General features: G+C 70.9%; 98 protein-coding genes. 39 read left to right on the top strand and 59 right to left on the bottom strand.

Annotated features, from left to right (window positions below; translation table 11 throughout):
- The 3 genes from VF092_08025 to VF092_08015 all read right to left on the bottom strand — a co-directional run.
- A partial coding sequence (locus VF092_08025; protein HEX6747234.1) for an ATPase, T2SS/T4P/T4SS family occupies positions 1–878 on the bottom strand: 878 nt, incomplete at its 3' end.
- A gap of 105 nt (positions 879–983) precedes the next feature.
- A complete protein-coding gene (locus VF092_08020) occupies positions 984–1676 on the bottom strand; it encodes a ComEA family DNA-binding protein (protein HEX6747233.1) in 693 nt (230 codons plus the stop codon).
- Positions 1673–2617, bottom strand: coding sequence for a M28 family peptidase (locus VF092_08015; GenBank protein ID HEX6747232.1), 945 nt, complete (start codon positions 2615–2617; stop codon positions 1673–1675). Before VF092_08015 ends, VF092_08020 begins: the two co-directional genes overlap by 4 nt.
- Positions 2618–2733: 116 nt before the next feature.
- On the opposite strand from VF092_08015, the gene VF092_08010 reads away from it, so the two are divergent.
- From VF092_08010 to VF092_07990, 5 genes are all read left to right on the top strand, one after another.
- Positions 2734–4158 (top strand): LptF/LptG family permease, encoded by a 1425-nt coding sequence (locus tag VF092_08010; GenBank protein ID HEX6747231.1) that lies wholly within the window; start codon positions 2734–2736, stop codon positions 4156–4158.
- A complete protein-coding gene (locus tag VF092_08005; protein HEX6747230.1) occupies positions 4155–5228 on the top strand; it encodes an LptF/LptG family permease in 1074 nt (357 codons plus the stop codon). The genes VF092_08010 and VF092_08005 overlap by 4 nt, the downstream gene beginning before the upstream one ends.
- A 122-nt stretch (positions 5229–5350) precedes the next feature.
- Positions 5351–5899, top strand: a complete 549-nt coding sequence (locus VF092_08000; GenBank protein ID HEX6747229.1) for a restriction endonuclease — start codon at positions 5351–5353, stop codon at positions 5897–5899.
- The gene (locus VF092_07995; protein HEX6747228.1) at positions 5896–6489 is read left to right on the top strand and encodes a hypothetical protein; all 594 of its coding nucleotides are present in this window, start codon (positions 5896–5898) and stop codon (positions 6487–6489) included. Before VF092_08000 ends, VF092_07995 begins: the two co-directional genes overlap by 4 nt.
- Positions 6490–6619: 130 nt before the next feature.
- Positions 6620–7294 carry an isochorismatase family cysteine hydrolase gene (locus VF092_07990; protein HEX6747227.1) on the top strand — a complete coding sequence of 225 codons (675 nt, stop codon included), beginning with the start codon at positions 6620–6622 and terminating at the stop codon, positions 7292–7294.
- A 114-nt stretch (positions 7295–7408) separates the two neighbouring features.
- On the opposite strand, the gene VF092_07985 is transcribed toward VF092_07990, so the two are convergent.
- The 6 genes from VF092_07985 to VF092_07960 form a co-directional block, all read right to left on the bottom strand.
- Positions 7409–8095, bottom strand: coding sequence for an OmpA family protein (locus VF092_07985; protein HEX6747226.1), 687 nt, complete (start codon positions 8093–8095; stop codon positions 7409–7411).
- 260 nt (positions 8096–8355) lie between these two features.
- On the bottom strand, positions 8356–9309 hold the full coding sequence (locus tag VF092_07980; protein ID HEX6747225.1) for a glycosyltransferase: 954 nt from the start codon (positions 9307–9309) through the stop codon (positions 8356–8358).
- A 58-nt stretch (positions 9310–9367) separates the two neighbouring features.
- Positions 9368–10105, bottom strand: a complete 738-nt coding sequence (gene tmk / locus VF092_07975) for a dTMP kinase (protein ID HEX6747224.1) — start codon at positions 10103–10105, stop codon at positions 9368–9370.
- Positions 10106–10209: 104 nt separating this feature from the next.
- Positions 10210–11109: a glycosyltransferase family 2 protein gene (locus VF092_07970; GenBank protein ID HEX6747223.1), complete on the bottom strand. Its 900-nt coding sequence runs from the start codon at positions 11107–11109 to the stop codon at positions 10210–10212.
- A complete protein-coding gene (locus tag VF092_07965; GenBank protein ID HEX6747222.1) occupies positions 11102–11926 on the bottom strand; it encodes a glycosyltransferase family A protein in 825 nt (274 codons plus the stop codon). The genes VF092_07970 and VF092_07965 overlap by 8 nt, the downstream gene beginning before the upstream one ends.
- 24 nt (positions 11927–11950) lie before the next feature.
- The gene (locus VF092_07960) at positions 11951–12694 is read right to left on the bottom strand and encodes an FkbM family methyltransferase (protein HEX6747221.1); all 744 of its coding nucleotides are present in this window, start codon (positions 12692–12694) and stop codon (positions 11951–11953) included.
- A 149-nt stretch (positions 12695–12843) separates the two neighbouring features.
- Here VF092_07960 and VF092_07955 point away from each other — a divergent pair, with 149 nt between their 5' ends.
- The 5 genes from VF092_07955 to VF092_07935 all read left to right on the top strand — a co-directional run bounded on the left by VF092_07955 (position 12844) and on the right by VF092_07935 (position 18087).
- Positions 12844–13779, top strand: a complete 936-nt coding sequence (locus VF092_07955) for a DMT family transporter (protein ID HEX6747220.1) — start codon at positions 12844–12846, stop codon at positions 13777–13779.
- Positions 13780–14064: 285 nt separating this feature from the next.
- On the top strand, positions 14065–15753 hold the full coding sequence (locus tag VF092_07950) for an ATP-dependent DNA helicase RecQ (GenBank protein HEX6747219.1): 1689 nt from the start codon (positions 14065–14067) through the stop codon (positions 15751–15753).
- Positions 15754–15899: 146 nt separating this feature from the next.
- Positions 15900–16439: a hypothetical protein gene (locus VF092_07945; GenBank protein ID HEX6747218.1), complete on the top strand. Its 540-nt coding sequence runs from the start codon at positions 15900–15902 to the stop codon at positions 16437–16439.
- Between the two features lie 28 nt (positions 16440–16467).
- Positions 16468–17163 carry a hypothetical protein gene (locus tag VF092_07940; protein ID HEX6747217.1) on the top strand — a complete coding sequence of 232 codons (696 nt, stop codon included), beginning with the start codon at positions 16468–16470 and terminating at the stop codon, positions 17161–17163.
- Positions 17164–17685: 522 nt separating this feature from the next.
- Positions 17686–18087, top strand: a complete 402-nt coding sequence (locus VF092_07935) for a hypothetical protein (protein HEX6747216.1) — start codon at positions 17686–17688, stop codon at positions 18085–18087.
- Between the two features lie 429 nt (positions 18088–18516).
- On the opposite strand, the gene VF092_07930 is transcribed toward VF092_07935, so the two are convergent.
- From VF092_07930 to VF092_07905, 6 genes are all read right to left on the bottom strand, one after another.
- The gene (locus VF092_07930) at positions 18517–19809 is read right to left on the bottom strand and encodes a folylpolyglutamate synthase/dihydrofolate synthase family protein (GenBank protein HEX6747215.1); all 1293 of its coding nucleotides are present in this window, start codon (positions 19807–19809) and stop codon (positions 18517–18519) included.
- 237 nt (positions 19810–20046) lie between these two features.
- Positions 20047–20922: an acetyl-CoA carboxylase, carboxyltransferase subunit beta gene (accD, locus tag VF092_07925; GenBank protein HEX6747214.1), complete on the bottom strand. Its 876-nt coding sequence runs from the start codon at positions 20920–20922 to the stop codon at positions 20047–20049.
- Between the two features lie 152 nt (positions 20923–21074).
- Positions 21075–22316, bottom strand: coding sequence for a rod shape-determining protein RodA (gene rodA, locus VF092_07920; GenBank protein ID HEX6747213.1), 1242 nt, complete (start codon positions 22314–22316; stop codon positions 21075–21077).
- Between the two features lie 46 nt (positions 22317–22362).
- Positions 22363–22839 carry a rod shape-determining protein MreD gene (mreD, locus tag VF092_07915; protein HEX6747212.1) on the bottom strand — a complete coding sequence of 159 codons (477 nt, stop codon included), beginning with the start codon at positions 22837–22839 and terminating at the stop codon, positions 22363–22365.
- Positions 22840–22852: 13 nt separating this feature from the next.
- Entirely contained in the window at positions 22853–23953 is a 1101-nt protein-coding gene (mreC, locus tag VF092_07910) for a rod shape-determining protein MreC (GenBank protein HEX6747211.1), read from the bottom strand.
- A gap of 10 nt (positions 23954–23963) precedes the next feature.
- Complete coding sequence (locus VF092_07905) at positions 23964–25001, bottom strand: rod shape-determining protein (protein HEX6747210.1); 1038 nt, start codon at positions 24999–25001, stop codon at positions 23964–23966.
- A gap of 468 nt (positions 25002–25469) precedes the next feature.
- On the opposite strand from VF092_07905, the gene VF092_07900 reads away from it, so the two are divergent.
- The 8 genes from VF092_07900 (at position 25470) to VF092_07865 (ending at position 28029) form a co-directional block, all read left to right on the top strand.
- Positions 25470–25658, top strand: coding sequence for a hypothetical protein (locus tag VF092_07900; protein ID HEX6747209.1), 189 nt, complete (start codon positions 25470–25472; stop codon positions 25656–25658).
- 25 nt (positions 25659–25683) lie between these two features.
- Positions 25684–25854 (top strand): hypothetical protein, encoded by a 171-nt coding sequence (locus VF092_07895; GenBank protein HEX6747208.1) that lies wholly within the window; start codon positions 25684–25686, stop codon positions 25852–25854.
- Positions 25855–26052: 198 nt separating this feature from the next.
- Entirely contained in the window at positions 26053–26544 is a 492-nt protein-coding gene (locus VF092_07890; protein HEX6747207.1) for a hypothetical protein, read from the top strand.
- A 148-nt stretch (positions 26545–26692) separates the two neighbouring features.
- Positions 26693–26845, top strand: a complete 153-nt coding sequence (locus VF092_07885; GenBank protein ID HEX6747206.1) for a hypothetical protein — start codon at positions 26693–26695, stop codon at positions 26843–26845.
- A 106-nt stretch (positions 26846–26951) separates the two neighbouring features.
- Entirely contained in the window at positions 26952–27149 is a 198-nt protein-coding gene (locus VF092_07880) for a hypothetical protein (GenBank protein ID HEX6747205.1), read from the top strand.
- Between the two features lie 67 nt (positions 27150–27216).
- Entirely contained in the window at positions 27217–27423 is a 207-nt protein-coding gene (locus VF092_07875; GenBank protein HEX6747204.1) for a hypothetical protein, read from the top strand.
- 237 nt (positions 27424–27660) lie between these two features.
- Positions 27661–27849, top strand: coding sequence for a hypothetical protein (locus tag VF092_07870; GenBank protein HEX6747203.1), 189 nt, complete (start codon positions 27661–27663; stop codon positions 27847–27849).
- Between the two features lie 3 nt (positions 27850–27852).
- The gene (locus tag VF092_07865; GenBank protein ID HEX6747202.1) at positions 27853–28029 is read left to right on the top strand and encodes a hypothetical protein; all 177 of its coding nucleotides are present in this window, start codon (positions 27853–27855) and stop codon (positions 28027–28029) included.
- A gap of 239 nt (positions 28030–28268) precedes the next feature.
- On the opposite strand, the gene dut is transcribed toward VF092_07865, so the two are convergent.
- The 4 genes from dut to VF092_07845 form a co-directional block, all read right to left on the bottom strand.
- Entirely contained in the window at positions 28269–28706 is a 438-nt protein-coding gene (gene dut, locus VF092_07860) for a dUTP diphosphatase (GenBank protein ID HEX6747201.1), read from the bottom strand.
- A 58-nt stretch (positions 28707–28764) separates the two neighbouring features.
- Positions 28765–29115, bottom strand: a complete 351-nt coding sequence (locus VF092_07855; GenBank protein HEX6747200.1) for a GlpM family protein — start codon at positions 29113–29115, stop codon at positions 28765–28767.
- Between the two features lie 97 nt (positions 29116–29212).
- Entirely contained in the window at positions 29213–30331 is a 1119-nt protein-coding gene (ald, locus tag VF092_07850; protein HEX6747199.1) for an alanine dehydrogenase, read from the bottom strand.
- A gap of 113 nt (positions 30332–30444) precedes the next feature.
- Entirely contained in the window at positions 30445–31305 is an 861-nt protein-coding gene (locus VF092_07845) for a caspase family protein (GenBank protein HEX6747198.1), read from the bottom strand.
- Positions 31306–31459: 154 nt separating this feature from the next.
- Here VF092_07845 and VF092_07840 point away from each other — a divergent pair, with 154 nt between their 5' ends.
- Together VF092_07840 and VF092_07835 are read left to right on the top strand one after the other, a co-directional pair.
- The gene (locus tag VF092_07840) at positions 31460–32245 is read left to right on the top strand and encodes a sigma-70 family RNA polymerase sigma factor (GenBank protein ID HEX6747197.1); all 786 of its coding nucleotides are present in this window, start codon (positions 31460–31462) and stop codon (positions 32243–32245) included.
- Positions 32246–32317: 72 nt separating this feature from the next.
- Positions 32318–33235, top strand: coding sequence for a hypothetical protein (locus tag VF092_07835; GenBank protein HEX6747196.1), 918 nt, complete (start codon positions 32318–32320; stop codon positions 33233–33235).
- Positions 33236–33238: 3 nt separating this feature from the next.
- Here the strand turns inward: VF092_07835 and VF092_07830 are convergent, their stop codons facing one another.
- The 11 genes from VF092_07830 to VF092_07780 all read right to left on the bottom strand — a co-directional run bounded on the left by VF092_07830 (position 33239) and on the right by VF092_07780 (position 48051).
- Positions 33239–33985, bottom strand: coding sequence for a hypothetical protein (locus tag VF092_07830; protein HEX6747195.1), 747 nt, complete (start codon positions 33983–33985; stop codon positions 33239–33241).
- A gap of 230 nt (positions 33986–34215) precedes the next feature.
- Positions 34216–37287, bottom strand: a complete 3072-nt coding sequence (locus tag VF092_07825; GenBank protein ID HEX6747194.1) for a CHAT domain-containing protein — start codon at positions 37285–37287, stop codon at positions 34216–34218.
- 358 nt (positions 37288–37645) lie between these two features.
- Positions 37646–38407 carry an AcvB/VirJ family lysyl-phosphatidylglycerol hydrolase gene (locus tag VF092_07820; protein ID HEX6747193.1) on the bottom strand — a complete coding sequence of 254 codons (762 nt, stop codon included), beginning with the start codon at positions 38405–38407 and terminating at the stop codon, positions 37646–37648.
- A gap of 31 nt (positions 38408–38438) precedes the next feature.
- Positions 38439–38831: a hypothetical protein gene (locus VF092_07815; GenBank protein HEX6747192.1), complete on the bottom strand. Its 393-nt coding sequence runs from the start codon at positions 38829–38831 to the stop codon at positions 38439–38441.
- Positions 38832–39126: 295 nt separating this feature from the next.
- Positions 39127–40011, bottom strand: a complete 885-nt coding sequence (locus VF092_07810; protein ID HEX6747191.1) for a caspase family protein — start codon at positions 40009–40011, stop codon at positions 39127–39129.
- A 36-nt stretch (positions 40012–40047) separates the two neighbouring features.
- Complete coding sequence (locus tag VF092_07805) at positions 40048–40935, bottom strand: hypothetical protein (GenBank protein ID HEX6747190.1); 888 nt, start codon at positions 40933–40935, stop codon at positions 40048–40050.
- 196 nt (positions 40936–41131) lie between these two features.
- Positions 41132–44218, bottom strand: coding sequence for a CHAT domain-containing protein (locus tag VF092_07800; GenBank protein HEX6747189.1), 3087 nt, complete (start codon positions 44216–44218; stop codon positions 41132–41134).
- A 223-nt stretch (positions 44219–44441) separates the two neighbouring features.
- Positions 44442–46550 carry a polyribonucleotide nucleotidyltransferase gene (locus VF092_07795; protein HEX6747188.1) on the bottom strand — a complete coding sequence of 703 codons (2109 nt, stop codon included), beginning with the start codon at positions 46548–46550 and terminating at the stop codon, positions 44442–44444.
- A gap of 285 nt (positions 46551–46835) precedes the next feature.
- A complete protein-coding gene (gene rpsO / locus VF092_07790; GenBank protein ID HEX6747187.1) occupies positions 46836–47105 on the bottom strand; it encodes a 30S ribosomal protein S15 in 270 nt (89 codons plus the stop codon).
- Between the two features lie 287 nt (positions 47106–47392).
- Complete coding sequence (locus VF092_07785; protein ID HEX6747186.1) at positions 47393–47626, bottom strand: ribbon-helix-helix protein, CopG family; 234 nt, start codon at positions 47624–47626, stop codon at positions 47393–47395.
- Positions 47623–48051 carry a putative toxin-antitoxin system toxin component, PIN family gene (locus tag VF092_07780; GenBank protein ID HEX6747185.1) on the bottom strand — a complete coding sequence of 143 codons (429 nt, stop codon included), beginning with the start codon at positions 48049–48051 and terminating at the stop codon, positions 47623–47625. The genes VF092_07785 and VF092_07780 overlap by 4 nt, the downstream gene beginning before the upstream one ends.
- Before the next feature lie 157 nt (positions 48052–48208).
- Here VF092_07780 and VF092_07775 point away from each other — a divergent pair, with 157 nt between their 5' ends.
- From VF092_07775 to VF092_07755, 5 genes are all read left to right on the top strand, one after another.
- Positions 48209–48898, top strand: coding sequence for a DUF969 domain-containing protein (locus VF092_07775; protein ID HEX6747184.1), 690 nt, complete (start codon positions 48209–48211; stop codon positions 48896–48898).
- Positions 48898–49851, top strand: coding sequence for a DUF979 domain-containing protein (locus VF092_07770; protein ID HEX6747183.1), 954 nt, complete (start codon positions 48898–48900; stop codon positions 49849–49851). The genes VF092_07775 and VF092_07770 overlap by 1 nt, the downstream gene beginning before the upstream one ends.
- 145 nt (positions 49852–49996) lie before the next feature.
- Positions 49997–51013 (top strand): DUF2891 domain-containing protein, encoded by a 1017-nt coding sequence (locus tag VF092_07765; protein ID HEX6747182.1) that lies wholly within the window; start codon positions 49997–49999, stop codon positions 51011–51013.
- 51 nt (positions 51014–51064) lie between these two features.
- On the top strand, positions 51065–51625 hold the full coding sequence (locus tag VF092_07760) for an outer membrane beta-barrel protein (protein HEX6747181.1): 561 nt from the start codon (positions 51065–51067) through the stop codon (positions 51623–51625).
- 183 nt (positions 51626–51808) lie between these two features.
- Positions 51809–53500, top strand: a complete 1692-nt coding sequence (locus VF092_07755; protein ID HEX6747180.1) for an AMP-binding protein — start codon at positions 51809–51811, stop codon at positions 53498–53500.
- Positions 53501–53643: 143 nt separating this feature from the next.
- Here the strand turns inward: VF092_07755 and VF092_07750 are convergent, their stop codons facing one another.
- The 23 genes from VF092_07750 to murA all read right to left on the bottom strand — a co-directional run bounded on the left by VF092_07750 (position 53644) and on the right by murA (position 72968).
- A complete protein-coding gene (locus VF092_07750) occupies positions 53644–53811 on the bottom strand; it encodes a hypothetical protein (protein ID HEX6747179.1) in 168 nt (55 codons plus the stop codon).
- 209 nt (positions 53812–54020) lie between these two features.
- Positions 54021–54992: a bifunctional riboflavin kinase/FAD synthetase gene (locus VF092_07745; GenBank protein ID HEX6747178.1), complete on the bottom strand. Its 972-nt coding sequence runs from the start codon at positions 54990–54992 to the stop codon at positions 54021–54023.
- Complete coding sequence (gene truB, locus VF092_07740; GenBank protein HEX6747177.1) at positions 54992–55894, bottom strand: tRNA pseudouridine(55) synthase TruB; 903 nt, start codon at positions 55892–55894, stop codon at positions 54992–54994. The genes VF092_07745 and truB overlap by 1 nt, the downstream gene beginning before the upstream one ends.
- Before the next feature lie 3 nt (positions 55895–55897).
- Complete coding sequence (locus VF092_07735) at positions 55898–56755, bottom strand: hypothetical protein (GenBank protein HEX6747176.1); 858 nt, start codon at positions 56753–56755, stop codon at positions 55898–55900.
- Positions 56756–56826: 71 nt separating this feature from the next.
- Positions 56827–57225, bottom strand: a complete 399-nt coding sequence (rbfA, locus tag VF092_07730; protein HEX6747175.1) for a 30S ribosome-binding factor RbfA — start codon at positions 57223–57225, stop codon at positions 56827–56829.
- Between the two features lie 190 nt (positions 57226–57415).
- A complete protein-coding gene (locus VF092_07725; protein ID HEX6747174.1) occupies positions 57416–57697 on the bottom strand; it encodes a DUF503 domain-containing protein in 282 nt (93 codons plus the stop codon).
- Positions 57698–57790: 93 nt separating this feature from the next.
- Positions 57791–60724, bottom strand: a complete 2934-nt coding sequence (gene infB, locus VF092_07720) for a translation initiation factor IF-2 (protein ID HEX6747173.1) — start codon at positions 60722–60724, stop codon at positions 57791–57793.
- Positions 60725–60749: 25 nt separating this feature from the next.
- Positions 60750–61103 carry a ribosomal L7Ae/L30e/S12e/Gadd45 family protein gene (locus VF092_07715; protein ID HEX6747172.1) on the bottom strand — a complete coding sequence of 118 codons (354 nt, stop codon included), beginning with the start codon at positions 61101–61103 and terminating at the stop codon, positions 60750–60752.
- A gap of 29 nt (positions 61104–61132) precedes the next feature.
- Positions 61133–62575, bottom strand: coding sequence for a transcription termination factor NusA (gene nusA / locus VF092_07710; protein ID HEX6747171.1), 1443 nt, complete (start codon positions 62573–62575; stop codon positions 61133–61135).
- A 38-nt stretch (positions 62576–62613) separates the two neighbouring features.
- Entirely contained in the window at positions 62614–63114 is a 501-nt protein-coding gene (gene rimP / locus VF092_07705) for a ribosome maturation factor RimP (protein HEX6747170.1), read from the bottom strand.
- A 225-nt stretch (positions 63115–63339) separates the two neighbouring features.
- Positions 63340–63771: a hypothetical protein gene (locus VF092_07700; protein HEX6747169.1), complete on the bottom strand. Its 432-nt coding sequence runs from the start codon at positions 63769–63771 to the stop codon at positions 63340–63342.
- The gene (locus tag VF092_07695) at positions 63768–64076 is read right to left on the bottom strand and encodes a hypothetical protein (protein ID HEX6747168.1); all 309 of its coding nucleotides are present in this window, start codon (positions 64074–64076) and stop codon (positions 63768–63770) included. Before VF092_07695 ends, VF092_07700 begins: the two co-directional genes overlap by 4 nt.
- Before the next feature lie 4 nt (positions 64077–64080).
- On the bottom strand, positions 64081–64521 hold the full coding sequence (locus tag VF092_07690) for a hypothetical protein (protein HEX6747167.1): 441 nt from the start codon (positions 64519–64521) through the stop codon (positions 64081–64083).
- Complete coding sequence (locus VF092_07685) at positions 64505–64831, bottom strand: hypothetical protein (protein ID HEX6747166.1); 327 nt, start codon at positions 64829–64831, stop codon at positions 64505–64507. Before VF092_07685 ends, VF092_07690 begins: the two co-directional genes overlap by 17 nt.
- 122 nt (positions 64832–64953) lie before the next feature.
- On the bottom strand, positions 64954–65118 hold the full coding sequence (locus tag VF092_07680) for a hypothetical protein (GenBank protein HEX6747165.1): 165 nt from the start codon (positions 65116–65118) through the stop codon (positions 64954–64956).
- A 188-nt stretch (positions 65119–65306) separates the two neighbouring features.
- Positions 65307–65519 carry a hypothetical protein gene (locus VF092_07675; protein HEX6747164.1) on the bottom strand — a complete coding sequence of 71 codons (213 nt, stop codon included), beginning with the start codon at positions 65517–65519 and terminating at the stop codon, positions 65307–65309.
- A 1-nt stretch (position 65520) separates the two neighbouring features.
- Complete coding sequence (locus tag VF092_07670; protein ID HEX6747163.1) at positions 65521–65802, bottom strand: BrnT family toxin; 282 nt, start codon at positions 65800–65802, stop codon at positions 65521–65523.
- 49 nt (positions 65803–65851) lie between these two features.
- Entirely contained in the window at positions 65852–67153 is a 1302-nt protein-coding gene (locus VF092_07665) for a sialidase family protein (GenBank protein HEX6747162.1), read from the bottom strand.
- Positions 67154–67164: 11 nt separating this feature from the next.
- Positions 67165–69453 (bottom strand): TonB-dependent receptor, encoded by a 2289-nt coding sequence (locus VF092_07660; protein ID HEX6747161.1) that lies wholly within the window; start codon positions 69451–69453, stop codon positions 67165–67167.
- 136 nt (positions 69454–69589) lie between these two features.
- Positions 69590–70015: a hypothetical protein gene (locus VF092_07655; GenBank protein HEX6747160.1), complete on the bottom strand. Its 426-nt coding sequence runs from the start codon at positions 70013–70015 to the stop codon at positions 69590–69592.
- Positions 70016–70291: 276 nt separating this feature from the next.
- Positions 70292–71080, bottom strand: a complete 789-nt coding sequence (locus VF092_07650; GenBank protein ID HEX6747159.1) for a polyphenol oxidase family protein — start codon at positions 71078–71080, stop codon at positions 70292–70294.
- On the bottom strand, positions 71077–71430 hold the full coding sequence (locus tag VF092_07645; GenBank protein HEX6747158.1) for a hypothetical protein: 354 nt from the start codon (positions 71428–71430) through the stop codon (positions 71077–71079). Before VF092_07645 ends, VF092_07650 begins: the two co-directional genes overlap by 4 nt.
- A 248-nt stretch (positions 71431–71678) precedes the next feature.
- A complete protein-coding gene (gene murA, locus VF092_07640) occupies positions 71679–72968 on the bottom strand; it encodes a UDP-N-acetylglucosamine 1-carboxyvinyltransferase (GenBank protein HEX6747157.1) in 1290 nt (429 codons plus the stop codon).
- Between the two features lie 407 nt (positions 72969–73375).
- On the opposite strand from murA, the gene VF092_07635 reads away from it, so the two are divergent.
- From VF092_07635 to VF092_07595, 9 genes are all read left to right on the top strand, one after another.
- Complete coding sequence (locus tag VF092_07635) at positions 73376–74248, top strand: nitrilase-related carbon-nitrogen hydrolase (protein ID HEX6747156.1); 873 nt, start codon at positions 73376–73378, stop codon at positions 74246–74248.
- Positions 74245–74880: a hypothetical protein gene (locus VF092_07630; GenBank protein HEX6747155.1), complete on the top strand. Its 636-nt coding sequence runs from the start codon at positions 74245–74247 to the stop codon at positions 74878–74880. Before VF092_07635 ends, VF092_07630 begins: the two co-directional genes overlap by 4 nt.
- Positions 74881–74911: 31 nt before the next feature.
- A complete protein-coding gene (locus tag VF092_07625; protein HEX6747154.1) occupies positions 74912–75559 on the top strand; it encodes a hypothetical protein in 648 nt (215 codons plus the stop codon).
- A gap of 18 nt (positions 75560–75577) precedes the next feature.
- A complete protein-coding gene (locus VF092_07620) occupies positions 75578–75994 on the top strand; it encodes a hypothetical protein (GenBank protein HEX6747153.1) in 417 nt (138 codons plus the stop codon).
- A complete protein-coding gene (locus VF092_07615; protein ID HEX6747152.1) occupies positions 75991–76929 on the top strand; it encodes a zinc dependent phospholipase C family protein in 939 nt (312 codons plus the stop codon). Before VF092_07620 ends, VF092_07615 begins: the two co-directional genes overlap by 4 nt.
- A gap of 339 nt (positions 76930–77268) precedes the next feature.
- Positions 77269–77526, top strand: a complete 258-nt coding sequence (locus tag VF092_07610) for a hypothetical protein (protein ID HEX6747151.1) — start codon at positions 77269–77271, stop codon at positions 77524–77526.
- On the top strand, positions 77523–77873 hold the full coding sequence (locus VF092_07605) for a type II toxin-antitoxin system RelE/ParE family toxin (protein ID HEX6747150.1): 351 nt from the start codon (positions 77523–77525) through the stop codon (positions 77871–77873). The genes VF092_07610 and VF092_07605 overlap by 4 nt, the downstream gene beginning before the upstream one ends.
- Positions 77874–77883: 10 nt before the next feature.
- A complete protein-coding gene (locus VF092_07600; protein HEX6747149.1) occupies positions 77884–78240 on the top strand; it encodes a hypothetical protein in 357 nt (118 codons plus the stop codon).
- Between the two features lie 75 nt (positions 78241–78315).
- On the top strand, positions 78316–78609 hold the full coding sequence (locus tag VF092_07595; GenBank protein ID HEX6747148.1) for a hypothetical protein: 294 nt from the start codon (positions 78316–78318) through the stop codon (positions 78607–78609).
- A 534-nt stretch (positions 78610–79143) separates the two neighbouring features.
- Here VF092_07595 and VF092_07590 read toward each other — a convergent pair.
- From VF092_07590 to VF092_07565, 6 genes are all read right to left on the bottom strand, one after another.
- On the bottom strand, positions 79144–79761 hold the full coding sequence (locus VF092_07590; GenBank protein HEX6747147.1) for an alpha/beta fold hydrolase: 618 nt from the start codon (positions 79759–79761) through the stop codon (positions 79144–79146).
- Complete coding sequence (locus VF092_07585) at positions 79758–80324, bottom strand: DUF2314 domain-containing protein (GenBank protein ID HEX6747146.1); 567 nt, start codon at positions 80322–80324, stop codon at positions 79758–79760. Before VF092_07585 ends, VF092_07590 begins: the two co-directional genes overlap by 4 nt.
- 90 nt (positions 80325–80414) lie before the next feature.
- A complete protein-coding gene (locus VF092_07580) occupies positions 80415–82733 on the bottom strand; it encodes a UvrD-helicase domain-containing protein (protein ID HEX6747145.1) in 2319 nt (772 codons plus the stop codon).
- Between the two features lie 446 nt (positions 82734–83179).
- Positions 83180–84544, bottom strand: coding sequence for a HAMP domain-containing sensor histidine kinase (locus VF092_07575; GenBank protein ID HEX6747144.1), 1365 nt, complete (start codon positions 84542–84544; stop codon positions 83180–83182).
- Positions 84545–84617: 73 nt separating this feature from the next.
- The gene (gene serS / locus VF092_07570; GenBank protein ID HEX6747143.1) at positions 84618–85901 is read right to left on the bottom strand and encodes a serine--tRNA ligase; all 1284 of its coding nucleotides are present in this window, start codon (positions 85899–85901) and stop codon (positions 84618–84620) included.
- A complete protein-coding gene (locus VF092_07565; GenBank protein ID HEX6747142.1) occupies positions 85901–86452 on the bottom strand; it encodes a hypothetical protein in 552 nt (183 codons plus the stop codon). Before VF092_07565 ends, serS begins: the two co-directional genes overlap by 1 nt.
- A 187-nt stretch (positions 86453–86639) precedes the next feature.
- Between VF092_07565 and VF092_07560 the strand changes: the two genes are divergently transcribed.
- The 5 genes from VF092_07560 (at position 86640) to VF092_07540 (ending at position 90883) form a co-directional block, all read left to right on the top strand.
- Positions 86640–86993, top strand: a complete 354-nt coding sequence (locus VF092_07560; protein HEX6747141.1) for a roadblock/LC7 domain-containing protein — start codon at positions 86640–86642, stop codon at positions 86991–86993.
- A 19-nt stretch (positions 86994–87012) separates the two neighbouring features.
- On the top strand, positions 87013–87432 hold the full coding sequence (locus tag VF092_07555; protein ID HEX6747140.1) for a response regulator: 420 nt from the start codon (positions 87013–87015) through the stop codon (positions 87430–87432).
- Between the two features lie 24 nt (positions 87433–87456).
- Positions 87457–88554 carry a sugar phosphate nucleotidyltransferase gene (locus VF092_07550; protein HEX6747139.1) on the top strand — a complete coding sequence of 366 codons (1098 nt, stop codon included), beginning with the start codon at positions 87457–87459 and terminating at the stop codon, positions 88552–88554.
- A 117-nt stretch (positions 88555–88671) separates the two neighbouring features.
- Positions 88672–89910, top strand: coding sequence for a putative sugar nucleotidyl transferase (locus VF092_07545; GenBank protein HEX6747138.1), 1239 nt, complete (start codon positions 88672–88674; stop codon positions 89908–89910).
- A gap of 151 nt (positions 89911–90061) precedes the next feature.
- The gene (locus VF092_07540; protein HEX6747137.1) at positions 90062–90883 is read left to right on the top strand and encodes an MBL fold metallo-hydrolase; all 822 of its coding nucleotides are present in this window, start codon (positions 90062–90064) and stop codon (positions 90881–90883) included.
- The last annotated feature ends 285 nt before the right edge of the window (positions 90884–91168 follow it).

The raw sequence follows: 91168 nt of genomic DNA, 5'->3' as shown, positions 1-91168 counted from the left end.
AGGATGCGGAGCACGATCTTCTCGCCGAACAGCGTCGGCAGCGTGCTCACGCGGAAGTCGATCACCCGCTTGCCGAAGCGCAGCTTGAGGCGGCCGTCCTGCGGCACCCGGCGCTCGGCGATGTTCAGGTCCGACAGGATCTTGAAGCGCGAGATCAGCGCGGCGCGCATCTTCAGCGGCGGACGCATGATCTCCTGCAGCACGCCGTCGATGCGGTAGCGGACGCGGATGTCCTTCTCGTAGCACTCGAAGTGGATGTCCGACGCGCCCCGGTGCACGGCGTCGGTCAGGATGCCGTTGATCAGCTTGACCACCGGCGCCTCTTCCACCGCGGCCTGCAGCGAGGCCACGGACACGTCTTCCTGCTCCTCCTCGACCCGCTCGACCTCGCCCTCGTCGTCGAACTGCTTCAGCAGCTCGTTGATCTTCTCGTCGGCGTTCTCGTACTCGCGCTCGACGATCTTGCGCAGCGTGAAGTCGCCCGCGATCACCGGCTCGATGTCGAGCCGGGTGAGGAACTTCAGGTCGTCGATGACCCCCAGGTCGGTGGGGTTCGCCATCGCCACGGTCAGCGTGCGGCCGACTCGGCGGAGCGGCAGCACCTGGTGCTTGGCGGCGAACTCGCCGGGGATGAGCTTGAGGATCCGCGCGTCGAGCCGCACGCGCTCGAGGTCCACGGCGGGAACGCGGTGCTGCCGGGCCAGCGCGCGCACCAGGTCGCTCTCGCCCAGGAAGCCCAGCTTCACCAGGGAGAAGCCGATCCGGTTGCCGTTGGCGCGCGCGTCGTCCAGCGCCTTCTGGAGCTGGTCGCGCGAGATCAGCTGCTCGTGGACGAGCTGCTCGCCGATGCGGTCGGCGGCGGGTGCGGATACAGCCATGCGCCTGGGTTCGCGGGAGCGTGCGTTACGCGCCGGAGGAAAGGCGGATCAGCGGGACTTGTCGGGGGGAGACGAGCGTCAACATCGCGGCCGGCCGCCGCGAAGTCAAGGTCCGGCCGCCCCCGAGGCCCGGATCCGCGCCACGGTCGCCGGCCCGATCCCCGGCACCTGCGCCAGGTCGTCCAGCGTCCGGAACGCGCCGTGGCCCTCGCGCCAGGCCACGATGCGCCCGGCCAGCGAGGGCCCGATGCCGGGGAGACGAGTCAACTCCTGTGCCGACGCCGAGTTGACCGAAATCACTGGACCCCGCGCCCCCGCGGGTATGGCAGAATCCCCCGACCCGGGGCGATTTGCGGCACCGCGCGTCTCCGGCCGGGACGCCGCAACCGCCGGAGCGAGCGCCACATACGGCGCCACCGCCGCCAGCGCCGCGGGCCCCATCCCGGGAACGGAGTCGAGGTCCGCCAGCGTGCGGAAGCGCCCGTGCGTCTCCCGCCACTCCACGATCTTCCGCGCCTGCCCGGGGCCGACCTTGGGCAGCCGGTCCAGCTCCGCCTCGGGCGCGGTGTTCGGGTCGATCCTCTCGCCCGGCACGAGCGGTGTGTTCCGCCGCGCCGCGTCCGCCGTGCGCCGCTCCGTCTCGGCGCGGAGCGCGGGCACACCGGAATCGGCCTCCACGCCGGGGCCGTCGAGGGTGACGGGGCCGGGGCGGCGCAGCATCCGCGCGCCCACGCCGGCGCTCACCAGCAGCGCCAGGACGCCCAGCGCCAGCCTCTCCTGCGGTGTGGTGTGGATCATCTCCCCTGCTCCGGGATGCCGCGGTAGACGACCTCGGCCAGCACGCTGCCGACGAGCATCAGCGACTCGCTCTGCGTCGCGCCGGGGAGGTCGCGCACGGTGTGGAAGTACGAGTTGCCGGGGCCGTAAACGGGGTCGTTCACGAGCGCGGCGGGGATCCCCGCGCGGGCCAGGGCCAGGTGCGCGCCCGCGCTGTCGTCGACGGCCTCGGCGACGAAGAAGGTGTCCCTGCGCATCGCCGCGGCGGTGCCCCAGACGCGGCGGACGGCGGCGGGCGCGTGGCGGCGCGATCCGGCATCCTGCGGGAACCAGGGATCGCGGTCTCCCACCATCCCCACCACGATCGCCAGCGCGGGCCTGTATCCCGGCCCCATCGTGGCGAGGAAGTGCTCCGTGCCGAGGTATCTCCCGTCCACGAAGTCGTCGCCGTCGGTGAAGAGGAGGTCGACGCCCACGCCGGGCTTCTGCTGGCGGAAGAGCTCGGCCAGCGTCATCAGCACCGCCGTTCCCGACGCCCCGTCGTTGGCGCCGGGAACGGGGAGGCGGCGGTCGGCCGGGTCCGCGCTCTCCGTCGCTTTCGGCCGCGTGTCCCAGTGGGCGACGAGGAGGATCCGCCGCGGGTCCTCCGGCCGCCAGCGCGCCAGCAGGTTCGTCATCCTGAGCGTCTTCCCCGGCGCCGTGTCGTGGGTGAACGGCTGGGGGATCAGCGTGTCGGCGCGAAACTCGAGCTGGTCGGTGAGCCATCCCACCGCGCGGTCGTGCGGCTTCGTCCCCGCGTAGCGCGGGCCGATGGCTACCTGGCCACCCAGGAACGCCCAGGCGACGTCCTCGAGGAACTCGGGGTGGTCCACGTGGCGGCCCAGCGCGGGGTCGCCGCGCGTGCAGGCGGCAAGGAGCAGCACCGGCAGCGCAGCGCGCAGGCTGGCGCGGCGGATCGGCATGTGCGTCGCAGGTTGGGGATGGATTAGGAAGGCCCGCCGCCGCTTGTACGCAGCGTACGGAGCGGGTATACTACGCATCCGCGCACCGGCGCGGCAAGCCCCTTTGGTTACCTCGCATGAAGATCCTCACGCGTTACCTGCTGCGGGCGCACGTCGGCCCGTTTTTGTTTGCGTTCATCGCGCTCACCGGCGTGGTGCTGATCAACACCCTGGCGCGGCGCCTGGCCGAGCTCGCCGGCAAGGGGCTGCCGATGCAGGCCATCACGCAGTTCTTCGTCTACGCGCTGCCGGCGACCGTCGCGCTGACGTTCCCCATGGCCGTGCTGGTGGCCATCCTCTACACCTTCGCCACCTTCACCGCGGAGAACGAGATCACCGCGATGAAGGCGGGCGGGCTGGACCTCAAGCGCCTCCTCCTCCCCCTCCTGGCGGTCGCGGGGATCATCACCGCGGTGATGGTGTGGTTCAACGACCGGGTGCTTCCCGAGGCCAACCACCGCTGGAGCCAGCTCTTCGTCGACATCGCGCGGAAGACGCCCACCGTGGCGCTCGATCCGCAGACCATCAACAAGCTCTCGGCGCAGACCGGCTCGGCGCAGACCTACTACCTGCGCGCGGCGCGGATCGACCCGCTGTCGAACCGCATGTGGGACGTGTCGATCTACGACGTCAGCAACCCCAACGTGGTGCGCTCGATCTACGCCGACAGCGGCGTGGCGCAGTTCAACGCCTCGCGGACGGACATGGTGCTGACGCTCTGGCACGGCCACATGCGCGAGGTGCCGCTCGACGATCCCAAGACCTTCCGCCGCATGACCTTCGGGCAGCAGAAGTTCGGCATCCCGGGGATCGGCACCTCGTTCAACATGAACCAGCAGGCCGAGGGGTACCGCGGCGACCGCGAGATGACGGTGGGGATGCTGCAGGCGCGCATCGACACGCTGCGCGACCAGCGCCGCGACGAGCTGCGCCGCGTGCGCCTGGAGATGCAGGGCGACATCGGCTTCGCCGTCTCCGGCGGCCGGAGGCCGTTCGCCGTCCTCCCCGGCGAGCCCCAGCCGCCGCCGGTGACGAAGGTGGAGCCGGGGAGCGTAAGGACGCGGACGCGACGGACGGCGGACGACCTGGCGTCGACCGTGGCGCGGGTGAAGGACCTGGAGGAGCAGATCCGCGACCTCGACGTGGAGATCCACAAGAAGTACTCGATCGCCGTCGCGTCCCTCGTGTTCGTGATCGTGGGGGCGCCGCTCGCGCTGCGCTTCGGGGGCGGGGGGATCGGGATGGTGATCGCCACCAGCATGGCCATCTTCGCCGTCTACTACGTGGGGCTGATCGGCGGCGAGTCGCTGGCCGGCCGCGGCTACGTGACCCCGCTGGTGGCGATGTGGATCGTGAACGCGGTGATGACCGTGCTGGGCGTCGCGGGACTGGCGACGATGGGACGGGAGACGGCCACGGCGCGCAGCAGCATGTGGGACCAGATGCTGCAGGGCTTCCGCGACTTCTTCGCGACCGTCTTCAAGCGGAGGGCGCGCACGTGACCCGCCTGCTTTCGCGCTACGTGGCCAGGACCTTCCTCACCACCTTCATCCTGCTGGTGCTGGGGCTGCCGTTCCTGTTCGTGATCGCCGACGTCACGGACAACATCGACACCTACATGGAGCGGGGGATCACCGGCAGCAAGCTGGCGCTGGGCTACCTGTACCAGCTCCCGCTCTTCATCCAGTGGGCCTTCCCCATCGCCGCGCTGGTGGCGACGGTGTTCACCGTGGGGGGGATGACGCGCCACCAGGAGATCACCGCCGCCAAGGCGGGCGGTGTGAGCTTCTACCGCATCTTTCTCCCCATCGCGCTGCTCTCCGTGCTCCTCTCCGTGGCCGCGTTCGGGCTGGGCGAGCTGACGCCCATCACCCTGCAGAAGCGCGCGGTGCTGATGGGCGACCAGACCATGATCCGCACCGGGCCGCGCATCAACTTCGTGTACCAGACCGAGCGCGAGGGGGTGCTGACGGCGCGGCGGCTGGACCCCGAGGTGGGCGAGCTGAGTCAGCTGGTGCTGGAGCGCAACGCGCGCGGCAGCCAGCCGGGGATGCACCGTATCGCCGAGCGCGCCACGTGGACGCGCGGGCGCGGGTGGCTCCTGCAGCGCGGCTACATCCGCGAGCTGCACGCCGACGGGCGCGAGGTGACCATCCACTTCGACTCGATCCGCGTTCCCGGGCTGGTGGAGACCCCCGAGGACCTGCTGGGCGAGCCCAGGCCGCCCGAAGCGATGGGGTACCGGGAGATGGACCGCTTCGTGGGCGCCATCGAGCGCTCGGGCGGCGACGCCAACCCGCTGAAGGTGGAGCGCGCGCAGAAGCTGGCCATCCCCCTGGCGGTGATGGTGATCGTGCTCTTCGGCGCGCCGCTGGCCACCAGCAACCAGCGCGGCGGCACCGCCTTCGGCGTGGGGATCAGCCTGGGCGTGACGATCGTCTACATGCTCCTGTTCCGCGTGGGGAAGGCAGTCGGCAGCAGCGGCGCCGTCGATCCCACGCTGGCGGCCTGGTTCCCCAACCTGCTCTTCCTGACCGCCGGCCTGGCGCTGATGTCGCGCGTGCGAACGTAGCCGCATCCCGCGCCTCCGGAATCGTAGAGCCGCGCCGCATCAGGGGATGCGACGCGGCTCTTGATTTCGGTGGACGCTTTGCACACCTTCCGCGTTCTTCATGTCCACCCTGCGGCCGGATCATGCCCTCGCATTCTGACCACGTCGCGCGCATCCGCGCGATGGGACGGGACGATCTCCACGCGCTCCTGGCGCGGGTCAGGGCCGGCCGCACGCCGGGCTGGCCCGCAGGGCGCGCGTTCGAATACCTTGTGCTGCGGGCCTTCGAGCTCGACGGGGCGACGGTCCGCTGGCCGTTCACCGTGAGCATGGCCGACGAAACCGTGGAGCAGATCGACGGCGCGGTCTATGCCGCCAATCTCTCCTGCATCGTCGAGACGAAGGATACCGTAGCGCCGATCGACATCATCGCGCTCGCAAAGATGCGGACGCAGCTCGCGAGGCGCCCGGCCGCGACGGTCGGGCTGGTGATCAGCAAGTCCGGATTCACCAACGCGGCGACCACGCTGGCCGGCTACTTCGCTCCCCAGACCGTCCTGCTCATTGCGGGTGATGAACTGGACGAAGCGATGGCAACCGGGGGAATGGTCGCGATGTTGATGGCGAAGTACCGGGAATGCGTGGAGGAAGGGGGCACGCAGACCTTGAAAGGGTCGAGGAGGCTGCGATGAATACGTGGATCGTGCTGGCCCGCGCACCAGCCGGGCGTCTGATCGAGCGCGTGTTGAACGAGCCAGCGGTTCGTATCAAGGCAACGTGGGAGTTCTCGTCCGCGATGATGCGGGCCGGACGGATCGCGGGGCATGACGAGCAGCCCGTCATCCTCGTGATGGACACCGACAGCGTGGAAGAGCGCCCGATCGTGGAATACCGGCTGGAGATCGGCGGCTATCTGCGCGGCCGGAGCGGCGGCACACCATCCAGGCTGGTGCTGGCGATCCCGCAGGTGGAGGCGGTGCTATTCCATGACCGTGCGGGGCTGGAGCGGGCGCTCGGGCGAACGCTCTCGTACGACGAGGCGTTCGAGGCGCGGTTCCGGCCCAGGGCGGTGTTCGAGCGCCTCGTCGGAGAGGAAGACACGGAGGCAAAGGCGCTGGCGGTGATCGACCGCCTGGACGACGCGGCGCTCCGCCGCATGGCCGAGCATCCGCTCATCCGCGAGATCCGCGAGTTCGTCGACGAGATGGCACGACGCGAGGAAGAAGAGGAGTTGGAAGAGGCCGAGGAGGAGGAACTCGAGCCGCTGCGCCGCGCGGGCTGATCGGCCGAGCCGCGAAAAACACGAGGAAGGCGCGTTGCATCTCCCGCTGCGACGCGCCTTTTGCGTTGTGTGTGCGGAGATTGCAGAGGGGCGGGCGACGCTCTGGATCGCCCACGCACGCGGAGAATCGATGCCCTCCAAGAACCCCGATCTGCACGGCAACGTCCCCGACTCGGCGCCGGTGGCGCTGGTGCTGATCGACGTGATCAACGACATGGAGTTTCCCGGCGGCGAGCGGCTGATCGAGCACGCGCTCCCCGCGGCGGAGCGGATCGCGGAGCTGAAGCGGAAGGCGCGCGAGGCCGGGGTGCCGGTGATCTACTGCAACGACAACTTCGGCCGCTGGCGCTCGGACTTCCACGACGTGGTGGAGCACGTGCTGGACGACGGGGTGCGCGGCGCGCCCATCGCGCGGCTGCTGAAGCCGGACCGCGAAGACTACTTCGTGCTGAAGCCCAAGCACTCCGCCTTCTACGCGACCACGCTCGCCACGCTGCTGGAGTACCTGGGCGCGCGGCGGCTGATCCTGTGCGGCTTCAGCGGCGACGTGTGCGTGCTCTTCACCGCCGGCGACGCGCACATGCGCGACTTCCACCTGCACGTGCCGTCGGACTGCTCCGCCTCCATCTCGCCCGAGGAGGACCGGCGCGTGCTGGCCTACATGCGCCGCACGCTCAACGCCGACACTACGCCGTCCACACGCCTCGACCTGGAGGCACTGATGACGCGCAGGGACGAAGATCCGAAACGAGGAAAACAGAAGGGTCTCACGCAGAGTCAGCAGAGTCAGCAGAGTCAGCAGTAACTGCAGCGGTTCAACTGCTGACTCTGCTAACCCTGCGTGAGACTTTCTCTTAAGAGACTCGCCCCGGCGCCGATGCGGGCGCCGGGGCGAGGTTCGTCCTGTCGATTCAGCCGATTACGGCTGGGCGCCGCCGCGGCCGTACTCGTTCAGGATCTGCTGGCGGTACTGCTCGCTGGCGAAGATCGCGATCTCCACGCGGCGGTTCTGCTGGCGCCCCGCCTCGCTCTCGTTCGACGCCACCGGCTCCGACTCGCCGCGGCCGGCGGTGCGGATGCGCTGGCCGGGGATGCCCATCGAAACCAGGAAGTTCCTGGCCGAGTCCGCGCGCCGCTGCGACAGCGCCATGTTGTACGCGTCGGTGCCCTGGCTGTCGGTGTGGCCCACGATCAGCACCTCGGTGCCGGGATAGCGCTGCAGGCTCTGCGCGAGCTGCCGCAGGTTCTCGCGGCCGGCGGGGAGGATCTGGTCCGAGTCGAAGGGATACAGGATTCCCGACGCGAACGTCACCGCGATCCCCTCGCCCACGCGCTCGACCGAGGCGTTGTTCCCCAGGTCGCCCTCGAGGTCCTGCGCCTGGCGGTCCATCTGGTGTCCGATCACCGCGCCGGCGGCGCCGCCGATGACCGCGCCGATGATGGCGCCGCGCGCCGTGCTGCCGGTGTTGTGCCCGATCACCGCGCCGATGGCGCCACCCGCGCCGGCGCCCACCGCCGCGCCGCGCTGCGTGTTGTTCATGCTCGCGCAGCCGGCCAGCGACACCAGGCCGGCCACGGCCGCGAGCTTCTTCACGTGCACGTTCATCTCCTCATCCTCCCGTAGAGGGGCGTTCCATCTCCGATCCGGCCCGGGCGGGTTGCAAGCCCGGTGCCGCCCCGGAGGTCGCGGCGCGCGCCGCCCCGGCCCTCGCGCGCCGCGCAAGTACAATTCCATCAAACACTTGCAATTTCACACGAAACCCGCCCGCCGCGTCCCCGGACGGGCAGGCGCGCGCCCTGTCTCGCCGCGCGACGGTGTCCCCCCGCGCGAGCAGAGAAAGGACTCCCGGGGAGACACCGCCCAGGTCAGCCGCGCAGGCGCCGGACGGCGGCGGCCAGCCGCACCTTGCGCTCGAGCCCCAGCACGCGCGTGGCCAGCCTGCCCAGGCGCGTCCCCGAGCGCACCCGCCGCGCCGCGCCCGCGCCACCCCGCGCCAGGCACTCGCGGGCGATGGCGGCGCGGCCGGCCTCGAACGCCTGGAGCGCGATGGCGCCGTACTGCATCTCCAGCAACTCGCGGTACTCCTCCAGCCGCCCCTGCGCGGAAAGCTGCTCCGCCAGCTTGTCGAAGACCCGCATCTGCGACCGCAGCGCGCGCTCGGAGTGGCGGTCGGACGACAGCGTCACGCGCGTCGACCCGTGGCGGCGGTAGACGCCGAGCCCGGACGTGGCGCGCGCGATCCCTGCGCCGGAGACGAACGCGCGCATGGCCAGGTCACCGTCGTCGTTGCGGCGCAGCGTCTCGTCGAACCCGCCGACCCGCTCGAACAGGGCCCGCGGATACAGCACCGCGCACGACGGCGCCCACATCCCCTCCAGCCAGCCGCGCAACGGGTCGCCCGGCGGGGCGAACGGCCGCCGGAGGGGATGCCGGCGCCACGCGTGGCCCTCGTGGATCAGGAACTCCCACGGGCACGCCGCCACCGCGCCGGGGGTGCCGCGCCCCGCCTCCACCAGCGCGGAGAGCGTCTCCGGCGTGCTGAAGTCGTCCGCGTCCATGAACTGCAGCCACGCGCCGGTGGCGATCTCCGCGCCGCGGTTGCGCGCGTGCGGGGCACCGCGGTTCTCCGGCAGCCGCAGCGCGCGGACGCGGTCGCCATAGCCGCGGATCGCCTCCCAGGTGCCGTCGGTGCTGCCGTCGTCCACCGCCACCACCTCCACCGCGGGGTGCGTCTGCGCCAGCACCGAGTCGATGGCGCCACGCACGAACTCCTCGACGTTCCAGCAGGCCAGGACGACGGAGACGGTGTCGCTGCTCATCTTGCGAAGGACGAGACGCGTGGGCGAGGGGAAGCGTACGGGACGAGCGTGGGCGGAATCACCCGGTGCGGGTGGGAGCCTCTCCCGCCGCGTCCGCCGGCGCGCCGTCGAGGAAGGCGTCCACCCGCGCCAGCAGGTCGCGCGACACCTCGTCGGTGGGGCGGGATGCGTCGATCACCTCCACGTGGCCGCGCTGCGGGAAGTCGCGCTGGATCAGCTCGAAGTAGCGCGCACGCACGCGGCGCTGCTGCTCGGGGGTCTCGAAGATCTCCTTCTTCCAGCGCGAGCCGCGCATCCGCGCCTCGGCCTCGCCCGGGGGGACGTCGAGGAAGAGGGTGAGGTCGGGGACGATGGCCGGGCGGTTGATCTCGATCAGCCACTCGATGTCCGTCTGCAGACCCTGGTACGCCAGCGTGGAAAGGAGATAGCGGTCGCAGACGACGTGGCGCCCGGCGTCGAGGTTCGGCTGCACCTGCGTGGCGACGTGGTCCGCACGGTCGGCGGCGAACAGCAGCGCCAGCGCGTCGGCGTCGAAGGGCGCGCCGCCGGGCAGCGGCGGGTGCGCGGGGTCGTGCAGGTCGAAGTTGGCGCCGACCAGCCGCTTCTGCAGCGCCAGGCGGATCAGCATCCCTACCGGGCCATCGCTGGGCTGGTGCGTGAAGAACGCGCCGCGGCCGGCGTGGCGGAAGTGATCGCGCAGGACGTTGAGCTGCGTGGTCGTCCCCGCCCCGTCAATCCCTTCCAGGACGATGAACTTCCCGCGGCGGGCAGCGGGCGCGTCGGGCGTTTCCGGCATCGGGCGCGGTGTGAGCAGTCGAGGGAGATGGAGTCCGCCGGAATGTAGAGGCCGGGCCGCGGCGCCGCCACACGCCGCGCGCGGACTCAAGCACGTGATGATGTCTACCGTCCTCGCAGCCGCCCCCGGGCGCCGCGGGCGAGCGCGCGCAGCCACCCCGCGGCGGGCGCGTGCGGCAGCGAGCGCGCGAAGAGCCGGGCCGCCGCGGCGTATTCTCCGCCGGCGAGCCGGTGCGCGCCCGCGTCCGCCAGCTGCCGCGCGCGCATGCGCCGGGCGACGCGCGCGAGCTCGGCAGGTGGATCGAGCTCGAGGAAGCAGTCGTACACCGCGGCGGAGCGCTCGAACGGGTCGGCCAGCGCGGCCGTGCTCCGCCCGGGATGCTCGCGGACGCGCGCCACCACCTCGCCGACCGCGGCCGCGTCGGCGCGGAGGGCCAGGCGCAGCTCCAGCTCGCGGTCCTCGCGTCCGGCGCGCGGGTCCTCGCTGAAGCCGCCCACCTCGTCGAGCAGCGACCGCTCCGCGACGACGGTGACGATGGAGACGTTGGCCTCGCCGGTCAGGATCTCGCGGACGATGCGGCCGGTGAGCGGCGCGAAGGGAACCGTGCGAGACGGCATCGCATTGCCGCCCGCATCCGTCAGCTCGTATCCCCCGTAGCACCACCGCGCGCCCTGCCGGAGCATCGCCCCCACCTGCAGCTCCAGCTTGGCGGGAAGCCACGCGTCGTCCGAGTCGAGGAACGCCACCAGCGCGCCCCAGCCCGCCGCCACGCCGCGGTTCCGCACCTGCCCGGGATTTCCCGAGTGCGGCGCGGAGACCAGGCGCACCCGTGGATCGCCCAGCGCGCGGACCCACTCCGCCGTGCCGTCGGTCGAGCCGTCGTCGGCGATCACCAGCTCCCACTCGGCCCAGCTCTGCGCGCGAACGGAATCGACCGCCTGGCGCAGCAGCGGCAGGCGGTTCCAGGTGGGGATCACCACGGTCACCAGCGGGCGCTCAGCCACGGGCCGCCGCCACGTCGGGGTGGGATGCCGTCCCCGTCATCCGCCGCCCGAGCGCCTCGACCAGGCTGCGCGACCGCATCGCCCGCGCGAGCCGGGCGAGCTCCTCCGGCGGCCCTGCCTCGAGGAACAGCTCGTACGCCGCCGCCTCGCGCTCGTAGGTGTCGGGCATGCGCGCGGTCATCCGGCCCGGGTGGTCGCGCACGCGGGCGAGCACGTCGGGGAGCGCGAGCGCCTCGGCATGCAGCGCCAGCCGCATCTCCAGCTCGTAGTCCTCGCGGCCGCGCGCGCGCTCGTCCTCACAGAATCCCCCCAGCTCCTCGAACAGCCTGCGCTCGACCAGCAGCGTGCCCACGAAGACGTTGGCCTGCTGCGCCACCACCTCGCGCGCGATGCGGCCGGAGAGCGGGCGGTACTCGCCCAGCCGCATCGGCACCGTGCGACCGGCGCCGTCCATCAGCTCGTATCCCGCGTAGCACCAGCGCGCCGGAGATCCGCGCATCGCGGCGACCTGCAGCTCCAGCTTGCGCGGCAGCCACACGTCGTCCGAGTCGAGGAAGGCGATCCAATCCCCCGTCCCCATCGCCGCGCCGCGGTTGCGCACGTGGCCGACGTGCCGGGCGGGGTCGGTGGGGATGGAGCGCACGCGCGGATCGTCCATCTCCGCCAGCCACGCCGCCGTCCCGTCCGTCGACCCGTGGTCCGCGACGACCAGCTCCCACCGCGGATACGTCTGCGCCACGACCGACGCCACCGCCTGGCGCAGCATCGGCAGGCGGTCGCGCGTGGGGATCACGACGGTGACGAGCGGCTCGTCCATCGCTCCGACGGGTGGAGGAAGAAGCTACGCGGCGCGCGTGCGCACCCAGATGTCGCCCCAGCCGGGCGCCGCGCGATCGCCCAGCTCGCGGTCGATGCGGCGCAGGAAGTCGTCCGCCGGGACCCATTCCGCCAGCGAGAAATGCGGCGGCCCGGCGTGCGTGAGGTTGACCTCCGCATCCGCCGAGGCCACCCGGCGCAGACACGCCGCGGCCTGGTCCAGTCTCGACCGGTGATACTCGAAGGAGACGAGCGGCAGCGGGCCCGGAAGCGTGCTGAACACCTCCTCCTCCGCGCCCTCCACGTCCACCTTGCAGTACGCGGGCGCGCCGTAGCGCTCGACCAGCGCCGCCAGCGTCACCACCGGCACGTCCAGCGTGCCGACGACCTCGCCCAGCCAGTCGCGGCGCAGGCTCGACGCGGCGTGGTGCGGGCGCAGGTACAGCGTGGCCACGCCCGGCGCGGCGCCGACCGCGGCCGGCAGCAGGGTGAACCCCGGCCGGCCGCCGCAGCGCGCCCGCAGCTCGGCCACGCACTCCGGCTGCGGCTCCACGGCGACCACCCGCACACCGGCGCGCAGCAGCGCCTCGGACATGTGGCCCACGCTGGCCCCGATGTCGAAGACGAGCGCGCCTTCAGGGAGAAGCGCGCGATAGAACGCCGCCGCCGCGTCCTCCATGCGGCGGGCGTCGGCGCGCAGCGCCCGCCGCACGGCGCGGGCGGGACGGAAGAGGCCGCTCCGGATCAGGAAGGTGCGCAACGCGGGCATCGCGGCGGCGGAGGGGGACGGGGCGCATGGTCGACGGGACGAACTTGCGCTGCGCGGCGGCGCGGCGGAAGAGCGGCGTGATGCCACCGCGTGGATGGAGATCGGGAAGACCACGCGGAAGGTTCGCCGCCCGCTCGCGACTTGACCGCATGCCCGCGGGGCGGTATCCCCAGCGGATGAACCGGACGACGAAGCGCGCACACCTCCCCGCCCTCCCGCCGGTGCCGGCGATCCTCGGGGCCATCGTCAGCGTGCAGGGCGGCGCGGCGCTGGCCAAGGGCCTCTTCCCGGCGCTGGGGGCGACCGGGACGGTGGGGCTGCGCGTGGGCATCTCCGCGCTCCTCCTGCTGGCGGCGTTCCGGCCGCGGGTGTGGCGGGCGACCGCCGCGCAGTGGCGCGCGGTGGTCCCTTACGGCGTGGTGCTGGGGGCGATGAACCTGGTGTTCTACCTCGCCCTGTCGCGCATTCCGCTGGGGCTGGCGGTGACGCTGGAGTTCGTGGGGCCTCTGGCCGTGGCGGTGATCGGCTCGCGGCGCGCGACGGACGCGGCGTGGGTGGCGCTCGCGGCGGCGGGGATCGCGCTGATCGCGCCGTGGACGGGCGGCGGCGTGGACCCGCTGGGCGTGCTGCTGGCGCTGGCGGCGGGCGCGTGCTGGGGCGCGTACATCCTGCTGGGCGGCCGCGTGTCGCGGATGATCCCCGGCGGGGCGGCGGTCGCCACGGGAATGGCCATCGCGGCGATCGTCACACTCCCGGTCGCCGTCGCCGGCGGCGGATTCGCGCGGCTGACGCCGGGGCTGCTGGCGGCGGGCACCGGCGTGGCGCTGCTCTCCAGCGCCGTCCCCTACACGCTGGAGATGATCGCGCTGAAGGAGCTCCCCGCGCGCACCTTCGGCATCCTGATGAGCCTGGAGCCCGCCGTGGCGGCGCTCGCCGGCCTCGTCTTCCTGCACGAGGTGCTCTCCCCCCGGCAGTGGCTGGCGGTGGTCCTGGTCATCGCGGCCAGCACGGGGTCCACGCTCACCTCGCGGCGCGCGGAGCGGATCGCGGAGGGCGAGGCGGGCGAGGGCTGGCAGGGGGGATGATCCACCCGGCGCGACGCCGCAGGAGCCCCATTGGCGATTTCTTGACCCACGCCGCTACCCTCCCCGCGCCGCCGGATCTCCCTCCTGATTCCCCCTTGCTTCCAGCGATTCCCGCCGCGTCGTGGGGAGATTCGCATCACCCGCCACCCATCCCCCTCTCCACCTCCCCACCGGGAATCCCTCGAGCCGCGCCGCCGCGGCGTGACGACCGGCCGCACGTGGTCCGGGCCTTGCTTTCCGGTCCTTCCGTTCAGCCGGCCCCGAAGCACGAACCCAGGGATCCTCTTGAGCGTCACCGCAGCAGAGCGGACGGACCTGCTCTCCGTCCTCCGTTCCGAGTTCAACTTCCCGGAGTTCCGTCCCGGGCAGGAAGAGGTCATCCGCTCCGTGCTCGACGGCCGCGACGCCCTCGTCGTCATGCCCACCGGCGCGGGGAAGTCGCTCATCTACCAGCTTCCCGCGCTCCTCCTCCCCGGCCTGACCGTCGTCGTCTCGCCCCTCATCGCGCTGATGAAGGACCAGACGGACAAGCTGGACGAGATCGGCGTGGACGCGTGGACCATCAACTCGTCGCTCTCCGCCGCCCAGAAGCGCGAGGCCGAGGCGAAGGTGGCGGGCGAGGGGAAGATCCTGTACGTCACGCCCGAGCGCTTCCGCGACCGTGACTTCTTCGAGCTGCTGCTGGAGCGCCAGGTCTCGCTCTTCGTGGTGGACGAGGCGCACTGCGTGAGCCAGTGGGGGCACGACTTCCGCCCCGACTACATGATGCTGGGCGGCATCGCCGAGCGGCTGGGGCGGCCCGTGGTGATGGCGCTGACGGCGACGGCCAGCCCCGAGGTGCGCGACGACATCACCCACCAGCTGCGCCTGCGCGACCCGCTGGTGCACGTGGCCGAGCTGGTGCGCCCCAACCTCTTCCTCGAGGTCACCCCCACCGTCAACGACAGCGAGAAGGACGCGGCGCTCGACCGCTGGCTGCGCGGCGCGGAAGGGACGGGGATCGTCTACGTGGCCACGGTGAAGGAGGCGGAGCGGCTGTACGAGGAGTTCGGCAAGCGCTTCGACCTCGCCCTCTATCACGGCAAGCTGGGCGCGGCGGAGCGGCACGAGGCGCAGGACCGCTTCATGGCCGGCGAGGTGAAGGCGGTGATCGCGACCAACGCCTTCGGGCTGGGGATCGACAAGCCCGACATCCGCTTCGTGATCCACTACCACTTCCCCGGCTCGCTCGAGGCCTACTACCAGGAGGCGGGGCGCGCGGGGCGCGACGGCCTTCCCGCGCGCTGCACCATCTTCTACCGCGTGGAAGACAGCGCCGTGCAGGGCTACTTCCTGGGCGGCAAGTATCCCGACCTGGAGGAGGCCATCGCCGTCGCGCGCATCATCAACAACATGCCGCTGGAGGAGAAGCGCGAGCTGGACCAGGTGGCCGAGATGGCCGACGTGCCGCGGCGCAAGGCGCGCATCGTCCTCACCCTGCTCAAGCGGCACGGGATGGTGCGCGAGCACCGCGGCGGGGTGTGGGAGCGGATGGCGCCCGACGTGACCGCGGCGGACCTGAGCCGCGAGCTGACGGACTACGAGGAGCGCCGCCAGCGCGACCGGCGCAAGCTGGACGAGATGGTGCGCTACTGCCGCACCGCCCGCTGCCGCACCAAGATGATCCTGGAGTACTTCGGCGAGTCGCGCGCGGAAGACTTCCGCTGCGGCCACTGCGACAACGACGGGAACCTGGCGACCGCGAAGCACGAGGCGGAGCGCGGCGCCCGCCGCGAGGCCGTGGCCGCCGCGATCGTCCCGCCGCCGGTGCCCGACGAGCCGCCGGCGCCCGCGTTCGCGGTGGGCGAGGAGGTGGTGCACGGCACCTTCGGCGAGGGGATGGTGCTGGGGATGGACGGCGACCGCGCCGAGGTCGACTTCGCCGGCCACGGCACGCGGACGATCCGCATCGAGTTCCTCCGCCCGGTCGGGTAGATGGAGATCGGTCGAGAGGGAGATTGGAAGACGGCCGCGGAGGAGATCGCCCCCGCGGCCGTCGCCGTTCTGGTGCAGGATGATGGGCGGCGCCTAAGTTTCCTCCGTCGCCACGTGTCCCAATCCCCCCACCAGAGACTGGCACCGTGAAGCTCGGCGTCCCCTCCGGACCGTACGTCGCCCGCGATCCGTGGAACCCGGCACGGCCGGGCGTGCTGGTCATCGCCTGCTCCGACGGGCGGCTGCAGGAGCCGGTGGACGAGTTCCTGGCCGCGCAGGGCGTGAACCACTACGACCGGATGTACGTCCCCGGCGGGCCGGGCGCGCTGAGCGCCAGCGGCGTCAGCTTCATGCGCGCCGACCAGTTCCGCCGCGAGTGCGCGTTCCTGGTGCAGGCGCACCAGATCGAGGACGTGTACCTGATCTTCCACGGGCCCGCGGAGGACGGCCCGGCCGAGGCCACCTGCGCGGACTATCGCCAGAAGCTGCCGGCGTACACGCCCGCGCAGATCCGCGCGCAGCAGCAGCGCGACTCCGACGAGGTGCTGCGCCACGGCTTCGGGTGGAACGTGGACCCGCGCATGCACCCGTTCCGCTGCGAGGTCACCGCCGAGGGCGCGGTGCAGTTCGTCTCGCTGCGCAACGAGCGCGTGGCCGTCCTCCCACCGCACCCGCTCGCCGTCTGACGCCATCCACGGACGCACCCACGCACCGATGTTCATCGGCCACACCGCCGCCGCGCTCGCGGGCAAGCGCGCCGCCCCGCGCACCTCGCTCGGCGTCCTGCTGGGCGCCGCCATCTTCCTGGACCTGCTCTGGCCCATCCTCCTGCTGCTGGGCGTGGAGCACGTCCGGATCGACCCGGGGAACACGGCGATGGCGCCGCTGGACTTCGTCTCCTATCCCATCTCCCACTCGCTGCTGGCGGTGGTGGGATGGTCGGTGCTCGCGGGCGGCCTCTACTACGCGGTGACGCGGTACGGCTACGGCGCGTGGACGATCGGCTTCCTCGTCCTCAGCCACTGGGTGCTCGACTGGCTGACGCACCGCCCCGACCTCCCGCTCTGGCCCGGCGGCCCGCGCGTGGGCGTGGGGATGTGGCACTCGCTCCCGACGACGCTGGTCTTCGAGCTCCTCCTCTTCGCCATCGGACTCGCCGTCTACCTCGGCACCTCGCACCCGCGCGACGGCATCGGACGATGGGCGTTCCGCGCGCTGATGGCGTTCTTCCTGGTCGTCTACCTCGCCAGCACCTTCGGCCCCCCGCCGCCCGGCGAGCGCGCGATCGCGTGGACCGCGCTGGCGATGTGGCTCCTCCCGCTCTGGGCCTGGTGGGCCGACCGCCATCGCGAGGTCACGCCGCAGCTGGCGCAGACCGCCTACGGCGCCGTTCCCCGCCCCGCGGGGTGATTGCCCCGAAGCAATTGCAACGGTCGGTTGTGCATTCCGCGCCACGGACATCCGCCTGAGCCTCGACCGACGAGCACGGGTCGGGATCGCCAACTGCGGTCATCAAGGGAGATCGGCGCAGGGCGAGCGCACGTCCGTCTCCGCCGTCCTCTTTGTGAACGAGGCTTCGGCCAGGCTGGCGTCGCTCGGGGCCGCTATCTTCCCGATCCAATAGTTAAGCATCTACTTAAGTATCATCTCGATCCGTGGGCATGCCATGCGTGACCCCACGCGGATCTCGTCGGGCGGGCGGTGAGCGTCCCCCGCACCCACCCGATCGCCGTCAGTTAGCGATCCGGCCCGGTGCGATGAAACCGACCGTTCGGGCCGAAGGCCGAGAAAATCCCCCGGATCTCCAGCAGATTCGGGGATTTCTCTACATCCGGGTACGGCCGTTCCGGACCTCTCCACGCGGCGGCGACGCGCATCTTGGGCATCGGATGGAGTTCGCTCGACCCGCCCGACGGGGAGGAAACCATGTGGATGCGTGCACTTCGTGTGTGGCTGGTGCTGACCGTGGCGATGGTGGCCAACGGCGCCCTGCGGGCGATTGTGCTGGAGCCGCGGCTGGGCCCCGCTACCGCGCAGGCGGTGAGCGTGGCGGCGGCGATCGTGCTGATCCTGCTCGTCACCCGGCCGTTCGTGCGCGACGTGCGGCTGTCGCAGGCGCGGACGGCGCAGGTGGCGGTGGCGTGGGTGGGATGGACGGTGGCGTTCGAGCTCGCGTTCGGGCACTGGGTGATGGGCGCGAGCTGGAACGAGCTGCTGGCCAGCTACGACCTGCTGAACGGCCGCCTGTGGCCGCTGGTGCTGGCCGCCATCGCCGTGGCGCCGTTCTTCGGCCGTCCCAGGCGCCCGCTGCACTTCGCGCCCCACGGCGTGTGACCGGCTGAAGGGATGCGAGACGTTTGGCCATCCCCGGATCGACGTCATCCTGAGGCCGGCCAGACCGTAACTAGCGTCTGCGCAAGCGCTTGCAGGCCAAAGGATCTATCGCCGGCGCGGCACGCGATTCGGCAAGACGCAGCGAGGCTTCGCCCCGGTCTGGTGAGAAGAAGGGCTCTCATGGAAGACACGTGGCCGCAGAGGAACTGATCGGTTCCTCCGTGACCACCGTGCTCCGTGAGAGCCCTTCGTCGTTCTTGGCTGGCCCGAGTGAAGGATTGGTGCGCCCGACCGAATCGCGTGCTGACGCGATGATAGATCCTTCGGCCTGCCGGCTCTTGCGCAGACGCTGATTACAGTCTGGCCGGCCTCAGGATGACGTCAGCCTGGATCTGACGTGGGTGCATCAACCAGAATCCGGACTCCGGATCAGAAGATAGGGATCGCGAGCTCCCGGAGGGCGTCGCCGACGGTGTGGACGGAGCCGGTGACGAGGATGGTGCCGTGCGGCGCCAGCGTCTCCGCGCGCTGCAGCGCCGCCGCGAAGTCGTGGATCACGCGCACGGGGATGGACGCGGATTCGCCGATGCGCGCCGCCGCCTCGGCCGGGTCCCACCGGCGCGATTCGGGCGACGACGGGGCCACGGTGAGCACCGCCGCGTCCGCGCGCGCCAGAAGCGGCGGAAGCATCTCCGCCCATCCCTTGTCCTTGAGGATGGCGGTGACGAGCACCACCGGCTTCGGCAGGCGGAGACGGCCGAGCGTGGCGGCCAGGCTCGCCACCCCCGCCGCGTTGTGCGCCACGTCGAACACCCAGGTGGCGCCGCGCACGCGCTCCACCTGCATCCGCCCCGGCCAGCGCACGGACGCGAGCCCCGTCTCCACCGACTCCCACGGCGGCCGAATCGAGCGCGGAAGCCGGCCCAGCAGCTCGGCGGCGACCGCCGCGTTGCGCGCCTGGTGCTCGCCGATCAGCGACGTGTGCACCTCGCGCGAGCCCCAGCGCGGCGACTCCAGCTCGAACACCGTGCCCTCGAGCGACGTCTTCACGTCCGACACCGCGTCCGCGTCGAGCAGCGTCAGCGGCGCGCCCACCTCCTCCGCGCGCCGCGCCAGGACGGCGAGCGGGGCGGCCTCCGTCTCGCCGACCACCACGGGGATGCCGGGCTTGAAGATCCCCGCCTTCTCGAACGCGATCTCGTCCAGGCTCTCGCCCAGGTACTCCGTGTGGTCGCGGGCGATGTTGGTGACGGCGCACGCCAGGGGCGCCAGCACGTTGGTCGAGTCCAGCCGCCCGCCGAGGCCCACCTCCACCACGGCCAGGTCGACGCCGGCTTCCGCGAAGCAGAGGAAGGCGATGGCGGTGGTCGCCTCGAAGAAGGTGGCGCCGGTGCGCTCGATGGCGGGGCGGAGGCGGGCCTCGCACGCCAGCAGCAGCTCGCGCTCCACCGGCCGCCCGCCGATGCGGATGCGCTCGTCGAACGAGACCAGGTGCGGCGAGGTGTAGAGCCCCACCGTCCGCGTGGGATCTGCTGCCCGCAGCGCCGCGTCGCAGATGGCCGAGACGGAGCCCTTCCCGTTGGTCCCCCCCACATGGAGCGAACGAAACCGCCGGTGCGGATCCCCCCCACCGGCGAGCAGCTCCTCCGTCCTCTCCAGCCCCCAGCGAATGCCGCCGGTGGGGCGTGCGAACAGCCACGCCCCCGGCTCGTCAGCCTTCATCGGCGAAAGATCGACAGGTGAGAAGTTTGGGTCCGACGAGCAGGCAGCCTGCCCGCCCCCGGCTAGCCCCCTCCCCCGGCCCCTCCCCCGCTTCGCAGGGGAGGGGAGAACTCAGTGCCGGCAGAAATGCTTGCGCATCACACGGATGCCGAGCACCAGTCGCGCAGCGACTTCGTGCTGTTGTTGCCGTGAATTCATTCGCCCGGCCAGAAGCCCGGCCCAGGACCGGGCGAGACCTCACGCCTCCGCCGCTGCGAACTCCTCGACCGCGGGCTGGCCCAGCATGTGGCGCAGCACGCGGGCCAGCTCGCTCTTCATCTTGCGGCGATCCACGATCAGGTCCAGCATCCCGTGCTCCAGCAGGAACTCGGAGCGCTGGAAGCCGTCGGGGAGCTCCTGCTTGATCGTCTGCTCGATCACCCGCGGCCCCGCGAAGCCGATCAGCGCGCCCGGCTCGGCCACGTTCACGTCGCCCAGCATGGCGTAGCTCGCCGTCACCCCGCCCGTCGTGGGGTCGGTGAGGATGGAGACGTACGGCAGCCCCTCCTCGTCCAGCCGCGCGAGGACGGCCGACGTCTTGGCCATCTGCATCAGCGAGAAGATCCCCTCCATCATCCGCGCGCCGCCGCTGGCCGAGACGATGAGGAGCGGCGTGCGCTTCTCCAGCGCGCGCATCCCCGCGCGGGCCAGCTTCTCGCCCACCACCGACCCCATCGACCCGCCGATGAAGGAGAAGTCCATCACCCCCAGCGACACGGGGATCCCCTCCAGGTCGCCGGTGCCGGTGATCACCGCCTCGCCGTGCGGGTTCTTGCGCTCGGCCTGCGCCAGGCGCTCGCGGTAGGGCTTGAGGTCGACGAACTGCAGCGGGTCGCCCGAGCGCAGGTCGCGGTCGGTCTCGCGGAAGGTGCCCTCGTCGATCAGCAGCGCCACGTAGCCGTTGGCCGACAGGCGGTGGTGGTGCCCGCAGTTGGGGCACACCTGCCAGTTCTCCTTCAGCTTCTCGCGGTACAGGATCTCGCCGCAGCTGGGGCACTTCTCCCACACGTCGCCCGGCAGGTCGCGCTTGTCGGACGCCTGCAGGCGCGTCTTGGGCTTCTTGAACCAGGCCATATCAGGAAAGTGCGTGAGTGCGAAAGTGCGAGAGTGCGAAAGTGGTCACCACGGGACACGGCGGCGGCGCGCGGCGTGAGATCGGGCGCGGCAATCGGTCTCGCGCCGGAACCCACGCACTTTCGCACTCTCGCACTTTCGCACTTCCGGTTCTATCTCGCCCGCCCCGTCTCCGCCGCCACCCGCTGGATCACCGCCATCGCCAGCAGGTTCACCAGCAGGAACGATCCCCCGTAGCTGATGAACGGCAGGGGGATGCCGGTGACGGGCATGATCCCCACCGTCATCCCCACGTTGATCAGCACGTGCGCGAACCAGCTGCCGAAGATGCCGATGGGCACCAGCGAGGCGAAGGGGTCGTTGCTCTTCTCGGCGATCTTCACCAGCCGCCAGAAGATGAAGCCGAAGGCCGCCAGCACGCAGAGCACGCCGATGAAGCCCAGCTCCTCGCCGATCACCGAGAAGATGAAGTCGGTGTGCTGCTCGGGGAGGAAGGCCAGCCGCTTCTGCGGCCCGTGCAGCCACCCGCGCCCGAACCACCCGCCGCTGCCGATGGCCACCCGGCTCTGGATCAGGTTGTACCCGGCCCCCCGCGGGTCGATCATGGGGTCCAGGAACACCATGAAGCGGTTCTTCTGGTACGGCTGCAGCTTGTTCCACAGCGGCAGCGCCAGCGCGCCCGCCATGGCGTTGGCCAGCCAGATGGTGGCCTTCTCGGAGATGAACGCGTCGCGGCGGATCAGCAGGACCAGCATCACCACGATGTACACCCCCCACACCTGCCAGCTGATCGACAGGAAGAGGGAGAGGATGGGCGAGACCAGGAAGAAGATCGTCGACAGCGGCGTGCCCGCCCAGAACAGGCACCACACCAGGATCGACGCGAACACCAGCGCCGAGCCCAGGTCGGGCTGCAGCATCACCAGCCCCATGGGCAACATCACCACCACGATGGGCTTCCACAGCCCCCACAGCGTCTTGGGCGGCTCGCGCCACTCGCCCAGCACCCGCGCCAGCATCAGCGCCGTGGCGATCTTGGCCACCTCCGCCGGCTGGAGATGCAGCGGCCCCAGGTTCAGCCAGCTCTTGGTGCTGGCCGCCGTTCCCGACCCGCCGCCGATGAACAGCGTGAGGACCAGGAGGACGAGGGCCACCGCGTACGCCGGCTGCGCCGCCCACTCCAGCCACCCCACCGGCACGCGGAGGACGAAGGGGACGATCATCAGCGCCAGGATGAACCAGATCAGCTGCTGCCGCCACGCGCCCGTCACCGTCTTGTCGGGCACGTCGAGCACGCCGGCGCTGTAGATCATGGCGATGCCGAACATCGCCAGCCCCACCACCAGGGCGAAGAGGATCGGGTCTCCCAGGACCAGCGAGCGGTAGCGCCTCACGTTCCCCTCAAAGCGGCAAATCCATGTGCCGCAACACGTTCAACCCTCATGCCAGCGAGCGGTAGAGGGTCGAGGCGCCCAGCCCCACCGCCGCCGCGTAGATCGAGGCCAGGAGCGCGGGGATGAGCAGCGCCATGGGCGAGCCGCCCACGCCGCCCACGGCCAGCATCACGTACAGCAGCAGCTCGTAGATCAGCGTGCCCGCGAAGAAGAAGGCCACCATGTTCAGCGGGTCGTCGCCCGCCAGCCACTCGCGCGAGCGCGAGCCGGCGTAGCCCAGCACGGCCAGCCCCAGCGAGGCGTAGCCGAACACGAACGGGTTGGCCGAGCCCTCCAGCAGGCCCAGCAGGAAGCCGAGCCCCGCCGCCGACCCCGGGCGCAGCCGGCGCGAGGCCAGCAGCAGCGCCACCACCAGCAGGTCGGGGGCGAGCACGCCCAGCCCCATCCCCACCCGCAGGATGAAGTGCAGCGCCACCAGCACGAAGATGAAGAGCGCGAACTTCCACTGCGTCCCCTCCGTCATCCCTCGCTCCTGTTCACCGTCGGGGGCTTGGATTGCTCGGCGGCGGCCGGAACCCGGGCGGGACCCTGGGCTCGCCGGGATACACCGGGCGGCCCGGAAGCTCCGGCGTGGGGTCCACCCGGCGGGGACGCGGCCGGGGGCGCGGCCGGGCCGGCGCCGCGGGCTGCGGGCGCGGCGTGAGCGGCGCCATGGGCGTGGCCGCGTCGGGCGCCACCGCGCGCGCGGTGGTGTCGGCCACCTGCGTGGTGGTCAGCCGCACCCCCCACGCCGCCGCCAGGTTCTGCTCGCTCTGCGCCTGCGCGGGCTCGCCCAGCACCAGCACGTGCGACATCTGCGCGGGGTTCACCAGCGGGCGGATGAAGTAGGTGCGCTGCCACCCGCCCGGCTGCTTCCCCGCCCCGATCACCTTCCCCACGGGGATGCCGCGCGGGAAGAGCGCGCCGTCGCCGCTGGTCACCACCAGCGAGCCCGTGTCGGGGACGGTGTGGAAGGCGACCGGCGTCAGCGCCAGCACCCGCTCGCCGCGCGGGTCGTTCCCCGGCGTGGCGATCCCGTAGGTCTCGCCGTCCACCGTCATCACCGCCACGGCGAACTTGTCGTGCGTCCAGTCGATCGCCACCGACGAGGTGGCCCCCAGCTTCCACACCTTCCCCACCAGCCCGCTGGCGGTCACCAGCGGCGCGTCCTGCTTCACCCCGTCGCGGCTGCCCACGGAGAGGCGGAGCGTTCCCGCCGAGCCGGGGCCGGTCACCGGGTCCGTCTCGGCCGCCACGAACGAGTAGGTCAGCCGCGGGCGGAAGCCCAGCAGCGAGCGCAGCTCGCGGTTCTCCTCGGCCAGGTTGCTCTGGCCCACCAGGAAGGAGGCCAGCGAGTCGCGCTCGGCGCGCAGCCGCGCGGCGTCGGCGTAGCGCCCCTCGCGGTCGCTGGCGCCGTGCTGCATGGCCATCACGGGATAGAGCACGCTGCTGCGCACCGCGTGGCCCACCGCGTCGCGGTACGCCGCGGGGATGGCCAGCAGGAGCGCCGACAGGCCGGCGAAGGCCGCGGCCGCCGCCAGGTCGCGCTTGCGGGCCCGGTCGCCGGTGCCGCGCAGGTAGGGTCGGAAGGTGCTCATGGGAAAGCCCTCAGGAGGCCAGCACTCCGCGGAACTTGGCGATGTCGTCGAGGATCCGCCCCGCGCCGCGGACCACGCAGGTCAGCGGCTCCTCGTCCACGTGGATCGGCAGGTTGGTCTCGCGGGCGATCAGCACGTCGAGGCCGCGGATCAGCGCGCCGCCGCCGGTCATCACGATCCCGCGGTCCACGATGTCGCTGGCCAGCTCGGGCGGGGTGATCTCCAGCGCGCGGCGCACCGCCTCGACGATGGCCTGGATGGGCTCCTGGATGCACTCGCGGATCTCCTGGCTGTGCACGCGCACCGTCTTGGGGATGCCGGACACCAGGTCGCGCCCCTTCACGTCCATCTCCCGCTCTTCGCCGGTGCTGAAGGCGCTGCCGATCTGGATCTTCACCGCCTCGGCCGTGGCCTCGCCGATCATCAGGTTGTAGTTCTTGCGCAGGAAGGTGACGATGGCGATGTCGATCTCGTCGCCGCCCACGCGGATGCTGGTGTCGCAGACGATGCCCGAGAGCGCGATCACCGCGATCTCCGTGGTCCCGCCGCCGATGTCGATCACCATGTTCCCCGTCGGCGTCTCGACGGGGAGGCCCACGCCGATCGCCGCGGCCATCGGCTCCGCGACCATGTAGACTTCCTTGGCCCCGGCGGCCGCCGCGCTCTGGCGCACCGCGCGGCGCTCCAGCTCGGTGATCCCGCTCGGCACGCCGACGACCACCGTGGGCTTGAGCTTCAGGAAGCGCTTGGAGGTCACGCTCTGCAGGAAGTAGCGGAGCATGATCTCGGTCACGTCCACGTCGGCGATCACGCCGTCCTTCAGCGGCCGCACGGCCAGGATGCCTTCGGGGGTGCGCCCCAGCATGCGCTTGGCCTCGAGCCCGATCCCCTTGGGCTTGCCGCTGGCCTTGTCGAGCGCCACCACCGACGGCTCGTTCAGGACGATCCCCTCGCCCTTCACGTAGATCAGCGTGTTCGCGGTCCCCAGGTCTACGGCGATGTCGTTGACCGGGAGAAAGCTCCCCTTCTTGAACCAGCCCAATGCCATGTGCGGACCAAGACTTTCCGCCGGAGCGCGGCTCTGGCGCGCCGGACACGTTCGGGTGCGTAGCCCCCAAGTGTACGAAGGACTTGCGGAACCCGAAAAAGCTACGCCCGCCCCCCGCCGCTCGCAACCCGAAGCGCCGCGTCCACCGCCGCGCCGCGAGCCGCCCGATGCACGGGGCATGCCGGGGGAGGCACGCGGACGCCGCCCGTACCCCGGCGCGGCGTCCGGGCCGGGCAAAGCCGCGCGGACGGGATCGCCCCCGCACGGCGGCTCGCGTGACCCCGCGGCATCACCGATCCCGCTTCGCTCCCCGCTCCATCGTACCCCTGAGGTCGCATTCGAACCGGATCGAAGCGAAACTCCGGACCTTGATCAACAGAATACGTCTGGTTTAGAATCATCTCTCCCCCAACCGTCGCCGGCCGCCGCACATCGCCGCGCCGGCGCATCCCCGAGCGGAGAGGCGCGATGAGAAAGCTCGTGCTGGACCTCGACACCATCGCCGTGGATTCGTTCTCCACGGACGACGCGTCGGCGGCGGACCCCGGCAGCGTGCACGCACGCGAGCTGGCGCGCACCTTCACCTGCGCCCAGACCACGACCTACTGCAAGACGCAGCTCACCTATTGTCCCTGCACGCCGCGCTGGGACGAGTAGACTCACCAACCAAAGAGGTGCACCGATGCGCAAGCTGAAGCTGGACCTGGAGACCCTCTCCGTCGATTCGTTCGCCACCGCGCCCGAAGACGGAGCGCCCGGGAGCGTGGAGGCGCACGAGATGCTCGACACCTCGCCCTACGCGAAGACGATCCTCACCTACTGCCCCTGCACGCCGCGCTGGGGCGAGCTCTGATTGGACGGCGGCGCGGAGGGAGATCGCACCCCTCCGCGCCGCACGCTTGCGCCATCCCCCTCCCGACATCTTCTTCGTCACGAATTCCGCGGCGGGTCATCACCAGACCGCTGTTCTCTGCTGACCCTGCTGACTCTGCGTGAGACCCCGCAGTTGTGGATGCCGGGCGCTCACCAAAGCATCTCGCCAGGAGACATCATGGAGCACGCCCGATCGCGACTGGTGGACGAGTTCCGCGCCGAGGCCGAGCGGCGTGGCGTGGCCATCGACGGCCAGCTGGAGGAGTCCATCGGCGGGTTCGCGGACCTGGAATGGTCCGCCGAGGAGGAGGGCGTCGAGGGGATGATGGCCCGGCTCGAGCGCGATCCCACGATCATCATCACCGGCCATACGCGCTGGGTGGTCTTCTCCCGCATCCTGGGCGAGATCCGCTACTACGCCGCGCCGCTCCCCGTGGGCGGGGACCGCTGGGTGCGCGCATCTCCCGAGCGCAAGGCGGCCATCGAATCCGAATCGGAGTACGCCGAGCTCGCCATCCTCCCCACCGTCGCCGACGCGGTGACGCTCGCGGCCGGGTACCTGGCCGGGAAGCCGCTGCGGGAGATCGGCGTCCCGCGCATCACGCCACCGTGGAATCGTCCGCGGGGCGGCGATGACGGCACCTCTGCGCCCAACAAAGCGACAATCTGACGCCGCGATGTCCCCTTGCGGACGTCGGAAGATGGGGTTAGGGTGGAAGCACACCGACCGCACCCGAACCGCATCGCGACACCGAGGAGACTTCACCCTCGGGCCGTTCGGCCGTGCCGGTGCGATCGACCCACCACGGGAGGAAACGATGCCGAAGCTGAGACTCGACGTGGACTCTCTGCGCGTGGTCTCGTGGACCGCCGCGCCCGAAGTGCGCGAGGCGGAGCGCGACACCCGCAGCTGGGGATGTACGCTGCTCTCCTGCGTGGCCGGCGCCTGCGCGTTCCCCGCGGAGCACTGAACGCACACTGCACGCCCGGCGCGGACGACGTCCCGCCGGGCGTGCGCACGTCCGGGAGCGGGCCGGCCGCTGCCGGAATCAGTATCCCACCAGACCGGAGGCATGGATGAAGAAGGTGAAGCTCGAGCTCGACGCGCTCGCCGTGGAGTCGTTCCCGACCGCCGCGCTCGAGATGGAGGAAGGCACGGTGCAGGCGTACGACGCGCCCACGCCGCCGTACGCGTCCTGCGGCTGCACTACCGGGGCTTCGTACCTGGAGCGCTTCTGCCCGCCGCCGACTCCCGTGGTCGCGCCCGACGCCTGAGCCGGGCCACGGCCGGGCGGGCGCCGTGGCCCGTCCGGCCTCTCCATCCCCACGAATGGAGGTCCAGATGAAGAAAGTGAAGCTCGATCTCGACGTGCTCGCGGTGGAGTCGTTCCCCATCGCCGCGCTCGAGACGGAGGAAGGCACGGTGCAGGCGTACGACGCGCCCACGCCGCCGTATGCGTCCTGTGGCTGCACCACCGGCGCGTCGTTCTATCACGCGTTCTGTCCGCCGCCGTCCACGCGGACCACCTGCGTCGAGGAGCGCGTGTAGGCGTGGGAGGCGATCCCGAACGCGTCTGAATTTCGGGGCAGCCACCCTCACCGAAACGGTGCGAGCGGCGGAGCGAACCTTTCGCTCCGCCGCTCGCATGCTTCCGCCCCATCGAGCCGAACCCCGCATCCCGCCACGACTTACGGCCTTTCCGCGATCTTCCTCGGCGCTCCACGTCCCTCGGCACCCACCATGCGTTCCCCGGGCGCGAACCGATCCCTTTACTGGAGGAGCATGATGAGGAAGCTGAAGCTGGACCTGGACGCGCTCGCGATCGACTCGTTCTCGACCGCGGACGCGGTGGCTGGCCACGGCACCGTCGCCGGCCGCGAGATGCAGCCGACGATCAAGACGTTCTGCGGCAGCACCTGGCTGGAGTCGAACCCCACCTGCTGCCCGTGCACCCCCCGCTACGAGGAGCGCTGAACCATGCGGAAGCTGAAGCTGGACGTCGAGCGCCTGACCGTCGAGTCGTTCCCCACTTCGGACGACGAACTACAGAGACTGGGCACGGTGCAGGCGCGCGAGGGCGCGGAGACGGTGAAGATCGTATGCACCATCTCCACCATCGCCACGAACCCGACCTGCTGCCCCTGCACACCCTGACAGGATGACGATGCGCCCGGCGGAGCGATCTCCGCCGGGCGCCAGTCACATCACCGATCCGCGTCTTATCCGAGCTCCCGCTGAAGTACCGGTGCGTCCCACCGAGCCTCGTGCTGCCGCGATGATAGATCCTTCGGCCTGCAAACGCTTGCCCAGACGCTGATTACAGTCTGACCGGCCTCAGGATGACGTCAGCGTGGGATCGGTGGGTGCATCAACCGTCTGCCCCGGATTTCGTCTCAGTGCCCCGTCGAGCCGAATCCGCCCGTGCCGCGGCCGCTGTCGGTCAATTCCTCCGCCTCCACGATCTCGGGCACCTCGAAGCGCGCGAACACGAGCTGGGCGATGCGCATCCCGCGCGGCACCGGCACCGGCTCGCTCCCCGAGTTCCACACGATCACGCGCAGCTCACCGCGGTAGTCGGGATCGATCGTCGCCGGCGAGTTGGGGAGCATGACGCCGTGGCGCAGCGCCAGCCCGGACCGCGGCCGCACCTGGCATTCGACGTCGTGCGGCAGCTCCATTTCCAGCCCGGTGTGCACCAGCCGCCGCTCGCCGGGCTGCAGTACGAAGTCCGGCTCGGCGCTGGCCACGTCGAACCCCGCCGCGCCGGCGGTGGCGCGCGACGGCAGCGGAAGGTCGGGATTGCCCGGAAGGCGTCGGAAGCGAACCTGCATTCTCAGGGGACAGGGGACAGGGGACGGGGACAGGGGGGCAGCGAGAAGATCGCGAATCTCAGCCCGCGGCGGGATGGAAGCGCATCCACACGGTGACGAGGATGGCGGCGACCACGAGCCACGCCAGCGTCGCCGCCGCGAGCGTGGGGACGAGGGGGAGGCGCGCGATCAGGAAATACACCGCCAGCAGGTAGACGAAGTACGGGATGAGCGACCACATCCCGAACAGCGCCGTCTCGCGCAGGTCGGCGGCCGAGCGCTCGGAGCCGACGATGTAGTGCGCGATCAGCGCGAGCGACGGGAAGAGCGGCACCAGCCCGGCGATGAAATAGCTCCGCGTCCGCGACAGCAGCGCGATCACCAGCACCGCCACGGCCCCGACGAGCATGCGCAGGAACAGCGTCGCCATCCTCATCCCCCCACAACGAAGCGCCCGGACATGAACGGGGGACAGCCCCGCACCGATGCCGCAGGCTGTCCCCTGTCTCCTGTACCCTGAAAGCGGATCAGCTCGTCCGCAGCACCTCGTCCACGGGCGTCAGCGGCAGGTCGAAGGCCTCGGCCACGCCGGGATACACCACCTTGCCGTGCACGATGTTCAGCCCCAGCAGCAGCGCGCGGTCGCTGCGGCAGGCCTCTTCCCACCCCAGCTTGGCGAGCCGCGCGGCGTAGGGGAAGGTGGCGTTGGTCAGCGCCAGCGTGGAGGTGCGCGGCACGCCGCCCGGCATGTTGGCCACGCCGTAGTGGATCACCCCGTCGATCTCGTAGATGGGGTTCTCGTGCGTGGTGGGGCGGATCGTCTCCACGCAGCCGCCCTGGTCCACGGCCACGTCCACGATCACCGCGCCCTTCTTCATCAGCCTCAGGTCCTCGCGCTTCACCAGCTTGGGCGCCTTGGCCCCGGGGAGGAGGACCGCGCCGACCACCACGTCGGCGTGCTCCAGCCGCTCCAGCAGGTTGTGCCGGTTGCTGTAGATCATCTCCACGTTGGCCGGCATCACGTCGCTCAGGTAGCGCAGCCGCTCGAGCGACAGGTCGAGGATGGTGACGCGCGCGCCGAAGCCCGCCGCCATCTTGGCCGCGTTGATCCCCACCACGCCGCCGCCGATGACCAGCACGTTGGCGGGCGCCACACCGGGAACGCCGCCCAGCAGCATCCCCCGGCCGCCGTAGAACTTCTCCAGGTACTTGGCGCCCGCCTGGATGGCCATGCGCCCGGCCACCTCGCTCATCGGCGTCAGCAGCGGCAGCTCGCCGCTGGGCAGCTCCACCGTCTCGTAGGCCAGCGCCACGCACTTGGTGTCGATGATCGCCCGGGTGAGCGTCTCGTCGGCGGCGAAGTGGAAGTAGGTGAAGAGGAGCTGGTTCTCGCGGATCCGCGGGTACTCGACCGGGATCGGCTCCTTCACCTTCATGATCATCTCCGCCCGCGCCCAGACCTCCTCCACGTCCAGCATCTCGGCGCCGGCGGCCACGAACTGCTCGTCCTCGAAGCCGCTGCCCAGCCCGCCGCCGCGCTCCACCAGCACGGTGTGGCCGGCCTGCACCAGCGCCTCGGCGCCCGCCGGGACGAGGGCGATGCGGTTCTCGTTCGTCTTGATTTCCTTGGGGACCCCGATGATCATCGTCGGTCTTCGTCTTCAGGCTGTTGATTTGAGGGCCCGCGGGACACGACGAGAGCGGGCGGGCGCACAATATACACGCCCGCCCGCATTTGGCGAGGGAGGGTGAGCGCCGTTCAGCCGGCGGACGCAGTCCCGGGCGGCGGCGGCTCGATGGTGGGCGGCTCGATGGTGAAGGGACGCTGCGCCTCGAAGGCGGGGTTGGGCGCGCCGGTACGGTCGAAGTACGGCTGCTGCGTCATCCGCTTCGCGCGCAGCCGCTGGTGGATCGCTCCCTGGAAGTCCAGGTACGAGCCCCGGAACGCTCCGCCGTTCCACACGGCCAGCAGCGCGCCGGTGTACGCCCCGTGCGCGGCCCCGTCGCGCGCCGTCTGCGTGTCCATCGCCGCCGCCAGGAGGACGACGCTCGCGGCCACACCGCCCGCCGCGCGGGCCGTGGGCCGCCGCGGACCCGCGCCCATCCGCCGCACGGGATGCGCGGCACCCTTTCCCCCGCGGGACGCCGTCCCGGACGGCGCGCGCCGGCGCCGCTTCGGACCCGATTTGCGCCTGCGGATGACGGTGCCGCTGTGGCAGCTGTCGGAGACCACCACGACGCGGGCGCCGGGCGGGAAGAGCCCCCAGAGCCGGTACAGCTCGTCGTCCACCAGCTCGCCCCGCGCCAGGCACCAGGTCTCGTCGTAGCCGTCGCCCTCGTCGCCGTCCTCGTCCCACAGCCGGCTGCCGTGGCCGGAGTAGGTCAGCAGGAAGATCCCATCGCTCCCCACCTCCTCCGCGGCCGCCGCGATCGCCGCGGTCACCGCCGGCAGGGTGGCGTCCTTCCCCAGCAGCAGCCGCGTCTCGAACCCCTGCGACGCAGCCACGCGGCACAGGGCGCGGGCGTCGTGCCGACACCCCTTCAGCGTCTGCATGGTGTGGAAGAGCTCGCGATCGGGTACGTTCACCCCGACGTGCAGGGAGATCCCTCGTGCGGCCATGGTCCGGCTCCAGAGGTGGGGGAATGGCGGGAGCGGTGCGACACCGGTTGGACGGCCGCGTGGCCGCGAGTTCGCAAACCCGTCGGGTTGATGCCACTTCGCGCGAGCGATACGTTTCGGTCACTGTTCAGACAGATCCCGCGCGCATCCCGGCATGCCCACGACGATGCCCGAACGGCAGGACCTCGCCGCCCTCCTGGAGCGTCACCTCGGCTGGATCGAGCGGGTCGCGGCGGCCCTCTGCCGCAAGCACGGCCTGGACCCCGACGAGGTCGACGACTTCACCTCGTGGGTCAAAACCCGGCTGGTGGAGGACGATTACGCCATCCTGCGGAAGTTCCGGGGCGAGAGCCAGCTGACCACGTTCCTCACGGTCGTGCTCAACCGGATGTACCGCGACTACCGCGTGGCGCAGCTGGGCCGCTGGCGCCCATCCGCCGCGGCCCGGCGGCGCGGCCCGGCGGCGGTGCAGCTCGAACGGCTGGTGTACCGCGACGGGATGAGCGCGGCCCAAGCGGCCGCGGCGCTGCGAAGCGCGGGCATCCAGCTCTCCGACGGCGACGCCATCCGGATCGTGGCCGAGCTTGGTACCGGCGTTCGAGGGCGCCCGAAGCAGGTCGGCGACGCCCCGCTGGACATCACCCCGGCGGCCGAGCAGGCGGACGACTCGGTGTTGGACAGCGAGGCGCAGGCTGGGCGCGCTGCACTCCGCGAGGTGCTCGGGAGAGCGATGGAGGGGCTCCCCGCCGAGGACCGGCGCATCGTGGAGATGCGTTTCTTCGGCGGCGCCACCGTGGCCGATATCGCGCGGGCGCTGCGGACCGAGCAGAAGCCGCTGTACCGGCGGCTCGAACGCATCCTGAAGCACCTCCGCGGCCGGCTCGAGGCCGAAGGCTTTCCGGCCGACCGGGTGCGCGAGATCATCGATGAAGACAGCTGAGAACCGTCCCGGGTGCGACATTGGTCGTCTGTGCCCGTCCAACCCTGTACCGCACCAGATCCGGAGGGACGGATGGACCCCCTGACCAACGACGAGCGAATTGCGGCGCTCCTCGACGGGCGCCTGAGCGAGCAGGAGCGCGCCGAGCTGCTGGCCGAGCTGGGCGCTTCGGACGACGAGCTGGAGATCCTGGTCGATTCCGCCGGGATCACGCGCGAGCTGGAGGAGGAAGACCGCGACGAGGGCGTCATCCCCATCACCGTGCCCCGCCCTGCCGAAGCGGTGCCGACCCCGATCACCCGCCCGCCGGTGTGGCGCCGGCCGGCCGTGCTCGGGCTGGCTGCGGCGGCCGTGCTGGTGATCGGGATCGCGCCGTTCGCGTGGAAGAAGTTCTCGCGGCCAGATCACCCCCGGTACTTCAGCGTCGCCGTAGCGGAGCTGACGCATCCCGATGCGGCAATCCCCCCTGGGTGGAGCGATGTGCGCGCCGAGACGCGCGGCAGTGAGGGCGCGTTGAGCGCGCGGGCCGTAGCGGTGCGCTTCGGTGCATTGACGGCCGATCTGGACCGCGCCGTGCGCGCGGGCGACAGGGACCGCGCGAAGGAGTACGCAAACGAGATCGCAGGCCTTCTGGCCAGGCACGGCGAGTCGCAAGCGGCGCGGGAGTACGCCCAGTTCGCCCTGCGGCCGAATCTCCCGCCCGCCGACTCCCTGTCCAAGATTCTCGACCCCACGCCGCCGACGCTGGATCGGGAGAACGTCCGCCTGGGCGGCTGGGCCGAGGCTGCGCGCTTCGCGGTCGAGGACGAGGACGTGCGCTTCTTCCGCGGCCGCGAAAGCACGCGCTACCTGGATGGAGAGATCCCCGACCTGAACCCCGCCGCAGTCGACGCGCTCGAACGGGTGCGAGGCGCCCGCCCGGGGGCGGGCGCCTCGGATTGGGACCAAATGGAGCAGGCGCTCACGGAGCTGCTGGAGGAAGCGAGCTGAGGCTCAGGGGTACTCGCCCTCAGCGCTGGTGCACGACCAGGTCACGGCGCTGCGCGGATCGTCGTCGTACTTGCTGGGGTTGACGAGGGTGCCGCATGCGGTGTCCTCGTACGTCGGCACGTCGGTCGTCCCCGCCGTCAGCAGGATGCCGAACCCGGAGAAGTGCTGGGCGTCGCCGCCGCGCACCGGTGGCGCGGGGATGACGTAGTCGGGCGGAAGCTCCTGGTAGGGCGCATGCCAGACCTGCATCTCCACCACCCCATCGATCGGGTGGAGCGTCGGCACCGTGCCGGTTTGCATCCCCGTCAGGGAGTAGAGCGGCAGGCTGAGCGAGTCGCCCGAGACGCCCACCACCGACCACTCGACCACGTGGCTCAGCCGCTGCAACTGTCCTTGCCACGTCCAGCATGCGCCCTTGGCGAAGTCGGTGCAGCTGCCGTTGCGGATCAGCACGCGCGAAGCGAGCGCCTCCGTGTCGGCGCCGGTTATCACGTCACCCACGACCTGCCCCACGTTCGCCAGGTTGCCGGGGAGCGTGTTGTCGAGCGCGTTGCCGACTTGGGGGAGCTCCAGCTTCTTCTTCTGCAGGGAGATGTGCACCAGCGCGTCGTCGCGCCCGGTCTGGTTGGCGCGGAGGTGCGCGCTGTCGAAGATCAGGCGCGGCGCGTGGACGTCGCAGCAGCCGCCGCCGGAGCCGCCCGTGGTGGGCATGAGCACGTGGAGCGCCTGGGTTCCGTCGCGAACGAACATGCACATTCCGTGGAACGACACTCTGAGGGTGAAGGCCATGGAGATCCTCCGCGGGTCAGGGAGATGAAGGAGGGTGGGAAGAGCTGCTTCCCGCAGGCGGTGCAGTGATTCGACGGACCCGGCCTGCTGAATTCCTCCCTTCGCGTTCTCCGCGCTGGTAGAAGTCAAAAAACGGGGGCGATCCACCGTAGATCGCCCCTTCCTTCCTGCCGTTCGGGCCCGACCGCTGCTCACCGGCCGACGTACTCGAAGGCCGCCCACGCCGAGGGACGCTTCCAGCGCTCGTCGGGCGAGCTCAACATATCCCGCTGCGCCTGCCGCAGCGCCGCAGCGGGATCGCGGTTCGTCCGGTAGGCGGCGTAGAAGCCCTCCACGAGCTTGCGCGTCCGTGTGTCGTACACGCTCCACAGGCTTCCGATCACCCCCTTGGCCCCGGCGCCGAGGAAGGCTCCACTGAGGCCCGCGAACCCGCCGCTCCCCGCCTCGCTGCCGCCCAGCGTGGAGCAGGCCGAGAGCACCACCAGGTCCAGCCCCGGCAGCTCCATCGACGCGATATCCGCTGCGGTGAGGCGCCCGAGGTCGTCCGGCCCCGGCCCCGCGGCGAGCACGAGGAACGAGCTGTCCGGCATCAGCGGGTCCGCAATGGCGTGCCCGGCGAAGTGGAAAAGCGAGACGCGGCTGAGCAGCCCGCGCACGCTGTCGCCGCTCGCGCGAGTGCCGGCAAGAACGCTGGGCCTCCATCCATTCAGCGCCGCGACCTCGTCGCTCGCGCCCCGCAGCTGGCGCAGGTCGGGATACAGTTGCCGGTCGATCGCGGGATCCTGCACCACGCCGACGACCGGCGAGGCCCGGTCAGCCCCCGGCTCGACGACCGCCCCCGCGACGCTCCTCGCGACCCGAATGACAAACCGCCCCAGCAGATACTCCCCGCGAGGATTCCTCAGCGCCGCGAACGGCACGTTTTCCATCGTCTCGTCGGGAACGATCACCAGCGAGGAATTGCGTGCGCCGAGCCGCGATTCCAGAGGACGAATCAGCCAGTTGTGCATCCTGCGGAGCTCGGCATCCGCCAAGCTGTCCTCGCGTTGCTCCAGCAGGGTGAGGAGGGTGTCGAGACGCTCGCGGAAGTGCGCCTGTGATACCGGCGTCCGCGTGACGCGCACGTCCCGGCCCGACATCGTCCAAGCCAGGATCGTGTCACCCGCGAACGCGTATCGCACGACGACCCTGCCGCCCGGGATCGCCGCTGGCAGCGGCGCAGGCTCGACCTGCGCCAGCGCGGTCGTGCCGAGTTCCAGTAAAGCCAGCGCGGCTGTGTCCCGTCCTTCGCCGACGAGTCGAGCGACCACGCGATCCAACGAAGCCCGCGCGTCGGGACCGGCACCGCGGCTCAATCCAAATGTCTTGTAAATCCGGCCGGTGCGGATCAGTTGCAGTGCCTCGAGCAGGTCCGCCCGAGCGGAATCTGTTCGGCCAAGCATGGCACGCGCGTCTGCGCGCGCCAGAAGCGCTGTAACGAAGCGGGGGGGCACACCGGCCCTACGCATAGAGGGGATGATGCTGCTCAGGCGGGCTTCCGCCATGAGCGGATTGCGGCCAACCTCGGCGATCCCCCGGGTTGCACGCAGCATCGCGGTGAAGTGTTTCCGGGCGATTGTATCGGAGATTGTGCCGACCAGAGGCTCGGCAGCAGCGACCTCTGCCAGCGCCGCATCCATTTCGCCGCTGCGAGCGAGCCCTTCTGCACGAATGTCGCGAGCCTCCACCACCAGCAGATTCACACTGCTGTGCTCCGCGATGGACGAAAGCTCGTTGTCGACGCGCGATGATGCCCACGGGAAACCATTCGTCACGAGCCGGCGCGACATCGCGGCGAACTGCCGGTGGAGAGACTGAGGATTTCGGTGCCGGCGCAGCAGCGACGCGGCCCTGTACCACGTCGCGTAGTATTCCTCGGTTTCATTCCCCACCGCGGCTTCGGCTTCGGCTTGACCGCTGAGGACGTCGGCAGTGTTCCCCGGCTCGCCCGCGCGCTCGAACAGTCTCACCGCCGTACCATACGCCGCTGCGGATCGCTGGTCATTCTCCTTCACCAACAGTACTGCGAGAGTCCAGTAGAATCGCCCTCCGAGTGCTGGATACCGCGCCGTATCCACTCCCACAACTGCGGCACGGACCATTCTCAAGGATCCAACGGGATCTTCGCCCCGGTGCGTCGCGCCATAGAATCCGCGCACCCACGCCCTCAGCACCGGCGAATCAGCACCAGCCTGAAATGCGCGGTCGAAAAGTGTATCCGCCGCAGCGTAGTTGATGCGCACATACTCGATGCGCGCACTTGAAAAGAAACGGTGTGCCGACGCGAGTCGATTCGTGGCATCCTTATCTCCACCATGCGCTTCGATGATGCGCACCTCCTCTGCCAGCGAGGCGTCGCCCCTCCGATTCTCCAACTCCCGAGCGAGCACCGCGGACCGATGCAGTGCCGCCCGCGCCGCCGCAGTGTCGTCGTGCATCACTTCAGCACCCCACTGGCCGAGCAGAACATCCCATCCGAGTTCCCGCGCCTGCTGGGGCGACGCCACTGCAAAAGCGGCCAACGTCGAGTCGTCGGCATTCGCGGGCGGGATCGGAACCAGCTTCCCTCGAAGTAACGCCTCGTACTGTCTCGCCTCTGTGGCCCAACCGCTGGTGGAATCCACCGTCAGGTAAGCTCTCCAAGCCTTCGATGCCTCGCTGTCGAGGGTCAGACCCTGCAGCGCCAGAGCGCGGTTATAAAGAGCCGCCTGGTGGGTCTGATTGATCGCGATCGCCCTCTCGGCGGCCTCTAGCGCCCGAAACAAGTCCAGCACTTGCTGCTCTCGTCCCGCGCGGACGAGGTAAGCGGCGGACAGATCCGCGAGGGAGTCCTCAGTCCGATAACGTCCGCGCACGAGCAGTTGCAGACGCTCGATAATCCGGGACAATCCGCTGTGCTTCACATCATCCAGCTCGAAATCCACGAGCGCGTCGGCGTGGATTGCGTCGCGGTTACCCGAGTCCGCCTGCGTGGAAATTCGCCCTTCCAACTCTTTCGGCACCTGCACCCTGACCCTATTCAGGCAGTCCGCCGAGGGAATGCGTCCAGGTGTGAGCGCGATGCGGCACGGACGGAACTTCGTCGGAACGGAAAACTGCGTGGCGTAAATCCGCAGCATCTCGATCTCCGCGAGTTCCTCCGTCAGCGTCGCGGGCTTGCGCCACCTCGCGAAGACAGCCACCGAGGCCGCCATCGAGATCACCAGCACGGTGGCGATCAGCACCAGCAGGCGTACGCTGCCCCGGCGGCGCCATGACGGAGTTGCGGGCGGTAGCGACACACCACTCGCCTGATTTGGAGACGAAATAGGATTGCGCATGGCACCGGATGGCTGCTGCGAAGGAAGGAACTGCGGCCGCGAAGGAGCGGTGCGATCAGTGGGAGAGGCCTGCCCAACCGAAGTCCAAGTGACCCGAAAGGCTCTAATGTGCGGGAAGGCGCCGAGAAACACAAGCTCTTGCTGCCGGAGAACTTGCCAGCGCAGAAGCCACTTGGCACGCCCATGATTCCGCACGACGAAGCCCCTCCTCCGTGGCGGAAGAGGGGCTTCGAACTTGGCGGTTTGTCGCGGTTGGATCGCTTCAGCTTCCCCGAGCTCGCCCACCGTCCGAAACGGCTCCCGGGTGCATGAGCTCGCGCGCCTCGCGGTCCACCACCTGCCCCACCGTGGCCGCCACGCCGCTCATGCGGTGGCCCGAGGGGATGGCGACGATGGTGGCGTTCGCCATCCCCAGCCCCGCGCAGGCCTCCGCGCGGTCACCCGTGCCGTAGATGCAGAACACCGGCAGATCGCGCAGGCGCCGCACCTCGGGCAGCGTGGGATACTGCTGCCCGCGCACCACGCCCACCCACTCCGACGCGTGGAACTCGAACACCGCCCGGGGGCTGAACCCGATCAGCGCCACCCCCGCCACGCGCGCCCGCAGGTCCGCCGGGAGCCGATTCACCAGCAGCGGCAGCACGTCCGCGCCGAACGAGTAGCCCACGAGCAGCGCCCGCCGGCCGCGCCACGCGTCCAGGTAGTGGCGGAGCACGCGCGCCAGGTCGGCCGACGCCTCGGCGGGGGTACGCGGGCGGCGGTAGTAGTCCAGGCTGCTCCACCCCACCACCGGCACCCCGTCGCGCGCGAGCCCGGCGGCCACGCCGCGGTCCAGCGTCGCCCACCCGCCGTCGGCGGAGAGCATCACCGCGATCAGGTCGCCCGCCGGGCGGCCCTGCGCGGGCACCTCCACCAGCGGCAGGTCGCCGACCGGCGGGGGCATCGCCTGCGCGCGCGCCGCGGCGGGAGCGGCCATCGCCGCCCCCGCGCAGATCACCGCGCGCATCCATCGCGCGCCGATCATCCTCATCCTCCCGTCTCCAGGTCCCGCCGCGTCAGCGATGCTTCGGGGTCGTCGTCGCGGCCGTCTTGCGCGGCGTGGTGCGGTGGCGGACGCGGTGCTTGTGGCGCATCGCGGCCGCGTGGCGGGTGCGCGCGCGCCGCGCGGCCGCGGTGGAGGTCGAATGACGGGTGGACGTGGTCGTCGACGAGACGGTGGAGCGCGGCGGCGCCGTCCGCGCGGCCGTCGCGGCATGCGTGCTGTGCGGCGCCGCCTGGGCCTGGGCGCTGGCGTGCGCGGCCGCCTGCGCGTGCATCGTCTGCGAATGTGCCGCCGTGGTGGTGGACGTGGTGCGGTGTGTCGTCCCGCTCCCCTGCTGCGCGTGCGCGGCGCCGGCGGACAGCGCGACCGCCGCCGCGGCCAGGGCGACGAGGCTGAGCTTCGACATGGTTCCCCTCCCGGAAGTCGTCCGGCCGGCGAGCCTATCCCACCGGCCTCTCGCACCGTCCGGGGATGGGCCGCGGCCGATGCATGGGAGAAGCTAGCCGCGGAATCTGACGGAAAGATTACAGCGGGGGTGATGCGGATTACCCGATGATTAAGCCGCGCCCCGGATGAGAAATGGACGAAGCCCCTCCCCCGCGGCTGCGGGAGAGGGGCTTCGCCGTCGAGCGAGCCGGGAGACCGGCGGAGGTCAGTCCGCGGCCTGGCCGCGCTCCGCCAGCTCCTTCAGCGCCCGCGGATCAGATCCTGAAGGGGTAGTCGCGGATGAACGCCGGCGGCACGAGCGGCCTGATCACCGGCAGCTGCCTGGGACGCAGGAGATCGTAGATCATGTCGTGCAGCTTCACGTAGTCTCCCTCGAACTTTCCCTCGTTCCACGTGTCCAGGAGCGCCTTCGTGTAATGGCCGTTCTGTTCTCCGTCTTTTGCCGTGTCGTCGTCCGTGGAGGCAGCCATCAGGAGCACGCCCGCGCCGACGTCCGCCAGCCGGTCGAACGCCGTTCGCCGGACGCGCGGGAAAGCGAACGGCTCGAGCGAGCGACTCTCGGGAGAGTCGCCCAATGTTGCCGAACGCGTCCCCGTCCGTGGGAGCCGTTCGACAGCCGCGCGCAGGAACTCGGCCGGCGCGAAGAAGATGTCCCCCGCATGGCAGCTGTCCGAGATCACCAGGATGCGTGCGCCCTTTTTGAACTTTTTCCACTCGTCGAACAGCTGGTCATCGACGAGCTCTCGGTCGTACAGGTCCCAGCGTTCGTCCGTGAGGTCGAGCTCGTCTCTGCTCACGTCGACCACGACGTCGCCATGTCCGCTGTAGGTCAGCATGAGCATCCCGTCGCTTCCGACCTGCCCGACCGCGTTGTCGATCGCGCCGAGAACCGCGTCGACGGTGGCCTTCTCGTCCGGCAGCAGCGTGCTCTTGAAACCGGCGGCCTCCGCCAGCTTCTGCATCGCGAGGGCGTCGTTCACGCAGCCCTTGAGCTCCTTCTTGCTCTGATAGTGCTTGGGATCGACGTGGTTGACGCCGATGTGGATTGAGATTCCGACCGGCATGGTTTCCTCCTCATCGAAAAGCGAGGCCGGGTTCACCAGGGCGGACCGCCCCGGGTACATGCGTGGACGCTTCACTCGGCCAGGCTCGGTCGCCTGCCCGTGATGCCGGGCTTACGTGCCGGGCGTGCAGGTCAGCGTCAGGCCTCCCCGGTCGGGATCGCGCCCGCGATCGATCTCCGGCGTTTCCGGGCTGCCGTCGCCCGAGCCGGACGGCGTCGCGGGACAGTCGTCGCCGATCAGGACGGGCATCGGAATCGCCTGCTCCTTCCCCGCTTCGGCCGGCTCCAGAAGAACGTCGAGGTGCGAGAAGTGGTGGTTCCGGTCGCCCGGCTGCGGCTTTTCCGGGGCGATCGCGCCCGGAGGGATCTCGAACGGCGGCGCGTGCCAGATGAACAGCTCGATCACTCCGCCGATGGGGAAGAGCGTGGGCACTCCGCTTCCCGCCTTGCCGAAGCCGTCCAGTGAGAGCATCTCCAGTTGCAGGCTCTTCGCGTCGATCTCGCCGATCGTCCACTCGATCTGGTTCGTCATCCGCTGGTTCTTCTCGTTCACCTTCCAGCACAACCCCCGCGCCACGGCCGTCGCCTTCCCGCGGGCCACGTGGACACGCCCGACGAGCACGTTGTTTTCCTTCCCCTCCACCACGGTGCGGCGGACCGGGCGCGGCACCCGCGCCACCTCGGGCGGGATCCCGCGGACGTAGGCATCGCCCAGCGCGGGGATGTTCAGCCGCGTCTTCCTCATCGACACGTGGCCGATCGCGCCGTCCTCCTGCTGCGCGCCCTCGCGGGTATGGGCGGTGTCAAAGGTGATCCGCGCCACGTGCGGCTCCACCGGATGGCCGTCGCCACCGTTCCCGTGCCCCGCGTGGCCGCCGCCGTCCGCCTTCACCACGGGCGCCGGGATGCTTTCCTCTGTCTGCGGCATGAGGATGTGCATCTCGTCGTCCTCGGCCACGAAGAGCATGACGCCGGTGAAGTAGATCTTCAGGTCGAACATGGTCCCCTCTCCTCTGCATGATGTTCGTTCCATGACCCGCACCCCCAACGCGGGAGCCGCGCGCTGCTCCTGTTTCGCGTGCAGCTATGGATGGACACCCGCGCCGGAAATTCCGGCTAGGCGGAACAGGAGGATTCTCGATGATGTCGGGGGAAGGCCGTGCGGGAAGGACCTGCCGGACGCCGTCGCGTGGAAATCAGCTGCCCACGTACTCGAACGCGGCCCACGTCGCGGGTGAGGCCGGCAGCGCACCGCCGGGGGCCATCATCTCGAGCTGGGCCTCCCGGAGCGCACGGGGCGCGTTCCCCGTGCGCAGGTAGGCGCGGTGGAACGCGCGCGTCAGGTGACGGGTGGCTCGGTCGTCCACGGGCCAGAGGGTGCCCACGACGCCGCGGCCGCCCGCGCCCAGGATGGCGCCGCTGATCCCGGCGAAGCCCGCCGCGCGCGAGTCGCCGCCCAGGGTGGAGCAGGCGGAGAGGACCGCGAGTTGGAGCCGGGACAGGTCGAGGGATTCGATCCGCACTGCGGCGAGACGGCCGTCCGGTGCGCCGGGGCCGGGTGACATCACCAGATACGACCGCTCGGGATGCAGGTTGTCGGACACGGCATGCCCGGCGAAATGCACCAGCGGCGCGTTCTGGAGGGCGGTTTCCATGGCGGCGGGCGCCGCGGCCGCTCCGGCCAGGACGGTTGCCCGGTATCCCTGCGACACCTCGGCCACCTCGCTGCGCGCGGCGGGGAGATCCTCGAGGGCGGGGTTGAGGGCGCGGCTGAAGCCGGGGGCCACGAACGTGCCGCGGCCGGGCGGTTGCGAGGCCCCAGCAGGGCGCATCGCGGCCGCCACGGAAGGAGCGCGCCAGACGGGATGCGCGGCCACGAGCGGAGCGCGGGTCTGCCGGTTCAGCAGCGCCGGGAAGGGAACGACGGCGAGCTCCGCATCGGCCACCACCACCACTTCGTCCGCCGCCGCCACCTGCCGCTCGACGGGCCGGATCAGCAGGTCGTACAGGCGCGCCAGCTCTGCCCACGCCTGCGTGTCGGCGCCGCCGCGCAGGGCCGCCGCGGCGCGTCCGACCGCGGCGAGTTCGCTGGGCGCCACCCCCGTTCGCGCCAGGTTCACCTCGGAGCCGCGGAGCGTCCACAGGAACAGGGTGTCGCCCACGAGCAGCGGACGAAGCACCACGCGTCCCGGGGGTACCGGGAGCACGCCGTGCGAAACCGGGAGCGGGAACGAGGCCAGCGCCGCGCTGCCGCGCTCGAGGTAGGCCAGCGCGGTGCGCATTTCCCCCCGCCCCGCCAGTGCCGCCACCAGGCGCAGCAGGGTGGCGCGCACGTCGCCGTCCACCTCGCGAGGCCAGGCACCGGCCTTCCGCATGCGCGCACGCTTGAGCGCGGCGAAGACGCGGTCCAGGTCGGCGCTCCCGCCGCGCACGTCGCCGCCGGCCAAGCGCGCGCGTGCGCGTCCGGCGAACCCGCGCGTGCGCCAGAGCTCCTGCGCGCGTCCCGAGAACGCGAGCAGCTTCTCGAATTCACCCGCCGCAGCGCGCGGCTGGTGGTCCAGCAGCGCCATTCCGCGCGCGTAGGCCGCGGCCGCCTCCAGGAAGCGGCGCGTTGCCGTATCGCACCTCACCAGCAGCGGCGCCACCTCTGCCAGCTCGCGAAGCGCGCCCTGCGCGTCTCCGAGCCGCGCACGGAGCAGGGCGCGATTGGTGCGCGCCTCGGTCACGAAGGCGGGAATTCCCATCGCCGTGGCCACCGCCACGTCCTCTTCCGTCAGGTCGCGCGCCGCGCGGGGCAGACGCTCGCCCCATGCGGCCTGGGCCAGCCCATTCATCGCGCTGTGGCGCCCAGCGGTGAACCCGAAGGAACGCAGCGTGTGCGCCGCGCGGTACAGCCAGGGGTATCCCGCGGATGGGTTCCCCGCAGAGTGAAGCGCGTCGTAGACCATCGACTGCATGATCCCGCGGTTCGCGCGCTCGCCCAGCCGGGCGTACAGCGACTCCGCCGCCACGTAGGCGCGCGGGGCTTCTCCGGGACGGCCCACGCGCTGCAGCAGGGTGCCGCGCACCCACCAGGCCCGCGCCGCCAGCGAAAGGTACCGGTGCGCTTCCGCCCCCACCGCGGCACGGTCCAGAAAGCGTTCCGCCGTAAGAGAATCACCGAGGTTCAGCCTCGATGCGGCGCGCCCCACGTCCGTCCAGAGATCGAGCGGCGCGTGCGCCGCGCGCGGCACGATGGCGGCGTACAGGGAATCGGGCCGGGCGAAGCTCGCCGTCCGCGATGCCTCGCGGGCCCGGCCGTACCGGTCGGCGTCGGCCGCAACGGCGAGCAGCTCCGGGGCGTCCGCGGCGAGCCCGCGGATCAGCCGCACCTGGTCGAAGAGCGAACGGTCGCCGCCCTGCAGCGCCAGCGCTTGGCCCAGCGCCGCGGCTCGCCGCAGCCGCTCCGCGGCCGTCGCCGTGTCGCCTCCCATCACCGCTCGTCCCCAGGCGGGGAGAACCTCCTCCCATCCCGAGGCCAGCGCCTCCTGCGGGTACCGGCGTGCAAACGCGGCCAGCGCTCCCGCCGATGCCCCGGCACCGGGCACCACGGCCGGGGGCGGCGGTGCAAGCGCGGAAAGGTAGTCCGACGCCTCCGCGGACCACCCCGACCAACGGTCCACGGCCAGGTAAGCGCGCCACGCGGCTCCGGCCTGTCCGTCGGCCCCGAGCGCGGTGAGGGCCAGCGCCCGGTTGAACAGCGCGGCCGGGTCCCGCGGCCGTGCGTCCAGGGCTCGATCGCTCCACTCGAGCGAATGGAGCACCGCCTCCAGCGACGGCTCGCCGGCGCCCAGCAGCAGGTACTCGGCGGAAAGGTCCACCATCACCGCCACCGAGTCTCCGGGCGCGTCCAGGAGAGAATGGAGTAGCGCGATGGAGCGCACCAGCGTGGCCGGCTCCGGCCGGAGCTGAACCTCCAGCAGCGCGGACGCGTGGATCGCGTCGGGGTCGAACCCGGCCGCCATGCGCCGGGCGGCTTCCCTCCTGATGCGGCGGCCGGCATCGGGCGCGCGCTCCGGTCCCGCGCACCGGGGGCGGATGATCTCGCTGGCGAACGGCAATGGCGATCCGCCGCAGGGCCGGTACGCCACGTCGACCGAGGTCCGCACCGTGAGGGTGCGCAACGGCCCCAAGGCTTCCAGCGCGGCGTACAGCGACGTCTCGGACGCGGTGCCGGCGCGCGGCCGATCGAACAACGCGACCCCCACGCCGCCGGTAACGAGGCAGGCGGCAACGGCTTGCACGAGGAGGGATGAAGCGGTGCGGCGCATGGATGGGAAGGGACGATCGGAAGGCCGCGCGATGAGTTCGCGCGAACTTGCAAGTTGCGCCGTCGCGCCGGTGCTGGCAAGCGGCCTGGAAACAAACCACGCCGTGCGGCGCGCGGCGCGGCGATGGACGAAGCCCCTCCCCCGCGCCTGCGGGAGAGGGGCTTCGCCGTCGAGCGAGCCGGGAGACCGGCGGAGGTCAGTCCGCGGCCTGGCCGCGCTCCGCCAGCTCCTTCAGCGCGGCCTTGCGGGAAAGCCGCAGGCGGCCCTTCTCGTCGATGGAGAGGAGCTTCACCTGCACGGTGTCGCCCTTCTTCACCACGTCCTCGGTCTTGTCGACCCGGCCGTCCTGGATCTCGGAGATGTGCAGCAGCCCCTCGGTCCCCGGGGTGATCTCCACGAAGGCGCCGAACGCGGTGGTGCTCTTCACCACGCCCTCGTAGATGCGGCCCACCTCGGGCTCCTCCACCATCCCCGCGATCATCCGCCGCGCCATCTCGCCGCCCTCGCCGCTCACCGAGGCGATGGTGACGGTGCCGTCGTCGTCGATGTTGATGGTGGCGCCGGTGGCCTCCTGGATCCCGCGGATCGTCTTCCCCTTGGGCCCGATCACCTCGCCGATCTTCGACGGGTTGATCTTGATGGTGATGATGCGCGGCGCGTAGGGCGACAGCTCCTTGCGCGGCTCGGGGAGCGCCTGCTCCATCAGCCCCAGGATGTGCAGCCGCGCGCGGTGCGCCTTCTCCAGCGCCTCGCGCATGATCTCCACCGTCAGCCCCTCGATCTTGATGTCCATCTGGATCGAGGTCACCCCGTCCTTCGTTCCCGCCACCTTGAAGTCCATGTCGCCCAGCGCGTCCTCGGCGCCGAGGATGTCGGTGAGCACCGCGACGCGGTCGCCCTCCTTGATCAGCCCCATGGCCACGCCCGCCACGTGCGCGCGCATCGGCACGCCCGCGTCGAACAGCGCCAGCGAGCCGGCGCAGACGGAGGCCATCGACGAGCTGCCGTTGGACTCCAGGATGTCGGACACCACGCGCAGCGTGTACGGGAACTCCTCGAACGGCGGCAGCAGCGGCTCCAGCGCCCGCTCGGCCAGCGCGCCGTGCCCGATCTCGCGGCGGCTGGTGCCGCGCACCGGGCGCACCTCGCCCGTCGAATAGGGCGGGAAGTTGTAGTGCAGCATGAACGACTTGTTCTGCTGCTGCGCGTAGTCGATGGTGTCGTACGCCTGCACGTCGTCCTGCGTGCCCAGCGTGGCGGTGCCCAGCGCCTGCGTCTGCCCGCGGGTGAAGAGCGCGGAGCCGTGCGTGCGCGGCAGGACGCCGACCTCGATGTCGATCGGGCGCACGGTGTCGGTGTCGCGCCCGTCGCTGCGGCGCCCCTCGGCCAGGATCATCTCGCGCATCTCGCGCTTCTCGATGTCCTTCACCACGTCGCCCGCGTCCTTCTCGGCCGTCTCGAACTCAGGCAGCAGCTGCTCGACGACGTCCGTCTTCACCTGCCGCATGGCCTCGTTGCGCTCGCTCTTGTCGGCGATGCGCAGCGCCTGCTTCACCCGCTCGGCGGCGATCGCCTCCACCCGCGCGCGGAAGGCGGGGTCGACCTGCTTGGGCGTCCACGCCATCGGCTCGGGAACGCCGGCCTCGGCCATCACGTCGCGCTGGATCTGCACCAGCTCCCTGATCCCCGCGTGGGCCACCACCAGCCCGTCGGCGATGTCGGCCTCGCCCACCTCCAGCGAGCCGCCCTCCACCATCATGAGGGCGTCGTCGCTCCCGGCCACGATGATGTCGACGTCGCTGTACTCCAGCTGCTGGAAGGTGGGATTGAGCACCCACTGCCCCTGGATCCGCCCCACCCGCACCGCCGCGATCGGCCCCGCGAAGGGGATGCGCGAGAGCATCAGCGCCAGGGATGCGCCGGTGATCCCCAGCACGTCGGCGTCGTTCTCCTGGTCGGCGGACACGACGGTGACGAAGATCTGCGTCTCGTTCGCGAAGCCGTCGGGGAAGAGCGGCCGGAGCGGCCGGTCCACCAGGCGCGCCGACAGGATCTCCTTGTCCGACGGGCGCCCCTCGCGCTTGATGAAGCCGCCGGGGAACTTGCCCGCGGCGTAGGTCCGCTCGCGGTATTCCACCGTGAGGGGGAAGAAGGGGAGGTGCGTGGCGTTGTCCTGCGCCGTGGCGGCGCACAGCACCATGGTCTCCCCGAACATCACGGTGCAGCTCCCGTCGGCCTGACGGGCCATCTTCCCCGTCTCGATGGTGAGCGGGCGTCCCGCGAACTGCCGAACCAGCTTTGCCATTTCCGGATTTTCCGTTTCTCTTGGTTGCCGGGGGAGGGCCGCGAAGGGTGTCCGCGCTCCCCCGAAACGCGGATCCCGGAATCTTGTTCTGTCGTCAGCGCGTGACGTGCGGTCGAAACGCGCGAAGGGGCCGCACGGAACATGCCCGTGCGGCCCCCAGTGTGGCCGTCTACTTCCTCTTCGCTCGCGGTCGGCGGCCGGTGGAGACGCGAAGGCCCGGCGAGCCGGGGCTCGCCGTGGCCATCTTCGCGGCCGTGTGACCGCCCGCCTGCATCCGCCGTCCGATCAGTGGCGCAGCCCCAGGTCGGAGATGAGGGCGCGGTAGCCCTCCAGGTCGTTGCGGCGCAGGTAGTCCAGCAGGCGGCGGCGCTTGCCGACCATCTTCAGCAGGCCGCGGCGCGAGTGGTGGTCCTTCTTGTGGGTGCGGAAGTGGCCCGTCAGGTCGTTGATGCGCGCGGTCAGCAGCGCGATCTGCACCTTGGCGGAGCCGCGGTCGCCCTCGTGGAGCTGGTACTTCTGGATGATCTCGTTCCGGTTCTCGGCGGTCATCGCCATCGATCGGACCTCCTGAAGAGTCTGGTGCTGGTCAGGGAGTTACCGACCCGTGTGAAATCTCGGTGCGAAACTTCAAGCGGATCAAACAACTTGCAAGCCGAAGAAAATAACACCGAGGGCTGCATCACACAACCCGCGGCGGCTTGATCTTCCTTGATTCTCCGCGCGAACACTCGCGGAGACGTCATCCTGAGCTGAGGCCGGCCCCACCGAAATCGGCGTCCGCACGATCGCTCGCAGGCCGAAGGATCTTTCACCGGCCGTGCACGCGACCTGCGCATCCGGCATCAGAGCTCGTCGCCCGGATCCGGCGGCACGTGAGGGACGCGGTCGAGGATGCGCTGGAGCTTCTCGCGGCTGCCACGCGCGGCTCGCCGCTTCAGGTCCTCGCTCGTGAGAGCCGCGATCCTGTCGGTAGCGGCGGCGGCAAGGAACTCGTCCACCGAGATTCCATCCCTGTCCGCCAGCTCCTTGATCTTCTTGAGCATCGAATCCGGTAGCCGGAAACTCACAGTACTCATCGCGCTTCTCCCAGAATCTCGAGGAACCGACCCGGAGTGATTGCACGGACTCCGAACCGCTCCGCTCCGGCGAAATCTCTCACGTTGTGAGTAACGATGTACTGGCACCCACCCGCGACCGCAGCCTCCAGTACGAGATCGTCGTCGGGGTCAGAAAGCTGCGGCCGCAAAGAATAATGGATCTCGTGGAGATGCCCAACCACCAGGAGCGCGTCGAGAAACTCGTCAAGCTCATCGAGAGAGAACGGTAGCTTCATCCACGGCCGCTTCACCACGTCTTCGTATTCATACACCAGCGGTCCCGACAGGTGCAGACGCATGCGCGGATCGCCGAGCAGACCGAGAACGGCAAACGAAGCCCCGGTGCCGGAACGCAGCCCAGAGACGATCACGTTCGTATCGAGGACGACGTCGATGGGAGTCATGGCCTACGCTAAACCATGCTCTGCCTCCCCGGAAGCTGTTACCAACGGTTCCTGCCCGGCGTGCGCCACCGCTCGCGCAGCCGTACTTTCACGTGGCGGCTGAGGGCCGCCAGCCGTGGAATCGGCGCCCCACCACTCCCCCTTCCCCGCTCCGCCCATGCACTGGTTCACCCTCGTCGGCGTGGTGATCGTGATCGTCGGGTTCGTGCTTCGGCTCAACCCGCTGCTGGTGGTGACCGTGGCGGGCGTCGCCACCGGGCTGGCCGGGGCGCTCGGTCCCGTCGAGGTGGTGGAGGCGTTCGGCAAGTCGTTCGTGGAGAACCGCTACGTGGCCATCGTCTGGCTCGTCCTCCCGGTGATCGGCCTGCTGGAGCGCTACGGGCTGCAGGAGCGCACCCGCGAGCTCATCTCCCGAATCCACGCGGCCACCACGGGGCGCGTGCTGCTGGCCTACCTGGCCGTGCGGCAGGTCACCGCGGCGCTGGGGCTGACGTCGCTGGGCGGGCACGCGCAGATGGTGCGGCCGCTGATCGCGCCGATGGCCGAGGCGGCGGCGGAGAACCAGCACGGCGACGTCCCCCAGCCGGTACGCGAGCGCGTCCGCGCGTATGCAGCCGCGACGGACAACGTGGGCCTCTTCTTCGGCGAGGACATCTTCATCGCCATCGGCTCCATCCTGCTGATCCGCGGCGTGCTGGAGCAGAACGGCATCTCCATCGAGCCCATCCACCTGGCGCTCTGGGCCATCCCCACCGCGGTGGCGGCGCTGCTGATCCACGGCGCGCGCCTCCTGTTGCTCGACCGCCGGCTGGCCGCGCAGGTGCAGGCCGCGCGCGAGGAGGCGTGATGGTCACGCTCGAGTTCATCTACGTGCTGATGGGGATCCTGCTCACCGGCATCACCATCGTCTCCGTGCGCGACCGGACCAATCCCAGGCGGCTGAAGAACACCGCGTTCTGGGGGATCTACGCGGCCACCTTCCTCTTCGGCAGCTATCTTCCCCACGTGGTGAGCGGGGTGATGGTGATCGCGATGGCGCTGGTCGCCGGGATCGGGGGGCTGGGGAAGGGCGCGCCGGACACCACCACGCCGGCCGAGCGGGTGGAGAGCGCGCGGAAGTGGGGGAACCGCCTCTACATCCCCGCGCTGCTCGTTCCCGCGCTGGCGCTGCTGGGGACGCTGACGCTGAAGAAGGCCACCTGGCACGGCACGCCGCTCGTCGATCCCAAGCAGGTGACGGTGATCTCGCTCGGCATCGCCACGCTCGTCGCCCTGGCCGTGGCGGTGGCGATGCTGCGCCCGCGCGCGGTGACGCCGGTGCGCGAGGCGCGGCGGCTGATGGACACCGTCGGCTGGGCGGCCGTGCTCCCGCAGATGCTGGCGGCGCTGGGTGCGCTCTTCGCCCTGGCCGGCGTGGGGAAGGTGGTGAGCGAGATCGTGACGCGCTGGATCCCGCTGAACGGGCCGTTCGCCGCCGTCGTGGTCTACGCGCTGGGGATGGCGCTGTTCACCATACTGATGGGCAACGCCTTCGCCGCGTTTCCGGTGATGGCTACGGGGATCGGGCTGCCGCTGATCGTCGGCCGCTTCGGCGGAGACCCCGCCGTCGTCTCGGCGATCGGGATGCTGGCGGGGTTCTGCGGCACGCTGATGACGCCGATGGCCGCGAACTTCAACATCGTCCCCGTCGCCCTGCTGGAGCTGCCCGACGAGAAGGCGGTGATCCGCGTGCAGGTTCCCACCGCGCTGGCGCTGCTGGCGGTGAACACGCTGCTCATCTACTTCCTGGCGTTCCGGTGATGATCACGATTCCGTCACCCTTTAGACGTCATCCTGAGGCCGGCCACGCCGATGTTGCGTCCGCCCGATCGGTTGCAGGCCGAAGGATCTATCGCCGCGGCCGCACGCCGGGCGGGGATACGCACCGTTCGCCCGTTGAACGGCCATGAGCGACGATTCGCTGACGCCGGAGATCGCGTCGAAGTTCGCCGGGCTGGCGCTGGCACACGTCCGCCGCGAGTACCCGAACAAGCTCGACCACGTGATGGCCGGCCCCGGCGACGTGCGCGGCCCGCGCGAGCTGCACCCGGTCTTCTACGGCAGCTTCGACTGGCATTCGTGCGTGCACGGCTACTGGCTGCTCGCGCGGCTGCTGCGCCGCTTCCCCGCCCTCCCCGACGCGCCGCGGATCGCCGCGCTGCTGGACGAACAATTGACGCCGGAGCTGGTCGCGGGCGAGGTGACGTATCTCCACGAGCATCCGCTGCGGAAGGGGTTCGAGCGGCCGTACGGCTGGGCGTGGCTGCTGATGCTGGCCGCCGAGCTCGCCCGCGACGAGAGCGACGCCGGCCGCCGCCGCTTCGCCGCGCTCGAGCCGCTGGCGGACGCGTTCGCCCGGCGCTTCCGCGACTTCCTGCCGAAGGCGACGTACCCGATGCGCGTGGGGACGCACTTCAACACCGCGTTCGCCGCCGCGCTGGCGCTGGAGTACGCGGAAGTGGCTGGGGATGAAGAGCTTGGGGCGATGCTGCGCGAGCGTGCGGTCGCCTGGTACGGCGCGGACGAGGACTGCCAGGCGTGGGAGCCGGGCGGCGACGACTTTCTCTCCTCCGCGCTGATGGAGGCGGAGTGCATGCGCCGCGTGCTGCCCGCCGATGAGTTCGCGCCGTGGACGGCACGGTTCCTCCCACGGATCGCGCGCGGCGAGCCGGCGACGCTCTTCCGCCCGGCGGTGGTGAGCGACCGCAGCGACGGCAAGATCGCCCACCTGGACGGGCTGAACCTGAGCCGTGCCTGGTGCTGGCGCTCGCTCGCGCGCGCGTGGCCCGCGGACGACACCCGTCGCGCGCGCGCCGAAGAGGCCGCCAACGCGCACCTGGCCGCCAGCCTCCCCCACGTCGCGGGCGACTACATGGGCGAGCACTGGCTCGCGACGTTTGCGTTGCTGGCGCTGGAAGCATAATCCTGATCGCGCAGGCCCATCCCCCACCTCGAAACAGCTCCGGAGGTCACGATGAGAAAGCTCCGCGTCGGGATGTTCGCCGTTGCGGCCGCCGCACTGCTCGCCGGGCCCGCGCGGGCGCAGCTTCCGCACGTCACGCCGTTCGCGTTCGAGGTGCGCGGCGGCATCGCCATCCCCACGGGCGACTTCAACGACGTGGCCGACCCGGGCCCCGCGCTGAACGGTAACGTCACGCTGTACGTGATGCCGATGATCGGGATCTACGGCGGATACCACTACACGAAGTTCGGCAGCGAGGGATCCGGCGACTTCACCGAGACCGGCCCGGAGGTGGGGGTGCGCGTGGACATTCCCACACCGCTGATCCCCATCGATCCGTACGTGAAGGCGGGCGTGGCCTGGAACAACCTGGAGCTCACCGGCGCGGGCGCGAACAACTTCGACAGCTCCAGCACCGGCTTCCAGCTGAACGCCGGCGTCGCGCTCTCCCTGGGGCCCGTGTCGCTGACGCCGGGATTCACCTTCGTCACCTACCACTACGACTCGGCCACGACGGAGGATGAGACCGCGAGCTACATCCGCGCCGACATCGGCGTTCGCATCCGCATCTGAGCGATGACTTCGCGCCGGCCGCGACCGGGCGATGGCGACGATGCGAGTGAACTCGCGGCTACAACTGCACGCAGTCCGCCTTCGCGGACTTCAACGGCGCTCGGTTCGCTACTCTACGCGGGACGAGCGCCGTAGTTTGGCTATCATCATGAACCGTAGTCCATCTCCCTCGACCCGGTGCCCATGACCGCACCCGAGGCGTTCCGCGCCGCGCGCGACTTCCTCCTCCGTCACCGCGAGGAGTACGACACCGCATACCGCGATTTCCGCTGGCCGGAGCTCGACAGATTCAACTGGGCGCTGGACTGGTTCGATCCCTACGCTGCCGGGAACGAGCGCACGGCGCTGTGGATCGTGGACGACGAGGGAGGCGAGGTCCGGCTGTCGTTCGCGGAGATGTCCGAGCGCTCCAACCGCGTCGCCAATTTCCTGCGCGCGCACGGCGTCCGCCGCGGCGACCGGGTGCTGCTGATGCTCCCCAACATCGCGCCGCTGTGGGAGGCGATGCTCGCGTGCATCAAGCTGGGCGCCGTCATCATCCCCGCCACCACGCAGCTCACGCCCGACGACCTGCGCGATCGCTTCGAGCGCGGCGGCGTGCGCCACGTGCTCACCGACGCCGCGGGCGCGCCGAAGTTCGAGGCGGTGGAGGGAGATTACACCCGCGTCGTCGCGGGCGGCGGCGCGCCGGCGGGATGGGCCCGCTTCGAAGACGCCTGTGACGCGTCGCCCCACTTCGCGCCGGACGGCGAGACGCGGGTGGACGATCCGCTGCTGCTGTACTTCACCTCGGGGACGACGTCGAAGCCCAAGCTGGTGCTGCACACGCACCAGAGCTACCCCGCCGGCCACCTGTCGACGATGTACTGGATCGGCGTGCGCGAGGGCGACGTCCACCTCAACATCAGCTCGCCGGGGTGGGCCAAGCACGCGTGGAGCAACGTCTTCGCGCCCTGGAACGCCGGCGCGACGGTTTTCGTCTACAACTACGCGCGCTTCGACGCGCCGCGGATGCTCGACACCCTCGTCCGCTGCGGCGTGACCACGCTCTGCGCCCCGCCCACCGTCTGGCGCATGCTGATCGGCGAGGAGCTGGCGCGGTGGACGACGGAGCTGCGCGAGGCGGTGAGCGCGGGCGAGCCGCTGAACCCGGAGGTGATCGAGCGCGTGCGGCAGGCGTGGGGCCTCACCATCCGCGACGGCTACGGGCAGACGGAGACCACCGCGCAGATCGGCAACCCACCCGGGCAGCCGCTGAAGGCGGGGTCGATGGGGCGGCCGCTCCCCGGCTACCGGGTGGCGCTGCTGGACGCGGACGGGAACGAGGCGGAGGAGGGGGAGATCGCGCTGCGGCTCGATCCGCCGCCGCTGGGGCTGATGCGCGGCTACCTGAACGACCCAGCGCGCTCGGCCGAAGCGATGCGCGAGGGATTCTACCGCACCGGCGACGTCGCCCGGCGTGACGAAGACGGCTGGATCACCTATGTCGGCCGCGCAGACGACGTGTTCAAGTCCAGCGACTACCGCATCAGCCCGTTCGAGCTGGAGAGCGTGCTGATCGAGCACCCGCTCGTCGCGGAGGCCGCCGTGGTGCCGAGCCCCGACCCGGTGCGCCTGGCCGTCCCCAAGGCGTACGTCGTCCTCCGCGGCGACGCACAGCCCTCGCGCGAGCTGGCGCTGGAGATCCTGCGCTTCTGCCGCGACCGGCTGGCGCCGTACAAGCGCATCCGCCGCCTGGAGTTCGCCCCGCTCCCCAAGACCATCAGCGGCAAGATCCGCCGCGTCGAGCTCCGCGGCGCGGAAACTGAGCGGCAGGGCGAGGCGCGCGGGGAGCGCGAGTGGTGGTACGAGGACTTTCCGGAGCTGCGAGGATAGCGGAGTCGACGACAAAAAGGCTGGCCGCTCTCCACGAAGAAGATCGGCCAGCCTTCTCGATCAGCACCCAAAGGGTTACGCCGCTCGCAGCTGATCTGAACAGCCAGGCTCAACGGCTCGCACCCTAGACCCGCAGGCGATGATTACCGCTGCTGCATCCAGGTGGTGCCCAGGTAGTACTCGAGCGACGTCAGGCCGCAATACTGCGAAGTGGTTTCGTGGCCCTTCACGGTGCCACGAGTCCCCTCGGGCTCATTCACAGCGTACGAATTCACGGACAGGTCTTCGACGTTAAGCTTCAGCTTCTTCACGGTATCTCCAAAGAGACAGGTGAGGTGCGCACGTGTGCGCACCGATGGGAAGAGGATGCGTCCGCGTGCGAGCGCTCTAAACTATATGTTTCCAAACGCCATGACTCAATACAATCAGGCCGAAAATGGGAAGGTCTAATGGAAGTACGGCGCAGTTCGCGCGGATCAATCACGCGAGGGTAGCTGCTGAGGTGCGACTGACGGGGCGCTCACCGCACTCCCAGGATCTCCCGCCCGCGCCGCTCGTCCTCCTTCATCGCCTCGATCAGCGCGTCGACGCTGGTGAAGGGGTGGATGTCGCGGATGCGGCGCACGAACTCCACGCGCACGCGGCTGCCGTACAGGTCGCCGCTCCAGTCCATCAGCCACAGCTCCACCGTGGGCGCGAACCCGGCAAAGGTCGGGCGCGGGCCCAGGTGCAGCAGCCCGGGCACGCGGTGCCCCTCCACCCAGCCGTACACCGCGTAGATCCCCTCCTTCGGCACCATCTTGTCGGGGTCGCCCACCTCGATGTTGGCGGTGGGAAAGCCCAGCTCGCGTCCCTTCCGCTCCCCCTGCACCACCACCCCCTCCAGCGAGTAGCCGCGCCCCAGCAGCGGCGCCGCGGCCGCCACGTCGCCCTCGGCGATCAGCGCGCGGATGCGGCTGGACGAGACGTTCTGGCCGTCCACCTGGAACGCCTCCACCACGTCCACGCCGAAGCCCAGCTCGCGGCCGATCTCCCGCAGCGTCTCCACCGAGCCCTCGCGGTCCTTGCCGAAGCCGTGGTCGTAGCCGATCACCAGCTCGTCCATGTGCATGCGGCCCAGCAGGATCTCCTCCACGAACCGCCGCGCCGGATACTGCTGCAGCGTGCGGGTGAAGGGGAGGAAGACGACATACTCGAGGCCCGACTCGGCCAGGATCTCCCGCTTCTCCGCCGGCGTGGTCAGCAGCGGCGGGGCGACATCCGGACGGACGATGCGCAAGGGATGGGGATGGAAGGTGACGAGGATGCTGCGCCCGCCCGTCCGCCGCGCGCGCCGCCCGATCTCCAGCAGCACCTCCCAGTGGCCGCGGTGCACGCCATCGAAGGTGCCCACGGTGACGATGGCCGGGCGCCCGTCGTGCGGCAGCGCCGGCGGAAGCGCGGGGTCGATGGCGTACGGCGCGGGCCAGAGGTAGCGCGGGTGATGGTCCATCAAGCCGTCTGGATGAAGACCTTGCGGGGGCGGACGACGTCGCCGTCGCGCTCGCCGACGGCCAGCAGCTCGCCGGCGCCGGACGCGAGGGCGATGGGAACGCCGGACGGCGCGTCGGGGGATGCGGGGACGGCGCGGCCATGCCGCAGCGCGGCGACCCCCGCCTCGTCCACGGGGACGCGCGGCATGTGCGCGACCGCCTCCATCGGTGAAAGCATCGCCGCGGCGACGCGTTCCTCGTCGCCCAGCGCGTCGAGCGGGACGGCGCGGGCGACGTCGTGGGGACCGACGCGCGTCCGCCGCAGCGTCCGCAGGTGCCCGCCGACGCCGAGCGCGTCGCCCACGTCGCGGGCGATGGCGCGGATGTAGGTGCCCGCGCCGCACTCCACCTCGAACTCCACGTCGGGCAAGTCGAATCGAATCAGGCGGACGGCGTAGATGGTCACGGTCGCGGGCGTGCGCTCGATCTCCTCGCCGCGGCGCGCGGCGGCGTACATCCGCTCGCCGGCCACCTTCTTCGCGGAGAAGATCGGCGGAAGCTGCTGGATCGTCCCCACCTGCGCCTTCAATGCCGTCTCCACCTGCTCGCGGGTGACGGAGCGCCAGTCGTCGGACGTGGAGATCACATCTCCCGTGAGATCGTCGGTATCCGTCGCCGCGCCCAAGCGCATCGTCGCGAGATACGTCTTCGGCAGGCCGGTGAGATACTCCGCCAGCCGCGTGGCCGCGCCGACGCAGACGAGGAGGAGGCCGGACGCGAACGGATCGAGCGTCCCCGTGTGCCCCACCTGGCGCGTCCCGAGCGCGCGCCGCACGGAAGCGACCACGTCGTGCGACGTCGGTCCCCCGGGCTTGTCCACCGGCAGCACACCGGCGGTGACGGGCTGCGCGCTCTTCGCCACGGCTTACGGTACGACCGGCTGCAGCTGCGGAGGCGCGGCGGCGGGTGCGCTGCGCCAGAGCGAGATCGTCGCCGTCACGTAGTTCACCCCGCCCTGGTTCGCCTTCAGCCAGCGCACGTAGCGCGCGCTGGTGTCGGAGAGCGCCGTGGCGGCGCCGCGCGCGTCGAAGCTGGAGCCGGCCGTGAACACCAGCCGCGGCTCCAGGTCACCGTAGTCGGTCACGCGCCAGCGCACCTCCTTCACCTCGTCGATGTCCTTGGCGACAAGGTACTGCACCATCAGCTGGGCGGCATCGTACCGGTCGGCGGGGATGTAGAGGATCTGCTCCACGCGCTGCTCGGCGCCGGGCTCGAACCAGTACTCCATCTCGGTGCTCACCTTGCCGATACCGATCACGTCCGCCGCGGTGAACTGCGAGAAGCGCGCGGTGGGATACGGCTGCTGCGCGTTCAGGCGGTTCTGGCGGAGGTAGGCGGTGTCTTCGGTGGCCATGGGCTCCAGCTTCAGCCCGCGCACCGAGTACCAGACGGCCGGCGCGTAGACCTTGGTGTCGCTGCGGTTCACGAGGTAGAAGGTAGCGCGCGCCATGATCGTGTCGCCGCGCCGGCCGATGGCCTCGAGCGTGGGCGTCACCACCAGCGAGGCGGGGCGCCGCGCGGGGATGACGATCTCCTTGTAGATGAAGGTGTAGACGCCCCACATGGCTGCCACGATCAGCGCGAACGCCTGCACCAGGTCGCGCACGATGCGCGCGCTCGACCTCCGCGGCGCCGGCACCGGCGGCGCGACGGCGATGCGCTGCGGCGGCCGGTCCGTCGCGGACGGCGGCGGGAACGGGTGGACGGGAGGCTGAGAGTCCATCGGCGGGAGGGGGATCGGGGGGAGGGAGATCCACCCGGCGCGAAAGGGGCGCGCCGGGCGGGAGAGGGAGATCAGTCGTCCGCGCGCGGCGCTCCTTCCGCGTCAGCCTCGGACGGAGACGCGTCCTGCGGCAGCGCCTCGTGCAGCAGCCGCTCGATGCGCGCGGCTTCCTCGAGCACGCGGTCGATCTCGAAGTGCAGCTCGGGAACGCGGCGGATGTGCATGCGCTTCCCCAGCTCGCGGCGGAGGAAGGGCGCGGCGCTGCGCAGGCCGGCGAGCACTTCCTCGCGCTCGTCGTCCTCGCCCAGGGCGGTGAAGTAGACCTTGGCGTGGTCCAGCTCGGGGCTGGTCTGCACGGCGGTGATGGTGGCCAGCCCCACGCGCGGGTCGCGCACCTCGTCGCGCACCAGCAGCGTGATCTCCTGCCGCAATTGCTCGTTCAGCCGGTCCGTCCGTCGGTACTGCGCCATCTCGGAAACCCCAGGGTACAGGGAACAGGGGACAGCAGGGCACGGCGTCAGGGCCGTGCACACGGCGTTCCCCTCATCCCCATCGATCGAAAAAGATGGGGACGGGAGATGGGGATTTCGAGGTCAGCCGCGCCACGTGATGCAGTCTGGCTGTCCTCTTCTCCCGATCTCCCGTCCCCTTCGAAGTCGTTCAGTAGAAGGTCGTGTACGAATCGACGATCCGCGCGCGGCCCTCGTCCTCCACCAGCCGGTCCGCCGACTGCAGCACGGATTGCGCGTGCTTGCGGTCGTTGGAGACCACGCAGACGGCGATCTCCGCGCGGCCGTGCACGTCCTGCAGCGCCGTCTCGGCGGCCGAGACGTTGAAGCGCGCGTGCAGCCGGTCCTTCAACCCCTTCACCACCTGGCGCTTGTCCTTCAGCGACTCGCACCCGGGGAGCATCAGCTGCCACACCGCGACGCCGACGATCATGGTAGAAAAGAAGTCCTAAGTCCTGGGTCCTGAGTCCTAAGTCAAAAGCATCAGTCCACTTGGGACTCAGGACTTAGGACTTGGGACTTCTGTTCACCGTTCCCGGTCCGCCTCGGCCGCAGCGCCGGCCAGCGTGCGCGCGACCTCCTCGACGCGGTAGCACTCCAGGATGTCGCCCACCTTCACGTCGTTGAAGTTGCGGATGTTCAGGCCGCACTCGAAGCCCTCGCGCACCTCGCGGACGTCGTCCTTGAAGCGCTTGAGCGAATCCAGCTCGCCCTCGTACACCTGCACCGCGTCGCGCACCACGCGGATGCGGCCGCGGCGGTCCAGCACGCCGCTGGTGACCATGCAACCGGCCACCGTGCCCACGCGCGGGACCTTGAAGAGCTGGCGCACCTCGGCGGTGCCGAGCTGCACCTCGCGCTGCTCGGGGCTCAGCAGCCCCTCCATCGCGCTCTTCACCTCTTCCACCGCCTCGTAGATGATGTTGTAGAGGCGGATGTCCACGTCCTCGCGTTCGGCCACGCTCCGCGCCTCGCCCGTGGGCCGCACGTGGAAGCCGATGACGATGGCGCTGGAGGTCGACGCCAGCAGCACGTCGCTCTCGTTGATGGCGCCCACGCCGCGGTGGATCACCTGCACCCGCACCTCGGCGGTCGACAGCTGCTCCAGCGCGTCCGACAGCGCCTGCACCGAGCCGTCCACGTCGCCCTTGATCACCAGGTTCAGCGTGGCGTTGTCGCCGCGGGCCAGGAGCTTGGAGATGTCGGTGAGCTTCACGCCGCCGCTGCGCAGGCGCATCCGCTTCTCGCGGTCGAGCCGCTGCCGCGTCTGCGCCACCTCGGTGGCCCGCTCGGCGTCCATCACCACCATCTGGTCGCCCGCGGCGGGAACGCCCGAGAGACCCAGGATCTGCACCGGGATGGCCGGCCCGGCCTCCTTCACCGCGCGCCCGCGCTCGTCGAGCATGGCGCGCACGCGGCCGTGCTGGAGCCCCACGACCACGTGGTCACCCACGCGCAGCGTGCCGTTCGTCACCAGCACCGTGGCCACGGGGCCCTTGCCGACGTCGAGCTGCGCCTCGATCACCGTGCCCACCGCCTCGCGGTCGGGGTTGGCGCGCAGCCCCTTCATCTCCGCCTGCAGCAGCACCTTCTCCAGCAGGTCGTCGATCCCGATCCCCCGCTTGGCGGAAACCTCGGAGCTCTGCACCTCGCCGCCGAAGTCCTCGAGCACCACCCCGTGCTGCAGCAGGTCCTGCTTCACCCGCATGGGGTTGGCGTCCGGCAGGTCCACCTTGTTCACCGCGACCACGATCGGCACGCCCGCGTTCTTCGCGTGGCTGATGGCCTCGATGGTCTGCGGCATCACCGAGTCGTCGGCCGCCACCACCAGGATGACCACGTCGGTGACCTCGGCGCCGCGCGCGCGCATCGCGGTGAACGCCGCGTGGCCGGGGGTGTCGAGGAACGAGATCGCCCGCCCGTCGGCCAGCGCCACGTGGTACGCGCCGATGTGCTGCGTGATGCCGCCGGCCTCGCCCGCGATGACGTTGGTCTTGCGGATGTAGTCGAGCAGCGAGGTCTTGCCGTGGTCCACGTGGCCCATGACGGTGACCACGGGGGGACGGGGACGGAGATCCTCCTCGGCGTCGGCCTCGACCTCCTCCTCCATCTCCGCGCCGTACTCCTCCTCGCGGACGGCCTTGAAGCCGAACTCGTCCAGCAGCAGCTCGATCTGGTCGAAGTCCAGCCGCTGGTTGATGGTGACCATCAGCCCCAGGTTCTTGAACGCGCTGCCGATGATCTGCGTCGCCGGCACGTCGATCAGCTCGGCGAGCTCGGCCACGGTCAGGAACTCGTTCACCCGGACGGTGCTGGCCTCCTCGGCGCGGCGCGCGCGCTCGGCCTCGCGCCGCTCCTCGCGGATGGCGCCCATGTCGCGCTGGGGCCCGCGGCGCTTCTTGCGCCCGCCGGACTCCATCGCCGCCATGGTCTTGCGGAAGGTCTGGTCCACCGCCTCCTGGTCGACCCACCCCTTCCCCTTCTTCTTCTTCTTGTCCTTGCGGCCGCCGCCAGCGCCGGCACCGGCGCCCGCCGCGGGACGCTGGCCGCCACCGCCGCCCTGGCCCTGGCCGCCCGCGGGGGGGAAGCCGGCGCGCGCGGGGGCCGGCGGCCCGCTGCGCGCGGGTCGCGGCGCGAAGCCGTCGGCCCGCGCGGGACGCGGCGGCTCACCCGTCCTTGCCGGACGCGGGGGCTCGCCACCCTCGCGGCGCGGCTCGCCGGGCGCGCCGGGGCGCGCGGGGCGCACCGACGGCGGCGGCGTGGGGCCGCGGTCACGCGGTGGCGCGCCCGGCGTGGCCGACGCGGCCGGGCGGAACTCCTCGCGCCGCTCGGGGCGCGCGGGGCGGAACTCGGGGCGCAGCTGGCGCCCGCCGTCGGGACGGGCCGAGATGGGCCCCGCGCGCGGCGGCTCCGGCCGCGCCGGCTCGGGACGCGCCTCGGCGGCCGGCGCCGCGGGCTCGGCCTCGGCCGGAGCCGCGGGCTCTGCCGGTGCGGACGCGGCCGCTTCGGCCGGCGTCTCCGCCTCGGGCTCGGCGGCGGGCGGCTGGGAGGTGTCGACGATGACGGTGGCGCCGGTGGGCTCGTGCCCGCCGACGGTCACCAGCTCGGCGCCGCGCTCGGCGGCGGCCTCGGCCGCCTCGGCCGCCAGCGCATCCGCCGCGTCGGCCGTGGGCGACGCGGTGCTCTCCGCCTCGGCGGCCTCGCCCTCGGGCGCAGCCTCGGCCTTGCGGCGGCGGCGGCGCGGCGGGCTGGCCACCTCGCCGATGGCCGCCTCCACCGCCTCGCCCACGTCGCGGTGCCCCAGGCGGCGCTCGCGCTCGATCCAGGTGCGCACGCGCGCCACGTGCTCGTCGGAGATCTCCGACATGTGGCTGCGCACCGGGATGTCCATCTCCCGCAGGAGGTGCACCAAGGCCTCAGCCGGAACGTTCAGCTCCTTGGCGACTTCGAAGACACGCATCAGTGAAGCTTTCCTCCGTGACTCGTCAAACCGGTTCCTGCGGGGCGTCGTTCAGGGCGGCCGCCAGCTCGAGGGCGCGCCGCGCGAAATTTCGGTCCGTGAAGCCCAGCGCCGAAACGGCGCCGAGCCCCGCCGCCGCGCCGATCGTGGCGCGGGTCAGGCACGCGGCGTACGCAACGCCGCGCGCCTGGAGAAGCGGGACCAGCTTCTTGCTCTGCGTGGGAGAAGTGTCCGCGGCGAGGAGGACGCCCGCGACCTCGCCGTCGCGGACTCCGCGCCGGGTGGCGTCGGTGCCGTGCACGAACGCCCGGGCGCGGGCCGCCAGTCCCAGGAGGTCCAGCAGCGCGCGCTCCGGCGTGGCCGTTCCGGCGGGGTCCATGCGGCGGTTCAGTCCAGACCTGCCAAGTTCTAGGCCTCGTCGCCGGGTGTCAACCCCTCGGCACCCGTTTCTCCCTTGTTTTCCGCGCCTTCCGCCTCGTCCGCAGCCGCCGCGGCAGGTTGCGCCCCGGCTTCCTCGTCGTCCTCGGCCGACGCCGCGGCAGGCCGCGCCTCGGCCTCCTCGTCCTCCTCCACCGTCATCTCCTCGATGAGCTGGGCGATGCGCTCCGCCTCGGCCTGGCCGATGGCCGGGATGCGCATCAGGTCCTCGCGCTCCAGGTCGATGATGTCGTAGAAGGTGTTGTATCCCGCGGCCTGCAGCGCGGCCAGCGTGGCCGGCGGCAGCGGCAGGTCGCTGACGGGGAAGTCGGCCGACTCCTCGCCTTCGCCGGTCCCGCCGAACAGCACCCGCTCGGCGCCGTGCTCCATCCACTCGCGCGAGCCGTACAGGTCCAGCTGCCAGCCGATCAGCTGGCTGGCCAGCCGCACGTTCTGCCCGTTGCGGCCGATGGCAAGGGAAAGCTGGTCCTCGTCCACGATCGCCGTCATCGTCCGCGCGTCGTAGTCCGAGATGACCTTGGCCACCTTGGCCGGCGCCAGCGCGCGCTTGGCGAACACCTCGGGGTCGGGGTGCCAGGGGACGATGTCGATGCGCTCGCCGCCCAGCTCCTGCACCACGGCGCGGACGCGGGAGCCCTTCAGCCCCACGCAGGCGCCCACCGGGTCGATCGACTCGTCGCGCGACGACACCGCCAGCTTGGTCCGTCCGCCCACCTCGCGCGAGACGGCGCGGATGTCCACGATCCCCTGCTGGATCTCGGGAACCTCGAGCTTGAAGAGCGCGGCCACGAAGAGCGGGTCGGCGCGCGAGAGGATGAGGCGAGGGCCCTTGGGCGTCTCCTCCACCTTCTTCAGCACGGCGCGGATGGTCTCGCCCTGGCGGAAGCGCTCGCGCGGGTTCTGCTCCTTCCACGGCACGATGGCGTCGGCCTCGCGCGCGCGGTTGAGCAGGACCACCAGCTTGCCGCGCTCCACCTGCTGCACCTCGCCCGAGAGGAGCTCGCCCACGCGGTGCTCGTACTCGTCGCGGATCTTCTGGCGCTCGCCCTCGCGCACCCGCTGCAGGATGCGCTGCTTGGCGGCCATCACCGCGTTGCGCCCGAACTGCGCGAACTCGACCGGCACCTCCATGATGTCGCCGACCTCGAAGTCGGGGTCGTCCCAGCGCGCCTCCTCGAGCGAGATCTGGCGCGACGGGTCCTCGACCTCGGCCACCACCTCGCGCAGCACGGTGATGTTGATGCCGCCGGTGGCCTCGTCGATCTCGATCTCGGCCTCCACGTTGGGGCCGTAGCGCTTGGCCAGCGCCGCCAGGATGCCGTCCTTGATCAGGTCGTGCAGCTCGTCGCGCGAGATGGCCTTGTTGGCGGTCATCTCGCGGAATGCAGCCAGGACCTGCGTCGCGTTGTTCATGGCCTCAACATCGGGGTTTGATGATCCGCGCGATCGTCTTACTTCGCGCCCCACCGGAACACCAGGTGCGCCTTCTCGACCTCGGCCAGGGGGAACTCCACCTCCTCGCCGCCGGCCAGGCGCATCCGCACCGTCTCTTCTCCCTCCGCGCCCGAGGCGCCCAGCAGCTCGCCGTCGAGCCGCCGCGCCTTCCCCGCGAGCGCCGCCTTCCCCCGCACGGAAACGGGCTGCCCGGCGAAGCGGGTCCAGTCGCGCGGGCGCACCAGCGGGCGCTCCACGCCGGGCGAGCTGACCTCCAGCACGTAGCGGTCGGACAGGCCTTCGCGCGCGTCGAGCATGGGCTCCAGCCCGCGGCTGACGGCGGTGCAGTCGTCCAGCGACACCGCGGGCTGGCCGGGGACCGAGTCGGGGCGGTCGATGTAGACCCGGAGGATGGGGCGGGCGCGGTTCCCCGCCACCTCCAGCTCCACCAGTTCGAACCCCAGCTCGTCGACCCTGCGCTCGATGTCGGCGGCCAGGCCGCCTTCCAGTTCCGCCATGTGCGCGTGCGTGCGTTCGGGGTGCACCGGCAACAAAAAAAGCGGGGGCTACCGCTCCCCACTTCAGAACGACGATCCGCCGAGGCGCCCGTCAACCTCCGAACGAAGACCAAATATAGGCTTCGGCGCGCGCACGTGCAACCCTGCGACGCGCCGCGCACCATCCGGAGCGGCCCCGCACGCTACTGCAATTCTCCGTCCGGCGCGACGTGGTACAGAACCGCTTCAGAACAGGTGGGCGATGGGCGTGAAATCCAGGTGGGGAACAGTTCGCGCCAACCGGTCGGCTTCCAAGGTAAGCGCCATCACCGCGTTCGGATCGCTCAGCCTGACCTGCCAGTGCCGCTCGGGCAGCAGCTCGTAATCTGCGCGCCGGCGGAGAGCATATAGGTACTCCAGGTGACGTCCCACGGCCCGCACGTCATGGCTCAGCCTCGAGTTCTGGAGATGCGAGCACACAGCGCCATGATTGAGGCGACGCTGCGATATGTTGTGCCGATCAGCGATTGCGCTCCGCACGATCAGATACAGGCCGTAGTAAGCCCGCCCGGCTGCGGTCCGGACCCACGGCTCACTAGGATACGAGAGCGCCCGTGCCTTCGTGCAAATCTCGATGGCGACGTCCAGGAACTCTACGGGTTCGAAGCTCTGGCTCATGGCTTCGACAGGTAGTCGATCCAGATCGACATGAAGGCGTCGGCTCCGATCGCCTCTTCCAGCGCGACGTGGAATTCACCCATTGTATGACCGACATCCACAGTCCGATCACGCGGGAACAGCACGAGCGCGTGCTGCCGCTCGGGCGTCAGGATGATGTCCGCATCCCACCCGACCTTTTCGTTCGCGGCCTGGAACGCGCGGGCGACGCACTCCCAGTCCATCTCCATCCAGCGGCCACCGGCGGGGATCATGATCTCCTCGTCGGCGAGCTCGTCGATGTCGGCGTGCGTGATGGAAACCATTCTCCTACCGCCGGAAGAGGTGGACGACGGGAGAGAAGTCGAGGTCCTCGACGGCGGAGGTCAATTCGATAGCCTGCCGCGCGAGGAAATCGGCGAGCACAGGATTGGTAAGCCTCCGTTGCCAATCGGCAGTCGGTCCCAACTCGTAGTCTGCTTTCTGGCGGAGTCTGTAGAGCCGTTCGATCTCCCGCCCGAGGTGATTGAGGTGTTCGCCTGCACGCGAATGCTGCAGGTAATTGTACAGATTGCCGTGATCGACCCACTGGGAGCGAATGTGATGTCGTCGCAAAAGGACGAATCGTACAACTAGGAACACGGCATAATACGCGCGTCCGAATGCGGCACGAAGCTGAGCTTCACGCGAGGCGGCTGGGTCTCCGCACACGATCAGGTCACCCGCAGCCAGTTGCCGTGCCAGGAAGGCGAACTCAATGGGATCGAACATCGTTGTCACCCACATCGAAATCGACCCACAAGGACATGAACTCCTCATGCCCGATCCGCCTGCTGACTGCCGCGTAGAAATCCAGCGTGGTCCGGGCGACATGATCCACGGCTGCAGGATCGACGACAACCCACACGTGGCGGTGATCAGGCCGGATCACGAAGTCTGCATCCCATCCGCACTCCTCGCCCGCGCTCTCCAACGCGGACCCGACCGCATCCCAGTCCAGGTCCATGATCCGCCCGCCGGCGGGGATCATGATCTCCTCGCCGGTATGCTCGTCGGTTTCGGCGTGCGTGATGGAAACCATCTCCTCCTCACAGCGGATCGGCGGTGGGTGCTGGGATGACTCAATCTAAACGCCACCGGCCGTCCTAAACAGACTACCGCACAAAGCGGCCACCGCCGGATCAAAGTAGGACAAACGCGCAATCACTCGTCGCTGGCGGCGCGGCGAACGCTCGGATCGTGCGATTCGGGCGCCTCGCCGTAGGGCGAGCAGTAGCGCCGGAGCTGGGCGGCCACGCCGTCGAGGTCGGGGAAGAGCTTGCGCTCGTCCAGCGTGGAGAGGTCGAGCTTGTCGCGGACGTAGTTCACCCGTTCGCCAGGGGATCAGGTAGCGGGTGAGCGTGCCCGCCAGCCCCTCGTCGCGCAGAAATCTGCTCGAAGGGCTGCGTCGTTGACGAGCGCGGAATGGATCTGGGAGATCTGTTCCCAACAGAAAACACGCACGCGGCCCCCAATACAGGGCCGTGCGCGTGACAACTGCTCGCGTCAGGTCGCCGTCAGGCCGCTCTCTGCTGCTCCCTCTCGCGTATGATCGCGCCGAGCGCTCTGAGGGCACGATTAACCGCGTCGGAGTCTGGAAACAGCTCCGCGACGTCAGGATCGAGCCGCACGACGTTCACGTGGCGAACACGGTCAGCATATTTTCCGCGTTCCGCCGATTGCAGTTGCTCGTCCGTGAAGTCGTACTCCGCGCGCAGATCGTCGTCCATCTCAGAGGTTGCGCTCATAGCGTCTTTTCTCCCGTGGCGTCATCTCGCGTGCACTGATGATCCGGATACGCTCACCGCGAATAGTGATGCTGACGATCAGCAGCCGGTCCGCGACCGAGCGCCCCAGCAAGAGCTCGCGATCTTCCGCTTCGGAGTGGTCCTCATCGAAAACCGTGAACGAGAGGGGATCCTCCAGCACGGACCTGGCTTCGTCGAAAGACACGCCGTGCTTCCGAAGGTTCCACTCGGCTTTCTCCGGATCCCACTCGACATCGATATCCATCCTTCACAATACGCCGAACGGGGCAATTTACAAGCAGATGAGGGGAATCTCACCTCATCGTGCTGGCGCGCACCGTCTGGCCCTGCTGCCAGGCAACGAGCAGGCCGCCCGGGCCGGTGGCGAGCACGGGGGAGCGGGCGGCGCGCTCGCGGGCGATCACATGCGGCCGCCCGCGGTCCATGCTGGCCAGGGTGACGCGACTCTCCTGCTCGCGGCGGTCGTCCCACGTCGCCCAGACGTGCTCTCCCTCCGCGGCGAGGGTGACGTGCGACGGTGGGACCCAGCCGCCCGTCAGCAGCGCTTCGGGGGCGCCGAAGGTGCGGCCGCCGTCCTCCGACGCGGCGTACCACAGCCCCTGCCGGCCATCCTTCCCCGTGTACCAGGCCACGTGCACGCGTCCGCGCGCGTCGATCGCGAGCGACGGGCCGGCGTGCGGGCAGCCGGGGAACACCCAGCCGTCCGCGTGCACCCGCACCGGCGCGGCGAACGACGTCGCGCCGGGCGCGAGGCGCGCGACGACGGGGTCGCGCACGTCACCCGCGTAGACCTTGCGCCAGGCGACGTAGATCGAGCCGTCGGGCGCGGCCGCGAGCGAGGTGCGGCAGCACGGGCAGACGCCGGCGTCGACCACCATGCCCGGCCCGAACGTCCTGCCGCCGTCCGTCGAGCGGGCGACGCGGATCTCCGAGCCGGGGAGCGTGGGATCCTCGGCCATGCCGCCGTGGCCGTGCATGCTCTTCGTCGAATCCCCCGAAGTCTTTGCAGCCGAGGGCGCGGGGCGCGGATGGCGGCGGGCGCGCTCGGCGTCGCGGACGCGTGAGTCGAGCCATGAGACCCACACGGTGCCGTCCTTCCCCACCGCGATGTTGTGGAAGGTGTGCGAAGACGGCGCCCCGCCCGCGTCGTCGTTCACCGTCACCGCGGGCGCGAAGGTGCGGCCGCCGTCCGTGGAGCGCGCGAGGCGGAGATCGCTCGCGGGAAAGCGGCGGCCCGGGATCTCGCGGTTGTTCTGCCAGACGACGTACACCTCGCCGCGCGGGCCGACGGCCACCTGCGCGGGCGCCTGCTCGTGAGGCGCCGCGTCGCCCGCGACGTCGTTCACGCGCACGGGCGCGGCGAACGCGCCGCCGTCCGCGCGGGCGAGGTAGACGTTGGACGTGCCGCCACCCGTCCCCACCCAGGCGACGTAGCGCACGCCGCGCGCGTCCTCCGCCGCGGTCGGGTTCGACGCGCCCGCCGCCGCGACCGTCGTCGCCGGGGCGAGCGCGGAGCCGCCGCGCGTCACCGCCGTGGCGGCGGCGACCGCGGCCGTGATGGCCGCGATCACGCCGATTGTCGTCGTTCTCTTCATCGTCATCCCCCTCAGCGGCCGGCGGTGCGGTACTGCACGCCCAGGTACAGCGAGCGCGGCATCCCCGGCGCGAACTCCTCGCCGCGCGCGGCGGTGTACTGCGCGATCTCGGCGTAGCGCCGGTCGAGCACGTTGTTCATCCGCCCCACGATCTCCACTTGGCGCGCGACGGGAACGGTGGCGTGCAGGTTCAGCAGCGAGTGCCCGCCGTAGCGGTGCGTGTTCTCCGCGTCCATCCAGTAGCCGCCGATGCGCTGCCACTCGGCCGTCAGCCGTCCCTCGCCCGGCAGCGCGTAGCCGAGGCGCGCGTTCAGGATGGTGCGCGGCGCGCTCTCCATCTCGTTCCCCGCGAAGTCCACCCCCGCGCGCGGCGACCACTCCTCGTAGCGGTGCAGCGCGCGGCTCCAGCTCACGTCCGCGCGGAAGCCGGCGGGGAGCTTCGCGCCCAGCCCCGCCTCGATCCCGCGGTGCAGCGTCTCGCCCGCGTTCACCGTCTCGCGCGTGCCGTCGGGGTTGACGAGCGCGAGGATGTCGTCGCGCATCGTCATCGTGTAGGCGCTGAGCTGGTACCCGACGACGCCGAGGATCTCGCCGCGCGCGCCGGCCTCCCAGCTCACCGCCTCCACCGGCTTGAGGGCGACGGTGTTGTCCGCCTGCCCCTGCCGGAAGAGCTGCCCCTCGCTGGGCGTGCGGAAACCGGTCGTCCAGCTGGCGAAGACGGCGAGCCCGCGCCCCGCCTCGTACGTCGCGCCGAGCTTGGGCGACAGGTGCGTGTAGCCGACGCTGGTGTCGGCCGGGCGGCGGTACTTGCCGGTGGCGACGGCGTTCAGGTGGTTGTCGTAGCTGAAGTCGATCATGTCCAGCCGCAGCCCGCCGGTCGCGTGCAGCCGCTCCGTGGCCGCGGCCTCGGCCTGCAGGTAGGGCGAGACGCCGCGGAAGGTCACGTCGTAGTCGTAGACGCGGCCGACCTTCTGGTAGCCGGTGAAGACCTGGCCGGTGCGCGCGGGCTGGATGAGGTCCTCGGTGCGGCCGCCGGGGCTGTAGTCCACGTCCACCCCGCCGATCAGCCGCGTGCGCAGGGGATCGACGTCCACGCGGTACTTGGCCAGCACGCCGAAGGAGTGGTGGCCGGTGGTGTAGACGGTGGGATCGTACGTCAGGCTCCAGTTGGGGAGCAGGTCCATGCGGTTCCAGCGCACGAAGGGGATGATGCTGAGCAGCGTTCCCGCGCCCGCACGCTCGAAGTCGCTGGAGAGCCGCATCGCCGACACGCGGCGGAAGGAGATGGGCGTGTAGTTGAGCGTGGGGTTCGCGCGGTAGTCGGCCGCCAGCAGCATCGACGCGCCGGCGGTCTGCTGGTCGATGTGGCTCACCGCCAGCACCGTCTTCAGCGACGCGCCGCCGCCCAGCTGCCGGTCCCAGCGCAGCATCCCGCTCTGCCGCGTGTAGTCGGTCCCGTCGCACCAGCCGCCGGTGCGCGTGAGGTTCACGTCCGCGCGGAAGCCGTTGTCGCCCCGCGTCCCCGACGCGGCCAGGAGGAGCCGGCCCCAGCCGTACGCGCCGCCCTCGCCGTACAGTTCCACGCCCGCGCGGCGCGACGGCGCACGCGTCTCCACGTTCACCACGCCGCCGATGGCGTCGCTGCCGTACAGCGCGCTCGAGGGCCCCTTCAGCACCTCGATGCGGTCGGCCTGCGGGACGTTGACCTCGTACAGCGCGTTGTGGTTGAAGAAGCCGGTGGAGCGGGTGGGGACGCCGTCTTCCAGGTACAGGTAGACGGGATTGGTGGTGTTCGGCTGGCGGATCGACGTCGCGTGCCCCTCGCCGCCGGTGACGCTCACCCACACGCCGGGGATCTGGCTCATCACCTCGGACGGGTGCGTGGGCCGCTGCTCGCGGAGTTGCGCGGAGGAAACGACGCCGACCGTCGCCGGCGTCTCGCCCAGGCGCTGCACCTCGCGAGTGCTGCTGACCACGAGCGACGGCAGCACCGTGCTTTCCTCGCGCATGGCCAGGTCGGCGCGCGCGGTCTCCCCGCCGGCGACGGAGATGGCGCGCGTCTCCGCCGCCAGCCCCAGCCGCGTCGCGACGAGGGTGCGCGGCCCGGCGGGGACGCGGGCGATGTGGAAGCGCCCCGCGGCGTCGGTCACCGCCGGTGCGGCGCCGTCCACCGCGACGCGGACGCCGGCCAGGGGCGCGCCGCCCGCCTGCGCGGTGACGGTGCCCTCGACGAAGCCGGTTCCCTGCGCGAGCGCGGGGACGGCGAGCAGGGCGATGGCGAGCGGCACGAGCGCGAGCACCGCGCGCTGCAGACGGATTACGGACGAACTGGAGATGGACACACTTCACCTCGGCTGATCCAGGTGTACGTGCACGCGGCGCCGGGCGCGGGAAGATGCCCGGGCGGTTCCGTCGTGCGCTCTTGTCTGGTGGAGATCAGCCGAGCGGGGGAGGACCCTGGCCGTACGGGAGGAAGAAGGGGACGAGCCGCGGGGTGATGGCGCCTGAGGCCTGCCGCGGCGCCTTCGAGACGAACTCCGGTGCCACGCGCACCGCCGCGTCCGCGACGGTGGGGAGCGCGCCGCCGGTGGCCGACGGGCAGGTGCCCTGGCAGGTGCACGCATGCTGGTCGCCGTGCTCCGGCGCCTGCGCGTCGTGCGACGGCTGCGCGGCGCCGTGATGCCCGCCGTGCGCCGCCGCGTGCGACGCCTGCGCCGCCGACGGCACCGCGTCGTGATGCGGGCAGCCATGCATCCCCAGCGCCTCTCCCGTCCACGAGAACAGGAAAAGTACTAGGGCCAGCAGGGCCGTCAGGCGATGGGCGGAAGTGCGCTTCACGAGGAGCGCGGCGGTCGTATTCACGGCGCGGAAGATGGCCGGCACGGCGTCCGGCGGGAATCAGGCAATGCGTGGTTGTCGTCGCGGGGAGAATCCCCACGCTGCCGTCGGTGGCAGTACGCATGCCCGCGGACGGCCGGATTCACGTCTCCAGCCGTATCATTTAAATCTGACGAAAAAACCCAGCGCGCGCCAGCGTTTCCCGCCGCGGCGCGCGCGATTCACCGTCCATCGATGTCCTTGGGGAGATGACCGGAAGCTGTGCATCCCGGTGCGGCGGTGCATCGATCCGATGCAGGCTCAATCCTCGCCGCGGATCCCCAGCACGCCCATCTGCCGCCCCGCCGAGCCCGCGCGGTGCGAGAAGAAGTCGGGAGATCCGCACCGCGTGCAGTGCGCGGAGACGGTCACCTGCTCCGCCGGCACCCCCGCGGCGATCACTCGCCCTGCGATCGCGGCGGAGACGTCGATGGGCTCGCGCCCGGGCGGCGGCTCGCGATCGGGGTGGATGGCGGCGTGCACCTCCGGCCCCACCTCGTAGCATCGCCCGCAGATGGACGGGCCGCAATGCACCCACAGCGCCTCCGGCCGCGACGACCACATCCCCGCCAGCTTGGCGATGGCGCGCTCGGAGATCCCCGCCGCGGTGCCGCGCCAGCCCGAGTGCACCATCGCCACGCAGCGGTGCCCGGAATCGACGATGGAGACGGGGGTGCAGTCCGCCACGCCCGCGCTCAGCAGCAGCCCGGCGCGCGCGGTCAGGTGCCCGTCGAAGCCGCTCATCACCGAGACACCCGGCGCGCCGCGCTCGTGGTGCACCCACAGTTCGGCCCCGTGCACCTGCCGCGAGTGCACCGCCGTGCGCATCCCCGTCGTGGCGATCATGGCGCGCCAGCGGTCCAGCACCTTCCCCACCGGCTGCGCGCCGGAGAGGCCCAGGTCGAACGGCTCGTCGCCCGTCCCCCGCCCCGTCGTCCCCTGCACCAGCCACGGGAAGCGCTCCGCCCACTCCGGATGCACCCAGAGCGGCACATCGCCGGCGAGCAGCGTCTCCTCGACCACCCGCGCCGCGGCCGCGACGTCCGTCACGAAGCGCCGCCCTCGCCCGACGGGCCGCCGGCGTCGAGGAAGCGCACGCCACCGCTGCCGTCGAGCCGGTCGAGCCTGCGGCGCAGCTCCTCCACCTCCGCGCGGAGCGCCTCGAACTCGCGGCGCGGCACCACGTCGAGCCGCTCGCGCACGTCGCCAAGCGCCTCGGACGCGCGGCTGAGGGCGCCGGTCAGCGCCTCCTTCGCGCGCTCGGGACGGAGATCGTTGGAGGTGGCGGCGTCCTCGATCGTCTCCTCGATGGCTTCCTTGAAGGCCGTCAGGATCCCGATCCCCGCGCGGATCCCCTCGCCGATGGTGGGCGGCCGCGAGCGTGGCTGTTCGTCGGACATGATGGGTTGATTCGTCTCGGATGCGCGAGATGTCGGCGCGAGAAGCCGATCCCGGCGCGGCGCCGGCTGGCCCGCTCCCCCGGCCCCTCCCCCGCTTCGCAGGGCGCTTCGCAGGGGAGGGGAGAACTCAGCGCATGCACCGATTTCAGCGCTTCACGCGAATGTCGCGGCAGCAGTCCCGCAGGGACTTTGTGCGGTTGTTGCCGCGAATTCATTCGCCCGTGATGAGCCGGCCGACGAGCTGGCGATCAGCTCCGCGAGTCCATCTTCGCGATGTCCGCGCCCAGCGCGCGGAGGCGCTCGTCGATGCGCTCGTAGCCGCGCTCGATCTGGCCGATGTTGAAGATCTCGCTCTGCCCCTCGGCGCCCAGCGCGGCGATCAGCAGCGCCATCCCCGCGCGGATGTCGGGGCTCTCCACCAGGCCGCCGCGCAGCTTCGACGGGCCGATCACCAGCACGCGGTGCGGGTCGCACAGCACCAGCCGCGCGCCCATGGAGATGAGCTTGTCGGCGAAGAACATCCGCGACTCGAACATCTTCTCGTGGATCAGGATCGTTCCCTCGCACTGCGTGGCCGTCACCAGCGCGATCGAGGTGCAGTCCGCCGGGAACGCCGGCCACGGCCCATCGTCGACCTTGGGGATGTGGCCGCCGATGTCCGCGTGCACCTTCATCTCCTGCCCGCCGGGGATGAAGAGGTCCTGCCCGCGCACCTCCACCTTCACCCCCAGCCGCTCGAACCCGATCAGCGTGCTGTCCAGGTGCTCCGGCGCGGCGTCGAGAATCGTCAGTTCGGACCGCGTCACGGCGGCCAGCCCGATGAAGCTCCCCACCTCGATGTGGTCGCTGGTGATGCGGAAGCGCCCGCCGCGCAGCTTCTGCGCGCCCTGGATGGTCAGCGTGCCGCTGCCGATCCCGTCGATGGGCGCGCCCATCCCCACCAGCATGTGGCAGAGGTCCTGGACGTGCGGCTCGGCGGCGGCGTTGCGGATGCGCGTCGTCCCGCGCGCCAGCGACGCTGCCATCACCGCGTTCTCGGTCCCCGTCACGCTCGGCTCGTCGAGGAACATGTCGCCGCCGACGAGCCCGTCGCTCTTCACGCGGAAGCCCCTGGCGTCGTGCTCGAAGCGCGCGCCCAGCTTCTGAAAGGCCAGGAAGTGCGTGTCCACGCGCCGCCGGCCGATCACGTCGCCGCCCGGCGGCGGCAGGTTCATCCCCCCGGTCCGTGCGAGCATTGGTCCGGCGAGGAGGATCGAGGCGCGGATGCGGGCCGCGGCCTCGGCATTCAGCTGCGTGTGGCCCACGTCGGCGGCGCGCACGCGCACCTCGTTGTCGCCCACCCACTCCGTCTCGGCGCCCAGCGCCTCCAGCAGGTCCAGCAGCGTCAGCACGTCGCGGATCCGCGGGACGTTCTCCAGGAACACGTCCTCGTCGGTCAGCAGCGTGGCGGCCAGCATGGGCAGGGCCGCGTTCTTGTTCCCGGCCGGGCGAATCGCCCCTTTCAGGCGCTTCCCCCCCTGGACGACGAACTTGGGCAACTCGGGTCTCCGGACCTGGAACGTGGGAAGTCACGGCGTCTCCGGGGGCAATCGGAGAGGCCGCGTACGGGCTGTCTCGGGGCCGGAGCGCAGGCGCAAGAGTCGTGCGCGGCCCGTCCACACCCCCGCCCGCCGAGGCGCGGGGGGACGAGAAGCTAGCGCCCCCGTGAACGGCGCGCAAAAGCGCCCGGGAATGCAGGCGGCGCCTGAGTTTTGCTTGACATCGCCGTCGCGGCGGGCGTAAGATGCGGCGCGTTTTCCACACCGCCGCCACGAGGCTTCGACAGGCCTCCCGAACCCGCGCCGCGCGTGCGTTTCCCCCCGATCCCCATCCCCCGAAACCGCGATTCGAGCTGCCCGTATCGGGAGATGGAGATCGGGGTGCGCAACGGCGTCCGGGCGGGGTGATGGACGGCTTCACGGCGGATCGCCTGCGGCTGCGCGTGGAGCAACTCGCGCCCGTGCTGGGGGATGCGGACGCGAACCTGGCGCGCATCGCCGCGGCGCAGGCCGACGCGGCGGCGGACGGCGTCGACCTGGTGGTGACGCCGGAGCTTTCCGTCACGGGCTACGACGTGCGCGACCGGGTGCACGCGCTGGCCGTCCTCGCGGACGACGCGCCGTATCCCCAGCTCGCGGTGGGGCCGGACGTGATCGTCGGGGGGATCGAGCGCGACGCGGCGTTCGTGCCGTACAACGCGGCGCTGCACCTGCGCGGCGGGCGCGTCCTCCATCGCCACCGCAAGGTCTATCTCCCCACGTACGGGATGTTCGACGAGGGGCGATGGTTCGGCCGCGGCGACCGCGCGCGGGCCTACGACGCAGGTGGGGGATGGCGCGTCGGCCTGCTGGTCTGCGAGGACCTGTGGCACCCGGCGCTGACGTATCTCCTGGCCGCGGACGGCGCGCACCTGGTGATCGTGCAGGCGGCCGCCGCGGGGCGCGGGAGCTGGGCCGGCGGCGAGGGCGGCGGGCGCTTCGCCAGCTGGCCCGCGTGGGAGCACCTGGCGCGCGCGGCCGCGGTGGCGTACGGCGTCTACGTCGTCGTCGCCAACCGCGTGGGGACGGAAGCGTCGTGCGTCTTCGGCGGCGGCTCGCTGGTCGCCGGCCCCGGCGGGGAGCTGATCGCCCGCGCGGACGACCTTGCGGAAGCCCGGCTCACCGTCGACCTCTCGCTCGACGCCGTCGCGGCCGCGCGCCGCCCGTACGCCCACGCGCGCGACGACGACCCGCGGCTCGTCCACGCGGAGCTCGCGCGGCTGATCGGGGCGCGCGGATGACCGCCCGCGAGGCCCGCATCGCGGAGATCGTCGGCGCGGTGGCGCGCCAGGCGCTGGCGGACCGCGGCGCGCAGCGCATCGCCCTGCTCGACGACGGCGGCCCGGAGGCGGCGCTCGCCGCGCGGATGCTGGCCTCCACGCTCGGCGTGGACGCGGTGCTTCGCGTCACGGTGGACGAGGGGGAGATGGAATCCGTCTTGCACGCTGCGCCGCAGGTTTCGGGCGATCGCGCGGCGGAGGAGATGAGGCGGATGAAGGCGCGGCTGGTGGAGCATTCCATCCCCGCCCATCCAGCCAGCAAGACGGCGCTGCTGCTGGGCGGCGAGCTGCCGCCCGAGCCGCTCCTCCCGCTTGGCGACCTGTGGGCGAGCGAGGTCGCCGAGCTCGCGGGCGCGTGGTCGGGGCCGCCCGATGCGACCATGGCGGCGTCGCTGCTGGGCGGCGTCGAGGCGCTGGACGAGGCGCTCCGCGGACTCGTCGACCGCCGCGACCCGTCCGCGCTCGACGCCCTCCCGCGCGAGGTTGCGTGGGTGGTGACGGGCGCGCTGGAGCGAGGGCGGCCTTCGCGGCTCCATCCCCGCATCGTGCCGAAGATCGGCGCGCGCACGCTGGGCGTAGACCTGTTCGATTGACCCAAGCCACACCTGACCCGGGACCCGCGTCTTGACCATCCTCCTCTTGCAGGCCCAGAGCGTGCACGACACCGTGTTCGTGGTGCAGCAGGAGCCCGGCTGGCAGCAGTGGGTCCAGGCCTTCGCCGCCATCGCCCAGATCGTGCTGGCCATCGCCCTGCTGGCCGTGGGGCTCGGCGTCCTCTTCGCGGCGAAGCGATTGAAGGCGCTGATGAAGAAGGTGGAGGAGCAGGGGCAGAAGCTGCGCATCGACTTGGCCCCCGCCATCCACAACGTCACCGCGGTGACCGAGAACGTGAACTTCGTCAGCAAGACGGTGCGCAAGGACGCCGAGCGGCTGTCGGAGAGCGTGAACGCGGCCACGGCGAAGCTGAAGACCGCGGCGGAGAAGGCGGAGGAGCGCGTGGGCGAGTTCAATGCGCTGATCGGCGTGGTGCAGGAAGAGGCCGAAGCGCTGTTCATCGGCGGCGCGTCGACCCTCCGCGGCATCCAGGCTGGCGCCGACACCTTCCGCCGCTACCAGCTGGGCGAGCTCGAGGCCGGCGACGACGTCTACGCCGAGGACGAGGACGACGAGTACGGGGTGGACGACGACCTCGGCGAAGACCCGGGGGACGCGGACGAGGGGGACGTGGAGATCGAGATCCGCGGGCGCGGGCGCCGCGGCCGGGGCGGGTGACACGACGACGGAGCGACCATGGCACGCCAGGATACCACCGAGTTCCTCGCCGCCTTCGCGGTGGGCACGGTGCTGGGGATCGGGGCCACGCTGCTGCTGCGGCCGCAGCCGAAGACGGCCAAGGAGCGGCTGCTGCGCGAGCTGAAGCCGTACCGGAAGAAGCTGCGCCGCAGCGCCGGCCAGGTGGCGCGCGGCCTCCAGCGCGGACGCGCCGCCACCGGCGAGGTGGCCGAGGACGCGATCGACGCCGGCCGCGAGCTGCTGTCCGAGTTCCGCGACGAGGTACGGCGCATCCTGGCCGAGGCGCGCGACGAGCTGTCGGAGCAGATCGGCGAGCGGCGCACGGGCGAGCGCCGGTCCAGCGAGCGCCGCAAGAACGAGCGGCGGCGCCGGGCGGGCGGGCTGCGCTTCCGCGGGACGACGGAAGAGGAATGAAGCTGTCCAGGGGCGGCCTGCTGGCGGCCGCCGCGATCGCGCTGCTGCTGGTGGCGCTCACCCCCGGCCACGCGTGGGCATGGGGCCCGGGGACGCACGCGTACCTCAGCTGGCAGGTGCTGCAGTCGCTGCAGCTCCTTCCCGACGCCATCCGCGCCATCCTGGCGGCCCACCCGTTCGACTTCATCTACGGCTCGCTGGCCGCCGACATCTCGCTGGCCAAGAAATACGTTCCCGAGGGCCGCCACTGCCACCACTGGCACGTGGGCGAGGAGATCGAGGCCGCCGCCGACAGCGAGCGGCTGAAGGCGGTCGGCATCGGCTACCTCACGCACCTGGCGGCGGACACCATCGCGCACAACTTCTACGTCCCCCGCCAGCTCCTCCTCACCTCGTCGACCAAGGGCCTGGGCCACTCGTACTGGGAGGCCCGCATGGACCGCCACATCGGCGACGAGTTCACCAAGCTGGCGCGCGAGGCCGTCACCCAGCACGACCACTCGCAGGCCGACGCGCTGTTCGACGAGGTGCTCTCCGGCACCCTCTTCTCCTTCCGCACCAACCGGCGCATCTTCCGCGGCCTCATCCGCTTCCAGGACAACGACCGCTGGCAGAGCATCTTCGGCACCATCGTCACCATGAGCCGCTGGGAGCTGACCGACGACACGGTGCACCAGTACGTCGTGCGCTCGTTCGACTACGTGGTCGACTACCTGCAGCGCCGCGGCGAGGCCATCCCCCGCGCGCTCGACCCCATCGGCGAGCGCAACCTGGAGCTCAGCAAGAAGGTGCGGCGGATGGCGCTGCTCGACGGCGCCGCCGAGCGCCCGGAGCTGCTGGAGGAGATGGCCGACGAGTTCTTCCCCCTCCCCGACATCCCCTTCGGGCACCTCCGCGAGAAGCCCCACACCAACGGCTCGTCCCCGCGCGGCTGAAAACGAACGCACGCGGACCGATTCCGCCGCGGTTCCTCATCTCCACACAGCTCCTATTCGGCCACAGGCGTCCCTCGATTCTGCCAAGTCGCCTCGTTGCAAGGCACACGGGGTGTATGATTTGGGCGAGATGCAATTCTGTCGGGAGACTGGCCAGATCCCGGTTTTTCCGCTATTCTCCGCGCCACCAAGTTGACGACGTGAACGCCGGGCAAGTGGACGCCAACACCGTGTCGATTGCGCCACCGTGGGCACACCTGACCTCTACGACTCTTAAACTGTACACCGGTGGCCGCTATCACGCGGTGGATTGATTCCGGCCGAATGGAGGAGCAGATTATGTCCCTGGAAGTTCCCCCCGACGTGGAAGCCGCGGTCCTGCAGCGCGTGGGCACGGGGCTCTACCATACCACCGACGAAGTGCTCCGCGCGGCGATCCACGTCCTCGCGTGGGCGGAAACGGACGCGGCGGGAAAGCTCCAGCTCATCCGCCGCGCCATCCAGGCGGGTATCGGCGAGTCCGAGCGGGGAGAGCTCGTCCGGGGCGAGGAGGTCGCCCGCGAGATGCGTGAACTGGCGCGCGGAGACGACAGCTGAGCGAGCACCGCTGGACCTTCACCGCGAGAGCGAAGCTGAAGGCGGAGGTCGCGAAGATGAAGAAAGCGGACGCGCCCGGCGCCGCGTCCGCGCTCGTCGAGCGCGTGATCGCGGCGTGCGGGCGTCTCGCCGATTTCCCGCGAAGCGGCCGCGCACGCCCGGAGATGGGCACGCGCGTGCGCAGCTTTCCTGTGCACCCGTACGTGCTCTTCTACCGTCCCACGCGCTACGGCATCGAAGTCGTGCGCCTGCTGCACCAGAGCGAGGACCAGGAGCGCGCGTTCAAGCGCCGCAGGCGCGCGCGCGGCCGCAGAGGGAAGAGCCGGCGCAATCGCAGGACAAGGTGAAAGGCAGATTATGTCTGACGAAGCGGATCAGCTCGATGCGTTGAGACGCGAAATTCAGATCGGGCTAGACCAGATCAACCGCGGACAGGTGATGGACGGACGAGTGGCGTCCGACCGGGTCCGCGCGCGCCTGAAGCAGCGGGACCATGCGGTAGCGGAGCGCATTCGGCCTGAGCAGGATGAAAGCACCAACCAGCCGAAGGCTCACCTCGCGAGCCTCGGGCAGCAGGAGGCGGATCTCCTGGACGAAGGAGAGTGGCTCAGGCGCGAGATCCAGCTCAGCATCGAAAGCGCCGAAAACGAGCCGCTCATTCCCGGTGACGAAGTCGTCGAGCGAATGAGAGCCCGGGCGCGACGGAGCCGCTAGAGATGTCCGCTGCGGAACGAGAACGCCAATGCTGGATACAGCCTTGCATCCACCATAGCTTTGGAGGTCTGCCGGATGAGCGTGCACGCGGTCGAGCAGAGGTCCGCCATGAGCCTGAACATCCCCCCCGAGTTCGAGCGCGCCGTCCGCGAGCGCGTGGAGTCGGGCAAGTACGAGAGCGTCGAGGATGTGCTCAAGGCGTGCCTGGAGGGACTGTCGCTACTCGAGGCCGACCTCGAGGAGAACCACGAGTGGCTCAAGCGGGAGATTCAGCTCGGCTTGGACGAGCTTGATCGGGGAGAAGGGATTCCGCGCGAACAGGCTATCGCGATGATGCGAGCCGAGGTTCGACGGAGGACCGGCCGCTGACAACCTACGTCATCGCGCCAGCTGCTCAGCGGGAGATTCTCGAAGCAACAACCTACGTATTCAACGAAACGGGAGATCCTTCCGCTTCCGACGCCCTGCTGGAGCAACTGCTCTCCAGTTTCGACCTGATCGCCTCGATGCCTCGCCTTGGGAGGCCGAGAGGCGATCTTGGTCGTGGACTGCGAAGCCATCCGGTAGGAAAGCACATCGTATTCTATCGTACCCACCCACAACACATCGAGATTTCACGCGTAATCCACCAGCGGCGCAATCTTTCAAGAAGCATTCGCAAGGCGCAAACGCAGGACGCTAAAGGTGACAGCTGTGTTTGAGCAGGCTGTCTGGGAGCGCGTGGACTCAGGCGCATACGCGAATGTCGCCGACGTGCTCGACACGTGCATCGTGGCACTGACGGAGTGGGAAGCTCGCAATCGGTAGTGGGACGCTCTGTGCCGAACGAATCGAAGAAACAAACCGGCCGCGTGATCGCTCACGCGGCCGGCTCTCGTCGCAGATGTGTTTTCTGGCGACGGCTCACGTCGCGAAGGTGCCGGTGGCGAGGAAGCCGTGGACCAGGCGCCGGACGTCGCGGCGGAGCATGATGAAGGTGTGGCCGCCGGGGACGAGCACGTGGCCCGCGGCGCCGTCCAGGTGCGTCTCGGCGACGCGGACGGTGCGGTCGCGCGCGCCGGCGATGATGCCGACCTCCACGCCCGCGGGCGCGGCGAGCGCGCGGACGGTGGCATCCGCGGCGGTGCGCAGGTCCGCGAGCGGGGGAAGCAGCCAGCCGACGTATCGCGCGGCAAGGTCGGCCCTGCGCGCCCCGCGGTTGGGCGGCGCCAGCATCACCACGCGGCCGACGCGCTCCGGCGGCTGGTGGGCGAGCACCCAGCGGATCAGCACGTTGCCCAGGCTGTGCCCGACGAAGTGCACCGCGGGCGCATCGCCCAGCGCGGCTTCCACGTCGCGGGCCATGCGCGCGCCGAGCTCCGCGACGGGCTGGGTGTGGCTGGGATATCCCCAGTTCAGCACGCGGTAGCCGCGCGCCCGCAGCGACCGCGCGAGCCACCACATCGACGCGGGCGTGCGGCCGAGCCCGTGCGCGAGCACCACCAGCTCGCGGGCGTCGGCAACCGGTCCGGCTCGCCTCATCTCCCCGCCCCTCCGTCGCACACCTGGTCGCCGGGAGGGAGGCGCGGGATCTCCATCGAGCGCAGGTATTCCTTCCGCTCGGCGGGCGACAGCCGCGGGATCAGCACGCGCGCGGTGAACCCGCCGCAGGCGTGGCCATCCTCCACCGTCATCCAGTCGGAGATCTCCGAGGGAAGTACGCGGATCTCGTCGCCCTGGTGGTACTGCGGGAAGTACTCCGCGTCGTCCAGCAGCCGTCCCGCGATCCGCTCGCCCTCGAGCCGCACGCCGTAGAGCCAGATGTGCTCGCCACGGCGATCGTCGCCCACCTGCACCTTCACGCCCAGGTAGCTCATCCCCGACGGCGGCTGGCGGAGGCGCGCGAGCAGCTCGCCCGAGGTGGCGCGGGCGCGCGCGATGGCGGCGTTCATCTCCGCGTCGTCCTGGGTCACGTCGACGATGGGGCCGCTGGCCGCCGCCGTCGCCCGCTTCTCCGGCTGCGCGGTGCCCTCCGTCCCACCGCAGGCGACAAGCGCGGCCGAGAGCGCCAGGATTGGAAGGCAGCGGCATGGGTTCGTCATCATCACGCGATTCTCCTCATGATTCGAAGGTCCCATCGATGAGCATCCGCCCGCCCCCTGCCACGATCCCCGGCAGCACGGGGCGCGACCGGATCAATCGTACTCCCGCTCGAGGTTGGCGTACTTCAGCACCACGATCTTCCGGCCCACGTCCTCGGCGTCGAAGTCGATCGCGGCCTTCACGTCGGCGCCGAAGCCGCTCAGCTCGCGCACGGTGCCGGCGCCGAAGCGCGGATGGCGCACGCGCGCGCCCTTCACCAGCGACACCGCCTCCTGGCTGTCGCTGTAGTCCACCTGGTACGACGGGTCCTCGGGCGCCGCGCGCCGCGGCGGCGGCGCGAAGCCCATCCGCTCGCGCCGGGTGCCGAAGCGGCTGGCGAAGCTCTTCCACGGCTGCGCGTAGCCGCTGGTGTACTCCAGCGTGCGCTCGCTGTGGCGCACGTCCACCAGGTTCTTCGGCAGCGACTCGAGGAACGAGCTGGGCACCGTGTCCATCCACTCGCGCCCCCGCCGTCGCCGCTTGGCATAGGCGAGGTAGAGCTTCCGCTCCGCGCGGGTGATGCCGACGTAGAACAGCCGCCGCTCCTCTTCCAGCTGCTCCGGCTCGTCCATCGCGCGGACGAGCGGGAAGAGCCCGTCCTCGAGCCCGGTGATGAAGACGACCGGGAACTCCAGCCCCTTGGCGTTGTGCAGCGTCATCATCGACACCGCGTCGGCGCCGGGGTCGTGCTGGTCGATGTCGGCGATCAGCGCCACGTGCTCCAGGAAGCGGTCGAGCGCGCGCGGACCGGTGGCTCCCTCGCTCGCCAGCTCCTCGAGCAGCTCCTCGTCCTGCTCCAGCAGCCGCTCCTGCAGGTCGGCCGCGCCCGCGATCAGCGACTCGACGTTGGCGATGCGGTCCTCGCCTTCCTGCCCTTCCTCCTTCAGCGACTCGATCAGCCCGCTCTCGGTGACGATCCCGCGCAGCACCTCGTCCAGCGGCAGCCGGTCGGCGACCGCGGCATGCTTGGCGATCAGCGACGCCAGCTCGGGGAGCGCGCGCGCCGCGGGGCCGCGGATCTCGTCGATCTGCCCCGCCCGCTCCGCCGCGGCCAGGAGCGAGAGCCCCCGCGCCGTCGCGTACTCGCCCAGCCGCGCGATCGACGCATCGCCGATGCCGCGGCGGGGCACGTTCACGATGCGCAGGAACGCCTCGTCCGCGGCCGGGTTGGCGACCAGTCGGAGATACGCGAGCGCGTCCTTCACCTCGCGCCGCTCGTAGAAGCGGATCCCGCCGATCACCCGGTACGCCATCCCCTCGCGCCGCAGCGCCTCCTCGATCGCGCGCGACTGGCTGTTCGTACGGTAGAGGACGACGAAATGCTTCAGCTTCAGGCCGCGGTCGTCGCCCATCCGCGCGTTGATCTCGGCAGCCACCCATTCCGCCTCGTCCTTCTCGTCCGCGCACTCCACCAGCGTCACCTGCTCGCCGCCGGCGTTGTCGGTGCGCAGCGTCTTCCCCTTGCGCTTCCTGTTCTCGGAGATCACGCGGTTCGCCGCATCGAGGATCACCTGCGTGGAGCGGTAGTTCTGCTCCAGGCGCACGGTGCGCGCGCCGGGGAAGTCCTTCTCGAAGTCGAGGATGTTGCGGATGTCGGCGCCCCGCCAGCCGTAGATCGACTGGTCGTCGTCGCCCACCACGAACAGGTTCTGGTGCTCTTCCGCGAGGAGTCGGAGGAAGACGTACTGCGCCCGGTTGGTGTCCTGGTACTCGTCGACCAGGATGAAGGTGAAGCGCTCGCGGTAGCGCTGCAGCACCCGCTCGTTGGTGCGGAACAGCTCGACCGGCTTCACCAGCAGGTCGTCGAAGTCGAAGGCGTTCGCGTCCCGGAGCGCCTTCTGGTAGAGCGGATACGCGTCGGCGACGACCAGCTCGTACGCGTCGCGCGCGGCCTGGGCGTACGCCTCGGGGCCGGTGAGCTCGTTCTTGGCCGCGCTGATGGCCGAGTGGATGGCGCGCGGGGGCCAGCGCTTGAGGTCCAGCTTCAGCTGGTCGCGCACGATGCGCTTGGTGAGCGCCTCGGTGTCTTCCGCGTCGTACACCATGAAGCCGGGCGTCCACCCCAGCCGCGGCGCGTCGCGGCGGAGGATGCGCGCGCCGATGGCGTGGAAGGTCCCGATCCACATCCCCTGCGGCTCCTTCCCCAGGAGCTTGCGCACGCGGTCGCGCATCTCCCCCGCCGCCTTGTTGGTGAAGGTCAGCGCCAGGATCGAGGCCGGATCGACGCCCATCTCGTCGATCAGCCAGGCGATGCGGTGGGTCAGCACGCGCGTCTTGCCGGAGCCGGCGCCGGCCAGCACCAGCAGCGGCCCCTCGAAGTGGGTGGCCGCGTCGCGCTGCTCGGGGTTCAGGTGCGAAAGGTCGACCGCCATCGGTCCGTCTTCTATTCAGATCCGGGTTGACTTCTCGATCGTAAGGAACAGCAACTGCGTGGTTTGGGCGTGTTGGGCGCTGAGACGCCCAAACGGGCTGCGCGCGCCGTAGGGCACGATACTACTGTGCCCAACGGCGCCGGGCCCCCGCCGCGCCCATTCTTCCCGCAACCCCGCGGCGACGGTGCACGCGCGGCGGTGTCCCGGCCCTCCGGGCGCGCATCCCTCACGCAGGCGCGGATTTGCGGATATTCGCGCGGCCGCGGGCGGCCCCCTCCCCCCGACCCCCTCCCCCGCTGCGCGGGAGCGGGGGAGCACTCAGCGCCGCAACAGGCTCCCGCGCTGAGGTCTCCCCTCCCCCATCCCTCCCCCCTCGTGGGGGAGGGGCCGGGGGTGGGGGGGATCACCGCGCCGGCGCCCGCCACCCGCGCCGATCCGCACGCGGCTCAGTCCCCCGGCGCGTCCCGGTCGTGCGACGTCCCCGTGCGGCCCGCGGCATCCCGGGGAGCCGCTCCATCCCCCGCCGTGGCGTCCGCCCCCGCGTCGGGCTTGGCGCCCCACGGCAGCCCGATGCGCGCGCGGATCCCCAGTCCCGGCCCCTTGTCCGCGTCCGTGGCCGCGCGCTCGGCGGCGGGGAGGACCATCACGAAGGTGGCGCCGCGCTCCGTGGGGGCCAGGTACAGCCGCCCCCCGTGCACGTCCTCCACGATCCGCCGCGCCAGCGAGAGGCCCACGCCCCATCCCCCCTGCTTGGTGCTGACGCCCGGCTCGAAGATGGTGTTGCGCACCGCGGGCGCCACCCCCGGCCCGTTGTCGCTCACCCGCACCTCCACCGTGCGCTCCGACGGCGCCTGAGCCTCGATGGTGATCTGCCCGCCCGAGCCCGCCAGCGCGTCGAGCGCGTTCTTGATCAGGTTCTCCAGCGCCCACTCCAGCAGGATCGCGTTCCCGTCGATCGGCGGCACGCCCTCGGGCACCTCCACGCGCATCTCCACGCTGCGGCGCAGCTGCGGCAGGCGCACGCGCACGTAACGCTCCAGCACGCGCAGCAGCGGCCGCACCTCCACCGGCTCCTTCTGCACCGGGCGGCCGATCCACTCGAAGCGACGCGCCACCTTCTCCAGCCGGTCCAGGTCGGCCTCCATCTCCGCCGCCACCGCGGGAAGGCTGGCCATGTCCTCGCGCTCCTCCTCGGGGAGCCGCAGGATCTCCACCCACCCGGCCAGCGAGGAGAGCGGCGTGGCCATCTGGTGGGCGCTCTCGCGCGCCATCGCCGCCCAGATGCGCTCGCGCTCCGTGCGCGCGTTGTGGCGGATCATCCACGCCGCGGCGAACAGCAGGCACGCCATGGCGCTCACCTGCAGCCAGGGAATCCAGCGCAGGCGGCGGATGGTCGGCGTGTCGCCGAAGTAGATGGTCCCCAGCCCCGGCTCCACGATCGGCGGATTGAGGCGCCTGAGCTCCTGCGCGTACTCCAGCACCCGCACCACCCCCGCCGAGTCGGCCAGGTCGGCCTCGAACGGCAGGTTGGTGGCGAACGCCGGGATCCCGTCCTGGTCGGTGTAGACGATGGGGAAGTCCAGGTCCTGCACCTCGGTGCTGAGCTCCAGCAGGGTGCGCATGGGCGCGTCCTGGCTGGGGTCGTTCAGCCCGGTGAGGATGCGCACCACGATCCGCGAGTGCACCTCGCTCTCGTGGCGCATCTCGCGGACCAGGAACTGGCTGTAGAGGAGATACCACGCCAGCGTGGCCGCGGCCAGCAGCCCCAGCGCGGTGGGCAGGTGCCGTCGGTTCAGGCGGAAGGCCGGCACGGCAGGCTGCGGGGGTGGCGGACGCGCGCGTCCGCGTGGTCGGGGGCGCGCGTCCGCCGGGCGGGCGCGCGGGTCAGGCGATCCGGTCCGCGCCCAGGTACGGGCGCAGCACCTCGGGCACCGTCACCGAGCCGTCTGCGTTCTGGTAGTTCTCCAAAATGGCCACCACCGTGCGCGGCAGCGCCAGCCCCGAGGCGTTCAGCGTGTGCACGAACTCCGGCTTCGCGCCCGGCTCGGGGCGGAAGCGGATGTTCGCGCGGCGCGCCTGGAAGTCGGTGCAGTTCGACGCGCTGCTCACCTCCAGCCACTTCCCCACCCCCGGCGCCCACGCCTCCAGGTCGTACGTCTTGGCCGCGCTGAACCCCGTGTCCCCAGCAGCGAGGAGAAGGACGCGGTAGGGAAGGCCGAGGAGACGCAGCACCTTCTCCGCCTGGCCGGTGATGGCCTCCAGCGCGTCCCAACTCGCGTCGGGGCGCTCGAAGCGCACCAACTCCACCTTGTCGAACTGGTGCAGCCGCAGCAGCCCGCGCGTGTCCTTCCCCGCCGCGCCGGCCTCGCGCCGGAAGCAGGGCGAGTACGCGGTGAGCGCCACCGGCAGCCGCTCCGCCTCCAGCATCTCGTCGCGATGGAGGTTGACCAGCGGCACCTCGCTGGTGGGGACGAGGTAGAGCCCGTCCTCCGGCAGCTCGTAGGCGTCGCCGTCCTCCACGAACTTGGGGTACTGCCCGGTCCCCTGCATCGACTCGCGCGTCACCAGGAAGGGCGGCTCCACCTCGGTGTAGCCGTGCTCGCGCGTGTGCAGGTCCAGGAAGAAGTTGATCAGCGCGCGCTGCAGCCGAGCCCCCATCCCCCGGTACGCGGGGAAGCCGCTCCCCGCCACCTTCGCCCCGCCGGGAAGGTCGAGCATCCCCAGCGCCGACGCGATCTCCCAGTGCGGCCTGGCCTCGAACCCCAGCGCCCGCGGCTCGCCCCAGGCGCGGACGACGACGTTCGCCTCCTCCCCACCTTCGGGGACGGAGGGGTGGAGAAGGTTGGGGACGCGCAGGAGGATGCACTCGATCTCCCCCTCCACCTCGCGCAGCCGCGTATCGATCTCCCTGATCCGCTCGCCGATCCCCCGCGTTTCGGCGATCAGGTCGGCCGCGTCCTCCTTCGCGCGCTTGCGCTCGGCCACCTGCGCCGAGACGGCGTTGCGGCGCGCCTTCAGCTCGTCGCCCTCGGCGATCAGCGCGCGGCGCTCCGCGTCGAGGTCGACGACGCGGGCGACGGCGGCGTCGGTCTCGTCGGGCTTTCCGCGGCGGGCCAGCGCGGCGCGGACGGCGTCGGGGTCCTGGCGGACCTGGCGCAGCTCCAGCATCAGTTTTCCAGCCGCTCGTCGTCGCAGTTCTGGTTGCTGGTGACCACCAGGTGCACCAGCCCCGAGTCGACGCTCACCGACAGCACCTTGAGGATGCCGAACTTGGCCGCCGTGCCGCAGGTGCCGTTGCGCTGGCGGCTCTGCGCGAAGTAGACCTCGCCCGGCTGCACGGTCACGTCGGTGCGCGTGTAGCCGTCGTTGTCGCGCGGCGCGGTGCCGGGGTCGTCGAAGCTGCGCGTGGTGCGCTGCAGCCCGGCGGCGCGGTACGGCGACACGCCCGGGTTGGGGTGCAGGATGAACGACGAGCCGCTGGTGCGCACCTGGAAGTCCCAGTCGCCCGCCTCGTTGGGCCGCTCGGGCTGCGCCGGCGCGTTGTTGGTGGCGATGTCGATGGCCGTGGCCAGCGGGCTGGGCCCGGTCACCGACGCCAGGGTGATGGAATCGGTGCGCAGGAGCGGCTCCTGGCCGCCGAAGGGATCGCCGCACGCCGTGAGCGCCGAAGCCGCCAGGAGCGCGGCGGCCGTGGCCAGCGCGGTATGGACTGCACGCAAGGGAAAGTCTCTTTCGCCGGTGTCCAAAAGGGAAGCGCCCGGCACGCCGGACGCGGGGTTAACCTTATCCGCCCCAACGCGGTTGCGTCAAGCGGCGACAGGCTTTTCAGGGTTGACACGCCGCCCGCGCGGCGGGTACGTTGCTGCGGCTTTGCACCCGCCCCGACCCGCACGCCGGAGACCCCGAATGTCCGAGCTCGACCAGGCGCTGGACCGCATTCGCAGCCACGACGGCGTGGAGCACGTGCTGGTGCTGGGCCGCGACGGGCTGCTCATCCAGCACGCGGGGCACCGGCCGCTCGACGCCGACACCGTCTCCGCCATGGTTCCCGGCATCGCCATGTCGGCCGAGTCGCTGGGCCAGGCCTCGGGGCTGGGCCCCGCCTCCACCGTGGTCGTGCGGCTGGACGAGGGCGTGGCCGTGGTGCAGGCGCTCTCCGACGAGGTGCTGCTGGCGGTGCTGCTGCGCGGCGGCGTGGGCTTCGCGCCGCTGCTCCGCGAGCTGGGCGAGGGCCGCCAGTCGCTCGCGGCGCTGGTCTGATCTCCCCGCGACCTGTCCGATGACCGACGCCTCCGCCTCCGAGCCGCAGGTCCGCCGCGTGCTGGTGGCCGACGACGAGCCGCACATCGGCCACATCATCCGCCTGAAGCTGGAGCAGGGCCCCTACCAGGTGGTGCTGGTGTCCGACGGCGAGGAGGCGCTGGAGCACCTGCGCGGCGACGAGCCCATCGACGTGGTGCTGCTCGACATCATGATGCCGCGCGCCACCGGCCTCGAGGTGCTGGAGCAGGCGCGCGCCATGCCGCACCGGCGCGAGACCCCCGTCATCATCCTGACCGCCAAGGGGCAGGACGCCGACCGCCGGCAGGCGCTGGAGCTGGGCGCCACCGACTTCTTCACCAAGCCGTTCAGCCCCAAGAAGCTGCTGGCGCGCGTCGACGAGCTGTTCGGCGCGCCGGCGGCGCCGGGCGACGAGTAGCTTCCCTCCCGCAGGCCGATTCCGTTGCAGACCACGAGTACACCCGCCACCCCGCCGCCGGTTCCCCACCTCTGGACGGTGATCCTGGCGGGCGGGGTGGGCTCGCGCTTCTGGCCCGTCAGCACGCCGGCGCGCCCCAAGCAGCTGCTGCCGCTGGCGTCGGAGCGCCCGCTGATCCGCGACACGGTGGACCGCATCGTCCCCCTGGTCCCGCAGGAGCGGCTGCGGATCCTCACCGGCGCGCACCTGGCCGACCCCATCCTGGCCACCCTCCCCGAGCTGGGGCCGGGGAACCTGCTGCTGGAACCCGCCGCGCGGGGGACGGCGCCGGTGCTGGCCTGGGCGGCGGCCGAGATCGAGCGGCGCGACCCCGACGCGGTGATGGTGTCGCTGCACAGCGACCACGTGATCCACCCCCCCGAGGCCTTCCGCGCGCTGATCGCCCGCGCGGCCGAGCTGGCCGCCGGGCACCGCCGCCTGTTCACCATCGGCGCCGTGCCCACGCGCCCGGAGACGGGATACGGCTACGTGCGCCTGGGCGCCGAGCTTCCCGCGCCGGCCGACGCGCCGCGGGGCGAGCCGGGATACGAGGTCGCGCGCTTCGTGGAGAAGCCCGACCGCGCCACGGCGGAGGGCTACGTCGCGTCGGGCGAGTACCTGTGGAACACGGGACTGTTCGTGTGGCGCGCCTCGGACCTGCTGGACGAGATCGAGCGCGTCTCTCCCGAGCTGGCCGAGCTCGTCCCCATCGTGCGCGAGGGGGGGATGGAAGAGTTCTTCGCGCGCGCGCCCACCATCTCCGTGGACAACGCGGTGCTGGAGCGGTCCGACCGCGTGGGCGTCGTGCGCGCCACCTTCGCGTGGGACGACGTGGGCGCGTGGGACGCCGTCGCGCGCACGCGGGGGATCGAATCGCCCGGCAACTGCCTGGTGGGCGAGGCGTACGCGGTGGACGCGGCGGGGACGACGATCTATGCCGAGGACGGCCCGGTGGTTGCGTTCGGCGTGGAGGACCTGGTGATCGTGCGCACGCACGGGATCACCTTCGTGGCGCACCGCGACCGCTCGCCGGATCTGAAAGCGCTGCTGGCCGAGCTTCCCGAGCAGCTGCGGAATCTCTGATCTCGAAGTGCGAAAGTGCGAGAGTGCGTCCGCTTCCGCGCTGAGGCCGCACCTTCGGCGTGAGCCGAACGCACTTTCGCACCCTCGCACTTTCGCACTCTCGCACTTTCCCTCCGCATGCCGCTGTCGCTGATCCTGTTCGACGACGAGGTCTCCGCGCTCTGGGAGCCGTTCGCGCTCACCCGACCCGGCGGCGAGCTGGTGTTCGGGGCGATGACGCTGCGCGAGCGCGCCGAGCGCGTGTTCGGCGCTCGATGCATCGTCCATCTCGCCCCCGATCACCTGCGCGGCTTCGAGGAGGCCGGCGCGCCGCTCGTCCTGGGCTACGGCGACGCGCCGGCGGAGGGCGACCGGCTCTTCATCTCCGCCCGCGCCGTCCCCGCGTGGGGGAGCGGCGAGGCGTGGATGCAGCGCCGCGGCGGCGCCGGCGCGCTGCTGGTGGGCGACGAGGTCGTCGGCTGGTTCGCGCCGGAGGGAACGCCGGGTCCGGACGCGGAGTTCTTCCGCCGCCCCGGCGCCATCGTCGACCGCACGGGCGCCGTCGTCCTCGCGGGGAAGACGCTCGGCCGCGTGTGGGAGCTGATGTCGCTCACCCCCGCGCAGATCGCCGAGGACGTCGCGGGTCTCTTCCCCGGCGCCGCTACGCCGCAGCTTCCGGCGGGCGTCCACCTCCTCGGCCCGCATCCCCTGATCGTGGGGGACGGCGTGGTGATCGAGCCGGGCGTGGTCTTCGACACCTCCGACGGGCCGGTGTGGCTGGACGACCGCTCGCACGTGCGGGCGTTCTCGCGCGTGGCGGGCCCCGTCTACCTCGGCCGGGGATCGATCATCCTGGGCGGGAGCGTGGAGCAGGCCAGCATCGGCCCCGTCTGCCGCATCCGCGGCGAGTTCGCGGAGAGCGTGGCCGTCGCGTACGTGAACAAGGCGCACGACGGGCACATCGGCCATGCCTACCTGGGCGCCTGGGTGAACCTGGGCGCGGAGACCACCAACAGCGACCTCAAGAACAACTACTCCACCATCCGTCTCTGGACGCCCGAGGGAGAGGTCGACACGGGGGAGATCAAGGTCGGCTCGTTCCTGGGCGACCACGTGAAGACGGGGATCGGGCTGCTGCTGAACACGGGCACGGTGGTCGGCGCGGGGAGCAACCTGTTCGGCGCCGCGATGCCGCCCAAGTACGTGCCGCCCTTCAGCTGGGGAACCGGAGAGGACCTGACGGCGTACCGGGTGGACAAGTTCCTCGAGGTCGCCGAGCGCGCGATGGCGCGTCGAAAGGTGACGCTGACCGCGGGTGCCCGCGCGCAACTGGAGCGTGCGTGGCAGCGCTCACGCGGCGGGGAAGAAAAGTCCTGAGTCCCAAGTCCTGAGTCCTAAGTGGCTGATACCAATCGAGATATCGGCTTCTCGCCCGCTAGCTGTTAGCTTAGGACTTAGGACTCAGGACTTAGGACCCAGGACTTAGGACTATTCTCTTCCAGCAGTTTCAACCGAAAGCGAACCACACGTGCGGGTTACGGTCCTGGGCAGCGGCAGCCGCGGCAACGCCATCCTCGTGGAGGCGGATGGCGTGCGGCTGCTGGTGGATGCCGGCTTCAGCGGCCGCGACCTGGAGCGCCGGCTGGACGCGGCGGGCGTGGACCCGTCGACGCTGACGGCGCTGCTCATCACGCACGACCACGGCGACCACACGCGCGGGATGGGCGTGGCGGCGCGCCGCTGGGGCGTTCCCCTGCACCTGACCGACCTCACGCGCAACGTCTGCCGCGAGCTGCTCGACGGCAGCGAAGACGTGCGCCCCTACACCAGCGCCGCGCCGGTGGAGATCGGCGGGCTGATGGTGACGCCGTTCCTGACCGTGCACGACGCCGTCGACCCCGTCGCCGTGACGGTGACGGAGATCGAGACGGGGGAGAAGCTGGGGATCGCCACGGACCTGGGGCGCGCGACGGCCACGGTGCGGCACGCGCTGACCGCCTGCCACGTGCTGATCCTGGAGAGCAACCACGACGAGCTGATGCTGCGCCAGTGCCACTATCCGTGGTCGGTGAAGTCGCGCATCGGCGGGAGCCACGGCCACCTCTCCAACCGCGCCGCGGCCGAGCTGGTGCGCGAACTCTTCCACGACGAGCTCTGCGCCGTCGTCCTGGCCCACCTCAGCGAGGCCGCGAACGATCCCGCCCTCGCGCACGACGTGGTCGGCGAGGCGCTGGAGCGGCTCCGCTTCACCGGCTCGCTCGCCGTGGCCCCGCAGGACCGCCCGCTGGAAACGATCGACGTCACCCGCCTGAAGTCGCTCCGCCTCCCCGCGCAGATGTCGTTGTTCTGAGCGCGCCCGGGCGGAGATCGAGCTGGCCGGGCGAATAAATTCACGGCAACAACTGCACGAAGTCCGCTGCGCGGACTGCCGCCGCGGCATTGGCGCGTCGGGAGAAGCACTTGCGTGAGGGATGCGCGCCCGGAGGGCCGGGACGGTCCGGACCGGGTAGATTGTTGACAGATCAGACCGGGAGGATGATTGACACGGCAGAACGAAGTGTACCCGAGCCCCAGGGGGAGAAATGCCGTGGAATCATTCGGACCCGGAGACGGAGCGGATGCGCTTCGTGACGCT

The organism is Longimicrobium sp. (assembly GCA_036377595.1).
Taxonomy (GTDB): Bacteria; Gemmatimonadota; Gemmatimonadetes; order Longimicrobiales; family Longimicrobiaceae; genus Longimicrobium.
Note: the sequence above shows the minus strand (reverse complement) of the source record. Positions and strands in the feature narration are given on the sequence as shown.

What these genes read in the sequence shown, in the direction of transcription:
- VF092_07760 (HEX6747181.1), top strand. Translation starts at nt 51,065, where the DNA reads ATGAGAAAGCTCCGCGTCGGGATGTTCGCCGTTGCGGCCGCCGCACTG.
- VF092_07735 (HEX6747176.1), bottom strand. Translation starts at nt 56,755, where the DNA reads ATGGACTCTCAGCCTCCCGTCCACCCGTTCCCGCCGCCGTCCGCGACG.
- VF092_07615 (HEX6747152.1), top strand. Translation starts at nt 75,991, where the DNA reads ATGAAGCTGTCCAGGGGCGGCCTGCTGGCGGCCGCCGCGATCGCGCTG.
- VF092_07755 (HEX6747180.1), top strand. Translation starts at nt 51,809, where the DNA reads ATGACCGCACCCGAGGCGTTCCGCGCCGCGCGCGACTTCCTCCTCCGT.
- VF092_07965 (HEX6747222.1), bottom strand. Translation starts at nt 11,926, where the DNA reads ATGGACGAGCCGCTCGTCACCGTCGTGATCCCCACGCGCGACCGCCTG.
- tmk (HEX6747224.1), bottom strand. Translation starts at nt 10,105, where the DNA reads ATGCCGGAAACGCCCGACGCGCCCGCTGCCCGCCGCGGGAAGTTCATC.
- VF092_07885 (HEX6747206.1), top strand. Translation starts at nt 26,693, where the DNA reads ATGCCGAAGCTGAGACTCGACGTGGACTCTCTGCGCGTGGTCTCGTGG.
- VF092_07855 (HEX6747200.1), bottom strand. Translation starts at nt 29,115, where the DNA reads ATGGCGACGCTGTTCCTGCGCATGCTCGTCGGGGCCGTGGCGGTGCTG.
- serS (HEX6747143.1), bottom strand. Translation starts at nt 85,901, where the DNA reads ATGCTGGAGCTGCGCCAGGTCCGCCAGGACCCCGACGCCGTCCGCGCC.
- VF092_07900 (HEX6747209.1), top strand. Translation starts at nt 25,470, where the DNA reads ATGAGAAAGCTCGTGCTGGACCTCGACACCATCGCCGTGGATTCGTTC.
- VF092_07670 (HEX6747163.1), bottom strand. Translation starts at nt 65,802, where the DNA reads ATGGATATCGATGTCGAGTGGGATCCGGAGAAAGCCGAGTGGAACCTT.
- VF092_07875 (HEX6747204.1), top strand. Translation starts at nt 27,217, where the DNA reads ATGAAGAAAGTGAAGCTCGATCTCGACGTGCTCGCGGTGGAGTCGTTC.
- VF092_07590 (HEX6747147.1), bottom strand. Translation starts at nt 79,761, where the DNA reads ATGAGGCGAGCCGGACCGGTTGCCGACGCCCGCGAGCTGGTGGTGCTC.
- VF092_07700 (HEX6747169.1), bottom strand. Translation starts at nt 63,771, where the DNA reads ATGAGCCAGAGCTTCGAACCCGTAGAGTTCCTGGACGTCGCCATCGAG.
- nusA (HEX6747171.1), bottom strand. Translation starts at nt 62,575, where the DNA reads ATGAACAACGCGACGCAGGTCCTGGCTGCATTCCGCGAGATGACCGCC.
- VF092_07815 (HEX6747192.1), bottom strand. Translation starts at nt 38,831, where the DNA reads ATGTCGAAGCTCAGCCTCGTCGCCCTGGCCGCGGCGGCGGTCGCGCTG.
- VF092_07865 (HEX6747202.1), top strand. Translation starts at nt 27,853, where the DNA reads ATGCGGAAGCTGAAGCTGGACGTCGAGCGCCTGACCGTCGAGTCGTTC.
- VF092_07870 (HEX6747203.1), top strand. Translation starts at nt 27,661, where the DNA reads ATGAGGAAGCTGAAGCTGGACCTGGACGCGCTCGCGATCGACTCGTTC.
- VF092_07955 (HEX6747220.1), top strand. Translation starts at nt 12,844, where the DNA reads ATGCCCGCGGGGCGGTATCCCCAGCGGATGAACCGGACGACGAAGCGC.
- VF092_07645 (HEX6747158.1), bottom strand. Translation starts at nt 71,430, where the DNA reads ATGTCCGACGAACAGCCACGCTCGCGGCCGCCCACCATCGGCGAGGGG.
- VF092_07845 (HEX6747198.1), bottom strand. Translation starts at nt 31,305, where the DNA reads ATGGCCGCACGAGGGATCTCCCTGCACGTCGGGGTGAACGTACCCGAT.
- rpsO (HEX6747187.1), bottom strand. Translation starts at nt 47,105, where the DNA reads ATGGCGATGACCGCCGAGAACCGGAACGAGATCATCCAGAAGTACCAG.
- VF092_07780 (HEX6747185.1), bottom strand. Translation starts at nt 48,051, where the DNA reads ATGACTCCCATCGACGTCGTCCTCGATACGAACGTGATCGTCTCTGGG.
- VF092_07990 (HEX6747227.1), top strand. Translation starts at nt 6,620, where the DNA reads ATGCCCTCCAAGAACCCCGATCTGCACGGCAACGTCCCCGACTCGGCG.
- VF092_08010 (HEX6747231.1), top strand. Translation starts at nt 2,734, where the DNA reads ATGAAGATCCTCACGCGTTACCTGCTGCGGGCGCACGTCGGCCCGTTT.
- VF092_07585 (HEX6747146.1), bottom strand. Translation starts at nt 80,324, where the DNA reads ATGATGACGAACCCATGCCGCTGCCTTCCAATCCTGGCGCTCTCGGCC.
- VF092_07805 (HEX6747190.1), bottom strand. Translation starts at nt 40,935, where the DNA reads ATGTTCGACCTGAAGATCTACTTCACCGGCGTCATGCTCTTCGTGGCC.
- mreC (HEX6747211.1), bottom strand. Translation starts at nt 23,953, where the DNA reads ATGAGCACCTTCCGACCCTACCTGCGCGGCACCGGCGACCGGGCCCGC.
- VF092_07675 (HEX6747164.1), bottom strand. Translation starts at nt 65,519, where the DNA reads ATGGACGACGATCTGCGCGCGGAGTACGACTTCACGGACGAGCAACTG.
- VF092_07745 (HEX6747178.1), bottom strand. Translation starts at nt 54,992, where the DNA reads ATGGACCATCACCCGCGCTACCTCTGGCCCGCGCCGTACGCCATCGAC.
- accD (HEX6747214.1), bottom strand. Translation starts at nt 20,922, where the DNA reads ATGGCCTGGTTCAAGAAGCCCAAGACGCGCCTGCAGGCGTCCGACAAG.
- VF092_07930 (HEX6747215.1), bottom strand. Translation starts at nt 19,809, where the DNA reads ATGAAGGCTGACGAGCCGGGGGCGTGGCTGTTCGCACGCCCCACCGGC.
- VF092_07580 (HEX6747145.1), bottom strand. Translation starts at nt 82,733, where the DNA reads ATGGCGGTCGACCTTTCGCACCTGAACCCCGAGCAGCGCGACGCGGCC.
- VF092_07690 (HEX6747167.1), bottom strand. Translation starts at nt 64,521, where the DNA reads ATGTTCGATCCCATTGAGTTCGCCTTCCTGGCACGGCAACTGGCTGCG.
- VF092_07980 (HEX6747225.1), bottom strand. Translation starts at nt 9,309, where the DNA reads ATGAGCAGCGACACCGTCTCCGTCGTCCTGGCCTGCTGGAACGTCGAG.
- VF092_07765 (HEX6747182.1), top strand. Translation starts at nt 49,997, where the DNA reads ATGAGCGACGATTCGCTGACGCCGGAGATCGCGTCGAAGTTCGCCGGG.
- VF092_07635 (HEX6747156.1), top strand. Translation starts at nt 73,376, where the DNA reads ATGGACGGCTTCACGGCGGATCGCCTGCGGCTGCGCGTGGAGCAACTC.
- VF092_07905 (HEX6747210.1), bottom strand. Translation starts at nt 25,001, where the DNA reads ATGGCATTGGGCTGGTTCAAGAAGGGGAGCTTTCTCCCGGTCAACGAC.
- VF092_07770 (HEX6747183.1), top strand. Translation starts at nt 48,898, where the DNA reads ATGGTCACGCTCGAGTTCATCTACGTGCTGATGGGGATCCTGCTCACC.
- ald (HEX6747199.1), bottom strand. Translation starts at nt 30,331, where the DNA reads ATGATCATCGGGGTCCCCAAGGAAATCAAGACGAACGAGAACCGCATC.
- VF092_07880 (HEX6747205.1), top strand. Translation starts at nt 26,952, where the DNA reads ATGAAGAAGGTGAAGCTCGAGCTCGACGCGCTCGCCGTGGAGTCGTTC.
- VF092_07555 (HEX6747140.1), top strand. Translation starts at nt 87,013, where the DNA reads ATGACCGACGCCTCCGCCTCCGAGCCGCAGGTCCGCCGCGTGCTGGTG.
- VF092_07775 (HEX6747184.1), top strand. Translation starts at nt 48,209, where the DNA reads ATGCACTGGTTCACCCTCGTCGGCGTGGTGATCGTGATCGTCGGGTTC.
- VF092_07820 (HEX6747193.1), bottom strand. Translation starts at nt 38,407, where the DNA reads ATGATCGGCGCGCGATGGATGCGCGCGGTGATCTGCGCGGGGGCGGCG.
- dut (HEX6747201.1), bottom strand. Translation starts at nt 28,706, where the DNA reads ATGCAGGTTCGCTTCCGACGCCTTCCGGGCAATCCCGACCTTCCGCTG.
- VF092_07630 (HEX6747155.1), top strand. Translation starts at nt 74,245, where the DNA reads ATGACCGCCCGCGAGGCCCGCATCGCGGAGATCGTCGGCGCGGTGGCG.
- VF092_07620 (HEX6747153.1), top strand. Translation starts at nt 75,578, where the DNA reads ATGGCACGCCAGGATACCACCGAGTTCCTCGCCGCCTTCGCGGTGGGC.
- rbfA (HEX6747175.1), bottom strand. Translation starts at nt 57,225, where the DNA reads ATGGCGCAGTACCGACGGACGGACCGGCTGAACGAGCAATTGCGGCAG.
- rimP (HEX6747170.1), bottom strand. Translation starts at nt 63,114, where the DNA reads ATGGCGGAACTGGAAGGCGGCCTGGCCGCCGACATCGAGCGCAGGGTC.
- VF092_07560 (HEX6747141.1), top strand. Translation starts at nt 86,640, where the DNA reads ATGTCCGAGCTCGACCAGGCGCTGGACCGCATTCGCAGCCACGACGGC.
- VF092_07940 (HEX6747217.1), top strand. Translation starts at nt 16,468, where the DNA reads ATGTTCATCGGCCACACCGCCGCCGCGCTCGCGGGCAAGCGCGCCGCC.
- VF092_07695 (HEX6747168.1), bottom strand. Translation starts at nt 64,076, where the DNA reads ATGGTTTCCATCACGCACGCCGACATCGACGAGCTCGCCGACGAGGAG.
- VF092_07795 (HEX6747188.1), bottom strand. Translation starts at nt 46,550, where the DNA reads ATGGCAAAGCTGGTTCGGCAGTTCGCGGGACGCCCGCTCACCATCGAG.
- VF092_07595 (HEX6747148.1), top strand. Translation starts at nt 78,316, where the DNA reads ATGAGCGTGCACGCGGTCGAGCAGAGGTCCGCCATGAGCCTGAACATC.
- mreD (HEX6747212.1), bottom strand. Translation starts at nt 22,839, where the DNA reads ATGACGGAGGGGACGCAGTGGAAGTTCGCGCTCTTCATCTTCGTGCTG.
- VF092_07835 (HEX6747196.1), top strand. Translation starts at nt 32,318, where the DNA reads ATGGACCCCCTGACCAACGACGAGCGAATTGCGGCGCTCCTCGACGGG.
- VF092_08015 (HEX6747232.1), bottom strand. Translation starts at nt 2,617, where the DNA reads ATGCCGATCCGCCGCGCCAGCCTGCGCGCTGCGCTGCCGGTGCTGCTC.
- VF092_07715 (HEX6747172.1), bottom strand. Translation starts at nt 61,103, where the DNA reads ATGGACCCCGCCGGAACGGCCACGCCGGAGCGCGCGCTGCTGGACCTC.
- VF092_07840 (HEX6747197.1), top strand. Translation starts at nt 31,460, where the DNA reads ATGCCCACGACGATGCCCGAACGGCAGGACCTCGCCGCCCTCCTGGAG.
- VF092_07725 (HEX6747174.1), bottom strand. Translation starts at nt 57,697, where the DNA reads ATGATCGTCGGCGTCGCGGTGTGGCAGCTGATGCTCCCCGGGTGCGAG.
- VF092_07935 (HEX6747216.1), top strand. Translation starts at nt 17,686, where the DNA reads ATGCGTGCACTTCGTGTGTGGCTGGTGCTGACCGTGGCGATGGTGGCC.
- VF092_08020 (HEX6747233.1), bottom strand. Translation starts at nt 1,676, where the DNA reads ATGATCCACACCACACCGCAGGAGAGGCTGGCGCTGGGCGTCCTGGCG.
- VF092_07665 (HEX6747162.1), bottom strand. Translation starts at nt 67,153, where the DNA reads ATGAAGAGAACGACGACAATCGGCGTGATCGCGGCCATCACGGCCGCG.
- VF092_07995 (HEX6747228.1), top strand. Translation starts at nt 5,896, where the DNA reads ATGAATACGTGGATCGTGCTGGCCCGCGCACCAGCCGGGCGTCTGATC.
- VF092_07985 (HEX6747226.1), bottom strand. Translation starts at nt 8,095, where the DNA reads ATGAACGTGCACGTGAAGAAGCTCGCGGCCGTGGCCGGCCTGGTGTCG.
- VF092_07960 (HEX6747221.1), bottom strand. Translation starts at nt 12,694, where the DNA reads ATGCCCGCGTTGCGCACCTTCCTGATCCGGAGCGGCCTCTTCCGTCCC.
- VF092_07685 (HEX6747166.1), bottom strand. Translation starts at nt 64,831, where the DNA reads ATGGTTTCCATCACGCACGCCGAAACCGACGAGCATACCGGCGAGGAG.
- VF092_07610 (HEX6747151.1), top strand. Translation starts at nt 77,269, where the DNA reads ATGTCCCTGGAAGTTCCCCCCGACGTGGAAGCCGCGGTCCTGCAGCGC.
- VF092_07600 (HEX6747149.1), top strand. Translation starts at nt 77,884, where the DNA reads ATGTCTGACGAAGCGGATCAGCTCGATGCGTTGAGACGCGAAATTCAG.
- VF092_07785 (HEX6747186.1), bottom strand. Translation starts at nt 47,626, where the DNA reads ATGAGTACTGTGAGTTTCCGGCTACCGGATTCGATGCTCAAGAAGATC.
- VF092_07830 (HEX6747195.1), bottom strand. Translation starts at nt 33,985, where the DNA reads ATGTTCGTTCGCGACGGAACCCAGGCGCTCCACGTGCTCATGCCCACC.
- VF092_07895 (HEX6747208.1), top strand. Translation starts at nt 25,684, where the DNA reads ATGCGCAAGCTGAAGCTGGACCTGGAGACCCTCTCCGTCGATTCGTTC.
- VF092_08000 (HEX6747229.1), top strand. Translation starts at nt 5,351, where the DNA reads ATGCCCTCGCATTCTGACCACGTCGCGCGCATCCGCGCGATGGGACGG.
- infB (HEX6747173.1), bottom strand. Translation starts at nt 60,724, where the DNA reads ATGCGTGTCTTCGAAGTCGCCAAGGAGCTGAACGTTCCGGCTGAGGCC.
- VF092_07890 (HEX6747207.1), top strand. Translation starts at nt 26,053, where the DNA reads ATGGAGCACGCCCGATCGCGACTGGTGGACGAGTTCCGCGCCGAGGCC.
- VF092_07545 (HEX6747138.1), top strand. Translation starts at nt 88,672, where the DNA reads ATGCCGCTGTCGCTGATCCTGTTCGACGACGAGGTCTCCGCGCTCTGG.